This is a genomic window from Pseudomonas sp. 5.2 (assembly GCF_059025405.1).
This window is the reverse complement of sequence record NZ_JBYBHH010000012.1, coordinates 55,739-166,830: the sequence shown is the minus strand read 5'-3', so window position 1 is coordinate 166,830 and position 111,092 is coordinate 55,739. Positions and strand designations below refer to the sequence as shown.

At 63.1% G+C, this 111,092-nt stretch carries 106 protein-coding genes, 2 tRNA genes and 1 pseudogene (2 of these 109 running past the window's edge); 58 read left to right on the top strand and 51 right to left on the bottom strand.

All coding sequences use genetic code 11. The features are described 5' to 3' along the window. The 11 genes and pseudogenes from AC5PZ0_RS19065 to AC5PZ0_RS19015 form a co-directional block, all read left to right on the top strand. Nucleotides 1-1,404, top strand: the 3' portion of a protein-coding gene (locus tag AC5PZ0_RS19065) for an N-acetylmuramoyl-L-alanine amidase (RefSeq protein ID WP_493855506.1). Its footprint begins 30 nt before the window's first position; the window shows 1,404 of its 1,434 coding nt (coding positions 31-1,434); its start codon lies beyond the left edge, outside the window; its stop codon occupies nt 1,402-1,404. Beyond that, on the top strand, nt 1,401-3,299 hold the full coding sequence (mutL, locus tag AC5PZ0_RS19060; protein ID WP_493855505.1) for a DNA mismatch repair endonuclease MutL: 1,899 nt from the start codon (nt 1,401-1,403) through the stop codon (nt 3,297-3,299). The genes AC5PZ0_RS19065 and mutL overlap by 4 nt, the downstream gene beginning before the upstream one ends. Nucleotide 3,300: 1 nt before the next feature. Beyond that, nucleotides 3,301-4,272, top strand: a complete 972-nt coding sequence (gene miaA, locus AC5PZ0_RS19055; RefSeq protein ID WP_238215759.1) for a tRNA (adenosine(37)-N6)-dimethylallyltransferase MiaA — start codon at nt 3,301-3,303, stop codon at nt 4,270-4,272. A gap of 94 nt (nt 4,273-4,366) precedes the next feature. Continuing rightward, nucleotides 4,367-4,627 carry an RNA chaperone Hfq gene (gene hfq, locus AC5PZ0_RS19050; RefSeq protein WP_003258160.1) on the top strand — a complete coding sequence of 87 codons (261 nt, stop codon included), beginning with the start codon at nt 4,367-4,369 and terminating at the stop codon, nt 4,625-4,627. Nucleotides 4,628-4,639: 12 nt separating this feature from the next. Beyond that, a complete protein-coding gene (hflX, locus tag AC5PZ0_RS19045) occupies nt 4,640-5,941 on the top strand; it encodes a ribosome rescue GTPase HflX (protein ID WP_027592531.1) in 1,302 nt (433 codons plus the stop codon). 96 nt (nt 5,942-6,037) lie between these two features. Beyond that, a complete protein-coding gene (gene hflK, locus AC5PZ0_RS19040; RefSeq protein ID WP_027592532.1) occupies nt 6,038-7,219 on the top strand; it encodes an FtsH protease activity modulator HflK in 1,182 nt (393 codons plus the stop codon). After that, complete coding sequence (hflC, locus tag AC5PZ0_RS19035) at nt 7,219-8,088, top strand: protease modulator HflC (protein WP_454242858.1); 870 nt, start codon at nt 7,219-7,221, stop codon at nt 8,086-8,088. The genes hflK and hflC overlap by 1 nt, the downstream gene beginning before the upstream one ends. 300 nt (nt 8,089-8,388) lie before the next feature. Continuing rightward, nucleotides 8,389-9,576, top strand: a complete 1,188-nt coding sequence (locus tag AC5PZ0_RS19030; protein WP_027592534.1) for an ATP phosphoribosyltransferase regulatory subunit — start codon at nt 8,389-8,391, stop codon at nt 9,574-9,576. Between the two features lie 56 nt (nt 9,577-9,632). Continuing rightward, nucleotides 9,633-10,925, top strand: a complete 1,293-nt coding sequence (locus AC5PZ0_RS19025) for an adenylosuccinate synthase (RefSeq protein ID WP_027592535.1) — start codon at nt 9,633-9,635, stop codon at nt 10,923-10,925. 626 nt (nt 10,926-11,551) lie between these two features. After that, nucleotides 11,552-12,244: pseudogene (locus AC5PZ0_RS19020) on the top strand (methyl-accepting chemotaxis protein); the annotation flags it as partial. 21 nt (nt 12,245-12,265) lie between these two features. Next, nucleotides 12,266-13,150, top strand: a complete 885-nt coding sequence (locus AC5PZ0_RS19015) for a methyl-accepting chemotaxis protein (RefSeq protein WP_412765959.1) — start codon at nt 12,266-12,268, stop codon at nt 13,148-13,150. A gap of 33 nt (nt 13,151-13,183) precedes the next feature. Here the strand turns inward: AC5PZ0_RS19015 and AC5PZ0_RS19010 are convergent, their stop codons facing one another. The 4 genes from AC5PZ0_RS19010 to AC5PZ0_RS18995 form a co-directional block, all read right to left on the bottom strand. Then, nucleotides 13,184-14,749, bottom strand: a complete 1,566-nt coding sequence (locus tag AC5PZ0_RS19010) for an ABC transporter permease (RefSeq protein ID WP_274883021.1) — start codon at nt 14,747-14,749, stop codon at nt 13,184-13,186. Then, nucleotides 14,749-15,762 (bottom strand): extracellular solute-binding protein, encoded by a 1,014-nt coding sequence (locus tag AC5PZ0_RS19005; RefSeq protein WP_085272310.1) that lies wholly within the window; start codon nt 15,760-15,762, stop codon nt 14,749-14,751. Before AC5PZ0_RS19005 ends, AC5PZ0_RS19010 begins: the two co-directional genes overlap by 1 nt. 199 nt (nt 15,763-15,961) lie before the next feature. Then, nucleotides 15,962-16,048, bottom strand: a tRNA-Leu gene (locus AC5PZ0_RS19000). Nucleotides 16,049-16,136: 88 nt separating this feature from the next. After that, a tRNA-Leu gene (locus AC5PZ0_RS18995) sits at nt 16,137-16,223 on the bottom strand. A gap of 275 nt (nt 16,224-16,498) precedes the next feature. Between AC5PZ0_RS18995 and rnr the strand changes: the two genes are divergently transcribed. From rnr to AC5PZ0_RS18955, 8 genes are all read left to right on the top strand, one after another. Then, entirely contained in the window at nt 16,499-19,078 is a 2,580-nt protein-coding gene (rnr, locus tag AC5PZ0_RS18990) for a ribonuclease R (RefSeq protein WP_085272311.1), read from the top strand. Beyond that, nucleotides 19,075-19,821, top strand: a complete 747-nt coding sequence (gene rlmB, locus AC5PZ0_RS18985; protein WP_027592540.1) for a 23S rRNA (guanosine(2251)-2'-O)-methyltransferase RlmB — start codon at nt 19,075-19,077, stop codon at nt 19,819-19,821. The genes rnr and rlmB overlap by 4 nt, the downstream gene beginning before the upstream one ends. 288 nt (nt 19,822-20,109) lie before the next feature. Then, complete coding sequence (gene rpsF / locus AC5PZ0_RS18980; protein ID WP_003249557.1) at nt 20,110-20,535, top strand: 30S ribosomal protein S6; 426 nt, start codon at nt 20,110-20,112, stop codon at nt 20,533-20,535. Nucleotides 20,536-20,563: 28 nt separating this feature from the next. Beyond that, the gene (rpsR, locus tag AC5PZ0_RS18975) at nt 20,564-20,794 is read left to right on the top strand and encodes a 30S ribosomal protein S18 (RefSeq protein WP_003249563.1); all 231 of its coding nucleotides are present in this window, start codon (nt 20,564-20,566) and stop codon (nt 20,792-20,794) included. Between the two features lie 33 nt (nt 20,795-20,827). After that, nucleotides 20,828-21,691, top strand: a complete 864-nt coding sequence (locus AC5PZ0_RS18970; RefSeq protein WP_027592541.1) for a hypothetical protein — start codon at nt 20,828-20,830, stop codon at nt 21,689-21,691. Between the two features lie 20 nt (nt 21,692-21,711). Next, nucleotides 21,712-22,158: a 50S ribosomal protein L9 gene (gene rplI / locus AC5PZ0_RS18965; protein WP_012316464.1), complete on the top strand. Its 447-nt coding sequence runs from the start codon at nt 21,712-21,714 to the stop codon at nt 22,156-22,158. Between the two features lie 113 nt (nt 22,159-22,271). Next, complete coding sequence (gene dnaB, locus AC5PZ0_RS18960) at nt 22,272-23,669, top strand: replicative DNA helicase (protein WP_027592542.1); 1,398 nt, start codon at nt 22,272-22,274, stop codon at nt 23,667-23,669. A gap of 112 nt (nt 23,670-23,781) precedes the next feature. Then, entirely contained in the window at nt 23,782-26,082 is a 2,301-nt protein-coding gene (locus AC5PZ0_RS18955; protein ID WP_099430576.1) for a YgiQ family radical SAM protein, read from the top strand. Between the two features lie 134 nt (nt 26,083-26,216). Here AC5PZ0_RS18955 and AC5PZ0_RS18950 read toward each other — a convergent pair whose 3' ends face one another. Continuing rightward, nucleotides 26,217-26,804, bottom strand: a complete 588-nt coding sequence (locus AC5PZ0_RS18950) for a cytokinin riboside 5'-monophosphate phosphoribohydrolase (protein WP_454242859.1) — start codon at nt 26,802-26,804, stop codon at nt 26,217-26,219. 349 nt (nt 26,805-27,153) lie between these two features. Between AC5PZ0_RS18950 and azu the strand changes: the two genes are divergently transcribed. Continuing rightward, the gene (gene azu, locus AC5PZ0_RS18945) at nt 27,154-27,603 is read left to right on the top strand and encodes an azurin (protein ID WP_043198099.1); all 450 of its coding nucleotides are present in this window, start codon (nt 27,154-27,156) and stop codon (nt 27,601-27,603) included. 119 nt (nt 27,604-27,722) lie between these two features. Here azu and nadE read toward each other — a convergent pair whose 3' ends face one another. Together nadE and pncB are read right to left on the bottom strand one after the other, a co-directional pair. Beyond that, nucleotides 27,723-28,550: an NAD(+) synthase gene (nadE, locus tag AC5PZ0_RS18940; RefSeq protein WP_493855504.1), complete on the bottom strand. Its 828-nt coding sequence runs from the start codon at nt 28,548-28,550 to the stop codon at nt 27,723-27,725. 3 nt (nt 28,551-28,553) lie between these two features. Beyond that, complete coding sequence (pncB, locus tag AC5PZ0_RS18935; protein ID WP_085272316.1) at nt 28,554-29,759, bottom strand: nicotinate phosphoribosyltransferase; 1,206 nt, start codon at nt 29,757-29,759, stop codon at nt 28,554-28,556. Nucleotides 29,760-30,230: 471 nt separating this feature from the next. Between pncB and AC5PZ0_RS18930 the strand changes: the two genes are divergently transcribed. The 6 genes from AC5PZ0_RS18930 (at nt 30,231) to AC5PZ0_RS18905 (ending at nt 36,697) form a co-directional block, all read left to right on the top strand. Then, nucleotides 30,231-31,367 (top strand): branched-chain amino acid ABC transporter substrate-binding protein, encoded by a 1,137-nt coding sequence (locus AC5PZ0_RS18930; RefSeq protein WP_493855503.1) that lies wholly within the window; start codon nt 30,231-30,233, stop codon nt 31,365-31,367. Between the two features lie 157 nt (nt 31,368-31,524). Further along, nucleotides 31,525-32,439 carry an ABC transporter permease subunit gene (locus AC5PZ0_RS18925; protein WP_016489422.1) on the top strand — a complete coding sequence of 305 codons (915 nt, stop codon included), beginning with the start codon at nt 31,525-31,527 and terminating at the stop codon, nt 32,437-32,439. Nucleotides 32,440-32,441: 2 nt separating this feature from the next. Continuing rightward, nucleotides 32,442-33,743, top strand: coding sequence for a high-affinity branched-chain amino acid ABC transporter permease LivM (gene livM / locus AC5PZ0_RS18920; RefSeq protein ID WP_027592549.1), 1,302 nt, complete (start codon nt 32,442-32,444; stop codon nt 33,741-33,743). Then, nucleotides 33,740-34,615 carry an ABC transporter ATP-binding protein gene (locus tag AC5PZ0_RS18915; RefSeq protein WP_027592550.1) on the top strand — a complete coding sequence of 292 codons (876 nt, stop codon included), beginning with the start codon at nt 33,740-33,742 and terminating at the stop codon, nt 34,613-34,615. The genes livM and AC5PZ0_RS18915 overlap by 4 nt, the downstream gene beginning before the upstream one ends. Continuing rightward, nucleotides 34,612-35,328: an ABC transporter ATP-binding protein gene (locus tag AC5PZ0_RS18910; protein ID WP_027592551.1), complete on the top strand. Its 717-nt coding sequence runs from the start codon at nt 34,612-34,614 to the stop codon at nt 35,326-35,328. Before AC5PZ0_RS18915 ends, AC5PZ0_RS18910 begins: the two co-directional genes overlap by 4 nt. A gap of 604 nt (nt 35,329-35,932) precedes the next feature. Then, entirely contained in the window at nt 35,933-36,697 is a 765-nt protein-coding gene (locus tag AC5PZ0_RS18905; protein WP_493855502.1) for an SDR family oxidoreductase, read from the top strand. Nucleotides 36,698-36,751: 54 nt separating this feature from the next. Here the strand turns inward: AC5PZ0_RS18905 and AC5PZ0_RS18900 are convergent, their stop codons facing one another. From AC5PZ0_RS18900 to AC5PZ0_RS18885, 4 genes are all read right to left on the bottom strand, one after another. After that, nucleotides 36,752-37,003, bottom strand: a complete 252-nt coding sequence (locus AC5PZ0_RS18900; protein ID WP_493855501.1) for a hypothetical protein — start codon at nt 37,001-37,003, stop codon at nt 36,752-36,754. Between the two features lie 57 nt (nt 37,004-37,060). Further along, a complete protein-coding gene (locus AC5PZ0_RS18895) occupies nt 37,061-38,179 on the bottom strand; it encodes an AGE family epimerase/isomerase (RefSeq protein WP_493855500.1) in 1,119 nt (372 codons plus the stop codon). Between the two features lie 273 nt (nt 38,180-38,452). Continuing rightward, entirely contained in the window at nt 38,453-39,085 is a 633-nt protein-coding gene (locus tag AC5PZ0_RS18890; RefSeq protein ID WP_027592554.1) for a TetR family transcriptional regulator, read from the bottom strand. 124 nt (nt 39,086-39,209) lie between these two features. Further along, nucleotides 39,210-39,617 (bottom strand): phage infection protein, encoded by a 408-nt coding sequence (locus AC5PZ0_RS18885; protein WP_493855499.1) that lies wholly within the window; start codon nt 39,615-39,617, stop codon nt 39,210-39,212. Nucleotides 39,618-39,956: 339 nt separating this feature from the next. On the opposite strand from AC5PZ0_RS18885, the gene AC5PZ0_RS18880 reads away from it, so the two are divergent. Continuing rightward, nucleotides 39,957-42,023, top strand: a complete 2,067-nt coding sequence (locus tag AC5PZ0_RS18880) for an AsmA family protein (protein ID WP_493855498.1) — start codon at nt 39,957-39,959, stop codon at nt 42,021-42,023. 116 nt (nt 42,024-42,139) lie between these two features. Here the strand turns inward: AC5PZ0_RS18880 and AC5PZ0_RS18875 are convergent, their stop codons facing one another. Together AC5PZ0_RS18875 and osmE are read right to left on the bottom strand one after the other, a co-directional pair. Beyond that, entirely contained in the window at nt 42,140-42,670 is a 531-nt protein-coding gene (locus AC5PZ0_RS18875; protein WP_027592557.1) for a ferritin-like domain-containing protein, read from the bottom strand. 48 nt (nt 42,671-42,718) lie between these two features. Further along, a complete protein-coding gene (osmE, locus tag AC5PZ0_RS18870) occupies nt 42,719-43,060 on the bottom strand; it encodes an osmotically-inducible lipoprotein OsmE (protein ID WP_027592558.1) in 342 nt (113 codons plus the stop codon). 123 nt (nt 43,061-43,183) lie between these two features. Here osmE and AC5PZ0_RS18865 point away from each other — a divergent pair, with 123 nt between their 5' ends. After that, on the top strand, nt 43,184-44,074 hold the full coding sequence (locus AC5PZ0_RS18865; protein ID WP_099430567.1) for an esterase/lipase family protein: 891 nt from the start codon (nt 43,184-43,186) through the stop codon (nt 44,072-44,074). On the opposite strand, the gene AC5PZ0_RS18860 is transcribed toward AC5PZ0_RS18865, so the two are convergent. Further along, nucleotides 44,055-44,948, bottom strand: coding sequence for a DMT family transporter (locus AC5PZ0_RS18860; RefSeq protein WP_493855497.1), 894 nt, complete (start codon nt 44,946-44,948; stop codon nt 44,055-44,057). The two genes, AC5PZ0_RS18865 and AC5PZ0_RS18860, sit on opposite strands and share 20 nt — an antisense overlap. Before the next feature lie 189 nt (nt 44,949-45,137). On the opposite strand from AC5PZ0_RS18860, the gene AC5PZ0_RS18855 reads away from it, so the two are divergent. From AC5PZ0_RS18855 to AC5PZ0_RS18845, 3 genes are all read left to right on the top strand, one after another. Continuing rightward, nucleotides 45,138-45,926, top strand: a complete 789-nt coding sequence (locus tag AC5PZ0_RS18855; RefSeq protein WP_099430565.1) for an AraC family transcriptional regulator — start codon at nt 45,138-45,140, stop codon at nt 45,924-45,926. A 63-nt stretch (nt 45,927-45,989) separates the two neighbouring features. Continuing rightward, nucleotides 45,990-46,274, top strand: coding sequence for a PsiF family protein (locus tag AC5PZ0_RS18850; protein ID WP_027592562.1), 285 nt, complete (start codon nt 45,990-45,992; stop codon nt 46,272-46,274). Nucleotides 46,275-46,345: 71 nt separating this feature from the next. Next, a complete protein-coding gene (locus AC5PZ0_RS18845; protein ID WP_027592563.1) occupies nt 46,346-47,353 on the top strand; it encodes an AI-2E family transporter in 1,008 nt (335 codons plus the stop codon). A 124-nt stretch (nt 47,354-47,477) separates the two neighbouring features. Here the strand turns inward: AC5PZ0_RS18845 and AC5PZ0_RS18840 are convergent, their stop codons facing one another. Beyond that, entirely contained in the window at nt 47,478-48,749 is a 1,272-nt protein-coding gene (locus tag AC5PZ0_RS18840; RefSeq protein WP_085272321.1) for an Hsp70 family protein, read from the bottom strand. Between the two features lie 164 nt (nt 48,750-48,913). Between AC5PZ0_RS18840 and cbpA the strand changes: the two genes are divergently transcribed. Together cbpA and AC5PZ0_RS18830 are read left to right on the top strand one after the other, a co-directional pair. Beyond that, nucleotides 48,914-49,870 carry a curved DNA-binding protein gene (cbpA, locus tag AC5PZ0_RS18835; protein WP_099430563.1) on the top strand — a complete coding sequence of 319 codons (957 nt, stop codon included), beginning with the start codon at nt 48,914-48,916 and terminating at the stop codon, nt 49,868-49,870. Nucleotides 49,871-49,872: 2 nt separating this feature from the next. Further along, nucleotides 49,873-50,178, top strand: coding sequence for a chaperone modulator CbpM (locus tag AC5PZ0_RS18830; RefSeq protein ID WP_027592566.1), 306 nt, complete (start codon nt 49,873-49,875; stop codon nt 50,176-50,178). A 132-nt stretch (nt 50,179-50,310) separates the two neighbouring features. Here AC5PZ0_RS18830 and AC5PZ0_RS18825 read toward each other — a convergent pair whose 3' ends face one another. The 19 genes from AC5PZ0_RS18825 to cbiE form a co-directional block, all read right to left on the bottom strand. Next, on the bottom strand, nt 50,311-50,826 hold the full coding sequence (locus tag AC5PZ0_RS18825) for a GNAT family N-acetyltransferase (RefSeq protein ID WP_186677396.1): 516 nt from the start codon (nt 50,824-50,826) through the stop codon (nt 50,311-50,313). Nucleotides 50,827-50,857: 31 nt separating this feature from the next. Continuing rightward, nucleotides 50,858-51,556 carry an urea ABC transporter ATP-binding subunit UrtE gene (urtE, locus tag AC5PZ0_RS18820; RefSeq protein ID WP_027592568.1) on the bottom strand — a complete coding sequence of 233 codons (699 nt, stop codon included), beginning with the start codon at nt 51,554-51,556 and terminating at the stop codon, nt 50,858-50,860. A 143-nt stretch (nt 51,557-51,699) separates the two neighbouring features. Continuing rightward, nucleotides 51,700-52,557 carry an urea ABC transporter ATP-binding protein UrtD gene (urtD, locus tag AC5PZ0_RS18815; RefSeq protein ID WP_027592569.1) on the bottom strand — a complete coding sequence of 286 codons (858 nt, stop codon included), beginning with the start codon at nt 52,555-52,557 and terminating at the stop codon, nt 51,700-51,702. Beyond that, nucleotides 52,554-53,633, bottom strand: coding sequence for an urea ABC transporter permease subunit UrtC (gene urtC / locus AC5PZ0_RS18810; protein ID WP_027592570.1), 1,080 nt, complete (start codon nt 53,631-53,633; stop codon nt 52,554-52,556). Before urtC ends, urtD begins: the two co-directional genes overlap by 4 nt. Continuing rightward, the gene (gene urtB, locus AC5PZ0_RS18805; protein WP_099430559.1) at nt 53,633-55,120 is read right to left on the bottom strand and encodes an urea ABC transporter permease subunit UrtB; all 1,488 of its coding nucleotides are present in this window, start codon (nt 55,118-55,120) and stop codon (nt 53,633-53,635) included. The genes urtC and urtB overlap by 1 nt, the downstream gene beginning before the upstream one ends. A gap of 129 nt (nt 55,121-55,249) precedes the next feature. After that, entirely contained in the window at nt 55,250-56,515 is a 1,266-nt protein-coding gene (gene urtA, locus AC5PZ0_RS18800) for an urea ABC transporter substrate-binding protein (RefSeq protein ID WP_027592572.1), read from the bottom strand. A gap of 187 nt (nt 56,516-56,702) precedes the next feature. Then, nucleotides 56,703-58,109: a D-serine/D-alanine/glycine transporter gene (gene cycA, locus AC5PZ0_RS18795; RefSeq protein WP_027592573.1), complete on the bottom strand. Its 1,407-nt coding sequence runs from the start codon at nt 58,107-58,109 to the stop codon at nt 56,703-56,705. 233 nt (nt 58,110-58,342) lie between these two features. Further along, nucleotides 58,343-59,710: a PepSY-associated TM helix domain-containing protein gene (locus AC5PZ0_RS18790; protein ID WP_493855496.1), complete on the bottom strand. Its 1,368-nt coding sequence runs from the start codon at nt 59,708-59,710 to the stop codon at nt 58,343-58,345. 58 nt (nt 59,711-59,768) lie between these two features. Continuing rightward, entirely contained in the window at nt 59,769-61,835 is a 2,067-nt protein-coding gene (locus AC5PZ0_RS18785) for a TonB-dependent copper receptor (RefSeq protein WP_493855495.1), read from the bottom strand. Between the two features lie 66 nt (nt 61,836-61,901). Continuing rightward, nucleotides 61,902-62,333, bottom strand: a complete 432-nt coding sequence (locus tag AC5PZ0_RS18780; RefSeq protein ID WP_493855494.1) for a DUF2946 domain-containing protein — start codon at nt 62,331-62,333, stop codon at nt 61,902-61,904. Between the two features lie 23 nt (nt 62,334-62,356). Continuing rightward, nucleotides 62,357-62,842 (bottom strand): copper chaperone PCu(A)C, encoded by a 486-nt coding sequence (locus AC5PZ0_RS18775; protein WP_027592577.1) that lies wholly within the window; start codon nt 62,840-62,842, stop codon nt 62,357-62,359. A 46-nt stretch (nt 62,843-62,888) separates the two neighbouring features. Then, nucleotides 62,889-63,278 carry a DUF2946 domain-containing protein gene (locus tag AC5PZ0_RS18770; protein ID WP_099430555.1) on the bottom strand — a complete coding sequence of 130 codons (390 nt, stop codon included), beginning with the start codon at nt 63,276-63,278 and terminating at the stop codon, nt 62,889-62,891. Between the two features lie 195 nt (nt 63,279-63,473). Continuing rightward, a complete protein-coding gene (locus AC5PZ0_RS18765; RefSeq protein ID WP_027592579.1) occupies nt 63,474-64,328 on the bottom strand; it encodes an SPFH domain-containing protein in 855 nt (284 codons plus the stop codon). A 26-nt stretch (nt 64,329-64,354) separates the two neighbouring features. After that, complete coding sequence (locus AC5PZ0_RS18760) at nt 64,355-64,792, bottom strand: NfeD family protein (protein ID WP_454242870.1); 438 nt, start codon at nt 64,790-64,792, stop codon at nt 64,355-64,357. A gap of 134 nt (nt 64,793-64,926) precedes the next feature. Further along, entirely contained in the window at nt 64,927-65,334 is a 408-nt protein-coding gene (gene vapC / locus AC5PZ0_RS18755; RefSeq protein ID WP_027592581.1) for a type II toxin-antitoxin system tRNA(fMet)-specific endonuclease VapC, read from the bottom strand. Beyond that, nucleotides 65,334-65,564 (bottom strand): type II toxin-antitoxin system VapB family antitoxin, encoded by a 231-nt coding sequence (vapB, locus tag AC5PZ0_RS18750; protein ID WP_027592582.1) that lies wholly within the window; start codon nt 65,562-65,564, stop codon nt 65,334-65,336. The genes vapC and vapB overlap by 1 nt, the downstream gene beginning before the upstream one ends. Before the next feature lie 92 nt (nt 65,565-65,656). Further along, nucleotides 65,657-66,376 carry a cobalt-precorrin-6A reductase gene (locus AC5PZ0_RS18745; protein WP_493855493.1) on the bottom strand — a complete coding sequence of 240 codons (720 nt, stop codon included), beginning with the start codon at nt 66,374-66,376 and terminating at the stop codon, nt 65,657-65,659. Continuing rightward, nucleotides 66,373-67,467: a cobalt-precorrin-5B (C(1))-methyltransferase gene (locus AC5PZ0_RS18740; protein ID WP_027592584.1), complete on the bottom strand. Its 1,095-nt coding sequence runs from the start codon at nt 67,465-67,467 to the stop codon at nt 66,373-66,375. The genes AC5PZ0_RS18745 and AC5PZ0_RS18740 overlap by 4 nt, the downstream gene beginning before the upstream one ends. Beyond that, entirely contained in the window at nt 67,460-68,671 is a 1,212-nt protein-coding gene (gene cbiE, locus AC5PZ0_RS18735; RefSeq protein WP_493855492.1) for a precorrin-6y C5,15-methyltransferase (decarboxylating) subunit CbiE, read from the bottom strand. Before cbiE ends, AC5PZ0_RS18740 begins: the two co-directional genes overlap by 8 nt. A gap of 213 nt (nt 68,672-68,884) precedes the next feature. Here cbiE and cobG point away from each other — a divergent pair, with 213 nt between their 5' ends. The 7 genes from cobG to AC5PZ0_RS18700 all read left to right on the top strand — a co-directional run bounded on the left by cobG (nt 68,885) and on the right by AC5PZ0_RS18700 (nt 75,356). After that, complete coding sequence (gene cobG / locus AC5PZ0_RS18730) at nt 68,885-70,216, top strand: precorrin-3B synthase (protein ID WP_493855491.1); 1,332 nt, start codon at nt 68,885-68,887, stop codon at nt 70,214-70,216. Further along, the gene (locus AC5PZ0_RS18725) at nt 70,209-70,835 is read left to right on the top strand and encodes a precorrin-8X methylmutase (RefSeq protein ID WP_027592587.1); all 627 of its coding nucleotides are present in this window, start codon (nt 70,209-70,211) and stop codon (nt 70,833-70,835) included. Before cobG ends, AC5PZ0_RS18725 begins: the two co-directional genes overlap by 8 nt. Further along, complete coding sequence (locus AC5PZ0_RS18720) at nt 70,832-71,566, top strand: precorrin-2 C(20)-methyltransferase (RefSeq protein WP_493855490.1); 735 nt, start codon at nt 70,832-70,834, stop codon at nt 71,564-71,566. The genes AC5PZ0_RS18725 and AC5PZ0_RS18720 overlap by 4 nt, the downstream gene beginning before the upstream one ends. A 2-nt stretch (nt 71,567-71,568) precedes the next feature. Beyond that, nucleotides 71,569-73,251 carry a precorrin-3B C(17)-methyltransferase gene (gene cobJ / locus AC5PZ0_RS18715; protein ID WP_493855489.1) on the top strand — a complete coding sequence of 561 codons (1,683 nt, stop codon included), beginning with the start codon at nt 71,569-71,571 and terminating at the stop codon, nt 73,249-73,251. 100 nt (nt 73,252-73,351) lie between these two features. Continuing rightward, the gene (locus AC5PZ0_RS18710) at nt 73,352-74,035 is read left to right on the top strand and encodes a hypothetical protein (RefSeq protein ID WP_493855488.1); all 684 of its coding nucleotides are present in this window, start codon (nt 73,352-73,354) and stop codon (nt 74,033-74,035) included. A 63-nt stretch (nt 74,036-74,098) separates the two neighbouring features. Continuing rightward, entirely contained in the window at nt 74,099-74,746 is a 648-nt protein-coding gene (locus tag AC5PZ0_RS18705) for a hypothetical protein (protein WP_493855487.1), read from the top strand. Further along, the gene (locus AC5PZ0_RS18700; protein WP_493855486.1) at nt 74,733-75,356 is read left to right on the top strand and encodes a hypothetical protein; all 624 of its coding nucleotides are present in this window, start codon (nt 74,733-74,735) and stop codon (nt 75,354-75,356) included. Before AC5PZ0_RS18705 ends, AC5PZ0_RS18700 begins: the two co-directional genes overlap by 14 nt. On the opposite strand, the gene AC5PZ0_RS18695 is transcribed toward AC5PZ0_RS18700, so the two are convergent. The 9 genes from AC5PZ0_RS18695 to AC5PZ0_RS18655 all read right to left on the bottom strand — a co-directional run bounded on the left by AC5PZ0_RS18695 (nt 75,353) and on the right by AC5PZ0_RS18655 (nt 86,468). Then, a complete protein-coding gene (locus AC5PZ0_RS18695; protein WP_099455402.1) occupies nt 75,353-75,949 on the bottom strand; it encodes a MarC family protein in 597 nt (198 codons plus the stop codon). The genes AC5PZ0_RS18700 and AC5PZ0_RS18695 overlap by 4 nt on opposite strands. A gap of 53 nt (nt 75,950-76,002) precedes the next feature. Beyond that, nucleotides 76,003-78,774, bottom strand: a complete 2,772-nt coding sequence (locus AC5PZ0_RS18690; protein ID WP_085272337.1) for a hybrid sensor histidine kinase/response regulator — start codon at nt 78,772-78,774, stop codon at nt 76,003-76,005. Between the two features lie 135 nt (nt 78,775-78,909). After that, nucleotides 78,910-80,205 (bottom strand): phosphoribosylamine--glycine ligase, encoded by a 1,296-nt coding sequence (gene purD / locus AC5PZ0_RS18685; RefSeq protein WP_186677431.1) that lies wholly within the window; start codon nt 80,203-80,205, stop codon nt 78,910-78,912. 149 nt (nt 80,206-80,354) lie between these two features. Beyond that, entirely contained in the window at nt 80,355-81,962 is a 1,608-nt protein-coding gene (purH, locus tag AC5PZ0_RS18680) for a bifunctional phosphoribosylaminoimidazolecarboxamide formyltransferase/IMP cyclohydrolase (RefSeq protein ID WP_493855485.1), read from the bottom strand. An 80-nt stretch (nt 81,963-82,042) separates the two neighbouring features. Beyond that, nucleotides 82,043-82,363 (bottom strand): DNA-binding transcriptional regulator Fis, encoded by a 321-nt coding sequence (gene fis / locus AC5PZ0_RS18675; protein ID WP_012274390.1) that lies wholly within the window; start codon nt 82,361-82,363, stop codon nt 82,043-82,045. Beyond that, nucleotides 82,360-83,373, bottom strand: coding sequence for a tRNA dihydrouridine synthase DusB (gene dusB, locus AC5PZ0_RS18670; RefSeq protein ID WP_027592597.1), 1,014 nt, complete (start codon nt 83,371-83,373; stop codon nt 82,360-82,362). Before dusB ends, fis begins: the two co-directional genes overlap by 4 nt. Before the next feature lie 174 nt (nt 83,374-83,547). Then, entirely contained in the window at nt 83,548-84,960 is a 1,413-nt protein-coding gene (locus AC5PZ0_RS18665; RefSeq protein WP_493855484.1) for a DUF3426 domain-containing protein, read from the bottom strand. 39 nt (nt 84,961-84,999) lie between these two features. Continuing rightward, complete coding sequence (prmA, locus tag AC5PZ0_RS18660; RefSeq protein ID WP_027592599.1) at nt 85,000-85,878, bottom strand: 50S ribosomal protein L11 methyltransferase; 879 nt, start codon at nt 85,876-85,878, stop codon at nt 85,000-85,002. 134 nt (nt 85,879-86,012) lie between these two features. Next, nucleotides 86,013-86,468 carry a MaoC family dehydratase gene (locus tag AC5PZ0_RS18655; RefSeq protein ID WP_027592600.1) on the bottom strand — a complete coding sequence of 152 codons (456 nt, stop codon included), beginning with the start codon at nt 86,466-86,468 and terminating at the stop codon, nt 86,013-86,015. A gap of 143 nt (nt 86,469-86,611) precedes the next feature. On the opposite strand from AC5PZ0_RS18655, the gene AC5PZ0_RS18650 reads away from it, so the two are divergent. The 3 genes from AC5PZ0_RS18650 to AC5PZ0_RS18640 are packed head-to-tail and all read left to right on the top strand — an operon-like array spanning nt 86,612 to nt 88,287. Beyond that, nucleotides 86,612-86,974, top strand: a complete 363-nt coding sequence (locus AC5PZ0_RS18650; protein WP_099455399.1) for a CidA/LrgA family protein — start codon at nt 86,612-86,614, stop codon at nt 86,972-86,974. Then, nucleotides 86,971-87,687, top strand: a complete 717-nt coding sequence (locus tag AC5PZ0_RS18645) for an LrgB family protein (RefSeq protein WP_027592602.1) — start codon at nt 86,971-86,973, stop codon at nt 87,685-87,687. Before AC5PZ0_RS18650 ends, AC5PZ0_RS18645 begins: the two co-directional genes overlap by 4 nt. Before the next feature lie 9 nt (nt 87,688-87,696). Then, complete coding sequence (locus tag AC5PZ0_RS18640; RefSeq protein WP_493855483.1) at nt 87,697-88,287, top strand: LON peptidase substrate-binding domain-containing protein; 591 nt, start codon at nt 87,697-87,699, stop codon at nt 88,285-88,287. A gap of 121 nt (nt 88,288-88,408) precedes the next feature. Here the strand turns inward: AC5PZ0_RS18640 and AC5PZ0_RS18635 are convergent, their stop codons facing one another. Together AC5PZ0_RS18635 and AC5PZ0_RS18630 are read right to left on the bottom strand one after the other, a co-directional pair. Further along, nucleotides 88,409-89,725 carry a bifunctional DedA family/phosphatase PAP2 family protein gene (locus tag AC5PZ0_RS18635; protein ID WP_493855482.1) on the bottom strand — a complete coding sequence of 439 codons (1,317 nt, stop codon included), beginning with the start codon at nt 89,723-89,725 and terminating at the stop codon, nt 88,409-88,411. A 3-nt stretch (nt 89,726-89,728) separates the two neighbouring features. Then, nucleotides 89,729-90,397, bottom strand: a complete 669-nt coding sequence (locus AC5PZ0_RS18630) for a DNA-3-methyladenine glycosylase (protein ID WP_265970375.1) — start codon at nt 90,395-90,397, stop codon at nt 89,729-89,731. Nucleotides 90,398-90,798: 401 nt separating this feature from the next. Between AC5PZ0_RS18630 and AC5PZ0_RS18625 the strand changes: the two genes are divergently transcribed. The 13 genes from AC5PZ0_RS18625 (at nt 90,799) to AC5PZ0_RS18565 (ending at nt 103,147) form a co-directional block, all read left to right on the top strand. After that, the gene (locus AC5PZ0_RS18625) at nt 90,799-92,070 is read left to right on the top strand and encodes a glutamate-5-semialdehyde dehydrogenase (protein ID WP_099430539.1); all 1,272 of its coding nucleotides are present in this window, start codon (nt 90,799-90,801) and stop codon (nt 92,068-92,070) included. A 1-nt stretch (nt 92,071) separates the two neighbouring features. Further along, the gene (nadD, locus tag AC5PZ0_RS18620) at nt 92,072-92,731 is read left to right on the top strand and encodes a nicotinate-nucleotide adenylyltransferase (RefSeq protein WP_099430538.1); all 660 of its coding nucleotides are present in this window, start codon (nt 92,072-92,074) and stop codon (nt 92,729-92,731) included. A 42-nt stretch (nt 92,732-92,773) separates the two neighbouring features. After that, nucleotides 92,774-93,193, top strand: coding sequence for a ribosome silencing factor (gene rsfS, locus AC5PZ0_RS18615; RefSeq protein WP_027592608.1), 420 nt, complete (start codon nt 92,774-92,776; stop codon nt 93,191-93,193). A gap of 9 nt (nt 93,194-93,202) precedes the next feature. Beyond that, nucleotides 93,203-93,670 (top strand): 23S rRNA (pseudouridine(1915)-N(3))-methyltransferase RlmH, encoded by a 468-nt coding sequence (gene rlmH, locus AC5PZ0_RS18610; protein ID WP_023382530.1) that lies wholly within the window; start codon nt 93,203-93,205, stop codon nt 93,668-93,670. 16 nt (nt 93,671-93,686) lie between these two features. Further along, complete coding sequence (gene mrdA / locus AC5PZ0_RS18605) at nt 93,687-95,576, top strand: penicillin-binding protein 2 (protein ID WP_027592609.1); 1,890 nt, start codon at nt 93,687-93,689, stop codon at nt 95,574-95,576. Nucleotides 95,577-95,614: 38 nt separating this feature from the next. After that, the gene (gene rodA / locus AC5PZ0_RS18600; protein WP_050580719.1) at nt 95,615-96,718 is read left to right on the top strand and encodes a rod shape-determining protein RodA; all 1,104 of its coding nucleotides are present in this window, start codon (nt 95,615-95,617) and stop codon (nt 96,716-96,718) included. A 17-nt stretch (nt 96,719-96,735) separates the two neighbouring features. Beyond that, nucleotides 96,736-97,746 (top strand): lytic murein transglycosylase B, encoded by a 1,011-nt coding sequence (gene mltB / locus AC5PZ0_RS18595; protein ID WP_085272343.1) that lies wholly within the window; start codon nt 96,736-96,738, stop codon nt 97,744-97,746. Beyond that, nucleotides 97,746-98,750 (top strand): septal ring lytic transglycosylase RlpA family protein, encoded by a 1,005-nt coding sequence (locus AC5PZ0_RS18590; protein ID WP_027592612.1) that lies wholly within the window; start codon nt 97,746-97,748, stop codon nt 98,748-98,750. The genes mltB and AC5PZ0_RS18590 overlap by 1 nt, the downstream gene beginning before the upstream one ends. 194 nt (nt 98,751-98,944) lie before the next feature. Continuing rightward, nucleotides 98,945-100,105 (top strand): D-alanyl-D-alanine carboxypeptidase family protein, encoded by a 1,161-nt coding sequence (locus tag AC5PZ0_RS18585; RefSeq protein WP_027592613.1) that lies wholly within the window; start codon nt 98,945-98,947, stop codon nt 100,103-100,105. A gap of 75 nt (nt 100,106-100,180) precedes the next feature. Then, entirely contained in the window at nt 100,181-100,456 is a 276-nt protein-coding gene (locus AC5PZ0_RS18580) for a DUF493 domain-containing protein (protein ID WP_012312556.1), read from the top strand. Continuing rightward, nucleotides 100,456-101,103: a lipoyl(octanoyl) transferase LipB gene (lipB, locus tag AC5PZ0_RS18575; RefSeq protein WP_027592614.1), complete on the top strand. Its 648-nt coding sequence runs from the start codon at nt 100,456-100,458 to the stop codon at nt 101,101-101,103. The genes AC5PZ0_RS18580 and lipB overlap by 1 nt, the downstream gene beginning before the upstream one ends. Nucleotides 101,104-101,105: 2 nt before the next feature. Next, on the top strand, nt 101,106-102,122 hold the full coding sequence (lipA, locus tag AC5PZ0_RS18570) for a lipoyl synthase (protein WP_027592615.1): 1,017 nt from the start codon (nt 101,106-101,108) through the stop codon (nt 102,120-102,122). Between the two features lie 86 nt (nt 102,123-102,208). After that, on the top strand, nt 102,209-103,147 hold the full coding sequence (locus AC5PZ0_RS18565; protein WP_493855481.1) for a S66 peptidase family protein: 939 nt from the start codon (nt 102,209-102,211) through the stop codon (nt 103,145-103,147). 83 nt (nt 103,148-103,230) lie between these two features. Here the strand turns inward: AC5PZ0_RS18565 and AC5PZ0_RS18560 are convergent, their stop codons facing one another. The 5 genes from AC5PZ0_RS18560 to leuS form a co-directional block, all read right to left on the bottom strand. After that, nucleotides 103,231-104,550, bottom strand: coding sequence for a lytic murein transglycosylase (locus AC5PZ0_RS18560; RefSeq protein ID WP_027592617.1), 1,320 nt, complete (start codon nt 104,548-104,550; stop codon nt 103,231-103,233). Between the two features lie 60 nt (nt 104,551-104,610). Continuing rightward, nucleotides 104,611-104,775: an alternative ribosome rescue factor ArfA gene (arfA, locus tag AC5PZ0_RS18555; RefSeq protein ID WP_016501800.1), complete on the bottom strand. Its 165-nt coding sequence runs from the start codon at nt 104,773-104,775 to the stop codon at nt 104,611-104,613. Nucleotides 104,776-104,866: 91 nt separating this feature from the next. Beyond that, a complete protein-coding gene (gene holA, locus AC5PZ0_RS18550; RefSeq protein WP_493855480.1) occupies nt 104,867-105,904 on the bottom strand; it encodes a DNA polymerase III subunit delta in 1,038 nt (345 codons plus the stop codon). Between the two features lie 38 nt (nt 105,905-105,942). Continuing rightward, complete coding sequence (locus AC5PZ0_RS18545; protein WP_186677453.1) at nt 105,943-106,548, bottom strand: LPS-assembly lipoprotein LptE; 606 nt, start codon at nt 106,546-106,548, stop codon at nt 105,943-105,945. A gap of 60 nt (nt 106,549-106,608) precedes the next feature. Then, nucleotides 106,609-109,215, bottom strand: coding sequence for a leucine--tRNA ligase (leuS, locus tag AC5PZ0_RS18540; RefSeq protein WP_275747613.1), 2,607 nt, complete (start codon nt 109,213-109,215; stop codon nt 106,609-106,611). A gap of 227 nt (nt 109,216-109,442) precedes the next feature. Here leuS and AC5PZ0_RS18535 point away from each other — a divergent pair, with 227 nt between their 5' ends. Together AC5PZ0_RS18535 and AC5PZ0_RS18530 are read left to right on the top strand one after the other, a co-directional pair. Further along, nucleotides 109,443-109,757 carry a hypothetical protein gene (locus tag AC5PZ0_RS18535; RefSeq protein ID WP_027592621.1) on the top strand — a complete coding sequence of 105 codons (315 nt, stop codon included), beginning with the start codon at nt 109,443-109,445 and terminating at the stop codon, nt 109,755-109,757. 132 nt (nt 109,758-109,889) lie between these two features. Next, nucleotides 109,890-110,651, top strand: coding sequence for a YdcF family protein (locus AC5PZ0_RS18530; protein WP_252825949.1), 762 nt, complete (start codon nt 109,890-109,892; stop codon nt 110,649-110,651). A gap of 123 nt (nt 110,652-110,774) precedes the next feature. On the opposite strand, the gene lnt is transcribed toward AC5PZ0_RS18530, so the two are convergent. Next, nucleotides 110,775-111,092: the final stretch of an apolipoprotein N-acyltransferase gene (gene lnt, locus AC5PZ0_RS18525; RefSeq protein WP_493855479.1), read on the bottom strand. 1,200 nt of this gene lie beyond the right edge of the window; the window shows 318 of its 1,518 coding nt (coding positions 1,201-1,518); the start codon falls outside the window, past its right edge; the stop codon is at nt 110,775-110,777.

Below are 111,092 nucleotides of genomic sequence, written 5' to 3'. Positions count from 1 at the left end.
GGGCTGCTGCTGACAACGGTGACCGTTGACGCTCTGGCCGTCACTCAAGTCAAGAGCATGCGCCTGTGGCGCGCGCCGGACAACACGCGGCTGGTCTTCGACCTGTCTGGCCCCGTGCAGCACAGCGTCTTCACCCTCAGCGCGCCAGACCGCCTGGTCATCGACATCAATGGTGCGACCCTGGCCGCGCCGTTGAACGTAGCGACGTCCAACACGCCGATCAGCAGCGTGCGTTCGGCCCAGCGTACGCCTACCGACCTGCGCGTGGTGGTCGACCTGAAAAAGTCGGTCACGCCCAAGAGCTTCACCTTGGCGCCCAATGCCCAGTACGGCAACCGCCTGGTGGTCGACCTGTACGACCAGGAAGCCGACGCCGTCGCTGCCAGTACACCGCCCTCGCCGCCGACGCCCGTGCAAACGCCGGTGACCACGCCTGCGGTGCCGGTGAGCCCGGCCCAGCCGGCCATCAAGCTGCCACCGGTGCCCAGCGGCAAACGTGACATCGTGGTCGCCATCGACGCCGGCCACGGCGGCGAAGACCCGGGCGCTTCCGGCTCGCGCGGCCAGCATGAAAAAGACATCGTCCTGCAGATCGCTCAGGAGCTGCAGCGCCAGATCAACAGCGAGAAAGGCTTCCGCGCCGAGCTGACCCGCACCGGTGACTACTTCATCCCGCTGCGCAAACGCACCGAAATCGCCCGTAAGAAGGGTGCCGACCTGTTCGTCTCGATCCACGCCGATGCCGCGCCGTCCAAGGCCGCCTTCGGTGCCTCGGTCTTTGCGCTGTCCGACCGTGGCGCCACGTCCGAGACCGCACGCTGGCTGGCCGACACGGAAAACCGCTCCGACCTGATCGGCGGTGCCGGCAACGTCAGCCTCGACGACAAGGACCGCATGCTCGCGGGCGTGTTGCTCGACCTGTCGATGACCGCCACGCTCAGCTCCAGCCTCAATGTGGGCCAGAAGGTACTGGGCAACATGGGCCGCATCACCTCGCTGCACAAGCAGCGTGTGGAGCAGGCAGGCTTCATGGTGCTCAAGTCGCCGGATATCCCGTCGATCCTCGTTGAAACCGGGTTTATCTCCAATGCCAACGAAGCTGCCAAGCTGGCTACCCGCAGCCATCAGCAGGCCCTGGCCCGCTCGATCCATACCGGCGTGCGCCAGTTCTTCCAGCAAAACCCACCGCCGGGCACTTACATTGCCTGGCTGCGCGACACCGGCAAGATCGCGGCCGGCCCACGTGAACACACCGTGCGCCCGGGTGAGACCCTGGCCATGCTCGCGGTGCGCTATCAGGTCAGCGTGGCCAGCCTGCGCAGCACTAACAGCCTCAAGACCGATGAGCTGAAAGTCGGCCAGCGTCTGGACGTGCCGGCCACTACCCTGGCTTCGCAGCAATGAGTGGTGGTTCACGCATCCAGCTGCTCAGCCCGCGGCTGGCTAACCAGATTGCCGCGGGGGAGGTGGTCGAGCGCCCGGCCTCCGTGGCCAAGGAGTTGCTGGAAAACAGCCTCGACTCCGGTGCCCGGCGCATCGATGTCGAAGTCGAGCAAGGTGGTGTCAAGCTGCTGCGGGTACGCGACGATGGCGGCGGGATTTCTGCCGATGACCTGCCGCTGGCGCTGGCCCGTCACGCCACCAGCAAGATCCGTGAACTGGAAGACCTCGAAGGCGTACTGAGCCTGGGTTTCCGCGGCGAGGCCCTGGCCTCGATCAGCTCGGTGGCGCGCCTGACCCTGACGTCGCGCACGGCCAACGCCAGCGAAGCCTGGCAGGTCGAGACCGAAGGCCGCGACATGACCCCGCGCGTGCAACCGGCAGCGCACCCGGTGGGTACCTCGGTCGAAGTGCGTGACCTGTTCTTCAATACCCCGGCCCGGCGCAAGTTCCTCAAGGCCGAGAAAACCGAATTCGATCACCTGCAGGAAGTCATCCGTCGCCTGGCCCTGGCCCGCTTCGATGTCGGCTTCCACCTGCGCCATAACGGCAAGAGCATCCTCAGCCTGCATGAGGCCCATGATGAAACCGCCCGTGCGCGGCGCGTAGGCGCCATCTGCGGGCCGGGCTTCATGGAGCAGGCGCTGCCCATCGATGTCGAGCGCAACGGCCTGCGTTTGTGGGGCTGGGTGGGGCTGCCGACCTTCTCGCGGAGCCAGGCCGACCTGCAGTACTTCTTCGTCAATGGCCGGGCAGTGCGCGACAAGCTGGTCGCCCACGCTGTGCGCCAGGCGTACCGGGACGTGCTGTTCAATGGCCGGCACCCGACCTTTGTGCTGTTCCTCGAACTCGAGCCCAACGGCGTGGACGTCAACGTGCACCCGACCAAGCACGAAGTGCGCTTCCGTGAAGGGCGTTCGGTGCATGACTTCCTGTATGGCACCTTTCACCGCGCCCTGGCCGACGTGCGCCCCGAGGACCAACTGGCTGCGCCCGCTGCGGCTGCCGACATCGTCCGCCCCAGTGGCCAGCAGGCCGGTGAGTTTGGCCCTCAAGGCGAGATGCGCCTGGCCTCGCCGGTGCTTGAGCAGCCTCGTGCGCCGCAGTTTTCGATTTCCAATGGTGGCAGTGGCTCGGGCTATCAGTCCCAGTACAGCCCGCGTCCGTCGCAGCCGTTACCGGCGGCCGAGTCGCAGGCGGTGTATCGCGAGTTCTACAAGCCGCTGAGCGATGGCGCGGCTGCACCTTCGTCGCTGCCAGAAAGCCAGGGTGACATTCCACCGCTGGGTTATGCCCTGGCTCAGCTCAAGGGCATCTACATCTTGGCCGAGAATGCTGTCGGCCTGGTGTTGGTGGACATGCACGCCGCGCATGAGCGGATCATGTACGAGCGGCTCAAGGTGGCCATGGCCAGCGAAGGCCTGAGCGGTCAACCGCTGCTGGTGCCTGAATCGTTGGCCTTGAGCCAGCGCGAAGCCGACTGCGCCGAAGAGCACGCCCAATGGTTCCAGCGCCTGGGCTTCGAGTTGCAGCGGCTGGGCCCCGAGACCCTGGCGATCCGGCAGATCCCGGCGTTGCTCAAGCAAGCCGAGGCCAACCGCCTGGTGCAGGATGTGCTCGCCGACCTGATGGAATACGGCACCAGCGACCGCATACAGGCGCACCTCAACGAACTGCTCGGCACCATGGCCTGCCACGGCGCCGTGCGCGCCAACCGGCGCCTGGCCATCCCCGAAATGAACGCACTGCTGCGCGACATGGAAAACACCGAGCGCAGCGGCCAGTGCAACCACGGCCGACCGACCTGGACCCAAATGGGCCTGGACGACCTGGACAAACTTTTCCTGCGCGGTCGATGACATGAGCGGCAAGCCCCCAGCAATATTTCTCATGGGCCCGACGGCGGCCGGCAAGACTGACCTTGCCATCGAGCTGACCAAGGTCCTGCCCTGCGAGTTGATCAGTGTCGACTCGGCGCTGGTCTACCGTGGCATGGACATCGGTACCGCCAAGCCTTCCAAGGAACTGCTGGCCGCGCACCCGCACCGGCTGATCGACATTCTCGACCCGGCCGAAAGCTACTCTGCCGCGCACTTTTGCACCGACGCCTTGCAAGCCATGGCGGAAATCACCGCACGGGGCAAGATCCCGCTGCTGGTGGGTGGCACCATGCTGTATTACAAGGCCTTGATCGATGGCTTGGCTGACATGCCGCCGGCCGACGCCAGCGTGCGTGCCGAACTCGAAGCGCAGGCCCGGGAGCTAGGCTTGGTCGAGCTGCACCGCCAGTTGGCCGAAGTGGACCCTGAGTCGGCGGCGCGCATCCATCCGAATGACCCCCAGCGGCTGATCCGTGCGCTTGAGGTTTACCGGGTGAGCGGCGAGAGCATGACGGCTCATCGCCAGCGTCAATTCGCGGAAAGTCGCGGCGCAGACGCAGGCGCTGGCGGACATTTGCCCTATACTGTCGCGAGTTTGGCGATCGCTCCTACAGATCGTCACATTTTGCATCAGCGAATTGCGTTACGATTTTCGCAGATGTTGGAACAGGGCTTCATCGACGAGGTCCGATCGCTGCGAGCCAGAAGTGACTTGCACGCCGGGTTGCCGTCTATACGGGCAGTGGGGTACAGGCAAGTCTGGGACTACCTCGACGGCAGGCTAAGTGAGAATGAGATGCGAGAACGCGGTATCATTGCCACTCGCCAGCTGGCCAAGCGGCAGTTCACCTGGTTGCGCGGTTGGTCTGACGTGCACTGGCTTGACAGCCTCGCCTGCGACAATCTGTCCCGCACCTTGAAATACCTGGGAAGCGTCTCCATATTGAGCTGAGTCCCTGCTAATTGCCGTCTATTCTTGCGAAGGGGCGGCCTAATTTATCGATTTTCTTGATTTTCTATTATTTATCCTTACAGGAGTGCGGCATATGTCAAAAGGGCATTCGCTACAAGACCCTTACTTGAACACTTTGAGAAAAGAAAAGGTTCCGGTTTCCATCTACCTGGTCAACGGGATCAAGCTGCAGGGCTCGATCGAATCTTTCGACCAGTTCGTTGTGCTGCTGAAGAACACTGTCAGCCAGATGGTCTACAAGCACGCTATTTCGACCGTGGTTCCTGCGCGTCCGGTTCGCCTGCCAAGCCCGTCCGATTCCGAACACGGTGACAGCGAGCCAGGCAACGCCTGATAGGAGCCTGCATTGTTCTTTGAGCGCCACGGTGGTGGTGAACGGGCGTTGCTCGTTCACTTGGAAGGTCAGAACCCTGAGGCGCGCGAAGACCCGCAGGAGTTTCAGGAGTTGGCATTGTCGGCCGGGGCGGACATCGTCTCGCTGGTGACCATTACACGGCATCAGCCTACGGCCAAATACCTGATTGGCAGCGGCAAGGTCGAAGAACTACGCGACCAAGTCAAAGCCGATGAGGTCGATCTGGTGATTTTCAATCACACCCTCACGCCCAGCCAGGAACGCAACCTCGAACGTGTCTTCGAGTGTCGCGTGCTTGATCGCACCGGGCTGATTCTCGATATCTTCGCCCAGCGGGCGCGTACCCATGAAGGCAAGCTGCAGGTCGAACTGGCCCAGCTCGAGCACATGAGCACGCGACTGGTACGCGGCTGGACTCACCTTGAGCGGCAAAAAGGCGGTATCGGCCTGCGTGGCCCGGGTGAAACCCAGCTTGAAACCGACCGCCGCCTGCTGCGGGTACGCCTGCGTCAGATCAAGGCACGCCTTGAGAAGGTGCGCAGCCAGCGCGAGCAGGCCCGTCGCGGCCGGCGCCGCGCCGATATCCCGTCGGTTTCGCTGGTGGGTTACACCAACGCCGGCAAGTCCACCCTGTTCAACGCCCTGACCCAATCAGAGGTCTACGCCGCCGACCAGCTCTTCGCCACCCTCGACCCGACCTTGCGCCGGCTCGAGTTGAACGACCTTGGGCCGATCGTGCTGGCTGACACCGTCGGCTTCATTCGTCACCTGCCGCACAAGCTGGTCGAGGCTTTTCGGGCTACGCTCGAAGAGTCGAGCAACTCTGACCTGCTGCTGCATGTGATCGACGCGCATGAGCCCGACCGCATGGAGCAGATTGAGCAGGTGTTGGCGGTATTGGGCGAGATCGGTGCCGAAGGCTTGCCGATCCTTGAGGTCTATAACAAACTCGACCTGCTCGAAGATGTCGAGCCGCAGATCCAGCGCGATGCCGATGGCAAGCCGGAGCGGGTCTGGGTATCGGCACGCGATGGGCGTGGCCTGGAGCTGGTTGGCCAGGCGATTGCCGAGTTGCTGGGGGATGATCTGTTTGTCGGTACCCTGTGCCTGGAGCAGCGTTTTGCCCGCTTGCGCGCGCAATTCTTTGCCCTGGGTGCCGTGCAGAGTGAAGAGCATGATGAAGAAGGGCGCAGCCTGCTGAGCGTGCGACTGCCCAAGGTCGAGTTGAATCGTCTGGTCAGCCGCGAAGGCATGGAGCCGCAAATGTTTGTCGAGCAACACACTTTGCAATAAATGCTCGACGAGGTCGCCGGGCAGCAGTGACAGGCATTCTGTAGCATTGGACGGCGCGCCGTGGGCGCGTCTTTGCTTTATCAGATGGAGAGCGCTATGGCTTGGAACGAGCCGGGTGGCAACTCGAACAATCAGGATCCCTGGGGCGGTCGCCGTGGTGGCGGCGGCGGTGGTGGCGATAAAAAAGGCCCGCCGGATCTGGACGAGGCCTTCCGCAAACTGCAGGACAGCCTGAACGGCATGTTCGGCAGCGGCAAGAAACGTGGCGGCGGTGACCGCAATGTCGGCAAGGGTGGCGGCTACGGCCTGCTGGGCATCGGCCTGGCGGTGTTGGCTGCCATCTGGCTGTACAGCGCCGTGTACGTGGTCGACGAGCAGGAGCAGGCCGTAGTGCTGCGCTTCGGCAAGTACTATGAGACGGTCGGTCCCGGCCTGAACATCTACTTCCCGCCCATCGATCGCAAGTACATGGAAAACGTCACGCGTGAGCGTGCCTACACCAAGCAGGGGCAGATGCTGACCGAAGACGAGAACATCGTCGAGGTCCCGCTGACCGTCCAGTACAAGATCACCAACCTGCAGGACTTCGTGCTCAACGTCGACCAGCCAGAGGTGAGCCTGCAGCATGCGACCGACAGTGCCCTGCGCCATGTGGTGGGTTCCACCTCCATGGACCAGGTGCTGACCGAAGGCCGTGAGCAGATGGCCGTGGATATCCGCGAACGCCTGCAGCGCTTCCTCGACAACTACCGTACCGGTATCACCGTCACCCAGGTCAACGTACAGAGCGCGGCAGCCCCGCGTGAAGTGCAGGAAGCCTTCGACGACGTGATCCGTGCTCGCGAAGATGAACAGCGTGCCCGCAACCAGGCCGAGTCCTACGCCAATGGCGTGGTGCCAGAAGCCCGTGGTCAGGCCCAGCGCATCATCGAGGACGCCAACGGTTACCGCGATGAAGTGATCGCTCGCGCCAAGGGTGAGGCCGACCGCTTCAGCAAGCTGGTGACCGAGTATCACAAGGCACCGGACATCACGCGTCAGCGTCTGTACCTGGAAACCATGCAAGAGGTCTACAGCAACTCGAGCAAGGTCATGGTGGCTACCAAGGACGGGCAGAACAACCTGCTCTACCTGCCACTGGACAAGATGGTCGAAGGCAGCCGCAACACGTCCGCACCGGCCAGCGGTGTATCTGCGTCGGCCAACGATGCGGCCGCGCGTGCGGCGCAGGACCTGCAACAGCAACAACAGCCGCCGCGCACTAGGGAGAGCCGCTGATGAGCAATAGATCGCTGATCGCCCTGATCGCCGCTGTGGTGCTGGCCGTCGTGGCCTGGAACTGCTTCTACATCGTGTCGCAGACCGAACGTGCCGTACTGCTGCAATTCGGCCGTGTGGTTCAGGCTGATGTTCAGCCAGGCCTGCATGTGAAGGTTCCTTACGTGAACCAGGTGCGCAAGTTCGACGCCCGCCTGATGACCCTTGATGCGCCAACCCAGCGGTTCCTGACCCTGGAGAAGAAAGCGGTCATGGTCGACGCCTACGCCAAGTGGCGCGTCAAGGATGCCGAGCGCTTCTACACCGCCACTTCCGGCCTCAAGCAGATCGCCGATGAGCGTCTGTCGCGTCGTCTGGAAAGCGGCCTGCGTGACCAGTTCGGTAAGCGTACCCTGCACGAGGTGGTTTCCGGTGAACGTGACGCGCTGATGGCTGACATCACCGCTTCGCTGAACCGCATGGCTAACAAAGAGCTGGGTATCGAGGTCATCGATGTGCGCGTCAAGGCCATCGACCTGCCGAAGGAAGTCAACCGCAGCGTGTTCGATCGTATGAGCACCGAGCGTGAGCGTGAAGCCCGCGAGCATCGCGCCAAAGGTAACGAGCTGGCAGAAGGTATCCGTGCGGATGCCGATCGTCAGCGCCGTGTACTGCTGGCCGAAGCCTACCGTGAAGCTGAAGAAACCCGCGGTGACGGCGACGCCCAGGCGGCTGCCATCTACGCCAAGGCCTACAGCCAGGACGCTGATTTCTATGCGTTCAACCGTAGCCTGCAGGCGTACCGCGAGAGCTTCTCGAGCAAGAGCGACGTGCTGGTCCTGGACCCGAAGAACGAGTTCTTCCGCTTCCTGGACAAGAGCAAGCCTTGATGCTCTAAGCCCGTTTTCATTGGGGCTACGCCCCGCCTGGCAGCTAAAACACCAGGCGGGGTGCATCCTGAATGAAAAGGGGTGTATGATGAGGCAGCCGGGAAATTTCCCGGCTTTTTTGCGTCTGCAAGGTTGATTGGCAAGCCGCCAGTTGACGGTTTGGTCAGCGCGCAAGGCAATTCGAGGGTATTGGGTACGGTGGCTGCGCTGGGATCAGTGCTGCCCGCTGCTGTGCGCGATACCTGCTTTACTGACGGCTCGCCACAGGCAGGCCGCCCGGACCAGAGGGGAAATGGCGTAATGGCAACGGTAGACCGCTGGCTGCTGCCAGATGGCATCGAGGAAGTACTGCCACCTGAGGCTGCGCGCATCGAGATCGCGCGTCGCCAGGTGTTGGACCTGTTCCAGAGTTGGGGCTACGAACTGGTCGTCACCCCGCATATCGAGTACCTGGAGTCGCTGTTGACCGGCGCCGGCCAGGACCTGGATCAGCGCACCTTCAAGGTGGTCGACCCGCAGTCCGGTCGCCTGATGGGCTTCCGCGCCGACTTCACCCCGCAGGTGGCGCGTATCGACGCCCACACCTTGCGCCGTGAAGGCCCGAGCCGCCTGTGCTATGCCGGCAGCGTGCTGCATGCCCAGCCGCGTGCTCTGTCCACCTCGCGCAGCCCGATCCAGCTCGGTGCCGAGTTGTACGGCGATGCCAGCCCCACCAGCGATGTCGAAGTCATCAGCCTGATGCTCGCCACGCTGCAACTGACGGATGTCGCGGACGTGCACATGGACCTCGGCCATGTCGGCATCTACCGTGGCTTGGCGCGTGCCGCGGGCCTGTCGGGCGCGGTCGAGCAGCAGCTGTTCGACGCCCTGCAGCGCAAGTCGGTCGACGAAGTGCAGGCACTGACCGCCGACCTGCCGAAAGACCTGGGCAACATGCTGCGCGCCCTGGTCGAGCTGTGCGGTGGCCGTGAAGTGCTGGCCGAAGCCCGCGTGCGCCTGGGCCGTGCCCCGGCCAGCGTGCTGGCGGCGCTGGACGACCTTTTGGCGATCGCTGATCGCCTGGCATCGCGCTACCCAGACCTGCCGTTGTACTTCGACCTCGGCGAGCTGCGTGGCTACCACTACCACACCGGTGTGGTGTTCGCCGTGTTCGTGCCGGGCGAAGGTCAATCGATCGCCCAGGGCGGCCGTTATGATGACATCGGCGCTGATTTCGGCCGGGCACGCCCGGCCACTGGATTCTCCACGGATTTGAAGACCCTGGTCACACTGGGGCGAGCGGAGGTCGTATTGCCAACTGGCGGCATCTGGATGCCCGACAGTGGTGACGCGGCCCTCTGGCAGCAGGTCTGCCAGTTGCGCAGCGAGGGCCAGCGTGTGGTTCAGGCTTTGCCTGGCCAGCCGTTGAGTGCTGCTCTCGAGGCGGATTGTGATCGGCAATTGATTCAGCAAGACGGGCGCTGGCAGGTACTGCCGCTGACCCATTGAGTTTCTGCGTCGGCAAAAGGCCGGCAACCAAGTTTGCGTGAATGAGGACCAATGTAATGGGTAAGAATGTCGTCGTCCTGGGCACCCAATGGGGTGATGAGGGCAAAGGCAAGATCGTCGATCTGCTGACCGAACATGCTGCCGCCGTAGTGCGCTACCAGGGTGGCCACAACGCGGGCCACACCCTGGTGATCAACGGTGAAAAAACCGTTCTGCACCTGATTCCGTCCGGCATCCTGCGTGAAGGCGTTCAGTGCCTGATCGGCAACGGCGTGGTCGTTGCTCCAGATGCCCTGATGCGTGAAATCACCAAGCTGGAAGAGAAGGGTGTACCGGTGCGTGAGCGCCTGCGCATCAGCCCGGCTGCTCCGCTGATCCTGTCGTACCACGTGGCCCTGGACCAGGCCCGCGAGAAAGCCCGTGGCGAAGCCAAGATCGGCACCACCGGCCGTGGTATCGGCCCAGCGTACGAAGACAAAGTCGCACGCCGCGGCCTGCGCGTTGGCGACCTGTTCCACCGTGAGCGTTTCGCTGCCAAGCTCGGTGAGCTGCTGGACTACCACAACTTCCAGCTGGTGAACTATTACAAAGAGCCGGCCATCGACTTCCAGCAGACCCTGGACGAGTGCATGGCCTACGCCGAGCAGCTCAAGCCGATGATGCTCGACGTCACCGCCGAGCTGCATAACCTGCGTCGCGCCGGCAAGGACATCATGTTCGAAGGTGCCCAGGGCTCGCTGCTGGACATCGACCACGGTACCTACCCGTACGTCACCAGCTCCAACACCACTGCCGGCGGTATCTCCACCGGTTCCGGCGTTGGCCCGATGTACCTGGACTACATCCTGGGTATCACCAAGGCCTACACCACGCGCGTAGGTTCCGGCCCGTTCCCGACCGAACTGTTCGATGAAACCGGCGCTACCCTGGCCAAGCGTGGCCACGAGTTCGGTTCGACCACCGGCCGTGCCCGTCGTTGCGGCTGGTTCGATGCCGTCATCCTGCGTCGCGCCATCGACGTCAACAGCATCTCGGGCATCTGCCTGACCAAGCTGGACGTACTGGACGGCCTTGAAACCATCAACATCTGCGTTGGCTACAAGAACGAGAACGGTGCTGTCATCGACGCCCCTTCCGACGCCGACAGCTACATCGGCCTGGAGCCGGTGTACGAAGAGATGCCAGGCTGGAGCGAGTCGACCTTGGGTGCCAAGACCCTGGAAGCGCTGCCAGAAGCTGCTCGCGCTTACATCAAGCGCATCGAGGAGCTGGTCGGCGCGCCGATCGACATCATCTCCACCGGCCCGGACCGCAACGAGACCATCGTGCTGCGTCATCCGTTCGCCTGATCCGCTTTTACGGCTGATCTGACGCCGCGGTCCTGAAAGGGGCCGCGGCGTTTTCATTTGTAGGCCTGCACCGGCCTCTTCGCGGGTAAACCCGCTCCCACCAGATCTCTACTGCCTTCAGGTTCAGTGCCACCCTGTGGGAGCGGGTTTACCCGCGAAGAGGCCGGCACAAGCAAACACTCTGCTAGACCTTGGCACATATCCCTGCTGTTCCCGGCATAACCCTTGCTGTAAGAAGTTTCTGTAGATGCCATCAAAATAGTGGCGCCAGAAAACACGAGGGTTACACCGTGTCTGCCATCCTCTCACTGTTACGAAGCCGCCTTTTGCGGCCTGTGTTTGTTGCCCTTGGTATCGCTCTTTTGGTGCAGGTGCTGGTTGCCGTTGCGCTGACCCGAAGCACGGTCACCGCCTTGGAGGCCGACCTGGGCGAGCGCTTGGGCAATGACAGCCGCAAGCTGGCCAGCGAGCTGGAGCAAGCTGGGCAGGACGTGCGTTCGGGGCTCGATAGCCTGTCCAGCAGCACCCGTCAGCGTTTGAGCGCAGGGTTGTCGACACGCTTGCAAAACGAGCAGCAGCAACTGCGCACCACGCTGGAAAAGAACCTCAAGGATTCTGCCAACGACATGGCTGAACTGCTGGCCTCGGTCGCCCCGCGGGCTATCTGGGACAACGATGTGCCGGTGCTCTCCGACTTCGCCCGTCGCGCTCAGCGCAACCCCAACGTGCTGTTCGTGGTCTACGACGACGCCCAGGGCCAGCACCTGACCCGCTACCTCAACCGGCAAAACCCGATCAACCAGGCGTTGATGGAAAAGGGGCAGGGCGAGCGGGCGCTGGACAAGGTGATCGATGCGGCTCGCCGCGACCCGGCGGTGTATTTTGTCGAAGCGTCGATCAACCCCAATGGTGCGGAGATCGGCAAGGTGCTGATGGGGGTTTCCACGGCTGGCGTCGATCAGGAGCTCGCGGCCCTTGACCAGCGCTTCGCCGCCTTGATCGCCAGTGGTGAGCAGCTGGTGGGTGACAGCCTCGGGGCCGCCGCCGCCGACAGCGGCAAGACCCTGCGCGAACGCCTGGAGACTGCCCAGAGCAGTGCCACCGCGATGCAGGCCAATACTGCGCAGACGGTGCGTGAAGCTGCTGCCGAGCTGCGCTGGCGTATTGGCCTAGGCCTGGTGTTGGTGGGCCTTGGCGTGTTGCTGGTAGTCGCGGTGGTGCTTGGTCGACGGGTGCTCAGCAAGCTGCGCCTTTTGATCACCGCCCTGAACGACCTGGCTGCCGGTGAGGGTGACCTGACCAAACGCGTGACCCTCGACAGTCGCGACGAGATTGGTGACATGGCCTCGGCGGTCAACCGTTTCGTCGACAAGTTGCAGCCCATCGTCCGCGAGGCCGGTGAGGTGGCGCAGCGTACGGGTGTCGAGATTGGCGCCATGGCCCAGCGCAATGCCGGTGCTGACGCCGCTGCTGCGCTGCAGCGCGATGAAGTGGCCGCCAGCCTGCGTGACCTGTCGAGCATGGCCGACGAAGCCCAAGCCGAGAGCCATGCCATGCAGTCCGCCTTGCAGCAGGTGGTGGATATTCGCCAGGCCACGGATGAGAACAGCCGGACTTCGACCCAGCTCGCCGGCCTGATCGAAAGCTTGGCAGGGCAGGTGGAGACCGGCTCGCATGTAATCGAACGGCTGGCCAAGCAGAGTGAACAGATCGAGGTGGTGCTGACAGTGATCCACGGCATTGCCGAGCAGACCAACCTGCTGGCATTGAATGCGGCCATCGAGGCGGCGCGTGCTGGCGAGACGGGGCGCGGCTTTGCCGTAGTGGCTGATGAGGTGCGCGCGTTGGCGAGCAAGACGCAAAGCTCGACCGGGGATATCCAGGCGCATATTGCTGCGCTGCAGAAAGGCGCCAAAGAAGCTGTGGCCACCATCAGCCAGGCAGGGCTCAAGGCCAGCGAAGGGTTGTTGGTGTTGCGCGAGAACGAGCGCCGCCAGCAGTCGGTGCAGGCGGCGGTCGAGCAAGTGCATGCGGCGATCGGGCTGGCTACCCGCGCAGCCGAACAGCAGGCGCACGGCGCACAAGCGGTGCGCGGCCGGGTGGAGACCATCCACGCCCAGGCCGAACGCTCGGCTGAAGTGGTGATGCAGACCACGGCCAGCAGCAAGGTACTGGATGACCTGGCAGCGCAGCTGCGGGCCAGCCTGGGGCAGTTCAGGGCGTAACGCCCCCCCTTTGAGGGGGCGCTCCTACAAAACTCACGCCTTGTTGAGGTACATCCGTGTGGTCAGCAGGTACACCGGCAACCCCGATACCACGATCAGCAGTGCCGCATATGGCGCTGCCGCCGCGAACTCGACGTTGGCGGTGTGCGCCCAGACCTCAGTGGCCAGGGTGGTCATGCCGGTCGGGCTCAGCAGCAGTGTGGCGGTCAGCTCTTTCATGGCATCGAGGAACACCAGGGCGAAGGCCGCGGCCAGGGCCGGGAAGATGATCGGCAAGGTCACCCGGCAGAACGCTGTGAAGCTGCTCGCGCCCAGGGTGCGGGCAGCCTCTTCGAGCGTCGGCGAAGCCTTGTTCAAGGCGGTGCGTACCGGCGCCTGGGCCAGCGGCAGAAATAGCAGTGCGTAGGCCAGCAGCAACAGGGCAGTGGTCTGGTACATCGCAGGCACGTAGTGCAGCGCGAAGAACACCAGCGTCAGCGCGATCACCAGGCCCGGCAGGGCATGCAGCAGGTACGGCAGGCGTTCAGCCCAGATCGCCAGGCGGCCCTTGTAGCGCACCACCAGGAAGCTGATCGGCAATGCCAGCAACACACAGAAGCCTGCGCCGCCAAGCGACACCGACAACGACGTGAGCAGCGCCTTGGAGATGTCGGCGACCGGGAACGCCGCCGACGAGCCAACACTCAGCCAGTAACCGAGCATGGCCAGCGGAATGCCGCTGCCCAGCACCGCCAGGCCCACGCAGAACAGCTGCGCCAAGGGCGCCCAGCCGCGTAAGCGCACAGGCTGTGCGCGGCGCGCCACGCCTTGGCCGATGCGTACGTGGCGGGCCTTGCCACGCACGCGCAGTTCCAGCCACAACATGATCATGCACAGCGCCAGCAGCACGGCCGAGAGCATGGCCGCGTTGGCGTTGCTGAATTCCAGTTCGAACTGCTGATAGATCGCCGTGGTGAAGGTCTGCAGGCCGAGGATCGACAGTGCGCCAAACTCCACCAGCATGTGCAGGGCAATCAGCAGCGCGCCACCCAGCATCGAGGGCCACAGCAAGGGCAAGGTCACCTTGATGAACACGCCCCAACGGCTGCACCCCAGCGTACGCGCCGACTCTTCAAGCGAGGTGTCGACGTTGCGCAGGGTGGCTGCCACCGGCAGGAACACCAGCGGATACTTGGACAAGGCCATGACCAGAATGGCCCCGCCGAGGCCTTCGAAGTCCGAGCTCAGCGACACCCAGGTGAAGCTGCTGACGAATGACGGCACCGCAAACGGCAGGCACAGCACCACGCCCCACAGGCGACGCCCCGCCAGGTTGCTGCGTTCGAGCAGCCAGGCCAGGGCCAGGCCGACCACCATGCACACCAGCGTCACCCCGAACATCAGCATCAGGGTGTTGCGCATCAGGCCCCAGACGAATGGGCGCCACAGCAGGTGCAGGGCTTCTCGCCAGCCTGCTTCCCAGGCTTTGAGGGCGACATACGCCAGTGGCAGCAAACTCATTGCCACCAGGAACAGCACAGGCAGCACCACCCAGATCGAGGGGCGCTTGCGGCGCGGCACGAAACGTACCGGCGCCGGCTCGGACAGGGCGGCAGTCATCAGAGCAGACCGACCTCACGTTCAAGTTCCAGGGCTTCTTCGGCATTGCCAAGGTCGGCCGGGGAGATCTTCGGTGGGCGCAGGTCTTCAAAAGGTTTTAGGCCACGGTCAGAAACCATGCCCTTGTGCAGCGGATACTCGGCGGTGGTCTGGGTGATCACACGCTGGCCTTCTTCGCTGGCCATCCAGTTGAGCAGGGCCTGGGCTTCTTTCGGGTGCTTGCTGGCCTTGACCGCGGCGGCGCCGGAGATGGTCACCAGGCCACCGGCATCGCCGTCGGCCAGGTAATACAGCTTGGAGTCCAGCTTGCCGCGCTCACGCTCCAGGGCATACCAGTAGTAGTTGTTCACCAGCACGGCGGCGACTTCGCCTTTTTCCACAGCCTTCAGGGCGACCATGTTGTTGGTGTAGGTCTTGCCGAAAGCCTTCAGGCCGGTCAGCCACTCTTCGGCCGCATCACGCCCGTGCATCTTGAGGATGGCTACAGCCTGTTCCTGGAAGGCGCCACTGGTCGGCACGAAACCGACACGGCCATCCCATTCAGGGTCGGCGAAGTCCATGACCGATTGCGGCAGGTCTTTTTCATCGATTTTCTTCGGGTTGAACACCACCACGCGGGTACGCGCGGTGACGCCCATCCACGTGCCGTTGGCGGCTACGTATTCTTTGGGCAGCATGTTCAAGGTGGCGTCGTCGATTTTCGCCAGTAGGCCGAGCTCACCCAGGTTGTTCAGGGGTGGCGACTCTTCGGTATAGATGATGTCGGCCGGCGAGCGCTCGCCTTCTTCGATGATCTGGCTGGCCAGCTGGTTGCTGCTGCCTTTGCGGATATTGATGTGAATGCCGGTCTTGGCCTCGTAGGCCTTGGCGATGGCCTCGCCGATTTCCTTGTGCTGGCCGTTGTACATGGTCAGTGTGACCGGGGCGTCTGCCATGGCGGCCGGGGCGCCGATCACCAGGCTCAATACAGCGGCGGCCAGGGTGCGCATCAGCGGTTGCGGACGGATCGTCATGCGGGTACTTCCTCGCTTACGGCTACATATTTGGAAACAATGGTAAACGAAATCGTTTCTCAAGTGGCCGTGTGACAAGAAATTCATGGGCAGACCATCGTCGGGCAGCTGAATTTTTTGGCCGGAGGGGAGGGCGCAACGTGTGGAGCAAAAAACGCAGGCAAGAAAAAACCCACTAGCAAGCTAGTGGGTTTTTATATGGTGCCCAGGAGAAGACTCGAACTTCCACGACCGTTAAGTCACTGATACCTGAAACCAGCGCGTCTACCAATTCCGCCACCTGGGCAAAGCTTTACATCAGCTGGTGAAGGCGACTATCGTTCGCTTTCACACAGTAGTAATAGATCCTTGGTCATCTATTACTTGATAATACTTGGTGCCCAGGAGAAGACTCGAACTTCCACGACCGTTAAGTCACTGATACCTGAAACCAGCGCGTCTACCAATTCCGCCACCTGGGCACACATTTCGTCGAGGTCACATGATGCTTTACATCGCGTTTCATCTCAACTACAACGTCGTCTGTCCGTCGTTGTGGTGCGCACTATACGGACGGTCCTGAGGGCTGTAAACCCCCTGATCAAAAAAAATTTCAAAATTTTCAACTTGTTGATTCTTCAGCCCTATTACACCTTCCTCGGCTCATCGCCGGGGGGCTGTCCAAGGCTGTCATTTCCGGTTTCAATACGCCTATGCCAGAATTCCTATCTATATACCCCAAGGTGAACCCCTTCTGATGGCCGATTGGCAATCCCTCGATCCCGAGGCCGCTCGCGAAGCGGAAAAATACGACAACCCTATCCCCAGCCGTGAGCTGATCCTCCAGCGTCTTGCCGATCGTGGCGAGCCGGCCGCCCGCGAGGAGCTGGCGGCAGAATTCGGTCTGTACGAGGAAGACCAGATTGAAGCCCTGCGCCGCCGCCTGCGTGCCATGGAGCGCGACGGCCAGCTTATCTATACCCGGCGTGGCACCTATGCCCCGGTAGATAAGCTGGACCTTATCTGTGGCCGCATTTCCGGCCACCGCGACGGTTTTGGCTTCCTCATCCCTGATGACAAGAGCGACGACCTGTTCCTCAGCCCTTCGCAGATGCGCCTGGTATTCGATGGCGACCGCGCCCTGGCGCGTGTATCCGGCACCGACCGCCGTGGCCGCCGTGAAGGTGTATTGGTAGAAGTCATCTCCCGCGCGCATGAAAGCGTGGTCGGGCGTTACTTCGAAGAGGGCGGTATCGGCTACGTGACGCCGGACAACCCGAAGATCCAGCAGGAAGTGCTGGTGACCGCCGGTCGCAATGGCGGCGCTAAGATTGGCCAGTTCGTCGAGATCAAGATCACGCACTGGCCCACCCCGCGCTTCCAGCCGCAAGGCGATGTGATCGAAGTGATCGGCAACTACATGGCGCCGGGCATGGAAATCGACGTTGCCCTGCGCAGCTATGATATTCCGCACGTCTGGCCCGATGACGTGGTCAAGGAAGCGCGCAAGTTCCGCTCCGAAGTGGAAGAGAAGGACAAGGAAAAGCGCATCGACCTGCGCCACCTGCCTTTCGTCACCATTGACGGCGAAGATGCCCGCGACTTCGACGATGCGGTGTATTGCGAGCCGCTGGGCAAGTTGCGCCTGTTCTCCGGTGGCTGGCGCCTGTACGTGGCGATTGCCGACGTTTCCAGCTATGTGCGCCTGGGTTCTGCCCTGGACGTCGAAGCCCAGCAGCGTGGCAACTCGGTGTACTTCCCCGAGCGCGTGGTGCCGATGCTCCCCGAAGAGCTGTCCAACGGCCTGTGCTCGCTGAACCCGCACGTCGATCGCTTGGCCATGGTCTGCGAAATGACCATCAACAAAGCCGGCCAGATGGTCGACTACCAGTTCTACGAAGGCGTGATCCACTCCCATGCCCGCCTGACCTACAACAAGGTCAGCAGCATGCTCGAGCATGCCCGCACCCGTGAAGGGAAGGCGCTGCGCGAGGAGTACAAGGAAGTCCTGCCGGACCTGAAGAGCCTCTACGCGCTCTACAAGGTGCTGCTGGACGCGCGCCACACCCGCGGCGCGATCGACTTCGAGACCCAAGAAACCCGCATCATCTTTGGCGATCAACGCAAGATCGCCGAGATCCGCCCGACCGTGCGCAACGATGCCCACAAGCTGATCGAGGAATGCATGCTGGCGGCCAACGTGGCCACCGCCGAGTTCCTGCAAAAGCACGGCGTGCCCGCCCTGTACCGCGTGCACGATGGCCCGCCGCCGGAGCGCCTGGAAAAACTGCGCGCCTTCCTCGGTGAGCTGGGCTTGTCGCTGCACAAAGGCAAGGACCCGTCGCCGAAGGATTACCAGGCCCTGCTGGCGAGCATTTCCGAGCGCCCAGACTTCCACCTGATCCAGACCGTGATGCTGCGCTCGCTGAGCCAGGCGGTGTACAGCACCGACAACAACGGCCACTTCGGCCTGAATTACGAGGCTTACACCCACTTCACCTCGCCGATCCGTCGTTACCCGGACCTGCTGGTGCACCGTGCCATCCGCAGCATCATCCGCTCCAAGGTGGATACCCCGCACGTCAAGCGTGCTGGCGCCATGAGCATTCCCAAGGCGCGCATCTACCCGTACGACGAGAACACCCTCGAGCAACTCGGCGAGCAGTGCTCGATGACCGAACGCCGTGCCGACGAGGCGACGCGCGATGTGGTCAACTGGCTCAAGTGCGAGTTCATGAAGGACCGTGTGGGCGAGACCTTCCCGGGTGTGATTACCGCGGTGACCGGTTTCGGCTTGTTCGTCGAGCTGACGGACATCTACGTAGAAGGCCTGGTGCACGTCAGTGCGCTGCCGGGCGACTACTACCACTTCGACCCGGTTCATCATCGCCTGTCCGGCGAGCGTACCGGGCGCAGCTTCCGCTTGGGCGACACGATCGAAGTCAAGGTCATGCGCGTTGACCTGGACGAGCGCAAGATCGACTTCGAAGTCTCCGAGAAGACCCTCAGCGGGCCGATCGGTCGCAAGCAGCGTGGCGCCGCAGCGTCCGCAGACGGCAAGCCCGAGCAGCCGCAACCGGCCACCGAGGCGAAAGCCACGCCCAAGCCGCGCAGCCGCAAGAGCGAGGCGTCCGAGGCCTACTTCCCTAAAGATGCCGTGCAGCGCAACGCTGAAGTGCGCAAGAGCCGCGAGATGAAGAAGGCGTTGATGACCGACGCTCGCAGCAGTGCCGGCAGCAAGTCGGAGAAGGGTGGCAAGCCATCCGGCAAGCCGACCAAGCATCGCAAAGGCCCGCCGAAGTCCGGTGCGCCCCGCAAGAGCAAGAGCAAGTCATGAGTCAGCTGGAAAAGATCTACGGCGTACACGCCGTGCAGGCGTTGTTGCAGCACCACCCCAAGCGGGTCAAGCAGGTCTGGCTGTCGGAAGGGCGCAGTGAGCCGCGCCTGCAGAAGCTGCTGGAGCTGGCCGCAGAAAACCGCGTAGCGGTCGGCCAGGCCGAACGCCGCGAGCTGGATGCCTGGGTCGAAGGTGTGCACCAGGGTGTGGTCGCCGAGGTCAGCCCGAGCCAGGTGTGGGGTGAGTTGATGCTCGAGGAGTTGCTCGAGCGCACCGAAACGCCACCGCTGATCCTGGTCCTGGACGGCGTCACCGACCCGCACAACCTTGGCGCCTGCCTGCGCACCGCCGATGCCGCCGGTGCCACGGCGGTGGTGGTGCCCAAGGACAAGTCGGCGACCCTGACGCCGGTGGTGCGCAAGGTGGCCTGCGGCGCTGCGGAAGTGATTCCGTTGGTGGCCGTGACCAACCTGGCGCGCACGCTTGAAAAGCTTCAGCAGCGTGGCCTGTGGGTGGTCGGCACGGCCGGTGAGGCCGAGCAGGAAATCTACCAACAGGACCTGACCGGGCCGCTGGTGATGATCATGGGGGCAGAAGGCAAAGGCATGCGCCGCCTGACCCGTGAGCATTGCGATTTCCTGGTCAAGTTGCCGATGGGCGGTAGCGTCAGCAGCCTGAACGTTTCGGTGGCGACCGGCGTTTGCTTGTTTGAGGCAGTGCGCCAGCGTCAAGCCAAGCGCTGATTCATACCTGCGCGGGCCTCTTCGCGGGGCAAGCCCGCTCCCACAGGGTTCGCTGAGATCCCTGTAGGAGCGGGTTTACCCGCGAAGCGGCCAGTGCAGGCTAAAGTGTTTCGGGCTGTTCAAATAATCGCCAATTACCTTGCTTGTCCGCCCCGCCTTCTCTACAATTGCGCCCCTTGCCGAGCTGGCAGGCGCTCATGTGCCTCCCCTCCATGGCAAGACATACAGTGTCATTCACTCCTTGTCTGACCAGCGTTCTGGCAGACTACTAACCCGTAAGGAGCATTCATGCGTCATTACGAAATCATCTTTCTGGTTCACCCGGACCAGAGCGAGCAAGTCGGCGGCATGGTTGAGCGTTACACCAAGCTGATCGAAGAAGATGGTGGCAAAATCCACCGCCTGGAAGACTGGGGCCGTCGTCAACTGGCCTACGCAATCAACAATGTTCACAAGGCTCACTACGTGATGCTGAACGTTGAGTGCACCGGCAAGGCCCTGGCCGAGCTGGAAGACAACTTCCGCTACAACGATGCCGTGATCCGTAACCTGGTCATCCGTCGCGACGAAGCCGTAACCGGTCAGTCCGAGATGCTGAAGGCAGAAGAGAACCGCAGCGAGCGCCGTGAGCGTCGTGAGCGTCCTGAGCATGCTGACTCCGCCGAAGGCGATGACAGCAATGACAGCGACTCCAGCGATAACGCTGACGAGTAATCCACGGACCTTTTGAGGAGCCTATTACATGGCACGTTTCTTCCGTCGTCGTAAATTCTGCCGCTTCACTGCTGAAGACGTGAAAGAGATCGACTTCAAAGATCTCAACACCCTGAAAGCTTACGTATCCGAAACCGGCAAGATCGTTCCAAGCCGTATCACCGGTACCAAAGCTCGTTATCAGCGTCAGCTGGCTACCGCTATCAAGCGCGCCCGCTTCCTGGCCCTGCTGCCCTACACCGACAGCCACGGCCGCTGAGACCGGGTCGTCGACAAGCAGTAAGGGATAAGCATGCGAGCGTTAGCTGATTTCATCATGCGCGGTCGTGTGCAGGCCACCCTGGTGGTGGTCATCAGTGCAGTGTTACCGCTGTTGTTCTGGTTGAGTGCCGCTGCCGGAAGCCTCGTGCTTCTGCGGCGCGGGTTCAAGGATGCTTCAACGGTCATCGCGTTTGGGCTTTTGCCCGCGGTGGCCATCTGGGCCTTTGGCGACCCCAGTACCTTGCTGGTGCTGTTGGGGACGCTGGGGCTGGCCGCCTTGTTGCGTGCCGGGCATTCCTGGAGCCGGGTGTTGATGTTCAGTGTTGTGTTGGGGCTGGTTTACAGCCTCATCCTGGACACGGTACTGCGTGAAACCTTCGAAGTGTTGGCCAAGGCGCTTGTACAAGCCCTGCCACAAATCGAAGGCAAGCCGGTGATCCCCGGTGAGCTGATCGGCCCTGTGCTGGTCGCTTCAACGGCGGTGATGCTGCAGCTGTTCAGCGTGCTGGCTTTGATGCTGGCGCGTTATTGGCAGGCTGCGTTGTACAACCCTGGAGGCTTCGGTCGCGAGTTTCGCGCCTTGAAGTTGCCGCGGGTAGCCATGCTGGCTTTGGTGGCCATGATGGTGCTGGGTCCGTTCATCGGGCCGCAGTTCATCGTCCTGGCCTCTGCGTCCAGCCTGGTGCTCGTCCTGGCCGGCATCGCCTTGATGCATGGGCTGGTGGCACAGGGCCGATTGGCCGGTTTCTGGCTGGTAGGCATGTACGTGACGCTGCCGCTGATCATGCAGCTGATTTATCCGTTGCTCGTGGTTTTGGCCATTGTCGACAGCCTGATTGATTTTCGCGGTCGCAAGTCCCCTGAGGGGAATGACTCCGCGAACGGTGAAGGTTAAAAGTTAAGAGGTTTTACCAAATGGAACTGATCCTGCTGGAAAAAGTCGCTAACCTGGGCAACCTGGGCGACAAAGTAAAAGTTAAGGCTGGTTACGGCCGTAACTTCCTGCTGCCATTCGGCAAGGCCACCGTTGCCAACGCCGCCAACCTGGCTGCGTTCGAAGAGCGTCGCGCCGAGCTGGAAAAAGCAGCTGCTGACCGTAAATCGTCGGCTGAAAGCCGCGCTGCCCAACTGGCTGAGCTGGAAGTGACCATCACTGCCACCGCTGGCGACGAAGGCAAGCTGTTCGGTTCGATCGGCACCCACGACATCGCTGACGCCCTGACCGCCTCTGGCGTTGAAGTGGCCAAAGCTGAAGTTCGTCTGCCGAACGGCACCATCCGTCAAGTTGGCGAATACGACGTAGCCGTGCACCTGCACAGCGACGTTGAAGCCACCGTACGTGTGGTCGTCGTAGCTGCCTAAGCTGCGCTGACTGGCTGGCCGCACGCGGCCCAGCCGGTTAACATCGGGCACGGTCCTGTCTTTCACAGGCCGTGCCCTTTGTCTTTTTCGTCCCCCAGAATTTATTCGTGGCCATGAACGAGATCACCACCTCCGAACAGCTTGACCTGCAAACCGCATCCCTGAAGGTGCCGCCGCATTCCATCGAGGCCGAACAGGCTGTGCTCGGTGGCCTGATGCTGGACAACAACGCCTGGGAGCGGGTACTGGATCAGGTGTCGGATGGCGATTTCTATCGGCATGACCACCGCCTGATCTTCCGCGCCATCCACAAGCTGGTCGACCTGAACCATCCGTTCGATGTGGTCACGTTGCACGAGCAGTTGGACAAGGAGGGCGTGTCGTCGCAAGTCGGCGGCCTGGCCTACCTGGCGGAGTTGGCCAAGAACACCCCGTCGGTGGCCAACATCAAGGCCTACGCCGCGATCATTCGCGAGCGGGCCACGTTGCGTCAGCTGATCAGCATCAGCACCGACATCGCCGACAACGCGTTCAACCCGCAAGGGCGCAACGCCGAAGAGATCCTCGACGACGCCGAGAGGCAGATCTTCCAGATCGCCGAGGCCCGGCCGAAGACCGGTGGCCCGGTAGGGGTCAACGAGCTGTTGACCAAGGCCATCGACCGGATCGACACGCTGTTCAACTCCGACAGCGATATCACCGGTATCTCCACCGGGTATACCGACCTGGACGAGAAGACCAGTGGCTTGCAGGCAGCCGACCTGATCATCGTCGCCGGCCGTCCATCGATGGGTAAGACCACCTTCGCCATGAACCTGGTGGAAAACGCCGTGCTGCGCAGCGACAAGGCGGTGCTGGTGTTCTCCCTCGAGATGCCAGGCGAATCGCTGATCATGCGTATGCTCTCGTCCCTCGGCCGCATCGACCAGACCAAGGTCCGTTCCGGCCAGCTGGACGACGACGACTGGCCGCGCCTGACCTCGGCGGTCAACCTGCTCAACGACCGCAAGCTGTTCATCGACGATACCGCCGGCATCAGCCCGTCGGAAATGCGTGCGCGCACCCGCCGCCTGGCGCGTGAGCACGGTGAAATTGGCATGATCATGGTCGACTACCTGCAGCTGATGCAGATCCCGGGTTCTGCCGGCGACAACCGGACCAACGAGATTTCCGAGATCTCCCGCTCGCTCAAGGCCCTGGCCAAGGAATTCAACTGCCCGGTCATCGCCCTGTCGCAGCTGAACCGCTCCCTGGAACAGCGGCCGAACAAGCGCCCGGTGAACTCCGACTTGCGTGAATCGGGTGCAATCGAGCAGGACGCCGACGTGATCATGTTCGTCTACCGCGACGAGGTGTATCACCCGGAAACCGAGCACAAGGGCATTGCCGAGATCATCATCGGTAAACAGCGTAACGGCCCCATCGGCTTCATCCGCCTGGCCTTCATCGGCAAGTACACCCGCTTCGAGAACCTCGCGCCGGGTATGTACAACTTCGACGACGACGAATAAGCGCAGGGTTTGCGTATTGCAGATGAATCCGACCTCTGCCGTCGGATTTGATCAAAATTTGTGCTATATTCCGCGCCCGCGATTTCCCTGAACACCAGAACCGGTCACTGACATGCAAGCAGCCAAACCACTCTACGACTATCCCAAGTACTGGGCCGAATGCTTCGGGCCAGCACCGTTCCTGCCCATGAGCAGGGAGGAGATGGATCAGCTCGGCTGGGATTCCTGCGACATCATCATCGTGACCGGGGACGCCTACGTCGACCACGCGTCGTTCGGCATGGCCATCATCGGCCGTCTGCTGGAGGCCCAGGGCTTCCGCGTGGGCATCATCGCCCAGCCAAACTGGCAGTCCAAAGACGACTTCATGAAGCTGGGCGAGCCGAACCTGTTCTTCGGCGTCGCGGCCGGCAACATGGATTCGATGATCAACCGCTACACCGCGGACAAGAAGATCCGTTCCGACGACGCCTACACCCCAGGCGGCATGGCCGGCAAGCGCCCGGACCGCGCCAGCCTGGTGTACAGCCAGCGTTGCAAGGAAGCCTACAAGCACGTGCCGATCGTGCTCGGTGGCATCGAGGCCTCGCTGCGCCGCATCGCCCATTATGACTACTGGCAGGACAAGGTCCGCCATTCGATCCTGATCGACGCCAGCGCCGACATCCTGCTGTACGGCAACGCCGAGCGGGCCATTGTCGAAGTCGCCCAGCGCTTGTCCCAGGGTGAGAGCATCGAACACATCACCGACGTGCGCGGCACCGCGTTCGTGCGCCGTGACACGCCGCAGGGCTGGTTCGAGATCGACTCCACCCGCATCGACCGCCCTGGCCGCGTCGACAAGATCATCAACCCCTACGTCAACACCCAAGACACCCAGGCGTGTGCCATCGAGCAAGCCAAAGGTGACGTGGAAGACCCGAACGAAGCCAAAGTGGTGCAGATTCTCGACAGCCCGGGCATGACCCGCGACAAGTCGGTGATCCGCCTGCCGTCGTTCGAGAAGGTGCGTAACGACCCGGTGCTGTATGCCCACGCCAACCGCGTGCTGCACCTGGAAACCAACCCAGGCAACGCCCGTGCCCTGGTGCAGAAGCATGGTGAAGTGGACGTGTGGTTCAACCCGCCACCCATCCCCATGACCACCGAAGAAATGGACTACGTGTTCGGCATGCCTTACGCGCGTATTCCGCACCCGGCCTATGGCAAAGAGCGCATCCCGGCGTACGAGATGATCCGCTTCTCGGTGAACATCATGCGTGGCTGCTTCGGTGGCTGCACCTTCTGCTCGATCACCGAGCACGAAGGGCGGATCATCCAGAACCGCTCCCACGAATCGATCCTGCACGAGATCGAGGAGATGCGTGACAAGGTGCCGGGCTTCACCGGCGTGGTTTCCGACCTTGGCGGCCCGACCGCCAACATGTACCGCATCGCCTGCAAGAGCCACGAGATCGAGAAGCACTGCCGCAAGCCGTCGTGCGTGTTCCCAGGTATCTGTGAAAACCTCAACACTGACCACAGCTCGTTGATCGAGCTGTACCGCAAGGCGCGTGCCTTGCCGGGTGTGAAGAAGATCCTGATCGCCTCGGGCCTGCGTTACGACCTGGCGGTCGAGTCGCCGGAGTACGTCAAGGAACTGGTCACCCACCACGTGGGCGGCTACCTGAAGATTGCCCCGGAGCACACCGAGCGTGGCCCGCTGGACAAGATGATGAAGCCGGGCATCGGCACTTATGACCGCTTCAAGCGCATGTTCGAGAAGTTTTCGAAAGAGGCGGGCAAGGAGCAGTACCTGATCCCGTACTTCATCGCCGCGCACCCAGGCACCACCGACGAAGACATGATGAACCTGGCCCTGTGGCTCAAGGGCAACGGCTTCCGCGCTGACCAGGTGCAGGCCTTCTACCCGTCGCCCATGGCGTCGGCCACGGCCATGTACCACTCGGGCAAGAACCCGCTGCGCAAGGTGACCTACAAGAGCGAAGGCGTAGAGATCGTCAAGAGCGAGGAGCAGCGCCGTCTGCACAAGGCGTTCTTGCGTTATCACGATCCGAAGGGCTGGCCGATGCTGCGTGAGGCGCTGGAGCGCATGGGCCGTGCCGATTTGATCGGGCCAGGCAAGCACCAGCTGATTCCGCTGCACCAGCCGCAGTCCGACAGCTACCAGAGCGCCCGCCGCAAGAACTCGACGCCGGCTGGCAGCCACAAGGTGGCCAAGGAGCAGAAGATCCTGACCCAGCACACCGGCCTGCCACCGCGTGGCAGCGATGGCAGCAAGCCGTGGGACAAGCGGGAGAAGGCCAAGGCCGAAGCATTTGCCCGCAACCAGCAGGCGGCCAAAGAGCGCAAGGAAGCGGCCAAGGGTGGCGGCAAGGGTAAGAAGCCGCGTCAGCCCGTTATTCCGCGCTGAGGCTTGAAGGGGGCCGCTTTGCGGCCCATCGCAGGCAAGCCAGCTCCTACAGGTACAGCGCAGGCCTTGAATGCTGCATGGTATCTGTAGGCGCTGGCTTGCCTGCGATGGGCTGCAAAGCAGCCCCTTTCAGTTCAATCCGGCTGCTTGTCGACCCACTTCGGCGCTACCGGCGCGACGAATTCACTCATCCCATCCAGCAATGCATCCGCCTGCTGCCCCAGCAGCAACATCGCCCGATGCTGCGGCCGCACGAAACCTTCCTCGACGATATGGTCAAGGAACCCGCCCAGCTTTTCATAAAAGCCATTCACATCGAGCAGGCCCAGCGGCTTGGCGTGATAGCCCAGTTGCCCCCAGGTCCACACCTCGAACAACTCCTCCAGCGTACCCAGCCCACCCGGCAGCGCAATGAAGGCATCGCTGAGTTCGGCCATGCGCGCCTTGCGCGCGTGCATGCCATCGACCACCTCCAGGCGGCTCAGGCCCTTGTGGCCCACCTCGGCGTCCAGCAGGCTTTGCGGGATGATCCCGACCACTTCGCCGCCCGCAGCCATGGCAGCATCGGCCACGATGCCCATCAAGCCGACAGCGCCGCCACCATAAACCAGGGTCAGGCCGCGCCGGGCAATGGCCTGGCCAAGTGCGACGGCCGCTTCACGGTAAGCAGGGTTGGCGCCGATGCTGGCGCCGCAGAAGACACACACGGAACGTACAAGCATTGCTCATCTCCAATTATTCAGAATGACAGGGTACGGCGCATGCCTGGCCGTTCCAAGGCCGGTGTCATTCCGGCCGGGAGAATTCGCAGATAGCACCCGTGGCACCCTGGGCATAGGCGGCAAGCAGGCTGTTCATGAAGCTGGAAATGCGCATTTGGTATTGCTCCTAAATGAGAGGTTGTCCCATCCTCCAATAAAAGGGCATGATGTGCCCTTAGATTGGTTGTATACAATCCATTGAACAATTTTACTGGCTGGCCACTTGACACCCCCTTGACCCATATCAGAAAGGGGCTGAACGGTTTCAGGCAGTCTCGCAATTGATAAAACCCTGCCAAGGAGATTCATGATGTTTGCGAAAGCTGTAGCGGTATCCCTGCTGACCCTCGCCAGCGCCTCTGTCTTCGCAGCCGAATGCTCGGTGACTGTCGAATCGACGGACCAGATGTCCTATACCACCAAGGAATTCACCGTCGACAAGAGCTGCAAGGAGTTCACCGTCAAACTGACCCACTCCGGCAACCTGCCGAAGAACGTCATGGGCCATAACCTGGTGATCAGCAAGACGGCTGACATGCAGGGTATTGCCACCGAAGGCATGAGCCAGGGCATCGAAAAGGGCTACCTGAAAGAAGACAACGCCAACATCATCGCCCACACCGCGATGATCGGTGCGCCGGAGAAAGAAACCGAAGTGAAGTTCGACACGTCCAAGCTTGAAGCCGGTGGCGACTACAGCTTCTTCTGCACCTTCCCGGGCCACATCTCGATGATGAAGGGCAAGGTTGTCGTCAAGTAATTGAGTAAGGGGAGGGCTTTGCCCTCCATTCGCAGCACAAGGCTGCTCCTACAGGGGAATGCAAGCGTCTGTAGGAGCAGCCTTGTGCTGCGAATGGGCCGCAAAGCGGCCCCAGGCCCTCAAGGCGCGAACGGCAGTTCGCGCTTGTGCTGGGTCTTGCGGTAGGTCGCGACGATGATGTCGAACGCTGCCTGATCAACCGGCTGCCCCTGCAGGAACGCATCAATCTGCTCATACGTCACGCCATGTGACGCCTCGTCCGGCTTGCCCGGCTCAAGGTCTTCCAGGTCCGCTGTCGGTACCTTCTCCACCAGCGATTCCGGCGCACCAAAGCGGCGCGCAATGGCCCGTACCTGGTTTTTCACCAGCCCGCTCAGCGGGGCCAGGTCGCAGGCACCATCACCAAACTTGGTAAAGAAGCCCATCACCGCTTCGGCGGCATGGTCAGTGCCGATCACCAGGCCTGCACGGGCGCCGGCGATGGTGTATTGGGCGACCATGCGGGTACGCGCCTTGACGTTGCCGACAACGAAGTCCACCCGCGTCGGCGAGCCGTTTTTCAGTTCCACCACCTCAGCTGCCAACGCTTTCACTGCCGGGGCAATGTCGACGGTGTGCACTTCATCGGCTTTGATCACCTCAAGGCACGCTTGGGCGTCCTGCTCGTCATGCTGCACCTGATAGGGCAAGCGCACGGCAATGAAGGTGTAGGCCTTATCGCCGGTTTCGGCACGCAGTTCGTTGATCGCGCGCTGGGCAAGCAGGGCAGCGGTCAGTGAGTCGACACCGCCACTGATGCCCAGTACCAGCGCCTTGAGCCGGGCATTGGCCAGGCAATCCTTGATGAACGCCACGCGCCGAGCCACTTCGTTGTCGAGCGCGGCGGCATCGGCGAACGGTGGCTGCACCTTGAGCGCTTGGGCAATCTCTCGCTGAACGGCTTGCATGGGTTACTCCTTGCTGGGGATTTTGAAAACGTGGCGCATGTAGGCAACGAAGTTCTCGTCGCGGCACTGGGTCTTGGCCGCCTCGTCAGAGATTTTCGCCACCGGCGAGCCATTGCAGTCGGTCATTTTAAGCACGATGTTCATCGGCGCCACACCCGGTATGTCGCAGGTCAGGTTGGTGCCGATGCCGAAACTGACGTTGATGCGGCCGCGCAGGGCACGGAAGATTTCCAGCGAACGGGTCAGGTTGAGGCCGTCGGAAAACACCAGGGTCTTGGTCATCGGGTCGATACCCAGCTTCTGGTAATGGACGATGGCCTTCTCCGCCCAGGCCACTGGCTCGCCCGAATCGTGGCGCAGGCCGTCGAACAGCTTGGCGAAGTACAAATCGAAATCGCCGAGGAAGGCGTCCATGGTGATGCAGTCGGTCAGGGCGATGCCCAGCAGGCCGCGGTACTCGCGTACCCAGCAGTCCAGCGCGGCGCTCTGGCTGTCGATCAAGCGCGGGCCGAGCTGTTGGTGCGCCATGATCCATTCGTGGGCCATGGTGCCCAGCGGCTTGATATCCAGTTTCCATGCCAGGTCGACGTTGCTGGTGCCCACGAAACGGGCCGGGAAGTCATCGCGCAGCACCCGTACCACCTCTTCCTGAACACGGCTGGAAAACCGCCGGCGGGTGCCGAAATCGGCCACTTGCAGGTCGGCCAGCTCATCGTCACTGGCATGCGCGCGCAGCCAGTCGAACTTGCGGTACAGCTGGTCGCGGGCTTCGGCCAGGCGCATGTGCGGGTGCAGGTGGCGGTTGCGCACTTCGCTGATGATGGCCAACAAGGGCACTTCAAACAGGATCACGTGCAGCCAGGGACCACGCAGGCGTAGGAACAGTTGATCGTTTTCGATGCCGATGCGCACGTAGCGCAGGTTGAAGCGGAACAGGCGCAGAAACCGCAGGAAGTCTGGCTTGAGAAAACTGATACGTTCCAGAAAGCCCAGTTGGCCTTCATCCAGGGTCAGGTCGCTTAACAGTTCGAGCTGGTTGCGGATCTCGCCGAGGTAAGGGCGCAGGTCTTCGCCGTTGCGGCAGCGAAACTCCCATTCCACGTCGGCGTCCGGGTAGTTGTGCAGCACACCCTGCATCATGGTGAGTTTGTAGAAGTCGGTGTCGAGCAGGTTGTGCACGATGCGCTCGGCGAATGCGCTCTCGCTCATCAAGGGTGGCTCCGGAAGCGGCGAATGGCGGCCATTGTGCCAGCCTTTTGCATTTTCATGTTTCTGTCGCGGCCCATTCGCCCACAAGCCCGCTCCCACCTAGCCGGCATAACGGCCAAAACAGAGGTGTTTTTCCGTGCACCCGCTAGCCTTGAAACAGTGCTGCCTGTAGCAGTCGCGCACCAGCGGTGTGCACTTCGGTGACGTCGGCTGTTACAGGGCGGTTGCACGTAAACACTTGCCAGGGTTGCAATGATGGCACTCCACGGTTGCTCCTTGTCTGTACGTGTGGTGGCGCCTGCCGCGTGGCAGACGGTTGCACGCTCAATAAAGAAAAGGCCGTCGGTCGCCTGCCAGCCACCCTTGCTGTGTGATTTCCCGGAATACAAAACCAATGGCACGGCCCTTGCTCTGAGCACAGGGTTGAGAAGTTGTAGTGCCAACCAAAAAAAACTCTAGGAGCACCACCTCATGTCGCAGACGTTTTACAAGAAAGGTTTCCTGGCTCTGGCCGTCGCTACGGCACTGGGTATTTCTTCGTATGTTCAGGCCGACATCAAGATCGGCGTCGCAGGCCCGATGACCGGTGCCAACGCAGCGTTTGGCGAGCAGTACATGAAAGGTGCCCAGGCGGCAGCCGACAAGATCAACGCCGAAGGTGGGGTCAACGGCGAGAAGATCGTCCTGGTGAAAGGCGATGACGCCTGCGAACCGAAGCAAGCCGTGGCCGTGGCCAACCGCCTGGCCGATCAGGACAAGGTGATCGGCGTGGTCGGTCACTTCTGTTCCTCCAACACCATTCCGGCATCCGAGGTGTATGACGAAGCGGGCATCATTGCCATTACCCCGGGCTCGACCAACCCAGCAGTGACCGAGCGCGGCCTGAGCGCAATGTTCCGCATGTGTGGCCGTGACGACCAGCAGGGCATCGTTGCCGGTGACTACATCGTCGATGTGCTCAAAGGCAAGAAGGTGGCCGTGCTGCACGACAAGGACACCTACGGCCAAGGCCTGGCCGATGCCACCAAGGCGCAGCTTAAGAAGCGTGGCGTGGAGCCTGTGCTGTACGAAGGCTTGACCCGCGGCGAGAAAGACTTCAGCGCCGTGGTCACCAAGATCCGCTCCACCGGCGCCGACGTGGTCTACTTCGGTGGCCTGCACCCAGAGGCCGGCCCACTGGTACGCCAGCTGCGTGAGCAAGGCCTGAAAGACGTCAAGTTCATGTCCGATGACGGCATCGTCACCGACGAACTGGTGTCCACGGCGGGTGGCGCACAGTACGTCGATGGCGTGTACATGACCTTCGGCGCCGACCCGCGCCTGCTGCCGGACAGCAAGGCCGTGGTGGAAGAGTTCCGCAAGAGCGGTACCGAGCCTGAAGGCTACACCCTGTACGCCTATGCCTCGTTGCAGGCGCTTGCCGCCGCGTTCAACGGTGCCAAGTCGAACAAAGGCGAAGACGCCGCCAAATGGCTCAAGGCCAACCCGGTCAAGACCGTCATGGGCGAGAAGAAGTGGGACAGCAAGGGCGACCTGACCGTCTCCGACTACGTGGTCTACCAGTGGGACAAAGACGGTAAATACCACCAGCTGGAAAAACAAAAATAATAACGGCTACCGGCCCGGGTGCTTACTGCCCCGGGCTGCAGCCCCGCGGTACCTGTCTTTATCCGTAGATCTGCACAGTTCTGCGCTGCGAGGGCCGCTGCATTCAGGGCCCGCCGTGGTAGGCGCTCGTGCAATCTCAATCAGGTGAGATTGCGTTATGGATGGTATTTTTCTGCAGCAACTGGTCAACGGCCTGACCCTCGGGTCGGTCTATGGCCTGATCGCCATCGGCTACACAATGGTCTATGGCATCATCGGCATGATCAACTTCGCGCACGGCGAGGTGTATATGATTTCCGCGTACCTCGCGGCAATCAGCCTGGCATTGCTGGCCTATTTCGGCGTCGAATCGTTCCCGCTTCTGATGCTGGGCACGCTGTTGTTCACCGTCGTCGTCACGGGCGTCTATGGCTTTACCATCGAACGCATCGCCTACAAACCCCTGCGCAACTCCACCCGTCTGGCACCGCTGATCAGTGCCATCGGCATCTCGCTGATCCTGCAAAACTATGCACAGATCAGCCAGGGCGCCCGCCAGCAAGGCGTGCCAACCCTGCTTGAAGGCGCCTTGCGGGTAGAAGTCGGCACCGGCTTCGTGCAATTGACCTACACCAAGATCTTCATCCTGATTGCCGCATTCGTCGGCATGGGCCTGCTTACCTATGTGATCAAGTACACCAAGCTCGGCCGCATGTGCCGCGCCACGCAGCAAGATCGCAAGATGGCCTCGATCCTGGGCATCAACACCGATCGGGTGATTTCCTACGTATTCGTCATCGGTGCAGTCATGGCCGCACTGGCGGGTGTGCTGATCACCATGAACTACGGCACCTTCGACTTCTATGCCGGCTTCATCATCGGCATCAAGGCGTTCACGGCGGCGGTATTGGGCGGCATCGGCTCGCTACCGGGGGCCATGCTCGGCGGCATCATCCTCGGCATCTCCGAGTCGCTGTTCTCTGGCCTGATCAACTCCGACTACAAGGACGTATTCAGCTTCTCGCTGCTGGTGATGATCCTCATCTTCCGTCCCCAAGGCCTGCTGGGTCGCCCGCTCGTGGCTAAGGTGTGAACATGTCCACTGCCAAAACTGCCCCTGTTTCCGAAACCCATGGTTTCGACCTCAAACGCAGCCTGCTGGAGACCTTCGTCGCCGGCCTGCTGGCGCTCATTGTCTTTGGCCCGGTCGTCGGCGTGGTGCTCGACGGCTACAGCTTCAATGCCGAACCCCGCCGCGTGGCGTGGCTGGTTGGCGGGGTGATGGTCGGGCGCTTCCTGCTCAGCCTGTACCTGCAGACAGGCGCCGGGCGGCGCATGCTCCAAGGCTTCGACAACGGTGGTTCGGGCGTGCATGTGAACGCGCCGGACTACAAGTCGCGGCTGCGCTACATCATCCCGGCGCTGGTGGTGATTGCCATCGTCTTCCCAATCTTTGCCAACAAGTACCTGCTGACCGTGGTCATCCTCGGCCTGATCTATGTGTTGCTGGGCCTTGGCCTGAACATCGTGGTCGGCCTGGCGGGCCTGCTCGACCTGGGTTACGTGGCGTTCTACGCCATCGGCGCCTACGGCCTGGCGTTGGGCTACCAGTACCTGGGCCTGGGCTTCTGGAGCGTGCTGCCGCTGGCGGCCATCGCGGCGGCGCTGGCGGGGTGCATACTCGGCTTCCCGGTGTTACGCATGCACGGTGACTACCTGGCGATCGTGACCCTGGGCTTTGGCGAGATCATCCGCCTGGTGCTGAACAACTGGCTGTCGTTCACGGGCGGCCCGAACGGCATGCCGGCACCGTCGCCGACCTTCTTTGGCCTGGAATTCGGCCGCCGGGCCAAGGACGGTGGGGTGCCGATCCATGAGTTTCTTGGCATCGATTACAACGCCAACCTGAAGTTCGTGTTCATCTACGCCGTGCTGTTCCTGGTGGTGCTGGCAGTGCTGTACATCAAGCACCGGTTGACCCGCATGCCGGTCGGCCGCGCCTGGGAAGCCCTGCGTGAAGACGAGATCGCCTGCCGCTCGATGGGCCTGAACCACGTGCTGGTCAAGCTTTCGGCGTTCACCCTGGGGGCTTCCACCGCGGGCCTGGCGGGCGTGTTCTTCGCCACGTACCAGGGCTTCGTCAACCCGTCGTCGTTCACCTTCTTCGAGTCGGCGCTGATCCTCGCCATCGTCGTGTTGGGTGGCATGGGCTCGACCGTCGGTGTGGTGATCGCAGCGTTCGTGCTGACCGTGGCGCCAGAGCTGCTGCGTAGCTTCTCCGAGTACCGCGTGCTGCTGTTTGGCGTATTGATGGTGTTGATGATGATCTGGCGACCGCGTGGGCTGATCCGCATCAGCCGTACCGGTGTGGTCCCGCGTAAAGGAGTGGCGCCATGAACGACGATATCATTCTGTCGGTCGACAACCTGATGATGCAGTTTGGCGGCATCAAGGCGCTGAGTGACGTAAGCCTCAAGGTCCGGCGCAACCAGATCTTCGCGCTGATCGGCCCCAACGGTGCGGGCAAGACCACGGTGTTCAACTGCCTGACCGGCTTCTACAAAGCCAGCGGCGGGCGTATCGAACTGAACGTGCGCGGCAGCCAGACCAACGTCATCCAGTTGCTCGGCGAGCGCTTCCAGGCGACGGACTTCGTTTCGCCCGCGCGCTTTGCCAACCGCCTGTACTACAAGATGTTCGGCGGCACCCACCTGGTGAACCGCGCCGGCCTCGCCCGGACCTTCCAGAACATTCGCCTGTTCAAGGAAATGTCGGTGGTGGAGAACCTGTTGGTGGCCCAGCACATGTGGGTCAACCGCAACCTGCTGGCCGGGGTGCTCAACACCAAGGCCTACCGCAAGGCCGAGAGCGATGCCCTAGACCATGCGTTCTATTGGCTGGAGGTGGTCGACCTGGTCGATTGCGCCAACCGCTTGGCCGGTGAGTTGTCTTATGGCCAGCAGCGTCGCCTGGAAATCGCCCGGGCCATGTGCACGCGGCCGAAGATCATCTGCCTGGACGAACCGGCTGCCGGCCTCAACCCGCAGGAAACCGAGGCGCTCAGTGGCATGATCCGCGTGCTGCGTGACGAGCACGACATCACCGTGGTGCTGATCGAACACGACATGGGCATGGTCATGAGCATTTCCGACCATATCGTCGTGCTTGACCATGGCAACGTGATCGCCGAAGGCGCGCCACAGGAAATCCGCAACAACCCGACGGTGATTGCCGCCTACCTGGGTGCAGACGAAGAGGAACTGGTATGAGTGCACCCATTCTCGAGCTGAAGGAGCTGGATGTGTTCTACGGGCCGATCCAGGCCCTGAAGAAGGTGTCGATGCACATCAACGAAGGCGAGACGGTGAGCCTGATCGGTGCCAACGGTGCCGGCAAGTCGACCTTGCTAATGTCGATTTTCGGCCAACCGCGCGCGTCTTCGGGGCACATCGTTTACCGGGGGACAGACATCACCCGCAAGTCGTCGCACTACATCGCTTCCAACGGTATTGCGCAGTCACCTGAGGGGCGGCGGGTGTTCCCCGACATGACCGTCGAGGAAAACCTGATGATGGGCACCATCCCGATTGGCGACAAATACGCCAAGGAGGACATGGAGCGGATGTACGAGCTGTTCCCGCGGTTGAAGGAGCGGCGCACCCAGCGGGCCATGACCATGTCGGGGGGCGAGCAGCAGATGCTCGCCATCGCCCGCGCGCTGATGAGCCGGCCGAAGCTGTTGCTGCTCGATGAGCCCTCGCTGGGGCTGGCGCCGATCGTGGTCAAGCAGATCTTCGCCACCTTGCGTGAGTTGGCCAAGACGGGGATGACCATCTTCCTCGTTGAGCAGAACGCCAACCATGCGCTGAAGTTGTCGGACCGGGCGTATGTGATGGTCAACGGGCAGATCCGCATGACGGGCACCGGCCAGGAGTTGTTGGTGAACGAGGAAGTACGCAGCGCCTATTTGGGCGGGCACTGAGTGGTAACACTGGGGCCGCATAGTGGCCCCAGTGCTTCAAGCCGAATGTGGACAACTTGTCGCACACCCTTCTTCAGCCTCTCCAAAAACCCTTCGCAAGCCATTGTTTCCACAGCCTTGTTTTACCCACGGATAATGTGGAGCCGCCTGTGGAAAACATGGGTGCACCTCGCTACAGCCCTTTGTATTCATGCCTTGCAGGGTGTTGATCATTTTTTGATCGCTTTGCCCTTGTGGATGATTTTTCACGGTTTTTTACTCACAGGCTGCTGCATTCGAGGCCTTGTAAAACCTGTGGGTAAGTCTGTGCAAAAACCTTGGACAGACCGCTGCAAGCGGCATGGTTGAAAGCCTTGCGCCATCACCTCAGAGATATCCACCGACCGTGGATCGCTGAAAGGGTTCCGCGAACTCGATAAGTTGCCCCCAATCCGTGGGGAAAGCCTTGTGGATAACGTGCGCATAGCTGGCGCGAAGCCCTCTGCTACGCGGCTTTGGCAGGTATGATCATTTTTTGACCAATGGCTTCAATGGCTTGCTGCCTGCGTGGTACGAAGGCATGCTGCAAACCCTGCCGAAAATAATCCACAGCGAGGAACACAGCATGACGTCCACCGTATTCATCACTGGCGCGACTTCCGGTTTCGGCGAGGCCACCGCCCGACGTTTTGCACAGGCCGGCTGGAAGCTGATCCTCACCGGTCGCCGCAAGGAGCGCCTGGATGCGCTGTGCGCAGAACTGTCAGCCCAGACCGAGGTGCACGGGCTGGTGCTCGATGTGCGCGACCGCAAAGCCATGGAGGCGGCCATCGGTAACCTGCCGCCTGGGTTCGATAAACTGCGTGGCCTGGTCAACAACGCTGGCCTGGCCCTGGGCGTGGATGCGGCGCAGAACTGCAGCCTGGACGACTGGGAAACCATGGTCGACACCAACATCAAGGGCCTGATGTACACCACGCGCCTGCTGCTGCCCCGGTTGATCGCCCACGGGCGTGGTGCGTCGATCCTCAACGTCGGCTCGGTGGCGGGCAATTACCCGTACCCGGGCAGCAACGTGTATGGCGGTACCAAGGCGTTCGTCGGGCAGTTCTCGCTGAGCCTGCGTTGCGACCTGCGCGGCACGGGCGTGCGCGTCAGCAACATCGAGCCGGGGCTGTGCGAGAGCGAGTTCTCGCTGGTGCGTTTCGGTGGCGACCAGGCCAAGTACGACGCCACCTACGCAGGTGCCGAGCCGATCCAGCCGCAGGATATTGCCGAGACCATCTTCTGGATTCTCAACCAGCCGGCGCACATCAACATCAACAGCCTGGAGCTGATGCCGGTGAGCCAAGACTGGGCAGGGTTCTCGATCGATCGGTCGGTCAAGTAGTTGAATGCATCAAAGGGGCGGCCCGGATTGCCGGTTCGCCCATGTGAGGGGAGTTTACTTCGGGATGTAAGAAAGATAAGTGCGATCTTTTGGAATGATACCCAGCTCTTGCAGGACATCATTTATCCCGTCATGACGACCGAAATCTTCACGTACAGCTTTGTTGCCAGTGATACGGCGAAGGCTAAGCAGGTAGCTCAACTTGCCGTGGGCTGAGTAATCGAAGTTGTCACCTCGATTGGCGATGTCTAATGCCGCCTTGTTGATTTCCTCTTCTAGGTATTGCGCGAATGCTTGCTTGCTCATTTGGTGAATCCGTTGAATGAATGAGGCGCGATAATAGGAAGACTGTGCATTCGCAGGTCAGCAGGAAGCTTTTCCCTTAAAGCCATGTGCCATGCTTGCTTCGAGGCATGTTGCCAAGTGGTAGGGGGTTGTAGAAGGCATATCGTGTCGACTGACATCTCCCCCTCCATCCCGGCACTCGTACCAGCCGCCGTCATGCAGGAAGCGCAGTTGCATCGCCTGCAACTGCGCAGCCAGCTTTGCTTCATTATTCGACCGCAACGTCAGTGCTCGCAGATACTCTGCCTGGGCCCAGATCCGCTGCGTCGCATCGATCACTTTGCCATCCACGTCCAGCATTGCCAGCACGGCGGCATCTTTCACACCGTACTGTTCCGCATAGCTGAATGCTCGGTCGATGGACGCATGCAACGGCGTACCGCGCAGCAGCGCCGAGGTTTCTAGCAGGTAGTACCACTCGAACTGATGCCCCGGCTCGAACCAGTTATCCACAGTGCCGCGCGGTTTTTCCAGCATCAGGCCATGCTGCGGTTCGATGAACTGCGCCTGCAGGGCCTCGCACAGGTGCAGCAGGGCCTGCTGCACGCCTTCATCCTCACGCACGGCAAGCACCTGCAGGAACGCTTCGGCCAGGTGCATCTGCGGATTCTGCAGCGGGCCGCTGCCCAGGACGGACCAGTCTTCACCGAGGCTCGCCTCGTACAAGCCGTCGTCGCGGGCGAACTGCTCGCTGACGATTTCCAGCGCAGCGTTCAGTGCAGACTCCACCAGGCTCTCGCGAACCTTGCCCCAGTAATGGGCGCAGGCAAACACGATGAACGCATGGGTGTAGAGGTCTTTGCGGCGGTCCAGCGGCTTGCCTTCGGCATCGATGCTGTAGAACCAGCCACCGTGCTCGGCATCGTGAAAATGCCGCTGCAACGAACGGAACAACGCCGCCGCTCGCGCTGCCGCGCCGGGTTGCTCGATGCGGCTGCTGAACAGATACAGTTGGCGAGCGCAGGCCATCGCCCGGTAGCGTTGCACGGGCAATGGCCGGTGCTGGGCGTCCAGGGCTTCGAAGGGCAGGGCCATTTCGTCGTTCCAGCCCGGGCCTTGCCACAGCGGCACGATACGCTCGGCGAAGTGCTGGTTGAAACGGGCCAGTTCGGGCGGAGTGGGGCGGGGGTCGGACATGAAAGCGCTCGTCACAATCGGGCAGTGCGCCATGGTAGCAGAACTGGGGTTTTGGGTTGTTTACACGGGCCTCTTCGCGGGCAAGCCCGCTCCCACAGGTGATCGAGCTGCCCTTGAAAGCGGTGCCGTTCGTGTGAGGGCAACTGTCTTGTGGTGATTATTCCGGCCTCTTCGCGGGCAAGCCCGCTCCCACAGGTGCGGCGCTAGCCTTTGAGGCTACACAGTTCGTGTGGGAGCGGGCTTGCCCGCGAAGAGGCCCGCATAGCCAACAGATCAGCTCGGGTTACCCAAGCCTTGCCAATGGCGTGCGCCGACGAAGATGAAGCGCAGCTGCTGGGTGATCTTTTCCTGCGCGGTCAGGGCCTGTGGATAACCCGCGTCGGGGCTGTCGATCAGCTCCGGCAGGGTGGCAAACACGGTCTTCACCACCAGATCGGCCATTACCGCCAGTGCCGCAGCGTCCAGGTGCTGCCAGCGCTTCATGCGCGCCAGGTCGGTGGCCAGGTCGTCGCTGATGTCCTGGCGCAGGCGGGCAATCGCCTGGCGGACCGCCTGCGAGCCCCCGTATTGCTCACGGGCCAGGAACAGGAACTGGGCGCGGTGGGCGGCGACCACGTCGAGGAAGATGCGTACCGAGGCGTCGGTAATGCCACCAAATTCAAATTCGTTCTGGCGCACCAGGCGGATGGTCTGGCGGAAGGTGGTATCGACCTCGGCCACCAAGGCCAGGCCTAGTGCGTCCATGTCGGGGAAGTGCCGGTAGAAACCGGTCGGTACGATACCCGCCGTTTTCGCCACTTCGCGCAGGCTGATGCTGCCGAAACCACGGCCACTCTCCATGAGCTGGCAGGCGGCATCAAGCAGGGCCTGGCGGGTCTGTAGCTTCTGTTCGGCGCGCGGCAGCATGGGGGCAGGATTCTGTGTCGGTCGAGGCTGGGCACTCTAGTTAAAAAAACGAAGCCCGGTCAATGGACCGGGCTTGGAGGTGAGCAGGCAATGTGCTGCAGGTTGTTCTTTTCGGCCATGGCGATCAGCTCACACGGCTGAGTTCAACCAGGCGATCCGAGCCACCTTCAGCTACGCGGCCAGAGCGTTCGATCAAACGGTCGGCACCGCCTTCGGCGACTTGGCCAGCACGCTCGATCAGGCGATCGGAACCACCTTCGGCAACCCGGCCAGTGCGCTCGATCAGGCGATCGGAGCCACCTTCGGCTACGCGGCCAGTGCGTTCGATCAGGCGATCGGAGCCACCTTCGGCTACACGGCCAGTGCGTTCGATCAAGCGATCCGAACCGCCTTCGGCAACGGTTTTCAGAGGCTGGGCGACTTCTGCGGCGCTGGAACGCGATTCGGCGGTCAGGTGCTGTTCAGCGGCCGGCAGGGCGAACGCGTTGGCAGCAAGCAGGGACAGGGTCAGGGTCAGCAGGTGGCGTTTCATGATTTCGGTGCTCCTCTGGGGGGCTGGAAAGTGGGTACGGAGCCAATGCTACGCCCGGGAACGCCAGAGAAAAGTTCATAAGGATAATGGTAACAATCGACAGCATTGATAGAGGCTGCTGATGGCTCTAGTGCAAGTGTCTTGAGGTGGGTGATGGCTTTTTGACTTCACGCTTTAGGGCCAGGGTAACGCCCTTGCCCAGCGCAAATGCTGAACAAGAAGCCAGGAAAAACTTCGCTATCATGGCGCCACGGATAAAACCCAGCGGGTTTTCATCAGTCCGAGTTAATGAGTGCCATCGGCGCCCGCTTTGTGCCATGCCGTCAGGAGAATCACGCAATGACGCGACCCGCCAGAATCCTCGTCTGGACCCTTGCCACCCTGTTGACCCTCGTGGCGATACTGGTGGTGGTAATCGCCACCTTCGACTGGAACCGCGTCAAGCCGTTGCTCAACGAGAAGGTATCCGAAGCCCTGCACCGGCCGTTCGCGATCAATGGCAACCTTGCCGTGCAGTGGCGGACCGAACCTGAAGAAGGTGGCTGGCGCGCGTGGGTGCCCTGGCCGCACTTCATTGCCGAGGACCTGACCTTGGGCAACCCCGTTTGGCTCAAGGAGCCGAAAATGGTTGGCCTCGAGCGGGTGGAGTTCCGCCTGGCGCCGCTGCCGCTGGTGTTCCAGCAGATTGTCATCCCCCGCATCAACCTGACCAAACCGACGGCCAGCCTCACTCGCCTGGCCGACGGACGCGCTAACTGGACCTTTGACTTCGGCCCCAAAGACGAAAACGCGGAACCCTCGAAATGGCAGTTGGACATCGGGGCAATCGGTTTTGACCAAGGCAACGTCAGCCTCGATGACCAGACCCTGAAGACCAGCATGAAGGTGCAGGTCGACCCACTGGGCAAGCCGATCCCGTTCAGCGACATCGTCGGCAAGGCGCGTGCCGAAAAAACCGGCGGCGCCCAGGACTACGCGTTCGGCTTCAAGGCCCAAGGCCGCTACAAGGGCCAGCCAGTGTCCGGCACCGGCAAGATCGGTGGCCTGCTGGCGCTGCAGGACGCCAGCCAACCGTTCCCGTTGCAGGCCGATGTGCGCATTGCGGATACCCACGTGGTGCTCGCCGGTACCCTGACCGACCCGCGCAACCTCGGCGCGCTCGACCTGCGCCTGCGCCTGTCCGGCAATAGCCTGGGCAACCTTTACCCGTTGACCGGCGTGACCCTGCCGGACACTCCGGCTTATGCCACCGACGGCCACCTCAGCGCCAACCTGCATGCCGAGCAAGGCGCCACGTTCAATTACCAAGGGTTCAATGGCAAGATCGGCGACAGCGACATCCACGGCGACTTGGCCTTCGTGGCCAGCCAGCCACGGCCCAAACTCTCCGGCAAGCTGGTCTCCAACCAGCTCTTGTTCAAGGACCTGGCGCCGCTGATCGGTGCCGACTCCAACGCCGAGCAGAAGGCCCGCGGCGGGGCCAGCAAGCAGCCGACGGGCAAAGTGCTGCCGGTGGAGGAATTTCGCACCGACCGTTGGCGCGCCATGGACGCCGATGTCGAATTTGCCGGCAAGCGCATCGTCCACAGTGAGCAATTGCCGTTCAACGACCTGTCTGCCCACGTGATTCTCGAAGACGGCCTGCTGCGCATGGCACCGCTGCGCTTTGGCGTGGCCGGCGGCAACCTGGCTTCCAGGATCCGCCTGGATGGCCGCAGCGTACCCTTGCAAGGCCGTGCACAGCTGACTGCGCGGGGCTTCAAGCTCAAGCAACTGTTCCCCACCTTCGCACCGATGCAGACCAGTTTTGGCGAGCTGAACGGCGATGCCGACATCACCGGCCGCGGCAACTCGGTGGCGGCACTGCTGGGCACGGCCAATGGCGACCTGCGCATGTTGATCAACGATGGTGCAGTGAGCCGCAGCCTGATGGAAATCGCCGGGCTGAACGTGGGCAACTACGTGATTGGCAAGTTGTTCGGTGACGAGGACGTGCAGATCAACTGCGCGGCGGCCGATGTCGGCATCAAGGATGGGCTGGCGACGACACGCCTGTTCATCTTCGATACCGAGAACGCGATCATCTACATCAACGGCACGGCGAACTTTGCCAGCGAGCAGCTTGACCTGAAGATCACCCCGGAGTCGAAAGGGCTGCGGCTGTTCTCGCTGCGTTCGCCTTTGTACGTGCGCGGGCCGTTTGCCAAGCCCAGTGCCGGGGTGCAGGCAGTGCCATTGGCGTTGCGTGGCGCGGGGATGGTGGCGTTAGGGGTGGTCGCGGGGCCGGCGGCGGGGTTGCTGGCATTGATCGCGCCGAGCAGTGGGGATGAGCCTAATCAGTGCACGCCGTTGTTGCAGCAGATGAGGGCGGGCAAGGCGCCGACTGAGGTGAAAGGCAAGAAATGAGTGAAGGGGGCCGCTTTGCGGCCCATTCGCGGCACAAGGCCGCTCCTACAGGAGATCGCATTCCCCTGTGGGAGCGGCCTTGTGCCGCGAACGGGCTGCAACGCAGCCCCGTGCGATTACAGCCCTTGCAGCAAATCGGACATATCGTCCGCGTGCTCTTCTTCCTGCGCCAGGATGTCTTCAAAAATACGGCGCGTGGTCGGGTCGCTATCACCAATGTACTGAATGATCTCGCGGTAGCTGTCGATCGCAATGCGCTCGGCCACCAGGTCTTCCAGCACCATTTCTTTCAAGTTGCTACCTGCCACGTACTGGGCATGGGAATTCTTGGTCAGGTTGTCCGGGTTGAAGTCCGGCTCGCCACCCAGCTGGACAATCCGCTCGGCCAGCTTGTCGGCATGCTCGGCTTCCTGGTTGGCATGCTCCAGAAACTCTTCGGCTGCCACGCTGGCCTTGATACCGCTGGCCATGAAGTAGTGGCGCTTGTAACGCAGCACGCAGACCAGTTCAGTGGCCAGCGACTCATTGAGCAGGCGCAGGATCTCGGTACGGTCGGCGTGGTAACCCTCGGTCACCGCGCCTTGCTCCACGTGCTGACGGGCACGTTCGCGCAGGGTTTTCACATCGGTCAGTTCAACGTTGCTCATGGTTATCTCCAAACGAATCAGGACGGGGGGTCAAGTGGTAACGAAGGCTCACGCGCCGTGGACGGCGTCGCTGTCCTCTTGTCGTTGTTTGCACGTCTTGAAGCCCTTGGCGTCGACATGGCCGGTGGCGTCGAAACGCACGTAGTAGGGCTGCTGCTTGCCGTCGCGGTTGAGGATGTAGTCGTTGCAGGTGCCCCCGTGCGGCAGGTCGATCACGTTCGACGGGCTGCCGCCGATGGCAATGACCTTCTGCATGGTCATGCCGTGCTCGACCTGCTTGACCAACGGTTCGTCACGGTAGGTGACGTAATCCACCGGGTTTTCCGGGCGGCTGCCGCAGGCGGCCAGGGTTGCACTGGCCAGAAGGATTGCCAGGGTCTGCTTGTACATGGTCCCGCTCCTTGCTCAAGGGTCTGTTCTGGTTTGGAACCGCACGGCGCGCCAGGAGTTCGATTGCGATGGTCATCGAAGCCGCTGTAGTGTGGGCCGTCGTCCACGGAGAGGGGCAGGGCAATGGGGCAGGAACTGGCTACGCGATACCCTGTGGTGCTGGTGCCGGGCATGCTCGGCTTCGTGCGGGTACTGCTTTATCCCTACTGGTTCGGGATCGTGCCGGCCTTGCGCAAGGGCGGCGCGCAGGTGCATGCCGTACAAGTGTCGCCGTTGCATTCCAGCGAAGTGCGCGGCGAGCAGTTGCTGGCGATCATCGAAGGCATCTGCCAGCGCAGCGGCGCGGCCAAGGTCAACCTTATCGGCCACAGCCAAGGCGCCTTGGATGCGCGCTATGCGGCCGCCAAACGGCCCGACCGGGTGGCTTCGGTGACGTCGGTGGCGGGGCCCAACCATGGCTCCGAACTGGCTGACCACCTGGAACGCACAGCGCCTGGCGATTCACCCCAAGGGCGCATGCTCAAGGCGGTGCTGCATGGCGTGGCCGTGCTGCTGGTGTGGCTGGAAACCGGTTGGCGGCGCGACCCGCTGCCCATCGACGTGCACGCCTCGCACCAGTCGCTGACCAGCGACGGGGTGGCGCTGTTCAACCAGGCTTATCCACAGGGCCTGCCCGACACCTGGGGCGGTGAAGGGCCCGCGCAGGTCAACGGCGTGCGCTACTACTCCTGGTCAGGCACCTTGCAGCCTGGCCTGACTGACCAAGGGCGCAACCGCTTTGACGGCAGCAACCGCTTCTGCCGCTTGTTCGCCCGCAGCTTCGTCAAGGAAAAGGGCCATTGCGACGGCATGGTCGGGCGTTTCAGCTCGCACCTGGGGCAGGTGATCGGCGATGACTACCCGCTCGATCACCTGGACATCGTCAACCAGTCGCTGGGGGCAGTCGGCAAGGGCGCCGAACCGGTGCGGCTGTTCACCGAACACGCCGCCCGGCTCAAAGCTGCGGGGCTATGACGCGGCGGCGCACCGGTGTGGTCCAGCGTTCGGCAAGGATCACCCCGGCCAGGGTCAGCAGGCCGCCGATCAGGTGATAGCGGGCCAGTTGTTCATCCAGCACCACGGCGGCGATCAGCGCGGTGACCAGCGGCAGCAGGTTGAAGAACAGCGTGGTACGGCTTGGCCCCAGGCGGTGCACGGCCTGCATCCATACCAGCGGCGCGATCATCGAAGCCAGCACGCAGGCGTACAGCACCAGGCCGACGTTGTGGGCGTTCAGGCCGGTCTTGTCCGACAGCAGGAACAACGGCAGCAGCACGATGATAGCCACCAGCACCTGCAGGTACAGCAGCTGCAAGGGCGGCAGGCGCAATTGCCATTTCTTCAGCAGGAAGCTGTACAGCGCGTAGGCCAGGGTGGCCACCAGCATCAGCAGGTCGCCGCTGTTCAGGCCCTGTTCCAGCAGCGCCCCGGGGTGGCCGGCGGAGACCACCTCGAGCACGCCGAAAAACGACACCAGGGCGCCGATCAAGGCGCCGAAGGTCAGGCGCTGGCCGAGCCAGGCAATGGACAGGGCCAGCGACATCAACGGCATCAGCGAGAGAATGATGCCCATGTTGGTGGCGCTGGTGATGCTGGCGGCGAAGTACGCCAGGCTCTGGTACAGGGCCATGCCCAGCACGCCGAGGACGAAGACCTTGCCCAGGTGCGGGCGGATGGCGGCGCGGTTGCGCCACACGGCCGGTAGCAGGAAGGGGGTGAACAGCAGGCCGGCCAGCAGCCAGCGATAGAAGCCGATCTCGGCAGGGTGGATGGCACCGGCCGACAGCTTGGTGACGACGGTGTTGCCAGCCCAGATGAGGATGGCGAGCAGGGGGAAGGTGTAGTTCATGTCGCGGTTACTCGGTTTGGCAAGGTTGGGCCTGCTTTGCAGCGCGCAGTTTGCAGGCAGCGCTGTACCTGTAGGAGCGGGCTTGCCCGCGAAGGCCTGCACAACAGGCCCCGATAGCCCGGTATTATCCGCTGTCTGTTCGCAAGCCTATACTTGTATCCAGACAGCCCACCCTTTGAAGCAGACAGCATGCCGCGCAAATACCTCGACATCCCCGGTTTCGACCAACTCCCGGCGCCGGTGTACTTCCGCCATGACGAATTTGGCGCCGACACCCACAGTGCGCCACACCGCCACGCCTGGGGCCAACTGAACTACGCGGCCCACGGCGTCATGCACCTGGACGTCGAAGGCCAGCGCTTTCTCTCGCCGCCGCACTACGCCGTCTGGGTGCCGCCGGGCACCGAGCATGGCTGTTACAACCCCCAGGCCATCGTCTACCGCTCGGTCTACCTGGCGCGCAGCCTGTGCGCCGACCTGCCGCAACAACCGTGCAGCCTGGTCATCAGCGACATCCTCAAGGCCATCCTTGGCGACTTCGCCCGGCGTGACCTGAAGGTGGCGCAAGATGAACGCGACCAGCGCCTGGTGCAGGTACTGCTCGACCAGTTGCTGCTGGCCCCGACCCAAACCTGCTACCTGCCCTTCGCCCGCAGCGAGGGCCTGGGCCAGGTGCTCGACGCTTTGAGCCACGCCCCGGGTGACAACCGCCCGCTGGCCGACTGGGCCGCGCAGGTGCATGTCAGCGAACGTACCTTGGCCCGCCAGTTTCTTCGCGAACTGGGCATCAGTTTCGGTGAATGGCGCCTGCGCCTGCGCTTTTTACGCGCCATCGAGGCGCTGGAAGCGGGCTTGCCGATTCAGGCCATTGCCTTCGACCTCGGCTACAGCAGCGGCTCGGCCTTCATCGCCATGTTCCAGCGCCAGGCCCACTGCACGCCGGAGCAGTACCGGCGCCAGTCGCGGGCTGAGCTGTAAAAATTCTTGTCTACACTCAGTGGCACCACCGCGCATCGGGCGCGGAAACAGGGAGACCACTCCATGAAGCTGTTGCAAATGCCACTGCTGGTGTTGGCTGTGTTGTTCAGCGCGCAAGGGTTCGCCGCCACCGCGCAACAGGAAAAGATGACCTCGTGCAACGCCGACGCCACCGCCAAAGCGCTCAAGGGCGACGAACGCAAGGCGTTCATGAGCAACTGCCTGAAGAAGAGCGTGCCTGCCACCCAGCAGGAAAAGATGAAGACCTGCAACGCCGACGCCAGCACCAAGGCACTCAAGGGTGATGAGCGCAAAGCGTTCATGAGCGACTGCCTGAAGAAGAAATGACCTGCGCCTATGCCTGTAGGACGAAGGCTGGCAGACTGCGGGTCTTTTCCGTTGTCTGCCCCTGAGGCTGTATGACTTTCACCCCCCGCCAGGTCACCCTGGCCAGCTGGATCATCGTGTTTGCCGGCCTGCTGCTGGCGTTGCCCCTGAAGTTGCTGCCGAGCCTGCTTGCCGGTTTGCTGGTGTTCGAACTGGTCAACATGCTGACGCCACGGCTGCAGCCGTTGATCGCCGGGCAACGTGCGCGTTGGCTGGCCGTGGCCCTGCTCGGCACGTTGGTGGTCACCACCCTGACCCTGCTGATCGCCGGCGCGTTCAGCTTCCTGCTGCACGAGGCAGAAAACCCCGGGGCTTCGCTGGACAAGTTCATGGCCCTGGTCGAGCGGGCCCGTGGGCAGTTGCCGCCGTTCATCGAAGGCTACCTGCCGGCCAGTGCCGCCGAGTTCAAAGTGGCCATCGGTGACTGGCTCAAAAGCCACCTGGGTGAGCTGCAACTGGTGGGCAAGGGCATGGCGCACATGTTCGTCACCTTGCTGATCGGCATGATCCTCGGCGCCATCGTTGCCCTGCAGCGCATCCCTGACATCTCGCGGCGCAAGCCGTTGGCGGCAGCGCTGTTCGAACGCCTGAACCTGCTGGTGCAGGCGTTTCGTAACATTGTCTTCGCGCAGATCAAGATTTCGCTGCTCAACACCACCTTCACCGGCATCTTCCTGGCCGTGGTGCTGCCGCTGTTCGGTGTGCACCTGCCGCTGACCAAGACACTGATCGTGCTGACCTTCCTGCTCGGGCTGCTGCCGGTGATCGGCAACCTGATGTCCAACACCCTGATCACCATTGTCGGGTTGTCGTTGTCGATCTGGGTGGCGCTGGCGGCGTTGGGCTATCTGATCGTCATCCACAAGGTCGAGTATTTCCTCAACGCGCGGATCGTCGGCGGGCAGATCAGTGCCAAGTCGTGGGAACTGTTGTTGGCGATGCTGGTGTTCGAGGCGGCCTTCGGCTTGCCGGGGGTGGTGGCGGGGCCGATCTACTATGCCTACCTGAAGAGTGAGCTGCGGCGGGTGGAGCTGGTTTAACCCGTACTGGCCTCTTCGCGGGGCGAGCCCGCTCCCACAGGATTACCTACAGCACAGCGGCAATGGTGATCCTGTGGGAGCGGGCTTGCCCCGCGAAGAGGCCAGCGCAGGCTATAGAGGTTTATCAGATCGAGCCGTACCGCTTACGCGCCTCAATCGCCAACCCGCTACCAATGCTGCCGAAGATGTTGCCTTCCACATGCCGGGCATTGGGCAGCATCGCTGCCACGCTGTTACGCAGCGCCGGAATCCCGCTCGAACCCCCGGTGAAGAACACGGTATCCACCTGCCCTTCGCTGACGCCCGCCTTGTTCAGCAGCTCGCTGACGCTGCCGCGCACGCGTTCCAGCAGGCCTTCGATCGCCGCTTCGAACACGGCACGGGTCAGTTCCGCTGTCAGCTCCGGCTCTACCCGGCGCAGGTCGATATGGCGGCTGTCGTGCTCGGTCAGCTCGATCTTGCTGGCTTCCACTTCCATCGCCAGCCAGTGGCCGGCGCGCTGTTCGATCAGCTTGAACAGGCGGTCGATGCCCAGGGTGTCTTCGATGTCGTAGCGCATGTTGCCCAAGGCCAGCTGCGACTTCTGCGAATACAGGGCGTTGATGGTGTGCCAGGTGGCCAGGTTGAGGTGATAGCTGGTCGGCATCAGCGCGCCGCTCTTCATCCGGCTGCCATAGCCGAACAGCGGCATCACGCCCTGCAGGCTCAGTTGCTTGTCGAAGTCGGTACCGCCAATGTGCACGCCGCCGGTGGCGAGAATGTCGCTTTGGCGTTCGGCCACCAGGTGGCGCTCGGGCGACAGGCGGATCAGGGTAAAGTCGGAGGTACCACCGCCGATATCGACGATCAGTACCAGCTCTTCACGGCTGATGCTCGACTCGTAGTCGAAGGCTGCGGCAATCGGTTCGTACTGGAACGACACGTCCTTGAAGCCGATCTTGCGTGCCACGTCGGCCAAGGTGTCCTCGGCCTCCTGGTCGGCGGCCGGGTCTTCATCGACGAAAAACACCGGACGGCCCAGCACCACCTGGTCGAAGCTGCGCTCGGCGGCGGTTTCAGCGCGCTTTTTCAGCTCGCCGATAAACATGCCCAGCAGGTCCTTGAACGGCAGGGCGCTGCCCAGCACGCTGGTGTCGTGCTTGATCAGCTTGGAGCCGAGCAGGCTCTTGAGCGAGCGCATCAGGCGGCCTTCGTAGCCTTCCAGGTATTCGTGCAACGCCAGGCGACCATACACCGGGCGACGCTCCTCGATGTTGAAGAAGACCACCGAAGGCAGGGTGATCTTGCCGTCTTCCAGGGCGATCAGCGACTCAGTACCAGGGCGGTGCCAGCCGACCGTGGAGTTAGAGGTGCCAAAGTCGATGCCCAGGGCGCGGGCCGGGGATACGTCAGACATGGGAAAAGGGCTTCCGGAGGCAAAACGGCCGCGCAGTTTATGCCAGTTGGCAAGAGAATCAAGACCAGTCGTCTGCCATGCAGCAATCCCAAGTGGGCCTTGAAAGGCTATGCTTGACCCCTATCTTCAGTTGCAACACGCAATTTCACATTGGTGATCCACAGATGGACTTCAAAGACTATTACAAGATACTCGGCGTAGAGCCCACGGCGGATGACAAGGCGATCAAGGCCGCGTACCGCAAGCTGGCGCGCAAGTATCACCCCGATGTCAGCAAGGAGCGCGACGCCGAGGACAAGTTCAAAGAGGCCAACGAGGCCTACGAAGTGCTGGGCGACGCGCAGAAACGTGCCGAATTCGACGAAATCCGCAAGTACGGCGGCCAGCATGGCCGGCCGTTCCAGGCGCCGCCGGGCTGGGAAAACCGGGGCGGTGGTGCGGGCGGTGGTTTTGAAGGCGGCGACTTCTCCGACTTCTTCAGCTCGATTTTTGGCGCGCGCGGGGGCAACCCCTTTGGTGGCGCCCGGCAACAGCGCAGTGCAGGCAGGCGAGGGCAGGACGTGGAGCTGGAACTGGCGGTTTTCCTTGAGGAGACCCTGAGCAAGGAATCCAAGCAGATCAGCTTCCAGGTGCCGCAAACCAATGCCGCCGGGCAGCGCACCGGGTTCACCACCAAGACCCTGAACGTCAAGATCCCTGCCGGGGTGACCGACGGCGAGCGCATTCGCCTCAAGGGCCAGGGTGCGCCGGGCAGTGGCGGCGGGCCCAATGGCGACCTGTTCCTGACCATCCGCATGGCACCGCATCCGCTGTTCGATGTCGAAGGTCATGACCTGATCATCACCGTGCCGTTGGCACCGTGGGAGGCTGCGCTGGGCACCAAGGTGGCGGTGCCGACCCTGGATGGCAAGATCAACCTGACCATCCGCCCCGACAGCCAGAGCGGCCAACGCCTGCGGGTACCGGGCAAGGGCCTGGCCAACAAGCACGGCGAGCGCGGCAACCTCTACGCGCAGCTCAAAGTGGTCATGCCGACGGCATCCGACGAGTCTACCCGTGAACTGTGGGCCAAGCTTTCCGAGAAGGCCGCATTCAACCCGAGGGCACAATGGAGTAAGTGATCATGAGCAGCACCTTGATCGTTCAACTGGACATGCGCACCCTCTGCCAGGAGGCCGATATTACGGCCGACTACGTGATCGAAATTGTCGAACACGGCATCGTCGAACCCTCTGGGCGAACGCCCGAGGATTGGTTGTTCGACGATCAGGCGCCGCTTTTGGCCAAGCGTGCGGCGAAGCTGCACCAAGAGTTGGAACTGGAGTGGGAAGGCGTGGCGCTGGCGCTGGAGCTGCTGCAGGAAGTGCAGCAGTTGCGCAGTGAGAACAGCATGCTGAAGCAGCGCTTAGGTAGGTTTATCCAGATGTGAGTCTGTCTGCCTGCACCGACCTCTTCGCGGGACAAGCCCGCTCCCACAGGTACCGCACTGAATCAGATTACAGTGGGGTACCTGTGGGAGCGGGCTTGCCCCGCGAAGAGGCCGGTACAGCCAGCACAATACTTAAGCGGGCTCAGCCCCCGGGTTCAGCACCAGTTGCATGAAGGTCAAATCCAGCCACCGCCCAAACTTCACCCCCACCTGCGGCATCTGCCCGGTCACCACGAACCCCAGCCGCTCATGCAGGCGTACCGACGCCGCATTGCCACTTTCGATCGCTGCCACCATCACGTGCTTGCCACAGCCCCGCGCACGCTCGATCAACGCGGCCATCAACACCGGCCCCAAACCCTTGCCGCGCTGGTCGCCACGGATATACACCGAGTGCTCGACGGTATGGCGAAAACCCTCGAACGGCCGCCAGTCGCCGAACGATGCATACCCCAGCACGCCGGTCTCATCCACCGCCACCAGTATCGGGTAGCCCTGTTGTGCCCTGGCCTCGAACCAGGCCTGGCGGTTGGCCAGGTCCACCGGGGTCTCGTTCCAAATCGCCGTGGTGTTGCGCACGGCGTCGTTGTAGATGTCGAGGATGCCCGGCACGTCGGCGGGCAAGGCGTCGCGGATTTCGTGGCTCATTGCAGCGTCTCACAAGGTCGATGGGCGCAGATTAAATGGTTACCAGCCCGCGTACACCCTCGGCTTGCATGTTTTCACCACGCCCACGCTGGATGATTTCGCCACGCGCCATCACCAAGTACTGGTCGGCCAGTTCCTCGGCAAAGTCGTAGAACTGCTCGACCAGCAGGATGGCCATGTCGCCACGCTCGGCCAGGCGCCGGATGACCGCGCCGATTTCCTTGATCACCGAGGGCTGGATGCCTTCGGTGGGCTCGTCGAGGATCAGCAGGCGCGGGCGGCTGGCCAGGGCACGGCCAATGGCCAGTTGTTGCTGCTGGCCCCCGGACAAGTCGCCGCCGCGGCGCTGTTTCATCTGTTCCAGTACCGGGAACAGCTCGTAGATGAAGGCGGGTACTTCGCGGGCCTCGCGGGCGGGAAAGCGCGACAGGCCCATCAGCAGGTTTTCTTCCACGGTCAGCCGCGGGAAGATTTCCCGGCCTTGCGGCACGTAGGCGATGCCGGCGTGGACCCGTTGCTGGGGCTTGAGCGTGGTGATCGGCTTGCCTTCCCATTCGACGCTGCCTTCGCGGGCGGCGACCAAGCCCATCAGGCAGCGCAGCAGGGTGGTCTTGCCCACGCCGTTGCGGCCCAGCAGGCAGGTGACTTCGCCAACCTTGGCTTCGAAGGACAGGCCGCGCAGGATGTGGCTGCCGCCGTAGTATTGGTGCAGGGTGTCAATCTTGAGCATGTCATGTCCCTGAGTTTTTTGTTGTGGCTGCACCGGCCCCTTCGTGGGGCAAGCCCGCACAGGTTCACCACAGTTTTCGGATGGAGTGATTCCCCTGTGGGAGCGGGCTTGCCCCGCGAAGAGGCCGGTGCAGGCTGTTTGAATCATCGGCCCAGGTACACCTCGACCACGCGCTCATCCGCCTGCACCTGCTCCAGCGACCCCTCCGCCAGCACGCTACCTTGGTGCAGCACGGTGACATGGTCGGCAATGCTCCCGACAAACCCCATGTCGTGCTCCACCACCATCAGCGAATGCTTGCCGGCCAGGCCCTTGAACAGTTCGGCGGTGAACTCGGTCTCGGCGTCGGTCATGCCGGCCACCGGTTCATCGAGCAGCAGCAGTTGTGGCTCTTGCACCAGCAACATGCCGATCTCCAGGAACTGCTTCTGGCCGTGAGACAGCAACCCCGCCTGGCGCTGCGCCAGGGATTGCAGGCGCAAGGTGGCGAGCACCTCGTCAATGCGCTGCTGTTGCTCTCCACTCAACCGCGCGGCCAGGCTGGCCCACACCGACTTGTCAGTCTTCAGGGCCAGCTCCAGGTTCTCGAACACGGTCAGTGCTTCGAACACCGTCGGCTTCTGGAACTTGCGGCCGATGCCGGCCTGGGCGATCTGGTATTCGCTCATGCGGGTCAGGTCGAGGGTGTCGCCAAAGAAGGCGCTGCCGGTGTCGGGGCGGGTCTTGCCGGTGATCACGTCCATCATCGTGGTCTTGCCAGCGCCGTTGGGGCCAATGATGCAGCGCAGTTCACCGACGCCGATGTACAGGTTGAGCGCGTTGAGGGCCTTGAAACCATCGAAGCTGACGCTGATGTCTTCCAGGCTCAGCACCGTGCCATGGCGGGTGTCCAGGCCCGCTGTACGGCGGCTGCCCAGGCCGATGGCGTCGCGGCCGGCGCCGAGGTTGTCGAACACCGGTTCAAGCATGAATTCTGGATGCACAGGGGGCACGCCTCTCATGGTTGGCTCCTTTTCTTCAACAGACCGACCACGCCCTTGGGCAGGTACAGGGTGACGAGAATGAACAGCGCACCGAGGAAGAACAGCCAGAACTCCGGGAAGGCCACGGTGAACCAGCTCTTCATGCCGTTGACCAGGCCAGCACCAAGTAGCGGGCCAATCAACGTGCCACGCCCGCCAAGGGCGACCCACACGGCGGCTTCGATGGAGTTGGTCGGCGACATCTCGCTGGGGTTGATGATGCCCACCTGAGGCACGTACAGCGCACCGGCAAGGCCGCACAGCACGGCGCTCAGCACCCACACCAGCAGCTTGAAACCGCGTGGGTCGTAGCCGCAGAACATCAGGCGGTTTTCGGCGTCGCGCACGGCGGTGAGCAGGCGGCCGAATTTGCTTTGGGTCAGGCGCCAACACAGGTACAGGCTGGCCAGCAGCAGGCCGACAGTGAGCAGGAACAGCACCGCGCGGGTGCCTTGCGCGGCGATGTCGAAGCCCAGGATGGTGCGGAAGCTGGTGAAGCCATTGTTGCCGCCAAACCCGGTTTCGTTGCGGAAGAACAGCAGCATGCCGGCAAAGGTCAGGGCCTGGGTCATGATCGAGAAGTACACGCCCTTGATCCGCGAACGGAAGGCGAAAAAGCCGAACACCAGTGCCAGCAGGCCCGGCGCCAGCACCACCAGGCATAGCGCCCAGGCAAAATGCTGAGTACCGGCCCAATACCAAGGCAGTTCGGTCCACGACAGGAAGGTCATGAAACCCGGCAGCCCGTCCCCGGCGGCCTGGCGCATCAGGTACATGCCCATGGCGTAGCCGCCGAGGGCGAAGAACAGGCCGTGGCCCAGCGACAGCAGCCCGGCATAGCCCCAGACCAGGTCCAGGGCCAGGGCGACGATGGCATAGCAGAGGATCTTGCCGACCAGTGTCAGGGTGTAGGCCGAAACCTGCAGGGCATGGTCCGCCGGCAATAACGACAGCAGCGGCAGGGCCAGCAACAGCAGGACGACGACAGCGCCGATGGCCAGCGACAGGCGCGGCCCGGCTTTTTGCGAAGCGGTGACAAGCAGTGGCTGGTTCATCAGTCGATTACCCGTCCCTTGAGGGCGAACAGGCCTTGCGGGCGCTTCTGGATGAACAGAATGATCAACGCAAGGATGAGGATCTTGCCAAGCACCGCGCCGATCTGCGGCTCCAGCAGCTTGTTGGCGATGCCGAGACCGAAGGCGGCCCAGAGGCTGCCAGCCAGTTGCCCGACACCGCCGAGCACCACCACCAGGAACGAGTCGATGATGTAGCTCTGGCCAAGGTCCGGGCCGACGTTGCCGACCTGGCTCAAGGCCACGCCACCCAGCCCGGCGATGCCCGACCCTAGGCCAAAGGCGAGCATGTCGACGCGCCCGGTGGACACGCCACAGCAGGCGGCCATGTTGCGGTTCTGGGTCACTGCGCGCACGTTAAGGCCAAGCCGCGTGCGGTTGAGCAGCAGCCAGGTGAGCAGTACCACCGCGAGGGCGAAGCCGATGATCACCAGCCGGTTGTACGGCAGCACCAGGTTGGGCAGCAGTTGGATACCGCCGGACAACCACGCCGGGTTGCTGACTTCGACGTTCTGCGCGCCGAACAGCAGGCGGATGGCCTGGATCAGGATCAGGCTGATCCCCCAGGTCGCCAGCAGGGTTTCCAGTGGGCGGCCGTAAAGGTGACGGATCACCGTGCGCTCCAGCGCCATGCCGACCCCGGCGCTGACGGCGAAGGCCACGGGCAGGGCGATCAGCGGGTAGAACTCGATCGCGCCGGGGGCGTAACGCTGCAGCAGCACCTGGACCATGTAGGTGCTGTAGGCCCCGAGCATGAGCATCTCGCCATGGGCCATGTTGATCACCCCGAGCAGGCCGAAGGTAATCGCCAGGCCCAGGGCTGCCAGCAGCAGGATAGAACCCAGCGACAGGCCGCTGAAGGCTTGGCCGAGCAGTTCGCCGACCATGAGTTTGCGTTTGACCTGGGCCAGGCTGGTTTCAGCCGCCGTGCGCACGGCGGCGTCGCTTTCGACGCCGGGCTGCAGCAGCGCTTCCAGGCGTGTACGGGCGACCGGGTCGCCGGTCTCGCCCAGCAAGCGCACGGCGGCCAGGCGTACGGCAGGTTCGCTGGCACCCAGTTGCAGGTTGGCCAGGGCCAAGCCCAGGGCTGCGTGCACCGCTGCGTCCGGTTCGCTGGCAAAGCGCCGGTCGAGGAAGGCCATCTGTGCGGGTTGCGCGCTCTTTTGCAGTTGCTGGGCAGCGGCCAGGCGAGTGTCGCTGTTGTCGCTGAGCAACTGGTGGCTGGCCAGGGCGTTGTCGATCAGGCTGCGCAGGCGGTTGTTCAGGCGCACCTTGCGGGTGTCGCCCTCGGCGATGCGGCCTTGGCGCAGGTTTTCCAGCAGCGGCAGGCGCGCGGCATCGGGTTGGGCTGCCCAGCTTTCGAGCAGGCGGGCTTGCTCGGCAGGCTTGGCGGTGAGGAAGAATTCGCCCTCGCTGGCCTGGGTTGCCAGGGGCAGCAGGAGCAGCAGGGTGAGCAGGAGTCTGAGCATGCGGGTAATCCTGGAAATCGGCGGTGGATTCTTCGCGGGGCAAGCCCGCTCCCACAGTGAACCTGTGTAAAGCGATCTCTGTGGGAGCTGGCTTGCCGGCGAATGGGCTGCAAAGCAGCCCCAGTGCACTCAGTTACCTTTCACCGCATAGTCAGGGCGTTTGTCGTTGCCCGGAATGAACGGGCTCCAAGGCTGTGCCCGCAGCGGCTGCTCGGTTTCCCAAACCACACTGAACTGCCCGTCATCCTGGATCTCGCCGATCATCACCGGCTTGTGCAGGTGGTGGTTGGTCTTGTCCATGGTCAGGGTGAAGCCGGACGGTGCCTGGAAGCTCTGGCCAGCCAGTGCCTCGCGCACCTTGTCGACATCGGTGGACTTGGCTTTTTCAGCCGCCTGCGCCCACATGTGAATGCCCACATAAGTGGCTTCCATCGGGTCGTTGGTCACCGCCTTGTCGGCGCCCGGCAGGTTCTTGGCCTTGGCGTAGGCCTTCCAGTCGGCGACGAACTTCTGGTTGACCGGGTTATCCACCGACTCGAAGTAGTTCCACGCGGCCAGGTGGCCCACCAGCGGCTTGGTGTCGATGCCGCGCAGTTCTTCCTCACCCACCGAGAACGCCACCACGGGCACGTCGGTGGCTTTCAGGCCTTGGTTGGCCAGCTCTTTGTAGAACGGCACGTTGGAGTCGCCGTTGACGGTGGAGATGACCGCCGTCTTGCCGCCCGCGGAGAACTTCTTGATGTTGGCGACGATGGTTTGGTAATCGGCGTGGCCGAACGGGGTGTAGACCTCTTCGATGTCCTTGTCGGCCACGCCCTTGCTGTGCAGGAAGGCGCGCAGGATCTTGTTGGTGGTGCGCGGGTAGACGTAGTCGGTGCCCAGCAGGAAAAAGCGCTTGGCGCTGCCGCCTTCTTCGCTCATCACGTATTCCACGGCGGGGATGGCCTGCTGGTTAGGCGCGGCGCCGGTGTAGAACACGTTCGGCGACATCTCTTCACCCTCGTACTGCACCGGGTAGAACAGCAGGCCGTTGAGCTCCTCGAACACCGGCAGCACCGATTTGCGCGACACCGAGGTCCAGCAGCCGAACACCACGGCGACCTTGTCCTGGGTCAGCAGCTGGCGGCTCTTTTCGGCGAACAGTGGCCAGTTGGACGCTGGGTCGACCACCACCGCTTCGAGCATCTTGCCGTTCACACCGCCCTTGGCGTTGATCTGGTCGATGGTCATCAGCGCCATGTCCTTGAGCGACGTTTCGGAAATGGCCATGGTCCCGGACAGCGAATGCAGGATGCCGACCTTGATGGTCTCGGCGGCCTGGATGCTCCAGCTAAGACCCATCGCCGCAATCGATGCGCTGAGGGTAAAGGCCTTGATCAGACTGCGACGCTTCATGTGCTCTCTCCGCTGAGATTTTTATGGTGTTGGCCAAGCGGGAGGGGCGTTGCAAGGGGTGTGCCGAGTGGCGGAAGGTGCGTAATAGAGGGGGTGTGCGAGGTGTTGGGGCGTTTGCAAGGTCCAGGTTGGTGCCTTGCAGATGTGTGTGCACAGGATTGGGGCTGCAAAGCAGCCCCATGCGGCATCAGCCGTTACGCACCGCCGTGCGCGGATGGCGTTTGCTGCGCACACCTTGGTAGGTCACTGCCAGCAGCACGAACCATATCGGCGTCACCAGCAGCGCTGCGCGGGTGTCGTCTTCCAGGCTCAGCAGCACCAGAATGCCGGCAAAGAACACCAGGCACACGTAGCACATGAAGCGCCCGCCGGGCATTTTGTACTTCGACGCCTGGTGCAGTGCGGCGCGGCGTTTGCGGTAGCTGAGGTACGACAGCAGGATCAGCGTCCAGACGAACATGAACAGCACCGCCGACACCGTGGTGACCAGGGTGAACGCCTCGACCACATCGGGCACCAGGTAGATCAGCACCGCGCCCAACAGCAGGCAGGTGCACGAGAAGTACAGGCCGTTGGCCGGCACGGCGCGCCGCGACAGCTTCTCGAACGCGCGGGGGGCATCGCCTTCCTGGGCGAGGCCGAACAGCATGCGGCTGGTAGAGAACACGCCACTGTTGGCCGACGAGGCGGCCGAGGTCAGCACCACGAAGTTGATGATGCTGGCTGCCGCTGGCAGGCCGGCCAGCACGAACAGTTCGACGAATGGGCTCTTGCCTGGCACCACATCGCGCCACGGGGTCACGGCCATGATCGCGATCAGCGCCAGCACGTAGAACACGATGATACGGATCGGGATCGAGTTGATGGCCCGTGGCAAGGTGCGCTCGGGGTTCTTCGCTTCCGCGGCCGTGGTGCCGACCAGCTCGATACCGACGAAGGCGAACACGGCAATCTGGAACCCGGCGAAGAAGCCCATCAGGCCATTAGGGAACATACCGCCGTCATTCCACAGGTTGGCCAGTTGCGCGGTGCGCCCGCTCGGCGATTCGAAGCCGCTGATGACCATGTACAGGCCGGTGGCGACCAGGCCGAGGATGGCGACAATCTTGATCAGCGCGAACCAGAACTCGAGCTCGCCGAACATCTTCACGGTAACCAGGTTCAGCGACAGCAGCACCGCCACGCAGGTCAGCGCGGGTATCCACTGCGGCAGGTCGGGGAACCAGAATTGCGTGTAGGCGGCAATCGCGACCACGTCGGCGATACCGGTGACTACCCAGCAGAACCAGTAGGTCCAGCCAGTGAAGTAGCCGGCCCAGGGGCCGAGCAGGTCGGCCGAGAAGTCGATGAACGACTTGTAGTTGAGGTTCGACAGCAGCAATTCGCCCATGGCGCGCATGACGAAGAACAGCATGAAGCCGATGATCATGTAGACGAAGATGATCGACGGGCCGGCGAGGCTGATGGTCTTGCCCGAGCCCATGAACAGGCCGGTGCCGATCGCGCCACCGATGGCGATGAGCTGAATGTGACGGTTGGTCAGGTTGCGCTGCAGATGCTGCTCTTCAGCGGGCGGGGAAGAGGTCCGGGTCATTGGCTGCATTCCATTGAGGGTCAGTCTTTTTGTGAAAGCCGAGTAGGCTAACACGGGCGTCCCAATTCGGGGCGCGACAGATCGACACGACCTTTGCGGTGCAGCGTTGTACCTATTGCCGGCCTCTTCGCGGGCAAGCCCGCTCCCACAGGTATTGTGTTGCGCTTGAGAAGCACGTCACCCTGTGGGAGCGGGCTTGTCCCGCGAAGAGGCCGGCAACAGCGCAGCAAGTCTCAGGCGCTGGCCAGCACTCGGCGCCTGCGCACCACCAGGCTATCGACCAGCCACATCACCACCATCGACACCCCCACCAGCGGGAACATCACCCCCAACACCACCATCACCGCAACCGCCGTCTTCCAGCGCGGCAGGTCATGGCGCAGCGGCGGCACTCCCAGCCCGCCAGCCGGCCGGCGTTTCCACCACATCACCAGGCCACTGACCGAACCCAGCAAGATCATCAGGCACACCAGCAGAATGATGACCTGGTTGAACGCCCCGAACATCTTGCCCTCATGCAGCATCACGCCCAGCTCGGTGGCACGCGCAACCGGGCTGTAGTCCTGCCAGCGCACGTCGGCCAGCACCTTGCCGGTGTACTGGTCGACATGCAGGGTGGCATCGTTGCGCGGGTCGTCGGCGAATACCGCAACGGTGAACACGCCGTCGGCCGTGGTCGGCAAGGTAATGCTGTAGCCCGGTTCGACCTGGCGCGCAGTGGCGATGTCCTCGACCTGCTGCAGGCTCACCTGCGGCGCTGCCGGGGCATTCGACATCATGTGATGCCCGGCATGTTCGGCATGGGCGCCGGACTGCGGCATGGGGGTGTTTTCCATTGCCCAAGGCACGGTCTGGCGATGGGCGCTGTTGAGCTCACCTGCCTGCTGATCGGACTTGGGTACGTCGTTCCACATCGCGGCCGGGAAGCGGTTCCACAGATCGGCGTATTGCTTGCCCCACAGGCCCGTCCAGGTCATGCCACTGAGCAGCATCAGCAGCAGCAGGGCCGAGCCCCAAAACCCCGTCACCGCATGCAGGTCACGCCACAGCAGCCGACCGCGTGCGGAAAAACGCGGCCACAGCACGCCCGCGCTGTTGCGCCCACGTGGCCACCAGAGGTACAGGCCGGACACCACCAGCACGATGCCCCAGCCTGCTGCCAGCTCCACCAGGCGGTCACCGACCGTGCCGACCATCAACTCGCCGTGCAGGGCACGGGCTATCGCTTGCAGGTTCTGCTTGCCGTCCTGCGCACCGAGCAGCTTGCCGCTGTAGGGGTCGACGAACACGTTCAGTTCACGGCCGCCGTCATGCACCACGAACTGCGCGCTGCGTTCGGCATTCAGGGGCGGCAGGTACTGCCCCACATGGCCTTGCGGATACGCCTGGCGTACCTCGGCCAGCATCACATCCGCGGCCTGTCGGTGATGGCCGGCTTCGACCACCATCAGGTCGCGGTACAGCAGCGGGTCGAGCTGCGGCTTGAACAGGTAGATGATCCCGGTGATCGCCAGCAGGATCATGAACGGGGCGACGAACAGCCCCGCGTAAAAATGCCAACGCCAGGCCAGGTTGTAGAAAGAGATGCGTGTTCCGCGCATGGGAACCTCCTGTTTGACCAGGTGAGGGGCGCGACCGTGGCCGCGCCCGTTGTTGTTGTCAGAAGCTGAAATCGACCTTGGTCCAGAAGGTCCTGCCTGGCTCGTTCACCGGCTGTGGATCTGTGGCCGGGTAGCCGAACCCGGCGTTCCCGGCCAGGTTCAAGTGCTCGGCGTAGGTGTTGTCGAACAGGTTGTCGACCCCTGCGCTGAGCTTGAGGTTGTTGTTCACCTTGTAGGCACCATTGAGCGAGAACACACCAAAGCCCGCGCTCTTTTCGTAGTCCTTGCCGACCACGTTGCCTTGGTTCTCGGCGATGCGGTTTTGCGCGGCCACCAGCCGCCACAGCGCACCCACACTCCAGACGTCGCGGCTGTAGGTCAGGCCCAGGCGGCTTTCCAGGGGCGGCATTTGCGGTAGCGCTTTGCCATCACTGCTGTTCTTGCCCCAAGCGTAGGCCAGGGTAGCGTCGGCCTTCCAGTTTTCGCTGAGCTTGTAGGCCGCGCCCACTTCGCCGCCCATGATGCGGGCGTCGATGTTCTGGGCCTGGGACGTGCTCATGCCCATCATGCCGGTGCGGTAGTCGAACAGGATGTAGTCACGGATCTGCCCGACATAACCCGATGCCCAGGCTTCGAGGCGGGCGTCGCGGTACTGGATGCCGAAGTCGAGCTGGGTGGTCTTTTCTGGCTTGATGCCGTCGAAGGCGTTGGCTGCGCCGGCTGGCGCCAACTTGGGCGAGAACAGCTCCCAGTAGTCGGGGAAGCGCTGGGCGTGGCCGAGGCCGACGTAGGTGGTGGCGGGGATGGCCGCCAGGTCATGTTCGTAACGGACGAAACCGCTGGGCAGGGTGTCTGCGCGGGTGTCGCCTTCGGTGGCGCTGCCTTTGCGGAAGTCGCGGGCCGAGGCGCGGTCCAGGCGGGCGCCGGTGATCAGCCGGTCCTCGCCACTGACGTACCAGGTCAGCTCACTGAAGGCACCGTAGTTGTGGAAATCGGCATCCTTGGTCCAGGCCTGGCCTTTGTGCGCATCGACGCCCATGCCGCCGCGCTGGCGGTGCTCGTTGGTCTGCGCATCGATACCGCTGACCAGTTGCACGTCGGCCCAGCGCCAGGTCGCCTTGACCCTGGCGCCCATCGTGCGGCGGTCGACGTTGCTGACCATCGGCATGCCCATCATGCCGCTGCCCGAGGGCGTGCGCAGGCTGTAGTTGTCCATCACGTGGTCGGCGTAGTTGTAGTAGACCTGTGCCTCGACCTTGTCGAGCACCTCGCCGAGGTTGGACTTCTCGAAGCGCAGCCCAAGGCTTTCACGCTTGAACTGCGAGCCGTCCATGCCGCGCCCGGCATAGCGTGCTTCGCCATCGCCCTTGCCTGCGGTGAGTTCCAGCAGGGTGTCCTGGTCGGGGGTCCAGCCCAGGGTCACATCGCCGTTCCACTTGTCCCAGCGCGAGGGCACGGTGTCATCGTTGCCGTCGTGGTAGTCGTCGGAGCGCGACTGGTTGCCGACGAAGCGGGCGTAGGCCTGGCTGTTGCCTGCGGCGGCGTCCAGCACTTTGTCGAAGCGGCCATTGGAGCCGGCCAGGAGGCTTGCGTTGACGCGGCTGCCGAGGGTGCCGAACTGTTCGGGCTCACGCTCGAAGAGGATGGTGCCGGCCGAACCGCCAGGCCCCCAGATCACGCTTTGCGGGCCTTTGATCACGGTCAGGCGGTCGTAGGTTTCCGGCGAGATGTACGAGGTGGGGGCATCCATGCGGTTGGGGCAGGCGCCCAGCATGACGCCGCCATTGGTGAGGATGTTCAGGCGTGAACCGAACATGCCGCGCAATACCGGGTCGCCGTTGGTGCCGCCAGAGCGGATGGCCGAGAAGCCGGGGATGGTCTTGAGGTAGTCGGCCCCGTCGCTGGCCGGTACCGGCTGGCGAGGGTCTTTCGGGTTGGTGACCACGGTCAGCGGCGAGGTGGGCGCCACGGCAGTGATCACCGTCGGGCTCAACTCGGGTGCGTCGTGCGCGTGGTCAGCGTTGCCGAGGTCGCTGGCCAGGGCCACGGGCGCGAGCAGCGAACCGCACACGGCGGCGATGGCCCCACGCAGGGACAGGGCAAAAACAGGGGTGCAGCCGGACATAATGATTCCAGTCGATCAGTCATGAGTGGGCGCGAAGCCTCCTGGCTCCGTGCGAACAATGGTTTTTCAGACGCTGATCGAGGAAGGCGGTGCGCGGCTGCGCGCGCCAGGGAATACAGCCTGCCGGGCATGCCCCTGGTGCGTGGAGGCACTAAGGTGGGTGGTGGGTACTACGATGCTGGCACTGAGCGGGCTGAGGGTTTGTGGCAGTGCGGGGCAGTTGAACAGCAGGCTGCAGTACCCGCACTTTTCCCACATCACATGCAATTGGCCATCGTCACCGTGGCCGTGATGCGAGTCGGCGCCATGCTGATGCCCGGTGGGCATCGACATGTCCGTCGGCATGTTCATGCCAGCGTGGTGATCCATCGGCATCGACTGGGAAATCAGCGGGCCGATGAAGATCATCCACATGGCGAACAGGCTCAGCCAGCCGCCACCGACGCGCCTGCGTTCAGGGCGGGTGGTACGGCTGAGGCTGTTGCGCGGCAGGCTCATGGCGAGTGCCTGTCAGCTAATGGTCAGTGCGCGTGTTCGTGGGCCTGGGGCGTTCCCGAGGGCGCCTCTTTTTGCACGGCGACTTCGACGGTGACGTCACCGGCTTTTTCAAAATGCAGGGTCAGCGGGAAACGCTTGCCGTCGGTGAGCAGGCTGCGGTCTTTAGGCTGCATCAGCATTACGTGGTAGGCGCTGGGGGCGAAGGTCACCTCCTTGCCCGCGGGCACTACCACGTTGGGCACCTGCTGCATCTTCATGGTGCCGCTGGCGGTCATGGCGTGCTCGTGCAATTGGGCGTCGTCGCTGATGGGGCTGTCGACACTGAGCAGACGATCATCCGCTTGGCCATTGTTGTGCACGACGAAATAGGCGGCGACGTTGGGTGCGTTCGGTGGCAGTTGCAGCGACCAGGGGTGCGCGATGTGCAGGTCGCCCACGGTGTATTCATGGGCAGTGGCGAAGGCGCTGGGCAGCAGCAGGGCAGCCACGACGAGAGCGTGCTTGAGCATGGTGAGTCTCCGATCTGTTCAGGTTCAGGCAGACAGCGTGAGCAACTCAGACCAAAGGGGAGGCGCGGGGGTTGAGCGCGGGCCATAGCTGGCGCGGCGTGGGTTGGTAATCGGCAAGCTGCGGCGAGTGCCCGGCGTGCAGGGTCGGCGGGTTATGCAACTGCGGCGGGTAGCCCGGCAGGGCCAGCAGCGGGGCGGCACCGGAGCAACACCAGCAGTTCATCATGCTGGCGCTGTCATCGCTCTGCGGGCCGAGGTCGATCTTGGCCAGGGCCTGGACGTCGACCTTGGCCTTGTTGGCCATGCTGGAACAGAACGCCCCCCACAGCAACTGCTCGGCCGGGCCCTTGGGCGCGGCAGAGGACAGCGGCATGGCCAGCAGGTTGAACAGCACTGCTAGGCAGGCTATCCAGGCAATGTGCCGACGTGGGGGCATGGAGAGATCCGGTCAGGAATCGTGGTGGCTATTGTAAGGCGCAGTATAGGTAAAAAAGGTGGGGTGCGGTGAAGTGACGCAGTTGGCGGGGGTTTTTGGGGCTGCTCTGCAGCCCATTCGCGGGGCAAGCCCGCTCCCATAGAGTGTGGGAGCGGGCTTGCCCCGCGAATGGGCCGCAGAGCGGCCCCGGCATTCTCAAACCTTGTTGCGGCCCATCAAGCCGCGCACGGTTTCTTGCAGGTCGGCCGGCAGCACCACGACTTTGGCATTGTCGCTGCTGGCCAGGTTCTCCATCGCGCCGATGTACCGTTCGCCCAGCAAGTACATGGCCGGCACGGTCTCGTTACCCACCGCGTCCTTGACCAGCGAAATCGCCCGCGCCGAAGCCTCGGCCAGGTTGATTTGCGCCTCGGCGTCGAGCTTGGCCGATTGCAGGCGCGCTTCTGCCTCAAGGATCGCGGCCTGTTTGGCACCTTCGGCACGGGTCACGTCAGCTTTACGTTCACGCTCGGCGGCGGCCTGGCGCTCCATGGCCAGTTGCATGTTCTGTGACGGCTTGATGTCCTGGATTTCTACCGAACGCACAGTCACGCCCCAGTCTTCGGTCTGCTCGGACATCGCTTCGCGCAGGCGTGCCTTGATCTGCTCACGGCTGGACAGGGCCTCGTCCAGGTCCATGGCCCCGACGATGGCGCGCAGCGAGGTCATGGTCAGGCTGGTGACGGCGAAGGAGAAGTTCTGCACGCCGTAGGAGGCCTTCTGTGGGTCGACCACTTTGGCGAAGCACAGGGCATTGGCGACGATCACCGCGTTGTCTTTGGTGATGATTTCCTGCTCTTGCACATCGAGGATGATGTCTTTGGTGGGCAGGCGATAGGCGACCACGTCCACGTAAGGAATGACGATGTTCAGGCCGGGCTTGAGGGTGTTGTTGTAGCGGCCCAGGCGCTCGACGATCCACTCTTCGCCCTGAGGCACGATACGCACCCCCTTGAACACGGTGATCAGGACGAACAGGGCGAGGGCGCCCACGACGATAAGGCTGGTCATGATACGAACTTCCTTTTAGTACGGATTCAGGCCCGGATGACGCGGGCGGTGTTCCCTTCGATGGCGGTAAGGCGCACACGCTCGCCGGATGGGATGTCAGTGTCGGCGACGCAGGTCCATTCCTCGTTGCCGAGGATTGGCTTCTGGAAACGCACGCGGCCTTTCTGGAACTCGGAAACGCTGGCGGTGAGCAGGCCGACTTCGCCAATCACGCTGTCGGCTGTCCAGCGCACATCTGGCTTCTTGTTCCGAAACACCTTGAACCACAGCCCAGTAGTGATTGAAGAAAGCAGCACCCACAACAGCATCTGCATATCCAGTTGCAGGCTGGGCGCGGCGAGCGAGATGAGCGAAACCAGCACGGCGCCGATGCCGAACCAGAGAATGAAGAACGTGGGCAGGACCAGTTCGAGCAGGATCAGCGCGATACCGAAGACCAGCCAGATCCACCATTGCATGTCCATATGAATGAAGCCTTCTGGGGGAGAGGGCTGAAGTCTAAGGCAACGGAGGGAACAAAGGCCATTCGGGTGCGACCGAGTGAAACGGTGGCAAAGTCGATAGGACCTGTAGGAAAGCAGTACTAACCGTTACGCTGTCAGGGCGAAACGAGCCAGTCTTCAACCCTTAGACCGGGTACTCGTTGAAACTCGCGCACATTGTTAGTTACCAAAATTAAGCCAAGCGCTCGGGCATGCCCGGCAATCAGTTGGTCGTAAGGACCAATGGGGGTCCCTGATCTGGCCAATTCCGCACGAAGCTGGCCACTGTGCTCAGCCGCATGGCTATCGTAATCGAGTACTTCAAGGCGCGCGGCAAAGCCCTCGACCACCGAAAGATTGCGCTCAGGATGATCCGACTTCTCAGCGCCGTAGATCAGTTCCATCAAAGTAATTGTGCTGATCGCCAATTGGCCGTGATGGCGATTGAACGCTTCGCGGACGCGTTGCGGTTTATTCTTGATCGTGAAAATGCAGATATTGGTGTCGAGCAGGTACCTGAGCATTAAAAACCTTCACGTTCCTGGTCTGCAGGTTGGTCACGGGTGGCCATGTAATCCGCGCTTGCAGGCTCACTTTCGAACCAGCTGTCCCATGATTCACCAGCAGGTGTGATGATGCGCGTACGCCCAACTGCAACAATATCCACTCGGGTGATGCCATCGGGAAGTGCGACGGATTTTGGCAAGCGGATGGCCTGGCTGCGGTTGCTTTTGAAGACAGCACCTTGCTCCATGATGGGCCTCCTAGGGTAGCGACAATGTGTGACAGAAGTTTAGGTTGCATGGCGTATATGTCAATGGGATATACGTCATGACTAACGAGCAGTCAAAGCGTCAGCCTGGCAAGCAACGCGTCTGAGTGAATGAATGTCTCATCGACCACCGGCAGTTCCGGGCGCCGCAGGATCAATACTGGCACCCCTAGCTCCCGCGCCACGTCCAGCTTGGGCTCGGTCGCCACGCTGCCGCTGTTCTTGCTGATCAGTACGTCGATCTTGCGGCGCGCGAACAACACACGTTCGTCTTCGATTCGGAATGGCCCGCGTGCGCCGATCACCTCGCAACGTTCGTTACCGGGGCAGGCCTCCAGTGCGCGCAAGGTCCAGAACTGATCCGGCGGGATCTCTGCCAGGTGTTGCAGCGGCTCGCGGCCCAGCGTGAACAGCGGCCGCCGGAATGGCGCGAGCGCCTCGATCAGCCCCGCCCAGTCGTCCACTTCGCGCCAATCGTCACCCGGCTGTGCCTGCCAGGCGGGGCGGCGCAGCGCCCAGCAGGGGATACCTGCACGACGTGAAGCGATGGCGGCGTTGCGGCTGATCTGCGCGGCATAGGGGTGGGTGGCATCGATCAGCAGGGTAATGCCCGCCTCGCGCAGGTATTGGGCAAGGCCTTCAGCACCGCCATAGCCGCCGACGCGCACCTGGCAGGTCAGGTCCTGCGGTACGCGGCCGATGCCCGCCAGGCTGTAAACGTGCTGCGGGCCCAACTGGCGGGCGATGGCCAGGGACTCGGTGACGCCGCCCAGCAGCAGGATGCGCGCGCTCATTGAACACCTGCCTGGCCGACGATGCCGCCTTGGCGGTCGATGGCGAACACCTCTACCTGCACCTGCGGCGGCACCACGCTGCGGGCGAAGGCCAGCGCGTGCGCGCAGACGGCGTCGCCCAGGGCGATGCCTGCGGCATGCGCCAGTGCCAGGGCTTGCTGGCTGGTGTTGGCGGCGATGATCGCGGCCTGAAGGTTTGCGTCGGCGCCGATATCCGCCGCCCAGCCGGCCAGCTGCGGCAGGTCGATGCTTGAGTGGCGGCTGTGCAGGTCCATGTGCCCGGCCGCCAGCTTGCTGATCTTGCCGAACCCCCCGCACAGGCTCAGGCGCGGTACCGGCACCTTGCGCAGGTGCTTGAGCACGGCGCCGACGAAGTCGCCCATCTCGATCAGGGCGATTTCCGGCAGGCCGTAGACCCGGCGCATGGTGTCTTCGCTGGCGTTGCCGGTGCAGGCGGCGATGTGCGTGTAGCCGTTGGTGTGGGCCACGTCGATGCCCTGATGAATCGAGGCGATGTAGGCCGCGCAGGAAAACGGCCGGACGATGCCGCTGGTACCCAGAATCGACAGCCCGCCAAGGATGCCCAGGCGCGGGTTCATGGTCTTCAGTGCCAGCTGTTCACCGCCCTGAACATTGACCGTGACTTCGAAACCGCCGCGGTAGGCGCACTCGTCAGCCAGGCGTTGCAGGTGTTCGCCCATCATGCGCCGGGGCACTGGGTTGATCGCCGGTTCACCCACTGCCAGCACCAGCCCCGGGCGTGTCACGGTGCCGACGCCTTGGCCTGCGACGAAGCGGATGCCGGGCTCTGCCAGCAGGCGGACCTGGCTGAACAGCAGGGCACCATGGGTCACGTCCGGGTCGTCGCCGGCGTCCTTCAGCGTGCCGGCTTCGGCGCATTCGCCATCGCGGCGGCAGAACTCCAGGCGCATCTGCACGACCTTGCCCTTGGGCAGGGTGATGCTCACGGCGTCGCTGCAGACGCCGGTCAGCAGCAGGCGCGCCGCCGCGAGGCTGGTGGCGGTGGCGCAGCTGCCGGTGGTCAGGCCGCTGCGCAGGGGCGCGGGCTGCTCGTGGGTTTCTTCACGCATCGAGGGGCTTCACCACATCGAGCAAGGTGATTGGCAGTGCCTGGCGCCAGGTGTCGAACGTGCCCAGCGGCTGCGCATGGGCAACATGGATACGGGTCAGTTCACCCCCGTGTCGCTCGCGAAAGTGCGCCAGGGCCAGTTCGCTTTGCAGTGTAACCGCGTTGGCCACCAGTCGCCCGCCGGGGCGCAGCCGCTGCCAGCACAGGTCGAGCACGCCTTCACGCGTTACCCCGCCGCCAATGAAGACCGCGTCGGGCTGCTCGAGCCCTGCCAAGGCTTCAGGCGCCTTGCCACGGACCAGGTTCAGGCCGGGCACGCCCAGCGCATCGCGATTGTGTTCGATAAAGCCCTGGCGCCCTTCGTCGGCCTCGATGGCCAGCGCACGGCAGGCGGGGTGGGTGCGCATCCACTCGATGCCGATCGAGCCGCAACCGGCGCCCACGTCCCACAGCAGCTCGCCGGGCAGGGGGGCGAGGCGGGCCAGGGTGATGGCGCGGACATCGCGCTTGGTCAGCTGGCCGTCATGCTGGAAGGCGCTGTCCGGCAGCCCAGCGACCCTCGGCAGGCGGGGGGCATCGGGCGCGGCGAGGCATTCGATGGCCACCAAGTTGAGCGCTGCAACCTGGGTGTGAGGCCAGTCCTGGGCGGTGCCCGCCACTTCGCGTTCATCGGTGCCACCCAGGTGTTCGAACACGCGTAGGCGGCTCGGCCCGAAGCCACGCTCGCACAGTTGTGCGGCGATTGCCGCAGGGCTGTCGCCGTCGTTGCTCAGCACCAGCAGGCGAGCGCCGCTGTGCAGGTGCGCATTGAGCGCTGCCAGCGGCCGGGCGACCACCGACACCACCTGCACGTCCTGCAGCGGCCAGCCCAGGCGGGCGGCGGCCAGTGCACAGGAGGACGGCATCGACAGCACCCGCATCTCGCTGGCGGGCACCTGGCGCGCCAGGCTGGCGCCGACGCCGAAGAACATCGGGTCGCCGCTGGCCAGCACGCAGACCGGTTCGCCGCGCTGGGCGAGCACGGGCGCCAAAGAAAAAGGGGTTGGCCAAAGCAGCCGCTCGCCGACCACGCAGCGTGGCAGTAAAGCCAGTTGGCGCGGGCTGCCGAAGATCCGCGAAGCGCCCAGCAGGGCACGCCGGGCCTGCTTGCCAAGGCCATTGAAGCCGTCTTCGCCGATGCCTACTACTGTCAGCCAGGGTGCCATGTGTTTCAATCCGCCATTTCTGGGGCCGCTTCGCGCCCTTCGCGGGCAAGCCCGCTCCTACAGGCACAGCATGATCCCTGTAGGAGCGGGCTTGCCCGCGAAGGGGCGCGAAGCGGCCCCGGGTAAACGATAAGCTCGACCACCGGCTTTTCATGCCGCCGGACAAAGCAGGCATAATACCGCGCCTTCTACACTCAAGCGCACTTTCACAGATTGCCGGACACCCCTTTGAAGCAGGCCCATGCCCCCGACGTTTCACCTCGCCCCTCGGCCTGCCCGGGGTTGTGGCGCATCGTCAGTGCCCGTGATGGCGGCATTTGCCGCATCAAGCTGCCGGGTGGCCTGCTGCTGGCCGACCAGGCCGATGCCGTGGCCGAGGCCGCCGAGCGCTTTGCCGGTGGCGTGATCGAGGCAACCAACCGCGGCAACCTGCAGATTCGCGGTATTGGCAGCGACCACCAAGGCCTGATCGCCAGGCTGCTCGCGGCAGGCCTGGGCCCGCGCGAAGCCGCCGGTGACGATGTGCGCAACCTGATGCTCAGCCCGCTGGCCGGGCATGACCCTGCCATGTTGCTGGATGCCCGGCCGCTGGCGGGGCAGATCCTCGACCTGCTGGAAGGCACACCGCGGTTTCACCAGTTGTCGGCGAAGTTCGCTGTGCTCCTGGACGCCGGCGAAGGCCTGGCGATGCTTGAGCACCCGCATGACCTGTGGCTCTCGGCGCTGCTTATCGAGCAGCGGACGTGGCTGGCGTTTGGCCTGGCGGGCTGCCCCGCCGATGGCCAGGTGCTCGGGGCGGTGCCGGTGGAGCAGGGCCTGGCCCTGGTCCGTGCGGTGCTGGAGCGCTTCCTTGACCTGGCCGCGGTGGACCAGTCGCGCATGCGCCAGTTGCTTGAGTGCTGTTCGCCCGCATCGTTCGTCGAAGGGCTCGGCCTGGACATCCGCCGCGATGCCGCCGTGCTTGAATGGCGCCGCCCGACACGCCAACCCGAGTGGCTGGGTGTGTTGCCACAAGCTCACGGTCTCGCCCTGGGCGTTGCTCCGCCGCAGGGCCGCTTGACCCCCGAGATGCTGCGGGGGGCCGCGCGCATCGCCCGGCACCTGGGTGACGGCAGCCTGCGCCTGAGCCCTTGGCAAAGCCTGGTGCTGACCAATCTCGACCCGGACCAGATCACGCAAGCCCAGGGCGAGTTGTCCACGCTGGGCCTGCTGTGCCACAGCCACGAGCCACTGGCCCGCATCAGCGCCTGCACCGGCAGCAGTGGCTGCGCCAAGGCACAGGGCGAAACCAAGGCCGATGCCGTGGCCTTGGCCGCGCTGCTGGGCCCTGGCGTGCCGGGCAGCGTGCACCTGTCCGGGTGCCCCCGATCCTGCGCCGTGGCCCATGTTGCCCCGGCCACCTTGCTGGCCCGTTCACCGGGCCGTTACGACCTGTATGTGCGCGATGCGCGCCTGCCGGGCTTCGGCGCCCTGCGTGCCATCGACCTCACCTTGAACGAAGCAGGCGCCATGCTCGACCTGCCGACGGAGCACCTTGATGATTGACTACATCCGCGATGGTCAGGAGATCTATCGCAATTCCTTCCGGATCATCCGTGAGGAAGCCCGACTCGAGCGGATACCCGCAGACCTCGAAAAGCTCGCCGTGCGCGTGATCCATGCCTGTGGCATGGTCGAAGCCATCGACGGCCTGCAGTTCTCCGAAGGGGCCGGCCGCGCCGGCCGTGAAGCCCTGGCCAAGGGCGCACCTATCCTCTGCGATGCGCACATGGTCGCTGAAGGCATCACCCGCGCGCGCCTGCCCGCCGACAATAAAGTGGTCTGCACCTTGCGCGACCCGAGCGTGCCTGGCCTGGCCAAGGACGCCGGCAATACCCGTTCCGCCGTGGCCCTGGAGCTGTGGCGGCCGTACCTGGAAGGCAGCGTGGTGGTGATCGGCAACGCCCCGACCGCGCTGTTCTACCTGCTGGAGATGATCGACGCCGGCGCACCCAAGCCTGCGCTGATCCTCGGCTTCCCGGTCGGCTTCGTCGGTGCGGCCGAATCCAAGGCGATGCTCGCCGCCGACAGCCGTGGCGTGCCGTTCGTGATCATGCAAGGCCGCCTGGGCGGTAGCGCGATGGCCGCCGCCGCAGTCAACGCCCTTGCCACGGAGGTGGAATGATGGCGCCACGTGGACGTCTGCTCGGCCTGGGCGTAGGCCCCGGCGACCCTGAACTGATCACCGTCAAGGCGCTGCGCCTGTTGCGCGAGGCGCCGGTGGTTGGCTACTTCGTGGCCAAGGGCAAGCGCGGCAATGCGTTCGGCATCATCGAGGCGCACCTGCAGCCAGAGCAGACCTTGCTGCCGCTGGTCTACCCGGTCACCACCGAGGCCCTGCCGGCACCGCTGTCCTATGAACAGGTCATCAGCGACTTCTACGATGAAGCCAGCGTGCAGGTTGCCGAGCACCTGGACGCCGGCCGCGACGTCGCGGTGATCTGCGAGGGCGACCCGTTCTTCTACGGCTCCTACATGTACCTGCATGACCGCCTGGCGCAGCGCTATGAGGCTGAAGTGATTCCTGGCGTCTGCTCGATGCTCGGGGGCGCCTCGGTGCTCGGCGCGCCGTTGGTGTACCGCAACCAGAGCCTGTCAGTGCTGTCGGGCGTGCTGCCGGCCGAGGAGCTCAAGCGGCGCCTGACCGATGCCGACGCGGCGGTGATCATGAAACTGGGCCGCAACTTCCCCAAGGTGCGTGACGTGCTGGCCGAGCTGGGCCTGGACGAGCGTGCGCTGTATGTCGAGCGGGCGACCATGGCCAACCAGAAGATCGTGCCGCTGTCGGACGTCGACCCCCTGTCGTCGCCGTACTTCTCGCTGATCATCGTGCCGGGTGAAAAATGGCAGGGATGAGCATGCACAAGGCACCGGCAATCATCATCCTGGGGCCAGGCAGCCTGGCCACGGCGCAGCGTATCCAGCAGCGTTATCCACAGGCGGTGATTCATGGCCTGAGTGGCCGTGTCGAGGGCGTCGATCAAACGTACGCCTCGTTTGGCGACACCCTGCGCGCGCTGTATCAGCAGGACACCCCGATCATCGCCCTGTGCGCCGCCGGTATCGTCATCCGCAGCCTGGCCAGCGTGCTCAGCGAGAAAGGCGTCGAGCCACCCGTACTGGCGGTGGCCGAGGATGGCAGCGCAGTCGTGCCGCTGCTCGGTGGCCTGAGCGGTGTGAACGTGATGGCGCGTGAAATTGGCGAGGCATTGGGCGTGGCTGCTGCGATCACTACCAGTGGCGAGCTGCGTTTCGGCACCTGCCTGCTGAACCCGCCACAGGGCTATGCCCTGGCGGATATCGAGCAAGGCAAGCGCTTTGTTTCCGACCTGTTGGCCGGCGAGACGGTACGCGTCGAAGGGGATGCGCCGTGGCTGGACCAGGCGCAATTGCCTGCCAGCGAATCGGCCCAGCGCACAATTCATGTCGGCCATCAGGCACGCGCGAGCAGCCGGGACGAGTTGCTGATCCACCCGCGTTCGGTGGTGGTGGGCGTCGATACCGCTGACCTGCAGGGCATTCGCACAGCGCTAAATGACGCGGGCATTGCCGAGCAGTCGTTGGCTTGCCTGCTGGCGAGCGAGCACGCCATGGCCGATGCCGCCTTGCACGAGGCGGCGCAGGCGCTTGGTGTGGCGCTGCGTTTCGCGGCCAAGCCTGGCGACCTGCGTGGCATGGTAGCCCAGGCGTTGCCTGACGCGCAGTTGATCGAGCAGGCCAACGCCGTCATCGCAGTGGCTTCGGCACCGGTGGATGCTGAGCGGATCGGCCGCCGCCGTGGCCGCCTGGCGGTGATCGGCCTCGGCCCTGGCGCTGCCGAGTTGATGGTGCCGGCGGTCAAGGCAGAGCTGGCACGCGCCCAGGACATCCTTGGCTACGAAACCTACGTGCGCATGGCCGGGCCGTTCCGTGCAGACCAAGTGCAGCATTGCACCGACAACCGCGAAGAGATGCAGCGTGCTCGCCACGCCTTCGAGCTTGCTGCACAAGGGCGCTCGGTAGTGGTGGTGTCGTCGGGTGACCCGGGTGTCTTCGCCATGGCCGCCGCCGTGCTCGAAGCACTGCACGCCTCCAGCGACCCGGCCTGGCAGCGGGTTGATCTGGAGATCCTGCCGGGTGTTTCGGCTTCGCTGGCCACCGCCGCCCAGGCGGGTGCACCGCTGGGGCACGACTTCTGCGTGATGTCGCTGTCGGACAACCTCAAACCGTGGTCGGTCATCGAGCATCGCCTGGACCTGGCGGCCCAGGCCGACCTAGTCCTGGCATTCTACAACCCGATTTCACGCTCGCGGCCTTGGCAATTGGGGCGTGCGCTGGAGATCGTGCGACAGCACCGCGATGGGAACACACCTGTAGTCCTTGGCCGCGACATCGGTAGGCCAGGGCAGACACTCAAGGTGGTCTCCCTGGCCGAACTGGTGCCAGAAATGGTCGACATGCGCACCATGGTCTTGCTGGGTTCTTCCACGACCTGTCAGTTTGCCAAGGCCGATGGCACCCAGTGGGTGTACACGCCGCGTTGGTACCCGACCGCCGGGTGAGGCGCCGAGGGAACCCGTTCATGCCTGTACCCCGGTCGTTTGCAGCATAGGGTGAAGGCCCCTCGACGATACCCGTCGGGGGCCTTCAAGGATTCTGCACATGACCGAAGAAAACACTAACCGCAGCTTGGCTGTTGTCGAACAATCGCTGCTGGCGCTCAGCGCAGGCATGTCGGCGCAAAGCCGACGCGATGCCAAAACCACCTTCCAGTTTTCGTCTCTCGTGGCCTCCAAACTGTATAACCGCGACGGTGAGTCCGAGGCTTGGTTCAATAAGTTCCTGGAAACCATGCGCACCGTGGGTTGGGTGACGGGCAAGCGTTCCTACGAGCGTGACTATGACACCAGCCGTTCGATGACCCTGGGCCCGGTTGCCTTCAAGGTCGCGAGCGCTGCGGGTAAAGCACTGCTCGGTGGGCCGGTGGGCGATGCCATGGCGAAGCTGGCTGGCGATGCCATCAATGCGCTGGGCAATATCGAGGAAGCCCAGAAGATCTTGCAGCAGAACCTTAAAGGCAATCCGGTTGCGACCACGGGGCTGGGGGCGTGCATCGAAACGCCCGAGGGAGAGGTGTTCATGCTGGTCAGTGCATTCAGTGCATCACCAGGCGAAAACGACCTCAATACCACGGTGTTCGAATGGAAGAGCTCGAGCAAGGACCGCTACTGTGCTTCGGCCGTGCTCAGCTTCAACGAAGTGGTCTACACCGACGAAGTTCGTGCAGCGATCGAGAAGCGGTTGATCGACAGGGCCATCAAGGCGGCCATCGAAAGCATCTTCTGACATCAAGCGGGGCCTTTCGGGCCCCGTACTTCTTTCTGTGTGTTTGAAATGCGAGGTAACCCGATGAGTAAGGAAGCCTATTCCTTGTGGCTCGTTGGCGGCACGGCCTTGTTGGTCGAGGATACGACGCAGCCCGCCCTGCAATATGCATTCGACTCGGTACTGTTTGCCCAGCTGCGTGCCGACAAATTGAACGGTTCACGTTTTGCCCGCTACGGGCTCTGGTACAGCGACTATCGAAAGGCCCTGGAAGAGCGTGGTTGGATCATTACGTTGAGCCACAGTGATCACCTGCGTATGCGGGACGGCGGCATGCGAGCCCCGTTGGACCGCGTCACTGACTATTTGCAGGCTCGGTACCCCAAGCTGACAGGCCATCTAAAGGCGGCCACCAACTTCCTTTCACAGGATGAGGTGCAGCAATACGCGCGGCCGTTTACCCAGGCCACGCAGGACAATACCACTCACGTCGTTCAAGAGTTGGGCGTGTTACTGCCCGGTGCTGTCTTGGACCTGTGTGGCGTGGCGTTCAAGAACCCATTGCCTTCAGGTGACGGCATAGACCTGCGCGCCAGTGGTGCAATGCTGGGAGATTTCGTGACGGAAGCCATTCGCAAAGACCTGCATGACTTGCTTGAGCGCAAGCAGCGAGCGGTACACATCAGGAACCTGGGCCTACTCACACCGGAGAACGACCATGCAAGCACATGAAGTCGACGTAGTCGGCGCAAGCCTGGTTTCATTCATTCCTGGGGTCAGTCTTCGGCAGCGCAATGCCATCAAGCTTGCCGCGTTGTGGGCTGAGACCGTGACCTTGACGGACATGAAAGAGGAAGCTGCCAAGGACCAATACCACTACTACCGCAAGAAGCTGATGTTTCTTGGGTGGGATGCGAAGACCGCAGAAGAGGTCCACTGGCCTGATCCTCAGCGTGTGGTGGTAGTCGATCAAGTGCTGAGTGCGATCAATGCGGTCGCGGGGCATAGCCATTCAACCTACATGGCACTGGCGTTGGAGAAGTTGAAGAACAACGACATACCGTTGCTGCATTTTGAAAAGCGCAGCAGTGAACAGGGGAAGTTTCAGCTGATGTCCTGTGCACCCGTAAGTGCCAACTACGTAGACATTGTGCTGTATCACGAGGCTGGCGGCCGCGCTGCCTTCACGGCTGGTTTTCTGTTTCGTGAGCGCCGCAACATGCACGTGATGGCAGAGCTGGTGCGGTTCAATACGCGTCTGTTCGACCAAGAGCGTCGTAGCGGGGTGGAACGTGCGCTGGTGAAAATCGCACTGGAGGAAATCAAGAAGGCCGTTTTTTAGGGCACCAGGTAACCCTTGATCCCGGTAAAGATGATCTGCGCCGCCAGGGCACAGACGAACAATCCCATCAAACGGCTGACGATCTGCAGGCCCTGGTCGCCGAGAATCCGCTCGATGCCGTGCGAGAGGTACAGCACCAGGCCCACGGTGAAGCTGGCCAGCGCGATACTGGCGATGGCCAGCAACTTGTCATCCCAATGCGGCTGGCCCACGCCCATCACCAAGAGGGCACCGATGGTGCCGGGGCCGACGGTCAGGGGGATGGTCAATGGCACGATGGTCACGTCCTGCTGAACGTTGTCGGCCTGCACCGCCGGTTTGCCCTGCGCCATGCCCAACGCCGAGATGAACAGCACGCTGCCGGCACCGATGCGGAAGGCGTCGGCGGTGATGCCGAAAATGCCGAAGATCGCCCGGCCGAACAAGTACAACAGCACGCTGGCGACCAGGGCGGCGAAGGCTACCTTCCAGGCCAGTTGCTTGCGTTCCTTGCTGGAATGGCCGCGGGTCAGGCTGATGAAGCACGACAGCACGAAGAACGGGCTGTAGAGCACGAGCATCTTCAGGTAGACACTGAACAACTCATGGAGCATGGGTTGGGATCCTCGGCTGCGGTGGGTGCCTGTCGATGCATCGTCGGCATTGCTTACGGGATAGGCGCCGGATCCGTCTTGGCTTCCCGGTGATTCGCCCAATATTGGATCAGCTCGCGCAATTGCGACAGCTCCACCGGCTTGGCCATGTGCCCATCCATGCCCGCCAACTTGGCGCGCTCCTTGTGCTCGGCAAGGATGTGCGCGGTCAGCGCCACCACGGGCGTACGTGGGCGCTGGTGCGCGGCTTCCCATGCGCGCAGTTGCTGGGTGGCCGAGAAGCCATCCAGCACGGGCATTTCGCAATCCATCAGTACCAGGTCATAGCGCTGCGCCTTCATGGCTTGCAACGCTTCTTCACCATTGCAGGCCGTGTCCGGCTCGAGGTTGAGCTTGCCCAGCATGCCGCGGATCACTTTGGTCGAGATGCTGTTGTCCTCGGCGACCAGCACGCGGAAGTCGCGGGGCAGGTCCAGTGCTTGCGGCACACCGGGAGGGGTGGCCGGCACCGCTTGCTCACGGCCACGTTGGGCCAGCTCTTCGGCCAGCGTAGTCTTCAGCGTATAGCCTGCCACCGGTTTGGCGAGTATCCGCTTGACACCGGCATTGCGTGCGATGACCTTGCTCGGCGCGTTGCTGATGCCCGTAAGCATTACCACCAGGATGTCGTGGTTAAGGCTAGGGTCTTCCTTGATCTTGGCCGCCAGTTGCATGCCGGTCATGCCGGGCATGTTCTGGTCCAACAGCACGGCATCGAAGTAGTCGCGCAGGTGCGCCTTGGTGCGCAGCAATGCCAGCGCTTCTTTGCCGGAAGGCACCGCGCTGACATTCATGCCCCATGCGCTGCACTGCTGCACCAGCACCTTGCGGCAGGTGTCGTTGTCGTCCACTACCAGTACCCGCGCGTCGCGCAATGGGCCATCGAGGTCGGCGGGCGGTTGTTCCAGGCGCGAAGGGTCCAGCGGCAGGGTCAGCCACAGGGTGTTGCCCATGCCGCTGCTGCTCTTGATGCCGAATTCACCCTGCATCAGGCCGATCAACTGCTTGGCGATGACTAACCCGAGGTGGCCGCCGAGCTTGTTGCTGGAGAGGAAGTGATGGCTGTGCAGCTCGGCTTGCAACAAGGCTTCGCGCTCGGCGGCGGGCAACGGTTCGCCGCTGTCCTGCACGGCAATGCGCAAGCGCGGCGCTTCGCCACGTTGGTCGAGTGCCACCACCAGCAGGATCTCCCCCTGGTCGGTGTTTTTCAGGGCATTTTCCAGCAGGCTCGACAGTGCCTGGCGCAGGCGCGTTGGGTCGCCACTGATCACGCGAGGCACTTGAGGCTGGGTGAAGCTGATCAGCTCAATGTTCTGCTGTTCGGCCTTGGCCCGGAAGATGTTCAGGCAGTCCTCGATCAATGCATTGAGGTCGAACTGCACATCGTCCAGTTCGATCTGCCGGGACTCAAGCTTCGAGATGTCGAGAATCTCGTTGATCAGCGTCAGCAGCTCGTTGCCGGCGCTGTGGATGGTCTGCACGTAGTCGCGCTGCTTGACCGACAGCGGCGTGCCGAGCAGCAGCTCGGTCATGCCCAGCACGCCGTTCATGGGCGTGCGGATTTCGTGGCTGATTTTGGCCAGGAACTCGGCCTTGGCGTTGATTTCGGCATCGCTGGCGGCCAGGGCGCGGCTGGCGCTGAAGCGCTCTTCGCTCATGCGTCGCAGGCGTTCACTGACCGCCAGGTTAAGCAAAAGGCCGCAAATGACGGTCAAGCCCATGAGCACGCACAGCAGCCACGGCGTCGACGTGCGGGTCAGCCCCAGAAGCGCGGGCAACAGCACCAGGCCGCCAAGGTTGTAGACCCCCATGGCAAGGGTGAACAGGCGTGCGGGCGCGTAGCCCTTGTACCAGTGATAGGCGCTGACCAGCAGCATGCTGACGCTGCCAAGGGCCAGCAGGGCATAGGTCATCAGGTTGAGTGGCAAGGTGTCGACGAACAGCAGCACCAGGCCGCTGACCGCAGCCACCAGCATCTCGCCCTGCAACAGGCGGTTGAGCCGCGGCGAATGGCATGGCGAGAAGAAATGCAGGGTGAAATACAGGCCAGCCAGGCCTGCAAGGACCAGGGTGAGGTAGGCCGCTGGCGTTTGCGCACTGTGCCACACGTGCCACCAGGGGCCGCTGAGGTTGAGCAGGATCAACCCGCTGAGCAGCATCAGGCCGTGGTAGAGCGCCAAAATCAACGTGGTGGTGGAGCGGCCATAGAGGAAGCGGATCAGGTTGTGCAGGATCAGCATCACCAGGCCGCCGAACAGCATGCCGAACAGCAGCGGTTGGGTCTGGTCGGAAGCGGCAACAGCCGCGGGCTCAAGGCTGATGGCTGGGCGCAATTGGTGCTCGGACACCAGGCGCAGGTAGATGTCCAGCGGCTGCCGGCTGTTGGGCAATGGCAGCACATGGTCGCTGCCGCGCAGGGTTGGGCTGGCATTGCCGGCCTGGCGCCCGTGGTGCAGCTGACGCAGTAATTTGTCGCCCTCGAGGGCGTAGAGGTCCAGGCCTGAAAGGTCTGGGGCGAACACCCGCAGCAGTTGCTCCTGATCGCCAGGTTCCAGGCGATAGTGCAGCCACAGGGCTTGTTCGGCAGGGGCGGCATCCAGGTCGCTGAGCAGCAGCGGGCTGAACTGGTTGCGGTAGCGATCGGAGCGCACGTCGCTTAATTGCAGGTTGGCCTGTTCGTCGAGCAGAACAGACCAGCCTCCGCCTTCTTCGGCCGAGGCCGGGAGCAGGCAGAGCAGGGTCAGCAAGCTGACGATCAGAGCTGTGGCAATCCGAAGCCGACGCACTACGAAATCCCTTCTTAGCCGATGTGCCGGATACTAACTATGCGCGGCGCGCCAAGTCGAAGGCAAGGCCCAGAAAGGGCCCTGTCGACGAGCCGAAGGCCGTGGGCGCAAGGCGTCACGGCGCTTCGGTAAAGGTTACTGCTGGTGTTCACCGCGCTCGCGGGCAATGGCCCGGTAGCCGATGTCGGTACGGTAAAAGCTGCCGTCCCACTTGACCTGCTCTGCCAGGCGGTAGGCCTGCTGCTGAGCGGCTTCGACGGTTTGGCCCAGGGCAGTGGCGCAGAGCACACGGCCGCCGGCGGTAACCACTTGGCCGTCTTTCAGGGTGGTACCGGCATGGAACACCTTGCCTTCGAGCTTGGCGGCAGCGTCCAGGCCGCTGATCGCGTCACCTTTGGCGTAGTCGCCCGGGTAGCCACCGGCAGCCAGCACGACGCCCAGGCTCGGCCGTGGGTCCCACTGGGCTTCAACCTTGTCCAGGGCCTTGGCGAAGGCGGCTTCGATCAGCAGCACCAGGCTCGACTCCAGGCGCAGCATGACCGGTTGGGTTTCCGGGTCGCCGAAGCGGCAGTTGAACTCGATGACCTTGGGGTTGCCCGCCTTGTCGATCATCAGGCCGGCATAAAGGAAGCCGGTGTAGACGTTGCCTTCCTCGGCCATGCCGCGCACGGTCGGCCAGATGACTTGGTCCATCACGCGCTGGTGCACGTCGGCGGTCACGACTGGGGCAGGCGAGTAGGCGCCCATGCCACCGGTGTTCGGGCCGGTGTCGGCGTCGCCGACGCGCTTGTGGTCCTGGCTGGTGGCCATTGGCAGCACGTTGTGGCCGTCGACCATGACGATGAAGCTGGCTTCTTCGCCGTCCAGGAACTCTTCGATGACCACACGCGAACCCGCATCGCCAAAGGCGTTGCCGGCCAGCATGTCACGCACGGCGTCTTCGGCTTCTTGCAGGGTCATGGCGACGATCACGCCTTTGCCCGCCGCCAGGCCGTCGGCCTTGATCACGATCGGCGCACCCTTTTCCTGCAGGTAGGCCAGGGCTGGCTCGATTTCGGTGAAGTTCTGGTAGTCGGCGGTCGGGATCTTGTGACGCGCCAGGAAATCCTTGGTGAAGGCCTTGGAGCCTTCAAGCTGTGCGGCGCCTTTGGTGGGGCCGAAGCAGTCCAGGTTGCGGCTGCGGAACAGGTCGACGACACCTGCGACTAGTGGCGCTTCAGGGCCGACGATGGTCAGTTGCACGTTCTGTTCGGCGAAGTCGGCCAGTTGCTCCAGGGCGTTGACGTCGATGGCGACGTTTTCGCACTTGGCTTCAGTGGCGGTGCCGGCGTTGCCCGGGGCAACGAAAACTTTCTCGACGCGTGGGTCTTGGGCGACTTTCCAGGCCAGGGCGTGCTCACGGCCGCCGCTGCCGATGATCAAAACTTTCATGTCAAAACCTCAATTCAAGGTGGTCTCGAGGCTGGCGGCGGGCCTTGTGGGAGCGGGCTTGCCCCGCGAATGCGATGGTGAATTCACCGCCGCATTCGCGGGACAAGCCCGCTCCCACAGGCCCGCTGCTCGCCCCGGAATCCGTGTAATCAGTGGCGGAAGTGGCGCATACCGGTGAACACCATCGCGATGCCAGCTTCGTCGGCTGCGGCGATGACTTCGGCATCACGCATCGAACCACCTGGCTGAATCACGGCGCTGATACCCACTTTAGCCGCATTGTCGATGCCGTCACGGAACGGGAAGAACGCATCCGACGCCATGACCGCACCTTGAACATGCAGGCCAGCATGCTCGGCCTTGATTGCAGCAATGCGAGCGGAATTGACGCGGCTCATCTGGCCGGCGCCGACGCCGATGGTCTGGCGCTGCTTGGCGTAGACGATGGCGTTGGACTTGACGAACTTGGCCACTTTCCAGGCAAACACCAGGTCGTGGATTTCTTGCTCGGTCGGGGCACGCTTGGTGACGATTTTCAGGTCATCGGCGGTGATCATGCCGATATCGCGGCTCTGCACCAGCAAACCACCGTTGACGCGCTTGAAGTCCCAGCCGGCAGCACGCTCAGCTGGCCATTCGCCGCATTCCAGCAAGCGAACGTTCTGCTTGGCGGCGACCACGTCGCGTGCGGCCTGGGAGATTTTCGGGGCGATGATCACTTCGACGAACTGGCGCTCGACGATGGCCTTGGCGGTTTCGCCATCGAGCTCGCGGTTGAAGGCGATGATGCCGCCGAAGGCCGACTCGGTGTCGGTGGCGTAGGCCAGGTCGTAGGCCTTGCGGATGCCGCCTTCGTCTTCCGGTACCACGGCCACGCCGCACGGGTTGGCGTGCTTGACGATGACGCAGGCAGGTTTGACGAAGCTCTTCACGCACTCCAGCGCAGCGTCGGTGTCGGCCACGTTGTTGAACGACAGCTCCTTGCCTTGCAGCTGGATGGCGGTGGAGATGCTGGCTTCACCCTTCTTGGCTTCGACATAGAACGCCGCGCTCTGGTGCGGGTTCTCGCCGTAGCGCATTTCCTGGGCTTTGACGAACTGGCTGTTGAAGGTGCGCGGGAATTCGCTGCGTGCTTCAGTGCTCAGGGTGTCCTTGGCCTGGTCGATGGTGCCCATGTAGTTGGCGATCATGCCGTCGTAGGCGGCAGTGTGTTCGAACGCCTTGAGCATCAGGTCGAAGCGCTGGGCGTAGGTCAGGCCGCCGGCTTTCAGGCCGTCGAGGACGCTGGCGTAGTCGCTGGCATTGACCACGATGGCAACGTCTTTGTGGTTTTTGGCAGCGGAGCGGACCATGGTCGGGCCACCGATGTCGATGTTCTCGATGGCGGTCGGCAGGTCACAGCCTGGCTTGGAGATGGTGGCTTCGAAGGGGTACAGGTTGACGGCGACCAGATCGATCGGCTTGATGCCGTGCTCGTTCATGATGGCGTCGTCGATGCCGCGACGGCCCAGAATGCCACCGTGGATTTTCGGGTGCAGGGTCTTGACCCGGCCATCCATCATTTCGGCGAAGCCGGTGTAGTCGGCCACTTCCACCGCGTTCACGCCGTTATCCTTGAGCAGCTTGTAGGTGCCGCCGGTGGACAGGATCTCGACACCGAGCTGCTGCAGCTCACGGGCGAATTCGAGGATACCGGTCTTGTCGGAGACGCTGATCAGGGCGCGGCGGATCGGCAGGCGGGTAGTCTGGTCGGTCATTTCGGATTCCATAACGCGGTGGAGTCAGCAAAAAAGGCGCCTCTGTTCAGGGAGCCGCCTTTTCTGATTGGGATTCTGGCTTACAACAAGTCGTACTGCTTGAGCTTCTTGCGCAGGGTGCCTCGGTTGAGCCCGAGCATCTCGCTGGCCTTGGTCTGGTTGCCCTTCACGTAGTTCATCACGCTTTCAAGCAGGGGCGCCTCGACTTCGGAGAGCACCAGGTTGTACACGTCCGTGACGGTCGCGCCTTCCAGGTGGGCGAAGTAGTTGTGCAGCGCCTTCTCGACGCTGTCGCGAAGGGTCTGGCCCTCTTCGCTCGGCGTGTTGAGGTGCTGTTTCAGGTTGGCGTTGTCGCTCACGGGCGTTGTTCCACTCACAAATGTCTCGGTCATCATCGTCATGCGGCCACCCCTTGTCCGTCCTCTGTCTCAAGGCTCTGTCGACGTTCACTGAAAAACGCGCGAACGTTGGCGCACTGCGCTTGTGTGTCTTCCAAAGCATTGAACCGGGAGCGAAACTCCTTGCCGCCGGGTCGTGTTGCCAGGTACCAGCCAACGTGCTTGCGGGCGATACGTACGCCCATCACATCGCCATAGAAGGCATGCAGCGCGGCCAGGTGCTCTAGCAGGATGCGTTCCACTTCGTCCAGCTGCGGGGCCGGCAACTGTTCGCCGGTCCGCAGGTAATGCTCGATCTCGCGAAAGATCCAGGGCCGCCCTTGGGCAGCGCGGCCGATCAACAGGCCATCGACCCCGGTGGCGTCCAGTACCGCCCGGGCCTTTTCTGGCGAGGTGATATCGCCGTTGGCAAATACCGGGATAGACACCGCCTGCTTGATGGCAGCGATGGTGTCGTATTCGGCTTCGCCTGTGTACAGGTCGGCGCGTGTGCGGCCATGCACCGCTAGCGCCTGGATGCCGGCCTGTTCAGCGATCTTCGCCACATTCAGGCCGTTCTTGTTCGCCCGATCCCACCCCGTGCGGATCTTCAGCGTCACCGGGACGTCCACGGCGCCTACCACGGCGTGGAGAATCTCGCTGACCAAGGCTTCATCTCTCAATAAAGCAGAGCCTGCAGCTTTGTTGCAGACTTTTTTTGCCGGGCAGCCCATGTTGATGTCGATGATCTGGGCGCCCGCTTCGACGTTGGCCTTTGCCGCCGCTGCCATCATCTGGGCATCCCCGCCGGCGATCTGCACCGAGCGCGGCTCGGGATCGCCTTCGTGAATGCGGCGCAGGCTCGACTTGCGGCTGTTCCACAGGCTCATGTCGCTGGACACCATCTCCGACACCACCATGCCTGCGCCCAGGCGCTTGCAAAGTGTTCGGAAAGGCTGGTCCGTGACCCCGGCCATGGGGGCGAGGATCAGGTTGTTTCGCAGTGTGTATGGGCCGATGCGTACCGCCGACATAGGTGATCCCTGTTGTGGGGCCGAATCTTGGAGTTCGAAAAAGGGTGGGCATGATACCCGCTCTCGGTGACCGGATAAAGATGGATTTGGATAAAATCTGAACAGTTGTCGGCTTATGACTTTTGGTGTGGGTAGGCGAGGCTGGGGGCACAAAGTGCCCCCAGGATCAGCCGATTACTCCGGCGAGCGGAAGCTGAGGCTGTAGTTCACGGCCTTGGGGCCTGGGTCGAGGATGTCCAGGGCGATGTGGATCGGGGTCTGGCTGGGCATCTCGCCGCGCCCGGCCAGTTCGCCAGAGAGGTACTCGCTGGGCTTGAAGCGCCGGCTGGCGATCAGTTGGCCATTGAGGTCGGCGAAACGCAGCTCGAGCAGCGGGAACGGCTGGGCGAAGGGGGCGCGGTTGTAGATGATCGCATCGACGATCAGTGCACCCTTGAAGTCAGGGTGGCTGCGCACCACCAGGTTGCTGCTCTTGATGCGGGCGATGTCGACGCGGGTCGGCACTTCGCAGCCGAACAGCGGGCATACCTGCTGGAAGATCGGCCGGTACTGGTCCTGGCGGGCCATTTCATCGAAATGGAACCACACGTACTGGAACGCCAGCAGGCCTGCAGCCAGCAGCGTCAGGAAGCCCCACAGCAAGCGCCTGCCCCAGTTGGGCTGGGGCTTTTCCCAGCCCAGTTGCAGCGGGTCGTCGACCACGTCGACCAGCGGTTCCTTGCGCGGCGCTCGCTCGGGCTTGCTGGACAGGCCAGGCTCCAGGCGTTCACCGGGCAACGGCTCTACAGGGTCGTCGTCGTGGGCCGACAGGTGCAGGTCCAGTTCGTCATCGTCGCGCGCGCTGAGGCCCTTTTCCGGGGCCGGGTCGTGGCTGGCAGCGAAGTGCTCGCTGACGAACGCATGGTGCTCGTCGGCCTCGATGTCGCGCCGTACGGGGGGCTCGTCGTCGATGTCCAGGTCCAGGTGGCCGCCCAGGGTCGGCTCGGTGCGATCGCCCGGGGCGGGCTCCAGGTCCAGTGACTCTTGCTCGAACGCTTCCTGCTCCAGCGCGTGCTGTGTCAGTAGCGTGGGTGCAGGTTCAGGCGCCTGTTCAGGCTCGAAGCGGTCGTCGGTGGCGTTGCCAAACAGCTCATCGATATGGGCGTCTGGCTGATGTTCTTCACGGCGGGCCTGCAAACCGTTGTCCGCGCTGGGCGGGCGAGCGGCGGCAGGTTCGCCACGACGTTCAAGGCGGGCCAGCTCTTGGTCCAGGTCCAGTTCATCCAGGGCCTGGGCCGTGAGCGCCCAGTCGTCCTCAGGGGGCGCTGGGCGTTCGCTGGCGGGGGGATCGGGCGTGACCGCAGGCTCGGCAATCGGCTCGGTAGGTGCTGCGGGTGCGGCGGGTACCACTGGCGCCACGGGCACCCTAGGTTCCACAGGCACGCTGGCATCACCGGCGCGGTTCTGCTCCAGCAGTTGCTTTGCGGCGTTGAACACCTGCAGGCAATGGCCGCACCGCACCACGCCGCGCGCCACACTCAACTGGTGATGGGTGACGCGAAAGCTGGTCTGGCAATGCGGGCACTGGGTGACGAAACTGTCGGTCATGCGGCGATCCGGGGTTGTACAAAAGTTATTCTAGCGCGCTTAACGGCGGCGACCACTGATGCGCACCCAACCATCGCGTACGGCGATCGGGTCCAGCTCGAAGTCGGCGGCGTAGGCGGCAGCCACTTCATCGCCTTGTTCGGCAAGGATGCCCGACAGTGCCAGCAGGCCACCAGGGCGGACCAGGCCAGACAACTGTGGCGCCAGCGAGACCAGCGGGCCGGCCAGGATGTTGGCGACCAGTACGTCGGCCTGCATGGCCGGCATGTGCTCGGGCAGGTACAGCGCCAGCTTCTCGTCGGCGATGCCGTTGCGCTGGGCATTGTCGCGCGAGGCTTCAATGGCCTGCACATCGATGTCGGTACCGACCGCTTCGCGCGCGCCCAGCAGCAGGGCGGCAATGGCCAGAATCCCCGAGCCGCAGCCAAAGTCCAGCACCTGGGTGCCTTCGAGTTGCTGGCCGTCGAGCCATTCCAGGCACAAGGCGGTGGTCGGGTGGGTACCGGTGCCGAACGCAAGGCCCGGGTCGAGCAGCAGGTTTACCGCGTCCTTGTCCGGCGCTTCGTGCCAGCTTGGCACGATCCACAGGCGACGGCCGAAGCGCATGGGCTGGAAGTTGTCCATCCAGCTGCGCTCCCAGTCCTGGTCTTCGATCACTTCAGCCTGGTGCTCGGGCAGTTCGGCGCCGGTCAGCAGGCGGACGTGGGCGAACACCTGCTCGGGCTCGGCATCGGCCTCGAACAGGGCCAGCAGGTGAGTGTGCGACCACAGCGGAGTGGTGTTGAGGTCGGGTTCGAAGATCGGCTGATCTTCTGCGTCCACGAACGTGACCGAGACGGCGCCGACTTCAAGCAGGGCGTCTTCGTAGGTTTCGGCTTGTTCCGGGCTGATGGCCAGGCGTACTTGCAGCCAGGGCATGGCGGGCACCTTTGGTAAATCGACAGGGGCAGCCCGAGGCTGCGCGAAGGCTCGCAGTTTACGCGAGTGCGCGGGGTTTGTGGATTGTATCGGGGGCCTGTCGCGAATGGGGCGCACAGCGCCCCGGCGATCACTCAGACAAAACAGAGCGACAGGGACTCGGCTATATAAGCAGGCTTCTCTTCCCCTTCGATTTCCAGCGTGGCGATTGCTTTGAGCAGCCACTGGCCGGGTTTTTTCTCAAGCACTTCGGCGAGATCGATCTTCAGCCGCACCTGGCTGTCGACCTTGACCGGTTGAATGAACCGCACGCTGTCCAGCCCGTAGTTCACGACCATCTTCAACCCTTGCGGCAGGACCAGGATGTCTTCCATTAGCGTGGGGATCAGCGACAACGTCAGGAAACCATGGGCGATCGTGCAGCCAAACGGTGTTTTCGCCGCCTTCTCCGGGTCGACATGGATGAACTGAAAATCGCCAGTGGCTTCGGCAAACAGGTTGATGCGCTGCTGGTCGATTTTCAGCCAGGCAGAACGGCCCAGTTCCTTGCCAACGTACTGCGAAAGCTCTGTAACCGGTACATAGGGCATCGCGACTCTCCAGGTTGTGAGTTGGTACGAAGGTGCAAGATCAGCACGCCCCACCGTTTCAGTCAAGTTGCGCGTTTTTCGGCGATTATCGGCTTATACCCTTAGCGTGCTTATAATGGCCGCCATGCCCGAGGGAGGTGCTTATGCTGTTGCGTGGTTTGACCTGGCTGGTGTTGTTTCAACTGCTGGGTACGGCGATCAATCACCTGTTTGTGCCGTTTTTGCCGGGGCCGATCATCGGCCTGTTGCTGCTGCTGTGCTTCCTGATGGCCAGGGGGGAGGTCGGCAAGCCGCTCAATGAAGCCGCCAGCAGCTTGCTGCGCTACCTGCCACTGCTGCTGGTGCCGCCGGCGGTGGGGGTAATGGTGTATGCCAAGGACATCGCCGCCGACTTCTGGGCGATTGCCGGTGCACTGTTCATTTCGTGCCTGCTGACCCTGGTGTTCGTCGGCGTGTTGATGCAGAAGCTCATCCACCGCCAAGGCAAGCGCGAGGAGCAGCCATGATGCTCGACTGGCAAGGCGCGCTCGACGCGGTCATCCACCATCCCTTGTTTGGCATCGGCATTACCCTGGGGGCCTATCAGGTTGTGCTTGCGGGCTATGAGAAGACCCGCTGGATCTTCCTGCAGCCGGTACTGGTGTCGATGCTACTGGTGATCGGCGTGCTGCTGGTGTGCGGCATCGACTACAGCGAGTACCGCCAGCGCACCGAGATCATGAACACGCTCCTGGGGCCCGCCACCGTGGCCCTGGCCGTGCCGCTCTACCTCAACCTGCGGCGTATTCGCCAACTGTTCTGGCCGACATTTACTACGCTGGTAATCGGAGGCCTGTTCGCCACGGTCTGTTGCCTGCTGCTGGGCTGGTGGTTCGGCGCCGAGCACATGATCCTGATGACCATGGCGCCGAAGTCGGTGACGTCGCCGATCGCCATGCTGGTGGCCGAGCAGATTGGTGGTGTGGCGGCGCTGGCCGCGGTGTTCGTGCTGATCACTGGGGTCATCGGCGCGATCTTCGGCCCGGCGCTGCTGACCCGCCTCGGTGTGCACAGCCCTGAGGCGCGCGGCATGTCGCTGGGCGTGACCGCGCATGCGGTGGGCACTTCGGTGGCCCTGCAGGAAAGTGATGAATGCGGCGCTTTCGCCGCGCTGGCGATGAGCCTGATGGGGGTGGCCACGGCGGTGTTCCTACCGCTGGCGGTCAGCCTGGTGGCTTGAGGAGTTGTGATGACGCTACCGCTGTTTCCCCTCAATACCGTGCTGTTTCCGGGGTGCTTCCTCGATTTGCAGATTTTCGAAGCGCGCTACCTGGACATGATTGGCCGCTGCATGAAGCAGGGCGAGGGCTTTGGGGTGGTGTGCATCCTGGAAGGGGAGCAGGTTGGCAAGGCGCCACCGACGGTTGCTTCGATCGGTTGCGAGGCGATTATCCGCGACTTCGTGCAGCAGGATAACGGCTTGCTGGGTATCCGTGTCGAAGGGGTGCGGCGTTTCAACCTGGAGCAGACCGAGGTGCAGAAGGACCAGTTACTGGTCGGGCAGGTGCAGTGGTTGCCGGAGCTTCCTGATAGCCAGCTGGGCGAGGCGGACGACGACCTGCTGGCGTTGCTGGTTGCCCTGGGTGAGCACCCGATGGTCGAGGCGCTGGACATGCCGCGGCCTGTGGATGGGCAGCAGGCGTTGGCCAATCAGCTGGCGTATCTGCTGCCGTTCATGGAAGAGGACAAGCTGGACCTGCTGAGCATCGACTCGCCGCAGTTGCGGCTGGAAGAGATTCAAAGGCTGTTGGAGCGGATTCAGGGTGAGCTGTTTGCCTGACTGATCACTGTGGCTTGTTGTGGCCTCTTCGCGGGGCAAGCCCGCTCCCACCGGGACCTCACAAGGTCCGCAATTACCTGTGGGAGCGGGCTTGCCCGCGAAGAGGCCAGCACAGGCAACATCAATACTGATACCGTTCCAAGGCCTGCGGCAGCGCGTGCATGGCAAAGAACGCCAGCAGCGCGACACACGCTGGCAGCACCAACCACCACACCCGTAGCGGCAGCGCTGGAAGCGGCTGGCGATGCTGCACCAAGGTCAGGCTAACCGCGCAGACGCAGCACGCCAGCAAGGCGCCGGCCAGAATATCGGTCGGCCAGTGCGCCCCCAGGTAAACTCGCGACAACGCAATCGCCAATGCAGGAATGCACCCCAGCAACACCCAGGTCAGGCGCATCCGCGGCGGCTGACCACGCCCTGCCAACACCGCCATTACCAAGAAGAACGCAAACGACGCCGAGCTGTGGCCGCTGGGCATGCTGTAGCTGGTCAGTGGGTCGGTCAGCACCTCGGGCCGCGCGCGGGCGAATAGCCACTTGAGCGTGCCATTGGCAATCGCCGTACCCATCAATGCCCCGCCCGCAAACAGTGCATGGCGCCATTGTTGGGCGAGCAGCAGCAGGCCGGTCAGCAGCCCGCCGAGGAAAAACTGCGTGCGAAAATCACCCAGCCGTGTCACGAGTACCACGGTGCCGTCGAGGACTTGGCTGCGGTGTTCCTGCACCAGTGTCATCACGCCCTGATCGAATTCGTGCAGGTACGGCCAGCCCAGGAATACCCCGGCCAGGGCCGCGAAGCTCAAGCCGGCGATCAGCCGAGTGCCGTGGCGTTGATCGCGGATGCTGCTGTTCAGGCTCAGGCCGATGAGCACCGCCAACGCACCGGCAAGGATGCCCGCATCCAGCCAGAAGCCTTCCGGTAAAGGCAGGCGCATGGCGGCGCCCGTGGCCCAGCCAGGCAGCAGGTAGGCAACCGACCAGCCGGCGCCTGCCACCAGGCTGACGGCGATGAAGCGTGGCAGTGGCATGTCGAACATGCCGGCGACCATCGGCAACATGGGCCGCAGCGGCCCAATGAAGCGCCCGACCAGCAGGCTGGCGATGCCATAACGTTGGAAGTAGGATTCGGCGCTGCCGATCCATTCCGGGTGATTGCGCAGCAGTGGCAGGCGGCGGATGTTCTGGTGGAAATACTTGCCGACGGTGTACGACAGTGCATCACCCAGCAAACCACCGAGAAAGCCCAGCAACAGCGTTTCGCCCAGGCTGAAGGTGCCGCTGCCGGCCAGCACGGCGACCGCGAACAGCAGTACGGTGCCAGGCACGATGATGCCGGCAATGGCCAGGCATTCGATGCAGGCCACCAGGAAAATCGCCAGGCCAAGCCACTGGGGGTTGGCGCTTAGCCAGCCGGTCAGGCTGTCGAGCCATTGGCCCATGTGTCAGTTTCCTTGTTGATGAATGAAGAAGTCTTGGCCTTCGACTTGGCCGCGTCGCAACGGGTTCCGTGTACAGAAGCGGGCGTATTCGGCGTCGACGAAGCGGTACGGCAGGTGCTCGTCGCGGCCCTGCGGGATACCCAGGCGCGCAGCCTGGATCACCCGCGGCACGGCGATGCCGCAGTCGTCGACGTACAAGTGCTCAGGGTCGAACCGCTGCGCGTCCCAGCGCGGCACTTTCAGGCCCAGTGCACGGCATAGCAGGGTCTGGCCTGCGCACAGCCGCTCGGCCGGGCGCAGGTTGCCGCTGGCGTCGGGGTTGTTCAGTTGCATCTGCGCCAGGCTGTTGGCGTTCGAGAGGTCATCCTGCCAAGGGTAGGCGGACTTGATCAGCACCGCATTGCCCGGGCCATGGGCGCTGAAGTTCAACGAGTCGCCTCCGCGGGCGTAATACATGTAGATGTGCCCGCCGTCGAGGAACAGGGCCTTGCGCTTTTCCGTATACCCGAGCGAGGCATGGCTGCCTTTGTCGGTCAGGTAGTAGGCCTCGGTCTCGATGATGCGCGCGGCCAGCCACAGGTCGCCCTGGCGATGGCGGATGACCTTGCCCAGCAACTCCTTGGCCAGGGTCTGGGCGTCACGGTCGAAAAAGCGGTCGGGCAGGGCTGGCATGCTGGCAGTTCGTGGCTTCAATGGGCTGGATGATAGCAATGAATGGCTTAATCGAGGCTGAACCGGGTGGGTGGTTGAATGGTGTCTGCATGTTTCTTTGGGGGGCTGAGAGGTGTTCGTCTTGGGGGGGTGGTGTCTGGGAGATCGAGCGCCGCCCGCGCGGCGCTTCGCAGCACAAGGCTGCTCCTACATCTGTTTCGGGCCAATTATTCCTGGGGCCGCCCATCTCCTGTAGGAACAGCCTTGTGCTGCGAAGCGCCGCGCATGCGGCGCCCGACCTCCCGGGTGCTAAAAAACCAAGCCAAGCCTGCCATTTTCTACCATCCGCCACCCGCCGCTGGGCGTATACCTGCGCGACAGTTATAATCAGCCGATTTCCCCTTCGCCAAGACACCGAACCCATGACTGAGTCCGTTCTTGACTACATGACCCGTTTGGGTCGCGCTGCTCGCCAGGCTTCCCGGGTGATCGGCCGTGCCAGCACCGCGCAGAAGAACCGCGCCCTGCAAGCGGCTGCCGATGCACTGGACGCTGCCCGCGCCGAGTTGACCGCCGCCAATGCGCTGGACCTCGACGCAGGCCGTGCCAATGGCCTGGAGCCCGCACTGCTCGACCGCCTGGCGCTGACCCCGGCGCGTATCGACGGCATGATCACAGGCTTGCGCCAGGTGGCCAGCCTGCCGGACCCGGTCGGTGCCATCCGCGACATGAGCTACCGCCCATCGGGTATTCAGGTCGGCAAGATGCGTGCACCCCTGGGGGTGATCGGGATCATCTACGAATCGCGCCCGAACGTGACCATCGATGCCGCCAGCCTGTGCCTGAAGTCCGGCAATGCGACCATCTTGCGTGGCGGCTCCGAGGCCATCCACTCCAACCGTGCCATCGCCACCTGCATCCAGCGTGGCCTGGCCGAGGCCGGCCTGCCGGCGGCGGTAGTGCAAGTGGTCGAGACCACCGATCGCGAAGCCGTGGGCGCGCTGATCAGCATGCCCGAGTTCGTCGATGTGATCGTGCCGCGCGGTGGCCGTGGCCTGATCGAACGTATCAGCCGCGATGCGCGGGTGCCGGTCATCAAGCACCTGGACGGCATCTGCCATGTCTATGTCAGCGAACATGCCGACCTGGACAAGGCCTGGCGCGTCGCTTTCAACGCCAAGACCTACCGCTACGGCATCTGTGGCGCCATGGAAACCCTGCTGGTCGACCAGCGCGTGGCCGAGCGCTTCCTGCCGGAAATGGCCCGCCGTTTCCAGGAAAAGGGCGTCGAGCTGCGTGGCTGCGAGCGCACGCGTGCGCTCATCGAGGCCAAGCCGGCCAGCGAAGACGACTGGCACACCGAATACCTGGATGCGATCCTGTCGATTCGTGTTGTCGATGACCTGGACCAGGCCATCGAACACATCAACCATTATGGCTCGCACCACACCGATTCGATCATCACCGAGCACCAGGGCCAGGCCCGTCAGTTCATGGCAGAGGTCGACTCGGCGTCGGTGATGCTCAATACCCCAACCTGCTTCGCCGACGGTTTCGAGTACGGCCTGGGCGCGGAGATCGGTATCTCCACCGACAAGTTGCATGCCCGCGGCCCGGTTGGCCTGGAAGGCCTGACCTGCGAGAAGTACGTGGTGATCGGCGACGGCCAGCTACGCGGCCAGGAGTCCTGCTGAGTTGAGCAAGGCCCAGGCAGTCCGGCGCATCGGCATTCTAGGCGGCACCTTCGACCCCGTTCACATCGGCCACCTGCGCAGCGCGCTGGAAGTGGCCGAGTTGATGGCGTTGGACGAGTTGCGCCTGTTGCCCAATGCCCGGCCGCCGCACCGCGACACCCCGCAAGTGGCCGCGCAAGATCGCCTGGCCATGGTGCGCAGCGCCGTGCAGGGCGTCGCCTGCCTGAGCGTGGATGCCCGCGAGCTTGCCCGCGACAAGCCGTCGTACACCATCGACACCCTGGAGTCGATCCGCGCCGAACTGGGCGCTTACGACCAGCTGTTCCTGGTGTTGGGTTGGGATGCCTTTTGTGGCCTGCCCGCCTGGCACCGCTGGGAAGAGCTGCTGCAACACTGTCACATCCTGGTGCTGCAACGCCCGGATGCCGACGTTGAACCCCCTGACGAGCTGCGCAACCTGTTGGCTGCGCGCTCCGAGAGCGATCCCACCGCCATGTCCGGCCCGGCGGGAAATATTTCGTTCGTCTGGCAGACACCGCTTGCGGTGTCGGCTACACAGATCCGACAGCTGCTGGCCAGCGGCAAATCGGTGAGGTTCCTGGTGCCGGACGCCGTACTGGCCTACATCGAGGCACACGAACTGTATCGTGTGCCTAACTGACGGTGCTCCGGCACCTCATCCAACAAGTTGAACGAGTTTTATATGACCAAGCAGAAAATTTACGGCGAAGAACTGGTCCAAGTGACCAAGGCAGCGCTGGAAGACGTCAAGGCCCAGGATATCCAGGTCATCGACGTGCGTGAAAAGCACAGCCTGACCGACTACATGATCATTGCCACCGGTACCTCCAACCGCCAGATCAACGCGATGGCCGAAAAGGTCCGTGAAGCCGTCAAGGCCAAGGGTGCCCAACCCCTGGGTGAAGAAGGCAAGGGCGACAGCGACTGGGTGCTGCTGGACCTGAACGATGTCATCGTGCACATGATGACCGCCGCTGCCCGCCAGTTCTACGACCTGGAGCGCCTGTGGCAGGGTGCCGAGCAAAGCCGTGCCGCCGATGGCAAGCACCACAGCCCGGACCACGCCCACGAGTACTCCGACAAGCTCAAAGACCGGGAATAAGGAAGCGTCGTGCGTCTGCGCCTGATCGCGGTCGGCTCGCGCATGCCCAAGTGGGTCGAGGACGGTTGGCATGAATATGCCAAGCGCCTGCCCCCGGAGCTGTCGCTTGAGCTGGTGGAAATCCCGCTGAATACCCGTGGCAAGAATGCCGACGTCGCTCGCCTGATCCGTCAGGAGGGCGAAGCCATGCTGAGCAAGGTTCAGCCTGGGGAACGCATCGTTACCCTCGAGGTCCATGGCAAGCCCTGGAGTACCGAGCAGCTTGCTACCGAGCTGGACCGCTGGCGCCTGGATGCGCGCACGGTGAATTTGATGGTGGGCGGCCCGGAAGGGCTGGCGCCTGAGGTTTGCGCACGCGCCGAGCAACGCTGGTCGCTGTCGCCGCTGACGTTGCCGCACCCGTTGGTAAGGATACTCATCGGCGAGCAGATCTATCGCGCCTGGACCGTGTTGTCCGGGCACCCTTACCACAAATGAGCCTGTAAGCAGTCCGATGTCGCAGCCGATCCGTCTCAAGGACCACGAGAAAGACGCCCGCCTGGTGCGTAACCGCGTCGTGGTCGGCGCGGTGGCGATCATGCTGCTTATCTGCGTTTTGATCGCGCGGCTGTATTACCTGCAGATCATCCAGTACGACTATCACTCGACGCTGTCGGAGAACAACCGGGTGCATGTGCAGCCGATTCCGCCGACCCGTGGGCTGATCTTCGACCGCAATGGGGTGATCATCGCCGATAACCGGCCCAGCTTCAGCCTGTCCATGACCCGTGAACGTGCGGGTAACTGGCAGGAAGTGCTGGACAATATCGTCGAAGTGCTGGAGCTGACTGACGACGACCGCGCCCTCTTCGAGAAGCGCATGCGCCAGGGCCGTCGGCCGTTCGAGCCGGTGCCCATCCTGTTCGAACTGAGCGAAGAGCAGATCGCCCGGGTGGCGGTGAACCAGTTCCGCCTGCCCGGCGTGGAAGTGGTCGCGCAGTTGGTGCGGCATTACCCGCAAGGTGCGCATTTTGCGCACTCGGTGGGGTATGTCGGGCGTATCAACGAGAAAGAGCTGAAAACCCTCGACCCTGTGAACTACAGCGGTACGCACCATATCGGCAAGACCGGTATCGAGCGTTTCTACGAAGATGCGTTGCACGGCCAGGTCGGTTACGAGGAAGTCGAGACCAACGCCCGCGGCCGCGTGCTGCGGGTGCTCAAGCGTACCGACCCCAAGCCTGGCAAGGACATCGTCCTGAGCCTCGACATCAAGCTGCAGGAAGCCGCCGAGGCCGCCTTGGGTGGCCGTCGTGGCGCGGTGGTGGCGCTCGACCCGCGTACCGGCGAAGTGCTGGCGATGGTCAGCCAGCCAAGCTTCGACCCTAACCTGTTCGTCACCGGCATCAGCTTCAAGGCCTATGCCGAGCTGCGGGATTCGATCGACCGGCCGTTGTTCAACCGCGTACTGCGCGGGCTGTACCCCCCTGGCTCGACCATCAAGCCTGCGGTGGCCATCGCCGGTTTGGACAGTGGCGTGGTCAATGCCGGCAGCCGGGTGTTCGACCCAGGCTATTACCAGCTGCCCAACTACGATCACAAATACCGTAACTGGAACCGCTCTGGCGATGGCTGGGTCGACCTGGATACCGCGATCATGCGCTCCAACGACACCTACTTTTACGACCTTGCCCACAAGATGGGCATCGATCGTTTGTCCAGCTACATGAACAAGTTCGGCATCGGCCAGCGGGTTTCGCTCGACATGTTCGAAGAATCCGCCGGCCTGATGCCGTCTCGCGAATGGAAGCGTGCCACCCGCCGCCAGGCCTGGTTCCCCGGCGAAACCCTGATTCTCGGGATCGGCCAGGGCTACATGCAGGCCACGCCGCTGCAGCTGGCCCAGGCCACCGCATTGATCGCCAACAAAGGCGTGTGGAACCGCCCGCACCTGGCCAAGACCATCGAAGGCCAACCGCCGGTGGACGAGAACCCGATGGAAAACATCATCCTGCGTGACAAGTCGGACTGGGCCAAGGTGACCCACGGCATGGAGCAGGTGATGCACAACGCCCGTGGTACCGCGCGCAAGGCTGCTGCCGGCGCCCAGTACCGCATCGCCGGCAAGAGCGGTACTGCCCAGGTGGTGGCGATCAAGCAAGGCGAGAAATACGACCGCAACAAACTTCAGGAACGCCACCGCGACCACGCCCTGTTCGTCGCCTTCGCCCCGGCCGACGACCCGAAGATCGTCGTGTCGGTGATGGTCGAGAACGGCGAATCCGGCTCTGGCGTCGCCGCACCCGTGGTGCGCCAGATCATGGACGCCTGGTTGCTCGACGAGCACGGCCGGCTCAAGTCCGAGTTCGCTCCCGCCACCGTTACCCAGGAATCGGCCCTGTGATGAACAATTTCGATCGCATGCTCTCCAGCGAGGATGTGATGCGTCGGCGCGCCAGCTTCCTGCAGCGCATCCATATCGATGGCCCGTTGCTGGTCATCCTCCTGACCCTCGCGGCCGGCAGCCTGTTCGTGCTGTATTCGGCCAGTGGCAAGAACTGGGACCTGCTGCTCAAGCAGGCGACTTCGTTCGGCATCGGCCTGGTGTCGATGTTCGTCATCGCCCAGCTGGAGCCGCGGTTCATGGCGCGCTGGGTGCCATTGGCCTACGTCACCGGGGTGCTGTTGCTGGTGGTGGTGGACGTGATGGGCCACAACGCCATGGGCGCCACCCGGTGGATCAACATCCCCGGGGTGATTCGCTTCCAGCCCTCGGAATTTCTCAAGATCATCATGCCGGCGACCATCGCCTGGTACCTGTCCAAGCGCACCTTGCCGCCACACCTCAAGCATGTGGCGATCAGCCTGGTGCTGATCGGCGTGCCGTTCATCCTTATCGTTCGCCAGCCCGACCTGGGCACGGCGCTGTTGATTCTGGCCTCCGGTGCGTTCGTGCTGTTCATGGGCGGGCTGCGCTGGCGCTGGATTGTCAGTGTGGTAGCGGCGGCGGTGCCGGTGGCGGTGGCCATGTGGTTCTTCGTCATGCACGACTACCAGAAGCAGCGCGTGCTGACCTTCCTCGACCCGGAAAGCGACCCCTTGGGCACCGGCTGGAACATCATCCAGTCCAAGGCTGCGATCGGTTCGGGCGGGGTATTCGGTAAGGGCTGGCTGCTGGGCACCCAGTCGCACCTGGACTTTTTGCCCGAGAGCCACACCGACTTCATCATCGCCGTGCTCGGTGAGGAGTTCGGCCTGGTCGGCATCTGCCTGCTGCTGATCGTCTACCTGCTGCTGATTGGTCGCGGCCTGATGATCACGGCCCAGGCGCAGACCCTGTTCGGCAAGCTGCTGGCGGGCAGCTTGACGATGACCTTCTTTGTATACGTGTTCGTCAATATCGGTATGGTCAGCGGCCTTCTGCCCGTGGTGGGCGTGCCGCTGCCCTTCATCAGCTATGGCGGAACTTCGTTGGTGACGCTGCTGTCAGCGTTTGGCGTTCTGATGTCGATCCATACGCACCGCAAATGGATCGCACAGGTTTGAATAAGGTGAAGAATTTCATGCAAGCAGTGCGTAACTGGGCTGCCCGTTGTGCGCCGTGGATCGGCGCGGTGGGCCTGTTCGGCGCTGTCCAGCTGGCCCATGCCGGCGACTACGAAGGCTCGCCCCAAGTGGCCGAGTTCGTTGGCGAAATGACCCGCGACTACGGCTTTGCCAGCGAGCAGCTGATGGGCGTGTTCCGTGAGGTCCAGCGTAAACAGTCAATTCTCGATGCCATCTCGCGGCCGGCCGAACGGGTCAAGCCGTGGAAGGACTACCGTCCGATGTTCATCACCGACGCGCGCATCGCCCGCGGTGTGGACTTCTGGCGCCAGCACGAAGCGGTGTTGGCGCGGGCCGAGCAGGAATACGGGGTGCCGGCGCAAGTCATCGTCGCGATCATCGGCGTAGAGACCTTTTTCGGCCGCAATACCGGCAATTACCGGGTCATCGACGCCCTCTCGACGCTGGGCTTCGACTACCCGCCGCGGGCCGAATTCTTCCGCAAGGAGTTGCGCGAGTTCCTGCTGCTGGCCCGTGCCGAGCAGCTTGACCCGCTCACGCTCAAGGGCTCCTATGCAGGCGCCATGGGCTTGCCGCAGTTCATGCCGAGCAGCTTCCGCAACTATGCCGTGGACTTCGACGGCGATGGCCACATCAATATCTGGAACAACCCGGACGATGCCATTGGCAGCGTAGCCAGCTACTTCAAGCGCCATGGCTGGGTGGCCGGCGAAGGCGTGGTCAGCCGCGCCAGGGTGCAGGGCGAGCGGGTTGATGAAGGCCTGACCACGGGTATCGAGCCGGTGAAGACTGTCGGGGAGTTGCGGGCGCTGGGCTGGTCGAGTCATGATGCGCTGCGCGATGATCTGCCGGTCACCGCCTTCCGCCTGGAGGGCGAAAACGGCCCCGAGTACTGGATGGGCCTGAAGAACTTCTACGCGATCACTCGCTACAACCGCAGCGTGATGTACGCCATGGCGGTGCATCAGCTTTCGGAACAGCTGGTCCAAGCACGGGGCGTCAAGTAATGCGCGCAATCATCTCTGCCACTACCTTCAAGCTGCTGACCTGCATGACTGTCGGCATGCTGTTGGTCAGCTGCTCTTCCAGCCGCCCGACCACCACCCAGAAAAGCGGTAATACAGTCCGCGCCCAGCCCGGCCTGGACATCAACCGTGCCCACAAGGACGGTGCGCCGTGGTGGGACGTGGACGTGAACAAGATCCCCGACGCCACGCCAACCGTGCACACCGGCAACTACAAGGCCAACCCTTACACGGTACTCGGCAAGACCTACTACCCGATGCAGGACTCGCGCAACTACCGCGCCGAGGGTACCGCGTCGTGGTATGGCACCAAGTTTCACGGGCAGAACACGGCCAACGGCGAGCTTTATGACCTGTACGGCATGAGCGCGGCGCACAAGACCTTGCCGCTGCCGGCCTATGTGCGGGTGACCAACCTGGCCAACGGCCGCAGCGTGGTCCTGCGGGTCAACGACCGTGGGCCGTTCTACTCCGACCGTATCATCGACCTGTCCTATGCGGCGGCGAAGAAGCTCGGCTACGCCGAAATCGGCACCGCGCATGTGCGCGTCGAAGGTATCGACCCGCAACAATGGTGGGCCCAGCGTGGCCAGCAGCCACCGTTGGTGCTGAAGGAACCTCAGGTTGCCCAGACCCAGTCGATCCCGGCCAGCACCGGCCGAGTCGAGCAGTGGACGCCGCCACCCCAGCAGCACGCAGCCCCCGTAGTGCCCGTTCAAGTCGGCGGCAACAATGTGCCGGCAGGCAACGGCGGCAGCTTCTTGCAGGTGGGCGCCTTCGCCAACCCGGACGCCGCCGAACTGCTGCGTTCGAAACTGAGCACCATGGTCAGCGCGCCGGTGTTCATCAGCTCCATCGTGCGTAACCAGCAAACCTTGCACCGCGTGCGTTTGGGGCCGATCAGCAGCCAGGGCGAGATCCAGCAGGCGCAGAACAGCATTCGCCTGGCGAACTTGGGGCAGGCCAAGCTGGTCACAGCTGACTGACCGCACCGGCCAAACTGTCGGTTTTGTCATGAATTGACGGGCGCGGGCATGTACAATGTCCGCTTTTGCCCGCAGCGACATAAAGCCGCAGTGTGCGGGCTCGGCCCAAGGCCTTAAAAACTAGACTGACTGGCGCTGGGCACACGATGTGGCCCAGGCAACATCTCAGACCATTAGCGATTTTCGAGAGACGGATGAACATCACCAACCTTGCCAAACGACTTTGCCTGCCCGTACTGCTGATGATCACGCCTGCTGCTTTCGCGGCAGAGCAGATGATGCCGGCACCACCGCAACTGGCAGCCAAGTCCTACGTACTCATGGACGCGTCCAGCGGCAACGTGCTGGTCGAGAACAACGGTGACGAGCGCCTGCCGCCAGCCAGCTTGACCAAGCTGATGACTGCCTACATCGCCACCCTGGACATTCGCCGCGGCCAGATCGGTGAAAACGACCCGGTCACCGTCAGCGAAAACGCCTGGCGTACCGGCGGTTCGCGCATGTTCATCAAGGTCGGCAGCCAGGTGACTGTCAGCGACCTGCTGCACGGCATCATCATCCAGTCGGGTAACGATGCGTCTGTTGCGCTGGCCGAGCACATTGCCGGCAGCGAAGACGCCTTCGCCGACATGATGAACAAGACGGCCGCTGACCTGGGCATGTCCAACAGCCACTTCATGAACCCGACCGGCCTGCCGAACCCCGAGCACTACTCCTCGGCGCACGACATGGCCCTGCTGGCGCGCGCGATCATCGACGTCGACCCGGCCCACTATGCGATTTACTCGCAGAAAGAGTTCTTCTGGAACAACATCAAGCAGCCGAACCGCAACCTGCTGCTGTGGCGTGACAAGACCGTCGACGGCCTGAAAACTGGCCACACCGACGAAGCCGGTTACTGCATGGTGGCTTCGGCCGTACGTGACGGCCAGCGCCTGATCGCCGTGGTGTTCGGCACCAACAGCGAGCAGTCCCGTGCTGCCGAGACCCAGAAGCTGCTGACCTACGGTTTCCGCTTCTTCGAAACTCAGACCTTCTATCAGAAAGGCACCGAGCTGACCCAGGCTCCAGTCTGGAAGGGCGCCACCAGCCAGGTTAAAGCTGGCCTGGCCAACGACCTGACCATGACTATGCCTAAAGGCCAATTGAAGCGCCTTCAGGCTTCGATGACCATGAACCCGCAGCTCACCGCACCGATCGCCAAAGGTGACGTGATCGGCAAAGTGGAAGTCAAACTGGACGAGAACGTGGTTCACAGCGCCGACCTGATCGCCCTCGATGGCGTCGAGGAAGGTGGTTTCTTCCGCCGTATGTGGGATAGCATCCGTCTATTCTTCTACGGGTTGTTCAACTGATAACGTGACCTGCCACGCTCCCGCTGTTCAGGCGGGAGCGTTGTTGTTGCCACGGCTTACGAGGCCGTTTCCGCTATGAGCGAACCTGACGTCAAGTCGCACAAAATCGAATTCCCCTGCGCCGACTACCCGATCAAGGTCATCGGCGATACCGTTGTCGGTTTCAAGGACATGGTCATCGAAGTCCTCAGCAAACACGCCAAGGTCGACCTCGCCACGCTGGCCGAGCGCCAGAGCAAGGAAGGCAAGTACACCACGGTGCAACTGCACATCGTTGCCGAGAGCGAGAACCAGCTGCACGATATCAACAGCGCCCTGCGCGCTACCGGCATCGTGAAAATGGTGCTCTGATGTCCGCCTGTCTCGGTTTTCGCGATCTTGGCCTGCAGCCCTATGAACCGGTGCTGGAAGCCATGCGTCGCTTTACCGAGCAGCGAGGGCCCGACAGCCAGGATGAAATCTGGCTGGTCGAACACCCTTCGGTCTTTACCCAGGGCCAGGCCGGCAAGGCCGAGCACCTGCTGATTCCGGGTGATATCCCGGTGGTGCAGACCGACCGCGGTGGCCAGGTGACCTACCATGGCCCCGGGCAACTGGTGGCCTACCTGCTGCTGGATGTGCGGCGGCTGGGTTTTGGGGTACGTGAGCTGGTCAGCCGCATCGAGCAGACCCTGATCGACCTGCTTGCCAGTTACGATGTCCAGGCGGCGGCCAAGCCCGACGCCCCGGGTGTCTATGTCGATGGAGCGAAAATCGCCTCCCTCGGCCTGCGAATCCGCAACGGCCGTTCGTTCCACGGCCTTGCCCTGAACGTGGACATGGACCTTGCGCCATTCCGCCGAATCAACCCCTGCGGTTATGCGGGGCTGGCCATGACCCAGCTACGCGATCTGGCAGGCCCGATCGAACTCAACGAGGTCAGGACAAGGCTGCGCGGACAGCTGGTCAAGCACCTCGACTACGCTGAGCAGACGACCCTCACGGGCGGAATCGACTGAATATGACAACTGTGCAAGAAGCCGTGCCGAACCTGATACCTACCCAGGATGCCACCCCGCGCCCAGCGCCGAAGAAGGTGGAAGCTGGGGTCAAACTGCGTGGTGCCGACAAGGTCGCGCGTATCCCGGTAAAGATCATCCCTACCGATGAACTGCCGAAAAAGCCTGACTGGATCCGCGTGCGCATCCCGGTCTCGCCCGAGGTAGACCGCATCAAGCAACTGCTGCGCAAGCACAAGCTGCACAGCGTCTGCGAAGAGGCTTCCTGCCCGAACCTGGGCGAGTGCTTCTCGGGCGGTACCGCGACCTTCATGATCATGGGTGACATCTGCACCCGTCGTTGCCCATTCTGCGACGTTGGCCACGGCCGACCGAAGCCACTGGACCTCGATGAGCCGAAGAACCTCGCCGTCGCCATCGCCGACCTGCGCCTGAAGTACGTGGTGATCACCTCGGTGGACCGCGACGACCTGCGTGATGGCGGTGCCCAGCACTTTGCCGACTGCATCCGCGAGATCCGCGCCTTGTCGCCGGGCGTGCAGTTGGAAACCCTGGTCCCGGACTACCGTGGCCGTATGGACGTGGCCCTGGAGATTACCGCGCAAGAGCCGCCGGATGTCTTCAACCACAACCTGGAAACCGTACCGCGCCTGTACAAGGCCGCGCGTCCCGGGTCGGACTACGACTGGTCGCTGGACCTGCTGCAGAAGTTCAAGCAGATGGTCCCGCACGTACCGACCAAATCGGGCCTGATGCTCGGCCTGGGCGAGACCGACGAAGAAGTCATCGAAGTGATGCACCGCATGCGCGAGCATGACATCGACATGCTGACCCTCGGCCAGTACCTGCAGCCGTCGCGCAGCCACTTGCCGGTACAGCGTTTCGTGCACCCGGATACCTTCGCCTGGTTCGCCGAAGAAGGCTACAAGATGGGCTTCAAGAACGTGGCTTCCGGCCCGCTGGTGCGTTCTTCGTACCACGCTGACCAGCAGGCTCACGAAGCCAAGATCAAGCTCTGAGCCTGGTCTGAAGCACCCGTGCCGATGCGCGCCGAAAGGCGGCATCGGCATTTTTGTTTGTGTGCCCTGCACTGCAAGGAGTTGCGATGAATTGCGCCGAAACCTTTGAATCCCGACTGCCCGCTGCCCTGGGGGAGAACGCCTGCTTTGCCATCGTCGCCCCGGCCGGGCCGGCGCGGCTGGATGCGCAAAAGGCCAGCCAGTGGTTCACCGAGCGTGGCTACCGCTGCCGTATCTACCCGGGCGTTGAGCAGGCGCAGGGCTACCTGGCGGGATCTGATCAACAGCGGCTGCAGGACCTGCACGATGCTTTTGCTGACCCGGCCATCGACGCCATCCTGTGCATGCGCGGCGGCTATGGCAGCATGCGCCTGCTCGACAGCCTCGACTTTGACCTGATCCGTTGCAACCCCAAGCCGCTGATCGGCTACAGCGACATCACGGCGCTGCACACGGCTATCCAGCGCAAAGCCGGGTTACTGACCTTCCATGGGGCGATGCTGAATGCCGACCTGTTGGGCGCCAAACTCGAGCCGACCGAGTCGTCGCTGCTGGCGCAACTGATTGGGCAGGTGGGTGCAGGCGATGCGATCGCGCACCCGGCCGACTTTGCGTTGAGCTGCGTGGTGCCGGGGGTTGCCCGCGGGCGTTTACTGGGGGGCAACCTGTCGATGCTGGGGGCGACCCTGGGGACGGTGGCAGAGATCGATACGCAGGGCTGCATTCTGTTTATCGAAGACGTCAACGAGCCGTTGTTCAGGGTGGATCGTTTGCTGACCCAGTTGCGCCTGGCGGGCAAGCTTGCGGGGGTAAAGGGGGTGCTGGTGGGGGATTTTGCCGGGATCACCGTGGCGGCGTTGACGCCGCTGCTGCAGGACATTTTCGGGCCCCTGGGCGTGCCGGTGCTGGCCGGGTGGCGCAGTGGGCATTGTGATCCGAACGTGTGCTTGCCGCTGGGGGCTGAGGTGGTGCTGGACAGTGGGGAGATGAGGCTGGTGTTGCAGCAGGATTTGTTCAAGGCTTGAGATTGTCGGGGCTGCTTTGCAGCCCATCGCAGGCAAGCCAGCTCCTACAGGAGCGGGTTCACCCGCGAACGGCCGCAAGGGTATTACTGCTGACGCAGGCTCTCGAGCAACTTGTGCGTCGGGTACCCATCCGCCGGCCATCCCAACCCCTGCTGGGCATTGCGAATGGCCTTGCGGGTGTTGGCGCCAATGATGCCATCGGCATTGCCCGCGTCATGCCCACTAGCGTTGAGCAGGTGTTGCAGCTCCATGCGCTCGCTGCGGCTCAAAGGCAGGTCTTCTTTTGGCCAGCTGCCGGCAATGAAGCCCCAGCCCGAGAACCGGTCACCCAGCAGGCTTACGGCCAGTGCGTAGGATGACGAGTTGTTGTACTTGAGGATGGCGCGGAAGTTGTCCAGCACCAGGAACGCCGGGCCGCGTGCACCTGCAGGCAGCAGCAGGGCGGCAGACAGCTGATTGCTGTTGGCGGGCAGCTGAGTACCGGCTGGCAGCTTCACGCCCAGTTGCAGCCACTCGCTCACCGGCTTGCGCAGCGACCCGTCGGCCAGCCAGAAGTCGAACCCGGCCGGCACTTGCACTTCAAAGCCCCAAGGCTGGCCGCGTTTCCAGCCAGAGCTCTGCAGGTAGTGCGCTGTGGAGGCCAGAGCATCGGGGGTGCTGTTCCAGATATCCCGGCGGCCATCACCGTCGAAATCCACTGCATGGGTGTTGTAAGTGGTCGGGATGAACTGGGTCTGGCCCATGGCGCCAGCCCACGAGCCACGCATGGCCTCTGGCTGGATATCACCGTTCTGCAGGATTTGCAGGGCGGCAATCAGCTGGTCTTGGGCGAATTGGGGGCGGCGGCCTTCGTAGGCCAGGGTCGCCAGTGAGCGAATGACCGACTTGCTGCCCTGGAACTGGCCGAAGTTGCTCTCCATGCCCCAGACCGAAACCAGCACTTGGCGGTCTACGCCATAACGTTGCTCGATGCGGGTCAACAGTTCTGCATTCTGCTCCATCAGCTTCTTGCCGTTGCGCACGCGCAGTGGCGACAGTGCGCCTTCCAGGTATTCCCACACCGGGCGGGTGAATTCTGGCTGGCTGCGGTCGGCCTTGATCACGTCCATGTCGGGGGTGACACCGAGGAATGCACGGTCGAAGGTGTTTGGCGAAATGCCAGCCTGCAAGGCTTGTTGGCGGAAGCCAGCCTGCCATTGCGCGAAGGTTTGCAGGGGCTGGATCTCAGTAGCGCTGGCGTCGGGCGTTGCACCAGGCACATTCACCACCGGGGCGGGCTGGGCAGGTGCCAGCGGCAAGGCATCGGCGGCGGTGGGTTTTTCCGCGCAGGCGACGAGCAGGATGAAGCTGGAGGCCGCGATCAGCTGGCGGGATTTCCAACGGGGGAGAAGGCTGAGGAGCATGCACAGATCCAGAATTTCAGGTCAGGTGACGACCATACCATGCCTGCGCTTTCGATGCTTTCATGCCGCCAAAAAGTAAGAAGCCTCCCAATCTCTCGATTGGAAGGCTTCGCGGCGGTAGCTGCCTTTGCCCTTGTCCGGTTGTTCCTGGCGGCAGCGGAACAGTGGCTGGGCGACGATCGACTTGGCCTTGTTGGGCCCGTGCTTCTTCGGTTTTTTGCTCATGGTGCGGATTCCCGATGGGTGGCTTTCGGGGCGCACTGTAGGCCGCTGGGTGGGGGAGGGCCAATTGATTGTGTATATGGTTGTTTGATGATTACTCGGGCGGGAGTGCCAGCCGCTGCCCGGCCATCAGCAGCGACAGCCGTGCCAGCCCGGTCCAGGGCGAACCCTCGGCCTGCCCCTTGATCTGCGCATCGATCCGCTGGGCATCCTGCAACAGCTGGGCCCAGCGTTGCGCGGAGAGGCGCTGCAGGGCTTTGCTGACCAGTGGGCGGCGTTTATCCCACACCGGTGGCCGCGCCTGGCTGAAGGCCTTGTCCAGCGGCACGCCCTGGCTGAACTGTTGGGCCAGCCCGGCCAGTTGGCGCAGTTCGCGCGCCAGTGCCCACAGAATCACCGGCGGCTCCACGCCTTCGCCGCGCAGGCCTTCAAGCATGCGCAGGGCGTGCGCGGCTTCGCCATTGAGAATGGCATCGACCAGGCCGAAGACATCGAAGCGGGCGCTGTCGGCGACTGCCGCCTGTACGGTCTCGACGGTGATCTGGTTGCCCTCGGCCAGCAGCTTGAGTTTTTCGATTTCCTGGGCGGCAGCCAGCAGGTTGCCTTCGACCCGGGCGGCGATCAGGTCCACGGCATCGCGTTGAGCCGAAAGGCCTGCCTGCGACAGCCGCTGGTTGATCCACTGCGGCAACTGATGCGCATCCACCGGCCAGATCTGGATGAACTGGCAATGGGCGCCTTCGATCAGGGCCTTGCCCCACTTGGTCTTCTGCGCGCTGCCGTCGAGCTTGGGCAGGCTGATCAGCAGCAGCGTGTCTTCGGCCGGCCTGGCACAGTATTCCATCAAGGCGGCAGCACCCTTGTCACCGGGCTTGCCGGAGGGCAAGCGCAGTTCCAGCAGGCGGCGCTGGGCGAACAGCGACAGGCTGGCGCCCGCTTGGAGCAAGGTGCCCCAGTCGAAATTGGCGTCGGCGCTGAACACCTGGCGTTCGTCGAAACCTTGCTGGCGTGCGGCGCCGCGTATGGCATCAGCGGCTTCCTGGCACAGCAATGGGTCGTCGCCGCTGACCACGTAAACCGGTGCCAGGGCGCCTTGCAGGTGCTTGTTGAGTTGGGCGGGGGCGAGTTTCATCGGAAACAGGCGGGGCACCTAAGGTGCCCCGCACGGGCTCAGTTGCCCGGAACTTCCAGTGGCGACTGCTGAGGCGTTTCCGCCTGCTGACGGCGTGCCGCTTCCAGCGCGGCGGCTTCAGCCTGGGCGCGCTCGTCGGCTTTACGCTGCAGCTCGTCGAGTTGCGTCGGGGTCAGCATCTGCAGGCGTACGACCATGGCGTTGACCAGGTCGCGGCGCATTTCGTCACGTGCCCGTTTGGCTTCCTGCTCGGAACCGGTGATGTTGGAACCGTCACGCACGTAGACCTTGCGCATTTCCAGTTTGTCGCTGAGCAGTTCCAGGTTGTTCAGGCCCTGGATGCTGTAGTTCAGTACCGTGGTCAGCTCGTACTCGGCCGAGCGGCTGCCACCGGTGTAGGTCGCGGCGCGTTCGTTTTCCTGCTCGTTGGTCAGCACCAGGCGGTAAGGTGCGCCCGCGTGCAGGTTGACGCCGTTACGCTCCAGAACCTGACGCAGCTGGGTCACGGTTTCGCCATAGGCATTGCGCGCGCTGACGTCCATCTCTTTGACGCTCAGCTCGGTGGTGCCGGTGCCACGCAGCTGGAAACCGCAGGCGCTGAGCACGACGGCCAGGCCGATTACCAGCAGATTGCGTTTGATCATGTTGTTGCTCCCTCTTGGGCCTGTACCGCCCGCCCGCAGAACCTGCGGGCGGGCGTGCCATCAATTGGCGACGATGTTGACCAGCTTGCCCGGTACCACGATGACCTTGCGGATGGTCAGGCCATCGATGAAGCGCAGGACATTCTCGTTGCTGCGGGCGGCGGCTTCGATTTCCTCGCGGCTGGCGGCGGCCGGCATTTCGACCTGGCCACGCAGCTTGCCGTTGACCTGCACCACCAGGACGATGCTGTCCTGTACCAGTGCGCTCTCGTCGACGGCTGGCCAGCCAGCATCGATGACCGCCTGGTCGTGGCCCAGCGCCTTCCACAGTTCGTGGGAGATGTGCGGGGTGATCGGCGCCAGCAGCAGGGTGACGGCTTCAAGGCCTTCCTGCAGCAGGGCACGGTCCTGTTCGGTGGCTTGCGGGGCCTTTTCCAGGACGTTCATCACGGTCATCACCTGGGCGATGGCGGTGTTGAACTTGTGGTACTGGCCCACGTCGGTGCTGGCCTGCTTGATCGCGGCGTGGATGGCGCGGCGGATGACCTTTTGCGCGTCGTCCAGCGTGGCGACATCCAGCTTGCCCGGCAGGCCCTGGTTGACGTGGCCTTGGGCCAAACGCCAGACACGGCGCAGGAAGCGGCTTGCGCCTTCGACGCCGGAATCGGACCACTCCAGGCTCATGTCGGGCGGCGATGCGAACATCATGAACAGGCGGCAGGTATCGGCGCCGTAGGCTTCGATCATCGATTGCGGGTCGACGCCGTTGTTCTTCGACTTCGACATCTTCTCGGTGCCGCCGATTTCCACCGGCAGGCCGTCGGTCTTCAGGCGGGCGCCAATGATCTTGGCCTTGGCGTCACGTTCGATCTCGACGTCGGCCGGGTTGAACCAGTCCTTGCCGCCGTTGCTGGCAACGCGGTAGTAGGTCTCGGCGACCACCATGCCCTGGGTCAACAGGTTCTTGAACGGCTCGTTCGAGGTGACCAGGCCTTCGTCACGCATCAGCTTGTGGAAGAAGCGCGCGTACAGCAGGTGCAGGATCGCGTGCTCAATACCGCCGATGTACTGGTCGACCGGCAGCCAGTGGTTGGCGGCTTTAGGGTCGACCAGGCCTTGGTCGTAGTTTGGCGAGGCGTAGCGGGCGAAGTACCAGGACGACTCGACGAAGGTGTCCATGGTGTCGGTTTCGCGCTTGGCCGCCGTGCCGCATTTCGGGCAGGTGCATTCGTAGAACTCGGGCATGCGCGCCAGCGGCGAGCCGGCACCGTCCGGTACCACGTTTTCTGGCAGGGTGACCGGCAGCTGGTCTTCCGGCACCGGCACGTCGCCGCAGGACGGGCAGTGGATGATCGGGATCGGGCAGCCCCAGTAGCGCTGACGGCTGATGCCCCAGTCGCGCAGGCGGAACTGGGTGCGCGACTTGCCGAGCTCCTTGCGGATCAGGGCGGCTTCGATGGCGTCGAAGGCGCCGGCGAAGTCCAGGCCGTCGAACTCGCCGGAATTGATCAGTTGGCCATGCTCGCCGTAGGCAGCCTGCCACTCGTTGCCGACTTCATCGCCAGCGCTGGTGCGCACCACGGCCTTGACCGGCAGGTTGTACTTGTGGGCGAACTCGAAGTCGCGCTCGTCGTGGGCCGGCACGGCCATCACGGCGCCGTCGCCGTAGTGCATCAGCACGTAGTTGGCGACCCAGACCGGCAGTTTCTCGCCGGTAAGCGGGTGTTCTACCAGCAGGGAAGTGGGCATGCCCTTCTTCTCTTGGGTGGCCATGTCGGCCTCGGCGACGCTGCCGCTCTTGCACTCGTCGATGAACGCCTGCAGCGCCGGGTTGCCTTGGGCAGCCTGGGTGGCCAGCGGGTGTTCGGCGGCGACGGCGACGTAGGTGGCGCCCATCAGCGTGTCAGGACGGGTGGTGAAGACCTTGAGGGCGCCTTCGTGGCCGATGCTGGCCTGGTCGAACGGGAATTGGACTTCCATGCCGCGCGATTTGCCGATCCAGTTGCGCTGCATGGTCTTGACCTGTTCAGGCCAGCCCGGCAGCTCGTCGAGGCTCTCGAGCAACTCGTCGGCGTAGTCGGTGATGCGGAAGTAGTACATCGGGATTTCGCGCTTTTCAATCAGCGCGCCCGAACGCCAGCCGCGGCCGTCGATGACCTGCTCGTTGGCGAGCACGGTCTGGTCGGCCGGGTCCCAGTTCACGGTACCGTTCTTGCGGTAGATGACGCCCTTTTCGAACAGGCGGGTGAACAGCCACTGTTCCCAGCGGTAGTAGTCCGGCTTGCAGGTGGTGACTTCACGTGCCCAATCGATGGCCAGGCCCAGGCTCTTGAGCTGAGTCTTCATGTAGTCGATGTTTTCGTACGTCCACTTGGCCGGGGCGACGTTGTTTTTCATCGCCGCGTTTTCCGCGGGCATGCCGAAAGCGTCCCAGCCCATCGGCTGCAGGACGTTTTTGCCCAGCATGCGCTGGTAGCGGGCAATCACGTCACCGATGGTGTAGTTGCGCACGTGGCCCATGTGTAGCTTGCCGCTCGGGTACGGGAACATCGATAGGCAATAGTAGGTGTCTTTGCCTGGCTGTTCGGTAACAGCGAACGATTGTTGCTCGTCCCAGAAGTTCTGGGCGGCGGCTTCGATATCACGGGGCGTGTATTGTTCGTGCATGGCTACTTTTGGCTGAGAGAGAAGAGACCTTGTTCCAGGCAGCGGAACCTCGCTGCAACCGGTACTCCGGTGTCGTTTAGAGTGAACGCCGTAGCATACAGCAGCGCTGCGCATCGTGGGAAACCTTGATTGCGAATGCCCGCTGGTCGCGGCAAACGGCTGCTTTTTAGAGTGACGCTAAGCTCAGGTGTGGGGGGAGATATTTTTATCTTCAATGAGGTGAACGGATGGGAGAGACGCAGCTACCCGCAATCAAACCGGAGCTTTACGAACGCCTGATCGACCGCCTTGGCCTGGCATTGGAAGTTGCCCGGACGTCGGTACGATTGCGCGACGAGAGTCCAGCCGAGCTGGAGTTGCGCGGCCTTAGCCACGCAGAGTTCGAAGTGATCAAGGCCTACCTGGAATCCCTTCCGGAGCGCCAAAATGCCTGTGCCGGCAGTTACCCGCAAGCGGAGCCGACATCGGCCAAGATCATCTGGCTCAAGGACAAGAAACGCCCCGCCAGCACGGCGAGATCCAGGACGCTGCCGCATCGTTAGCCGTTCAGGACGCCAGGCGCAGGCCATCGCGCGCCGGTTCTTCAATACACTTCTCACGATTGTCGCCGGCCGCACACTTGTTGCCCGGCGTCGATCCTCTTAGGCTGCACGCCTTCCATGGAGGTGTAGCCGATGCCCATTCGATTCTTCATCAAGCAATGGCTGATGCCGCCGGGCGTCCTGTTCCTGCTGCTGCTGGCCGCCTGGTGGCTGCGTACCCGCCGCCCGCGGCTGGCGGCGCTGTGCTTTGCAGTGGGGCTGGGTGGCCTGTGGCTGATGAGTTTGCCGCTGGTGGTGCAGGAGTCGGCACGGTTGCTGGAAACCGAACCGCCTTTGCAGGTCAGCGAGTGGGCGGGTCTTGCCGGCAGGGCGGATGCCATCGTCGTGCTAGGTGCCGGGCGTGAGCGCGGTGACCCGGCCTGGGGTGGGGATGACCAGCCTACGGCAACGGCCCTTGAGCGCATGCGCTTTGCTGCGCGGCTGGCCAAGGCGTCGGGGTTGCCGGTGCTGACCAGCGGTGGCTTGCACTACGGTACGCCGCCGAGCGAGGCGCGGTTGATGGCCGATCGCTTGCGTGAAGACTTTGGCGTCGAGGTGAAGTGGCAAGAGGAGGGCAGCCGTACCACCTGGGAAAATGCGCGGTTCACGGCGGATATTCTGCAGCCGCTGGGTATTCGTCGTGTGGTGGTGGTGACCCAGGCCTGGCACATGCAGCGTTCGCGTTTCAGCTTTGAGCAGGCGGGGTTCGAGGTGGTGCCAGCGCCGATGGGGTTCCTGGGGCGTGATCATGCCCGGCCGTTTGCCGGGTTGCTGCCAGAGAGCCGGGCGATGTGGCAGAGCGGGCAGTTGCTGAATGAGGCGGTGGGGTTGGTGGGGTATCGGGTGTTCTATTGAATCTAGGTTGCCTGTGCCGGCCTCTTCGCGGGGCAAGCCCGCTCCCACATTTTGCAACTGCGCCCTGGAGCAATGGTGCTTGTGGGAGCGGGTTTACCCGCGAAGAGGCCGGTGCAGGAGAACTCAAACGGTCTTGGCGATGCGCCCGGCCAGCAACGCCCAGCCCAGCAACAGCACACAGAGGATCGCCAGCGGCCACGAGCGCCACTGCAGGTAAGGTGTCAATTGCTGCATCGGCACTACCTCGCCATACAGCACCGCCTGCTGGAACTGCGGAATTTGCGTGGTAATGCGCCCGAACGGGTCAATCAGCGCGGTTATGCCGTTGTTGGTGGCGCGGATCATCCAGCGGCCGGCTTCCAGTGCCCGCATCTGCGCCATCTGCAGGTGTTGCAGGGGGCCGATGGAGGTGCCGAACCAGGTGTCGTTGCTGATGGTCAG

Coding starts and splice junctions, on each gene's coding strand:
- AC5PZ0_RS18875 (WP_027592557.1), bottom strand. CDS start 42,670: ATGAGCAACGTTGAACTGACCGATGTGAAAACCCTGCGCGAACGTGCC.
- urtC (WP_027592570.1), bottom strand. CDS start 53,633: ATGAACCAGCCACTGCTTGTCACCGCTTCGCAAAAAGCCGGGCCGCGC.
- rpsF (WP_003249557.1), top strand. CDS start 20,110: ATGCGTCATTACGAAATCATCTTTCTGGTTCACCCGGACCAGAGCGAG.
- hflC (WP_454242858.1), top strand. CDS start 7,219: ATGAGCAATAGATCGCTGATCGCCCTGATCGCCGCTGTGGTGCTGGCC.
- AC5PZ0_RS18855 (WP_099430565.1), top strand. CDS start 45,138: ATGCCGCGCAAATACCTCGACATCCCCGGTTTCGACCAACTCCCGGCG.
- AC5PZ0_RS18565 (WP_493855481.1), top strand. CDS start 102,209: ATGAATTGCGCCGAAACCTTTGAATCCCGACTGCCCGCTGCCCTGGGG.
- AC5PZ0_RS18905 (WP_493855502.1), top strand. CDS start 35,933: ATGACGTCCACCGTATTCATCACTGGCGCGACTTCCGGTTTCGGCGAG.
- AC5PZ0_RS18785 (WP_493855495.1), bottom strand. CDS start 61,835: ATGTCCGGCTGCACCCCTGTTTTTGCCCTGTCCCTGCGTGGGGCCATC.
- pncB (WP_085272316.1), bottom strand. CDS start 29,759: ATGAGCGAGAGCGCATTCGCCGAGCGCATCGTGCACAACCTGCTCGAC.
- AC5PZ0_RS18650 (WP_099455399.1), top strand. CDS start 86,612: ATGCTGTTGCGTGGTTTGACCTGGCTGGTGTTGTTTCAACTGCTGGGT.
- azu (WP_043198099.1), top strand. CDS start 27,154: ATGTTTGCGAAAGCTGTAGCGGTATCCCTGCTGACCCTCGCCAGCGCC.
- AC5PZ0_RS18630 (WP_265970375.1), bottom strand. CDS start 90,397: ATGCCAGCCCTGCCCGACCGCTTTTTCGACCGTGACGCCCAGACCCTG.
- lipA (WP_027592615.1), top strand. CDS start 101,106: ATGACAACTGTGCAAGAAGCCGTGCCGAACCTGATACCTACCCAGGAT.
- AC5PZ0_RS18930 (WP_493855503.1), top strand. CDS start 30,231: ATGTCGCAGACGTTTTACAAGAAAGGTTTCCTGGCTCTGGCCGTCGCT.
- AC5PZ0_RS18705 (WP_493855487.1), top strand. CDS start 74,099: ATGAGTAAGGAAGCCTATTCCTTGTGGCTCGTTGGCGGCACGGCCTTG.
- AC5PZ0_RS18560 (WP_027592617.1), bottom strand. CDS start 104,550: ATGCTCCTCAGCCTTCTCCCCCGTTGGAAATCCCGCCAGCTGATCGCG.
- AC5PZ0_RS18625 (WP_099430539.1), top strand. CDS start 90,799: ATGACTGAGTCCGTTCTTGACTACATGACCCGTTTGGGTCGCGCTGCT.
- mltB (WP_085272343.1), top strand. CDS start 96,736: ATGCAAGCAGTGCGTAACTGGGCTGCCCGTTGTGCGCCGTGGATCGGC.
- AC5PZ0_RS18825 (WP_186677396.1), bottom strand. CDS start 50,826: ATGAGCCACGAAATCCGCGACGCCTTGCCCGCCGACGTGCCGGGCATC.
- AC5PZ0_RS18580 (WP_012312556.1), top strand. CDS start 100,181: ATGAGCGAACCTGACGTCAAGTCGCACAAAATCGAATTCCCCTGCGCC.
- AC5PZ0_RS18590 (WP_027592612.1), top strand. CDS start 97,746: ATGCGCGCAATCATCTCTGCCACTACCTTCAAGCTGCTGACCTGCATG.
- AC5PZ0_RS19015 (WP_412765959.1), top strand. CDS start 12,266: ATGGCCTCGGCGGTCAACCGTTTCGTCGACAAGTTGCAGCCCATCGTC.
- cbpA (WP_099430563.1), top strand. CDS start 48,914: ATGGACTTCAAAGACTATTACAAGATACTCGGCGTAGAGCCCACGGCG.
- AC5PZ0_RS18695 (WP_099455402.1), bottom strand. CDS start 75,949: ATGCTCCATGAGTTGTTCAGTGTCTACCTGAAGATGCTCGTGCTCTAC.
- rnr (WP_085272311.1), top strand. CDS start 16,499: ATGGCCGATTGGCAATCCCTCGATCCCGAGGCCGCTCGCGAAGCGGAA.
- rodA (WP_050580719.1), top strand. CDS start 95,615: ATGCGTCGGCGCGCCAGCTTCCTGCAGCGCATCCATATCGATGGCCCG.
- AC5PZ0_RS18640 (WP_493855483.1), top strand. CDS start 87,697: ATGACGCTACCGCTGTTTCCCCTCAATACCGTGCTGTTTCCGGGGTGC.
- AC5PZ0_RS19005 (WP_085272310.1), bottom strand. CDS start 15,762: ATGACGATCCGTCCGCAACCGCTGATGCGCACCCTGGCCGCCGCTGTA.
- arfA (WP_016501800.1), bottom strand. CDS start 104,775: ATGAGCAAAAAACCGAAGAAGCACGGGCCCAACAAGGCCAAGTCGATC.
- AC5PZ0_RS18840 (WP_085272321.1), bottom strand. CDS start 48,749: ATGTCTGACGTATCCCCGGCCCGCGCCCTGGGCATCGACTTTGGCACC.
- hfq (WP_003258160.1), top strand. CDS start 4,367: ATGTCAAAAGGGCATTCGCTACAAGACCCTTACTTGAACACTTTGAGA.
- AC5PZ0_RS18765 (WP_027592579.1), bottom strand. CDS start 64,328: ATGACCAGCCTTATCGTCGTGGGCGCCCTCGCCCTGTTCGTCCTGATC.
- cobJ (WP_493855489.1), top strand. CDS start 71,569: ATGCACAAGGCACCGGCAATCATCATCCTGGGGCCAGGCAGCCTGGCC.
- AC5PZ0_RS18780 (WP_493855494.1), bottom strand. CDS start 62,333: ATGAGCCTGCCGCGCAACAGCCTCAGCCGTACCACCCGCCCTGAACGC.
- vapC (WP_027592581.1), bottom strand. CDS start 65,334: ATGCTCAGGTACCTGCTCGACACCAATATCTGCATTTTCACGATCAAG.
- hflK (WP_027592532.1), top strand. CDS start 6,038: ATGGCTTGGAACGAGCCGGGTGGCAACTCGAACAATCAGGATCCCTGG.
- AC5PZ0_RS19030 (WP_027592534.1), top strand. CDS start 8,389: ATGGCAACGGTAGACCGCTGGCTGCTGCCAGATGGCATCGAGGAAGTA.
- AC5PZ0_RS18950 (WP_454242859.1), bottom strand. CDS start 26,804: ATGCTTGTACGTTCCGTGTGTGTCTTCTGCGGCGCCAGCATCGGCGCC.
- leuS (WP_275747613.1), bottom strand. CDS start 109,215: ATGCACGAACAATACACGCCCCGTGATATCGAAGCCGCCGCCCAGAAC.
- AC5PZ0_RS18725 (WP_027592587.1), top strand. CDS start 70,209: ATGATTGACTACATCCGCGATGGTCAGGAGATCTATCGCAATTCCTTC.
- nadE (WP_493855504.1), bottom strand. CDS start 28,550: ATGCAAGCCGTTCAGCGAGAGATTGCCCAAGCGCTCAAGGTGCAGCCA.
- AC5PZ0_RS18585 (WP_027592613.1), top strand. CDS start 98,945: ATGAACATCACCAACCTTGCCAAACGACTTTGCCTGCCCGTACTGCTG.
- purH (WP_493855485.1), bottom strand. CDS start 81,962: ATGACCGACCAGACTACCCGCCTGCCGATCCGCCGCGCCCTGATCAGC.
- AC5PZ0_RS18745 (WP_493855493.1), bottom strand. CDS start 66,376: ATGAGCGCGCGCATCCTGCTGCTGGGCGGCGTCACCGAGTCCCTGGCC.
- AC5PZ0_RS18720 (WP_493855490.1), top strand. CDS start 70,832: ATGATGGCGCCACGTGGACGTCTGCTCGGCCTGGGCGTAGGCCCCGGC.
- dusB (WP_027592597.1), bottom strand. CDS start 83,373: ATGTCGGCGGTACGCATCGGCCCATACACACTGCGAAACAACCTGATC.
- AC5PZ0_RS18760 (WP_454242870.1), bottom strand. CDS start 64,792: ATGGACATGCAATGGTGGATCTGGCTGGTCTTCGGTATCGCGCTGATC.
- miaA (WP_238215759.1), top strand. CDS start 3,301: ATGAGCGGCAAGCCCCCAGCAATATTTCTCATGGGCCCGACGGCGGCC.
- AC5PZ0_RS18925 (WP_016489422.1), top strand. CDS start 31,525: ATGGATGGTATTTTTCTGCAGCAACTGGTCAACGGCCTGACCCTCGGG.
- AC5PZ0_RS19025 (WP_027592535.1), top strand. CDS start 9,633: ATGGGTAAGAATGTCGTCGTCCTGGGCACCCAATGGGGTGATGAGGGC.
- AC5PZ0_RS18700 (WP_493855486.1), top strand. CDS start 74,733: ATGCAAGCACATGAAGTCGACGTAGTCGGCGCAAGCCTGGTTTCATTC.
- AC5PZ0_RS18740 (WP_027592584.1), bottom strand. CDS start 67,467: ATGCGTGAAGAAACCCACGAGCAGCCCGCGCCCCTGCGCAGCGGCCTG.
- lipB (WP_027592614.1), top strand. CDS start 100,456: ATGTCCGCCTGTCTCGGTTTTCGCGATCTTGGCCTGCAGCCCTATGAA.
- AC5PZ0_RS19010 (WP_274883021.1), bottom strand. CDS start 14,749: ATGACTGCCGCCCTGTCCGAGCCGGCGCCGGTACGTTTCGTGCCGCGC.
- AC5PZ0_RS18860 (WP_493855497.1), bottom strand. CDS start 44,948: ATGAACTACACCTTCCCCCTGCTCGCCATCCTCATCTGGGCTGGCAAC.
- rpsR (WP_003249563.1), top strand. CDS start 20,564: ATGGCACGTTTCTTCCGTCGTCGTAAATTCTGCCGCTTCACTGCTGAA.
- AC5PZ0_RS18915 (WP_027592550.1), top strand. CDS start 33,740: ATGAACGACGATATCATTCTGTCGGTCGACAACCTGATGATGCAGTTT.
- AC5PZ0_RS18635 (WP_493855482.1), bottom strand. CDS start 89,725: ATGGGCCAATGGCTCGACAGCCTGACCGGCTGGCTAAGCGCCAACCCC.
- AC5PZ0_RS18885 (WP_493855499.1), bottom strand. CDS start 39,617: ATGAAACGCCACCTGCTGACCCTGACCCTGTCCCTGCTTGCTGCCAAC.
- AC5PZ0_RS18710 (WP_493855488.1), top strand. CDS start 73,352: ATGACCGAAGAAAACACTAACCGCAGCTTGGCTGTTGTCGAACAATCG.
- AC5PZ0_RS18535 (WP_027592621.1), top strand. CDS start 109,443: ATGGGAGAGACGCAGCTACCCGCAATCAAACCGGAGCTTTACGAACGC.
- mrdA (WP_027592609.1), top strand. CDS start 93,687: ATGTCGCAGCCGATCCGTCTCAAGGACCACGAGAAAGACGCCCGCCTG.
- AC5PZ0_RS18955 (WP_099430576.1), top strand. CDS start 23,782: ATGCAAGCAGCCAAACCACTCTACGACTATCCCAAGTACTGGGCCGAA.
- AC5PZ0_RS18850 (WP_027592562.1), top strand. CDS start 45,990: ATGAAGCTGTTGCAAATGCCACTGCTGGTGTTGGCTGTGTTGTTCAGC.
- AC5PZ0_RS18865 (WP_099430567.1), top strand. CDS start 43,184: ATGGGGCAGGAACTGGCTACGCGATACCCTGTGGTGCTGGTGCCGGGC.
- purD (WP_186677431.1), bottom strand. CDS start 80,205: ATGAAAGTTTTGATCATCGGCAGCGGCGGCCGTGAGCACGCCCTGGCC.
- AC5PZ0_RS18880 (WP_493855498.1), top strand. CDS start 39,957: ATGACGCGACCCGCCAGAATCCTCGTCTGGACCCTTGCCACCCTGTTG.
- AC5PZ0_RS18775 (WP_027592577.1), bottom strand. CDS start 62,842: ATGCTCAAGCACGCTCTCGTCGTGGCTGCCCTGCTGCTGCCCAGCGCC.
- mutL (WP_493855505.1), top strand. CDS start 1,401: ATGAGTGGTGGTTCACGCATCCAGCTGCTCAGCCCGCGGCTGGCTAAC.
- AC5PZ0_RS18895 (WP_493855500.1), bottom strand. CDS start 38,179: ATGTCCGACCCCCGCCCCACTCCGCCCGAACTGGCCCGTTTCAACCAG.
- urtE (WP_027592568.1), bottom strand. CDS start 51,556: ATGCTCAAGATTGACACCCTGCACCAATACTACGGCGGCAGCCACATC.
- AC5PZ0_RS18770 (WP_099430555.1), bottom strand. CDS start 63,278: ATGCCCCCACGTCGGCACATTGCCTGGATAGCCTGCCTAGCAGTGCTG.
- osmE (WP_027592558.1), bottom strand. CDS start 43,060: ATGTACAAGCAGACCCTGGCAATCCTTCTGGCCAGTGCAACCCTGGCC.
- AC5PZ0_RS18890 (WP_027592554.1), bottom strand. CDS start 39,085: ATGCTGCCGCGCGCCGAACAGAAGCTACAGACCCGCCAGGCCCTGCTT.
- AC5PZ0_RS18530 (WP_252825949.1), top strand. CDS start 109,890: ATGCCCATTCGATTCTTCATCAAGCAATGGCTGATGCCGCCGGGCGTC.
- cycA (WP_027592573.1), bottom strand. CDS start 58,109: ATGACCCGGACCTCTTCCCCGCCCGCTGAAGAGCAGCATCTGCAGCGC.
- urtB (WP_099430559.1), bottom strand. CDS start 55,120: ATGCTCAGACTCCTGCTCACCCTGCTGCTCCTGCTGCCCCTGGCAACC.
- AC5PZ0_RS18970 (WP_027592541.1), top strand. CDS start 20,828: ATGCGAGCGTTAGCTGATTTCATCATGCGCGGTCGTGTGCAGGCCACC.
- AC5PZ0_RS18645 (WP_027592602.1), top strand. CDS start 86,971: ATGATGCTCGACTGGCAAGGCGCGCTCGACGCGGTCATCCACCATCCC.
- AC5PZ0_RS18830 (WP_027592566.1), top strand. CDS start 49,873: ATGAGCAGCACCTTGATCGTTCAACTGGACATGCGCACCCTCTGCCAG.
- urtD (WP_027592569.1), bottom strand. CDS start 52,557: ATGAGAGGCGTGCCCCCTGTGCATCCAGAATTCATGCTTGAACCGGTG.
- AC5PZ0_RS18900 (WP_493855501.1), bottom strand. CDS start 37,003: ATGAGCAAGCAAGCATTCGCGCAATACCTAGAAGAGGAAATCAACAAG.
- AC5PZ0_RS18545 (WP_186677453.1), bottom strand. CDS start 106,548: ATGATCAAACGCAATCTGCTGGTAATCGGCCTGGCCGTCGTGCTCAGC.
- fis (WP_012274390.1), bottom strand. CDS start 82,363: ATGACGATGATGACCGAGACATTTGTGAGTGGAACAACGCCCGTGAGC.
- AC5PZ0_RS18655 (WP_027592600.1), bottom strand. CDS start 86,468: ATGCCCTATGTACCGGTTACAGAGCTTTCGCAGTACGTTGGCAAGGAA.
- rsfS (WP_027592608.1), top strand. CDS start 92,774: ATGACCAAGCAGAAAATTTACGGCGAAGAACTGGTCCAAGTGACCAAG.
- dnaB (WP_027592542.1), top strand. CDS start 22,272: ATGAACGAGATCACCACCTCCGAACAGCTTGACCTGCAAACCGCATCC.
- cbiE (WP_493855492.1), bottom strand. CDS start 68,671: ATGGCACCCTGGCTGACAGTAGTAGGCATCGGCGAAGACGGCTTCAAT.
- rplI (WP_012316464.1), top strand. CDS start 21,712: ATGGAACTGATCCTGCTGGAAAAAGTCGCTAACCTGGGCAACCTGGGC.
- livM (WP_027592549.1), top strand. CDS start 32,442: ATGTCCACTGCCAAAACTGCCCCTGTTTCCGAAACCCATGGTTTCGAC.
- AC5PZ0_RS18845 (WP_027592563.1), top strand. CDS start 46,346: ATGACTTTCACCCCCCGCCAGGTCACCCTGGCCAGCTGGATCATCGTG.
- AC5PZ0_RS18665 (WP_493855484.1), bottom strand. CDS start 84,960: ATGACCGACAGTTTCGTCACCCAGTGCCCGCATTGCCAGACCAGCTTT.
- AC5PZ0_RS18910 (WP_027592551.1), top strand. CDS start 34,612: ATGAGTGCACCCATTCTCGAGCTGAAGGAGCTGGATGTGTTCTACGGG.
- AC5PZ0_RS18790 (WP_493855496.1), bottom strand. CDS start 59,710: ATGCGCGGAACACGCATCTCTTTCTACAACCTGGCCTGGCGTTGGCAT.
- prmA (WP_027592599.1), bottom strand. CDS start 85,878: ATGCCCTGGCTGCAAGTACGCCTGGCCATCAGCCCGGAACAAGCCGAA.
- vapB (WP_027592582.1), bottom strand. CDS start 65,564: ATGGAGCAAGGTGCTGTCTTCAAAAGCAACCGCAGCCAGGCCATCCGC.
- holA (WP_493855480.1), bottom strand. CDS start 105,904: ATGAAACTCGCCCCCGCCCAACTCAACAAGCACCTGCAAGGCGCCCTG.
- rlmB (WP_027592540.1), top strand. CDS start 19,075: ATGAGTCAGCTGGAAAAGATCTACGGCGTACACGCCGTGCAGGCGTTG.
- urtA (WP_027592572.1), bottom strand. CDS start 56,515: ATGAAGCGTCGCAGTCTGATCAAGGCCTTTACCCTCAGCGCATCGATT.